Source organism: Paracoccus homiensis (assembly GCF_900111675.1).
In the GTDB taxonomy this organism is placed as follows: Bacteria; Pseudomonadota; Alphaproteobacteria; order Rhodobacterales; family Rhodobacteraceae; genus Paracoccus; species Paracoccus homiensis.
In genome coordinates, this window is the sequence record NZ_FOHO01000003.1 from 112,284 (window position 1) to 224,342 (window position 112,059).

Below are 112,059 nucleotides of genomic sequence, written 5' to 3' on the forward strand. Positions count from 1 at the left end.
CGCATTCTATCTTCTGCTGGACTGGGACCGCATGGTCGCCCAGATCGACGACCTGCTGCCGCGCGAACACGCGCCGACCGTCCGCCGCCTGGCATCCGAGATCGACTCGGCCCTGTCGGGGTTTCTGCGCGGGCAGGGGCTGGTGATCCTGATTCTGGGCACCTGGTATTCGGTCGCGCTGATGCTGGTGGGGCTGCCCTTCGGGTTCTTCATCGGCATCATGGCGGCGGTGCTGTCCTTCATTCCCTATGTCGGCGTGCTGATCGGCGGGCTGACCGCGATCGGCGTCGCGCTGTTCAGCTTCTGGGGCGATCCGCTGTGGATCGGCGCCGTCGTCGCGATCTTTGCCGCCGGACAGGTGGTCGAGGGAAACTATCTGCAACCCAAGATCGTCGGCGGCCATGTCGGGCTGCACCCTGTCTGGCTGCTTCTTGCGTTGTCGGTATTCGGTGCATTGTTCGGTTTTGCGGGGATGGTGATGGCCGTGCCGCTGGCCGCGGCACTTGGCGTTCTGGCGCGTTTCCTGATCGAGCGGTATCGCGCCAGCGCGCTTTACACCGGCCAGTCGATGCCCGCCGACCCGCCGCTGCCGCTGCGGGTGGAACTGGCCCCGCGCGGCACCTTGCAGGCGGAACTGGACGAGGCGCGCCGCGTCGCCGACCAATCGCAGTACCTTGCCGGGCAAGGCGCCATTCCCGCAGCACCGCCAAGGAGGACGTGACGGCGTGATCCTGTCTCGTCAGCTGACCCTTGACCTGACTACGCCACCCGCGCATTCGCGCGGCGATTTCCTGCCCGCCGCGGCCAATGCCGCCGCGCTGTCGACACTGGATCAGCCGCAGGTCTGGCCTTCGGGGCGGATGCTGCTGATCGGCCCCGAGGGCGCGGGCAAGACCCATCTGGCCGCGTTCTGGGCCGCCGAGAACGGGGCGCGCCGGATGTCCGCGGCCAGCCTGCGCCCCGACGCCGCCGATCTGCTGGTGGCCGAGGGCGGCGCTTTGGTGATCGAGGATGCGGATCACGCGGGTTTCGCTGCAGGCGCGGAGCAGGCGCTGTTTCACCTGTGGAACCTGTGCGGCGCGCGCGATTGCCTGTTGCTGCTGACCGCCCGGACCCCGCCGCGCGACTGGGGGCTTGTGCTGCCCGATCTGCGGTCGCGGATGGATGCGATGCCGCAGGTGCGGCTTGGCCCGCCGGACGAAGGGCTGCTGGCCGCGGTGCTGGTCAAGCTGTTCGCAGACCGCCAGATTTCGGTGCCTGCCGGGTTGATCGACTGGCTGGTGCTGCACATGGATCGCGACCTTGGGCTGGCGCGCAGGCTTGTGGCCGCGATGGACCGTGCCGCGATGGCCGACAAAAGCCCCATAACCCGACGTATCGCCGCCGATCTTCTGGACAGCCTGTCCGAAAGTGACGCATGATTTCCGCTGTTGCGGCCCTAGTGAAAGCCAGTATCCAGAACGATGACGAAAGCCGATTTTCTTCGTAACCCGTTTCCCGAACCCGTCGAACTGCCCGGGGGGGTGCCCGAAGGCCCGGCACGTTTCTTCAATCGCGAACTCAGCTGGCTGTCCTTCAACTGGCGGGTGCTGGACGAAGCGCGCAACCCCCGTGTCCCCCTGATGGAAAGGTTGCGCTTCGTGTCGATCAGCGCGACCAATCTGGACGAATTCTACACCGTGCGCGTCGCCGGTCTGCGTGAACTGGTCCGCGAGGGAAACACCACCCCTTCGGCAGATGGGCTGACCGCTGCCGAACAGCTTAGCCTGATCAACGCCGACGCGCGGCGGTTGATGGGTGCCCAGCAGGGCGTCTGGAACCGCCTGCGCCGCGAGATGGAGGATCATGGCATCATGATCCTGTCGCGCAGCAATATCACACGCGCCGAAGAGGCCTATCTGCACGGCTATTTCGACAATAACGTGCTGCCGGTGCTGTCGCCTCTGGCAATCGACCCGGCGCACCCGTTTCCCTTCATCCCGAATGCGGGCTTTTCGCTTGCGCTGGAACTGGCGCGGGAAACGGATGGCAAGCAGATGCAGGCATTGCTGCCGATCCCGGCGCAATTGCCGCGATTCGTGCCGCTGCCGGGCGGGCAGCGTTTCCTGCGGCTGGAAGAACTGTTGCTGATGCATCTGTCCAGCCTGTTTCCGGGCTATCGCGATGCGGGCCATTGCGCGTTCCGCGTGCTGCGCGACAGCGATCTTGAGGTCGAGGAAGAGGCCGAGGATCTTGTCCGCGAATTCGAGACCGCGTTGAAACGTCGCCGCCGTGGCAGCGTCATCCGGCTGAAGATCACCAGCGGCGCACCGGGACGTCTGCGCCGCCTGATCATGGAAGAACTTGAAGTCACCCCCGATGAGGTGATCGAGGTCGAGGGCCTGCTGGGCATGGCCGATCTGCGCGAACTGGTTCTGGACAATCGCCGCGAATTGCTGTGGCCGGGCTTTACCCCGCGCGTGCCCGAACGGGTGCAGGATCACCACGGCGACATGTTCGCCGCGATCCGCCAAAAGGACATGCTGCTGCATCACCCCTACGAAACGTTCGACATGGTCGTGCGCTTTCTGCAGCAGGCGGCCCGCGATCCCGATGTTCTGGCGATCAAGCAGACACTGTACCGTACCAGCCGCGACAGCCCCATCGTCGAAGCGCTGTGCGAGGCGGCCGAGGCCGGCAAGTCGGTGACCGCGCTGGTCGAACTGAAGGCGCGGTTCGACGAGGCTGCCAATATCCGTCAGTCGCGTCGGCTGGAACGGGCCGGGGCGCATGTCGTCTATGGATTCGTCAATTACAAGACCCATGCAAAGATCAGCACGGTCGTGCGCCGCGAAGGCGACAGCCTGGTGACCTATACCCATTACGGCACGGGCAACTACCACCCGATCACCGCGCGGATCTATACCGATCTGTCGATGTTCACCTGCGATCCCGCGCTGGGGCGCGACGCCACCAAGGTGTTCAACTACCTGTCGGGCTATGTGCAGCCCGAGGGTCTTGAAAACCTTGCGATCGCGCCCATCGATCTGAAGGATACGCTGCTGTCGCTGATCGCGCGCGAGGCCGAATTTGCCCGTCAGGGCCGGGGCGGTGCGATCTGGGCCAAGATGAACTCGCTGATCGACAGCGATGTGATCGATGCGCTGTATGCGGCCAGCCAGGCGGGGGTGAAGATCAGCCTCGTCATTCGTGGAATTTGCGGAATCAGGCCAGGAATCAAGGGCTTGTCTGAAAATATTCGAGTAAAATCCATTGTCGGGCGCTATCTGGAACATTCGCGGATCGTCTGTTTCGGCAACGGTCACGGCCTGCCGTCGAAAAAGGCGCGGGTGTTCTTTTCCTCGGCCGACTGGATGGGGCGCAACCTGATCCGGCGGGTGGAAACGCTGGTCGAATGCGTGAACGAAACCGTGAAAGCCCAGATCACCAGTCAGATCATGGCCGCCAATATGGCTGATGAGGCGCAAAGCTGGTTGTTGCAGCCCGACGGGCGTTTCGTGCGCTATCTGCCCGATGGCCAAGAGGATCTTTTCAACTGTCACCGGTTCTTCATGGAGAACCCTTCATTGTCCGGTCGCGGGACCGCCGGGGCGCGTGATGTGCCGGCGCTGATGCATTCCGCGGATTGACCCAAGGCGTGGATTGTCGCATGACGCCCGCGATGCGAAAGCAGGAGGCTCAGGAATGAACGGTGTCCGCACCTCCACCGGCAAGACAGTCGAGCCCTTGAAGGACGGCTTTCTTGAAAAGCTTCCCAAACGCGCCCTGTCGCGCGTCGGGATCGTGGATGTCGGGTCGAACTCGATCCGGCTTGTGGTCTTCGACGGGGCCGCACGATCGCCCGCGTATTTCTATAATGAAAAGGTCATGGCCGGTCTGGGACAGGACATGGCCACCACCGGCCGCCTGAACCCCGCGGGGGTTGAACGGGGCTTTGACGCCATGCGCCGCTTTGCCGCGCTGGCCAAGGGCATGGATATCGAACCGCTGACCTGCGTGGCGACCGCCGCCGTCCGCGAGGCCGAGGACGGTCCCGAATTTCAGAAACGGGTCGAACGGGAAACCGGCATCAAGATGCTGGTCATCGATGGCGAGGAAGAGGCGCGACTGTCGGCGCAGGGCGTGCTGCTGGGCTGGCCCGAAGCCGAGGGGCTGGTCTGCGATATCGGCGGCAACTCGATGGAGCTTGCGGTCGTCTCGAACGGCAAGGTCGGCAAGCGGGCGACCTCGCAACTGGGGCCGTTCCGTCTGCAGCAGGTGCAGGGCGGCAAATCCGGTCTGCGCGATCATATCGCAAGGATCATGTCCGAACTGGCCGAGAAAGTCGGCACCGATCACAGGCGGATCTATCTGGTCGGGGGGTCCTGGCGGGCCATCGCGCGTCTGGACATGGAACGCAGCGATTACCCGATGACGGTGCTGCACGAATACCAGATGACGCCGAAGGCCGTGGCTGACACCATCGGCTGGATCGCCTCGAACGATCTGAACGACCTGCGCGGCCGGGTCGGCATTTCCTCATCGCGGATGGAGCTTGTGCCCCTGGCCTCGCAGGTTCTGGCCGAGCTGATCGCGACCTTCAAACCCGAAGAGCTGAACGTGTCCAGCTATGGGATCCGCGAAGGGTTGCTGTACGAACATATGTCGGATCGCCTGCGCAAACGCGACCCGCTGATCGAGGCGGCGCGGTTTTCCGAACGGCAGATGGCGCGGATACCGGGCTTTGGCAAGAAGCTGTATCAGTTCCTGCTGCCGCTGTTTCCCGATCTGCCGCCCGAAAAGGATCGACTGGTGCAGGCGGCCTGTCTGCTGCATGACACGACATGGCGCGCGCATCCCGATTACCGGGCCGAGGCCTGTTTCGACAATGTGACCCGCGCCAACATGGCCGCGCTTAGCCACCCCGAACGGGTATTCCTGGGGCTGGCGCTGCTGCATCGCTACAAGAACAGTCGCGCGAAATCGCCGATGGCGCCGCTGTTCGCGTTGCTGTCCGAAGATCAGATCCGCGAGGCCGAGATTCTGGGCAAGGCGATGCGGTTCGGCGCGATGTTCGCCATCGACGATCCCGCCGATGCAGGCGAACTGACCTTCCGTAAGAAACGCAGCGTGCTGGAATTGAAGCTGACCGGCATGGGGCGGCGCCTGCTGGGCGAGGTCGCGCTGTCGCGGTTCCGGTCGCTGTGCAACGCGATCGGAGTCGAACCCGAGGTCGTGGACTGACGCGGCCCATATGCAAACCGCCGCGTACCCGATCGGTGCGCGGCGGTTTCATGTCACATGTGATTCGCGCTGTCGCTAGCGGTCCCGCCGCAGGATTGCGTCAAGGCTGATCGGTCCGGGTCCGGCAAAGACCAGATACAGGAACACGAAACAGTAAAGGATCGCCGCATCGCCGCCATTCAGCGCGGGGAAGGGGCCTTGCGGGGCATGTGCGATCCAATAGGCCACGGCCATCTGCCCCGACAGCAGGAAGGCCACCGGGCGCGAGAACAGCCCGACCACCAGCAATGCGCCGCCGATCAGTTCCATCATTCCGGCCACCCAGGACAGCGAGAACATCGCCGGGTTCATGTCGCTGGCCGGATAGCCAAGGATCTTCTGCGTGCCATGCGCCATGAAGATCAGCGCCGCGACGATCCGCAACACGCTGCGCATGCTGGGCGCAAGCCGGTTCAGGGTCGATGGCCTCATTGTCGCGATATCCTTGTGCGCAAAGACAAACGGCGCCCGATGGGGGCGCCGGCGTCGTGATCAGTCTTCGTCGTCGTCCGAGACATCCGCGATGTCGTCCAGCGACACGTTGTCGTCATCGTCGTCATCATCCAGCAGATCATCGTCCAGATCGTTGCTGTTGTTGTCCAGATCATCGTCGTCATCGACCAGATCATCGTTATCCTTGCTGGATTTCGACGAGGTCTTTTCGCTGACCAGGGCTTTGCCGCGACCTTCGTTGAAGCTTTCCAGCGTCATCTGCTGTCCGCAGGCGGGGCAGGTCATCGGGTTGTTGTTCAAATCGTAGAAGCGCGTCGCGCAATGCGGGCACAGGCGTTTCGTGCCCCATTCCTCTTTGGGCATGGTATTCTCCTTCCGCCGCGTTTAGGAAATCCGGCGACCCCCTGCCACAGCGGCCCGGAGGTGTCAAAGGCTTTATCTGGCAGTCCAGCGCAAGCAAGGCAAGAGCGGTGTCGGACAGTATCACGATTGAGGGCGGAATTCGCATCGCGCTGCGCCGGTCGGCGCGGGCCCGGCGCATGACGTTGCGGGTGCCGCGGGCGGGTGGCGACGCGGTCCTGACCCTGCCGCATCATGTCACCCTGTCCGAAGGGCGCGCCTTTGCCGAACGGCAGCGCGACTGGCTTTTGCGGGCCACATCGCGTCAGCAGGTGGCACAGACCGTCATCCCGGGCGCGGTGATCCCGATCGAGGGGCAGGGCCTGACGATCACGCCGTCGCAGGTTCGCGCGGTGACGGTGCAGGGGCCATCGCTGCTGATCCCCCACGCCAAACCCGTGGGGGTCGTGGTGCAGGCCTTTCTGAAACATCTGGCCCATGACCGCCTGCGCCGCGCCTGCGATGATTACAGCGCCGCGCTGGGGCGGCCCTATACCGTGCTGGCGCTGCGTGACACGCGGTCGCGCTGGGGCAGTTGCAATTCCGAAGGGCGGCTGATGTTTTCCTGGCGGCTGGCGATGGCTCCGCCCGTGGTGCTGCGCTATGTCGCCGCGCATGAGGTCGCGCATCTGGCCCATATGGACCATTCGCCGCGCTTCTGGGCACAGGTCGGCCGGCTGATGCCCGACTATCGCCCGCAGCGCGACTGGCTGCGGCAGAATGGCAGTGCATTGCAGGCATGGCGTTTCCGCGATTGACGCGCGGGCCGTTTGTGATCACAGACGGTGCATGACCGCCATTCGCCCCGCCGACCCCGCCGCCCACGAGGCATTGTATCGCAGTTTGCGCAGCCGCATCATGCTGGGCGAAGTGCCGCCCGGACAGGCGCTGACCCTGCGCGGGCTGGCGCAGGAATATCATGTGTCGATGACCCCCGCGCGCGAGGCGGTCCGCCGTCTGGTCGCCGAAGGGGCGCTGGCGATGTCGGGGTCGGGGCGCATGGCGACCCCGGAACTGTCGGATGAACGTATCGAGGAACTGGCCGCGATGCGCGCCCTGATTGAACCTGAACTGGCCGCCCGCGCCCTGCCTCGGGCGCATTTCGCGCTGATCGACCGGCTGGCCAGCGTCAATGGCCAGATCGCGGACGCGGTCGAGCGTCATGACGCCGTCGGCTATATCCGCTGCAATCTGGATTTCCACCGCATGCTGTATCTGCGGGCGCAGGCACCCCTGATGCTGGCGATGCTGGAAACCATCTGGTTGCAGCTGGGCCCGACGATGCGGGCGCTGTACGGGCGGGTGCGCCGGAACGAGCCGCCGCGCCATCACCGGATGATTCTTGCGGCGCTGCGGGCCGGGGATGAACCGGCCCTGCGCCTTGCGGTGCGGGCGGATGTGACGCATGGGCTGCGCCATCTGACATCCGCCTGACGCGATCGGGTTTCCCGATCAGATTCCCAGCGACGAGGGGATCACGCGGGTGTATTTCGTCCCCTCGATCGCGGCGCCCGCGATCAGCCCGGACTGGCCGAAGATCATCGCGACGACCGGATGCTGTGCGGTGATCGTATCCGCCCCCAGCGACATCCCGCGCGCCGGAATGGCGTAATAGGCATCGGCCCCGGCAACCCAGCCCGGCGCGGCGCGGAACGCGGCCAGCGCGGCATCGGTCTGGAAGATCAGCACATGCGCGTATTGCTGTGCCCCTGCCTGAAAGCCGAAGGTCGCCTGTGCGGCGGAATAGTAATCCACCGTTGCGCCGTTGATGCGCAGCGCGCCCTGACCATAGGCCCCGCCGACGCCGAAGGCGGCCTCGGTCATCAGGGGCATGTACAGCACGCCACGGGCGTTCTGCACCAGCGGCTGGGCCGAGGGGTAATTCTGGATCAGATATTGGTGGGTCTGATCGACACGGGCGTCCAGCTGCGAGGCCGCATTGGTGCCGACCGCGTTGCTGCAACCCGCAAGTGCCAGCATCGCGCCACCGCTTGCCAACAGGCCACGGCGGGTCATGGTATTGGAATTGCTCATTTGTCGCCTCTTTGCGCTTGTCGGGGCTTCGGTTGGCCCGTTGCGCGTCACGATACGTCAGACGCCGCCGTCACGCCAGCATTTCGGCGGCCATGGGCGCGAAATAGCTGAGAACCCCGTCACAGCCCGCGCGGCGGAAGCCCAGCAGGCTTTCCATCATCGCGTCCCGCGACAGCCAGCCATTGCGAATGGCACCTTCCAGCATCGCGTATTCGCCGCTGACCTGATAGGCAAAGGTCGGGGCGCCGAATTCGTCCTTCACCGCGCGGCAGATGTCCAGATAGGGCATGCCCGGCTTGACCATGACCATATCCGCACCTTCGGACAGATCGCGCGCGACACAGCGCAGCGCCTCGCCGCGATTGGCGGGATTGACCTGATAGGTCTTCTTGTCGCCGACCAGCCGCCCCGACGCGCCGACCGCGTCGCGGAACGGACCATAGAAGGCGCTGGCGAATTTCGCCGCGTAGGACAGGATCGCCGTGTGTTTGTGGCCATGCGCCTCAAGCGCGGTGCGCAGCGCACCGATCCGGCCGTCCATCATGTCCGAGGGGCCAAGGATATCGGCCCCGGCCTCGGCCTGCGCCAGCGCCATCCTGACCAGCGCCTCGACGGTTTCATCGTTCAGGATCTCGCCATCGACGACGATCCCGTCATGGCCGTTGGCGTTATAGGGATCCAGCGCGATATCGGTCATCACAGCCAGTTCGGGCACGGTTTCCTTGATCGCGCGGATCGCTTGATTGCCGATATTGTCGGGGTCCCAGGCGCGTTCGCAGGTTTCGGTTTTCAGATCCTGATCGGAATGGGGAAAGATGCAGATCGCCGGAATGCCCAGCCGCGCGGCCCGTTCGGCGGCGCGGCGTGCCCCGTCCAGCGTCAGGCGATCGACGCCCGGCATCGACGCGATCTCGCCCTCGGCGCCCGCGACCTCGGTCACGAAGATCGGCCAGATCAGGTTTGCGGGTGTCAGGTTCACCTCGCTGACCATCGCGCGCAGGTTTTCGGTGCGGCGCAGACGGCGCAGGCGCGAGGCGGGAAAGGGGGCGATGATCGGGCTGGTCATGTCTGGGCATCCTTTTGTGGCGGAACCGAAAAACGCCGCAGCGCTTTTCCTTTGCCTGCGCCCGTTCTAAGGTCGCGCGCGACGAAGGACAAGGAAGCCACCGCGTGCCGCAATTCGACGGAGTGATCGCCTTTCTCGACAACCGGTCATTCGGGTCGATCTGGTTCTGGCTGGTGCTGGTGGGCATGTGGTCCACCGCAGGGCGCAATGTCATCGGCATCCCGTCCGAGGTGCTGGCCCGCGCCCGCCACGCGCAACGGGCCGGGCAGCCGGAATCGCAACCCGTGCTGACGCTGCTGGACTGGCTGTCGCTGAGCCTGCCGCGCTGGCATGTGGCGCCGCGCGAAGGGGCGGTGTTTCTGGGCATCTGCGCCTTTGTCCTGACATCGCTTGCGGTGCTGGGCTTTGGCTATGATCTGGAAATGGCACAGGCGCTGGTCCTGCTGCTGTTGCCCTTCCTGGTCCTGTTTCTGATGCGGCTGCGTCTGGCGCGGCGGCTGATCCCGTTGTTGCAGGACGGGCAGGCCGGTCTGCAACCGGTCGGGCAGGTGGGGGCCGAGGCCGTGCGCCGCCTTGTCTGGCATCGCCGTTTCGTGACGCTGCTGTCGGTTCTGGCAGTCGCGATTGCCGCGTTCTGGGGCATGATCCACGCCCTGATGCATCCCAATGGGCTGTAAGCCTTGACTCCGATCATTCGCGCTTTACCTGACGCATCATGTCCGAACAGCTGATCCTTTCCGGTGCCCCCGAGGGCTATGACGCCGCCCTGATCGCGCGCGAGGCCGCGCGGGGCCAGCCCGTGATCCATGTCGCCCGCGACGACCGCCGGATGGTGGCGACCCGCGCCGCGCTGGAATTCCTGTCGCCGGGGCTGGTCGTGCTGGACTTTGCGGCATGGGACACGACGCCTTATGACCGCGTCTCGCCCGCGCCCGAGGTGCAGGCCGCGCGCATGGCGACGCTGGCCGGGTTGGCGCAGGGGGCGATCAAGGGGCCCTTTGTCCTGCTGACCACGCTGAACGCGGTGATGCAGCGGGTGCCCGCGCGTGATGTCGTGACACGGGCCAGCTTTGCCGCCGCGGTCGGTGATCGCATCGACGAAGCGGGCCTGCGCGAATTTCTGGTGCGCATGGGCTTTGTGCAGTCGCCCACCGTGACCGAGCCGGGCGATTACGCCATTCGCGGCGGCATCATCGACATCTTTCCGCCGGGCGAGGGCGGGCCGGTCCGGCTGGATCTGTTCGGCGACGTTCTGGACGGCGCGCGCCGTTTCGATCCGGTCAGCCAGCGCACGACCGAGAAACTGGACCGGGTCGAACTGGCCCCCATGTCCGAAGTCATTCTGGACGAAGATGCGATCACCCGCTTTCGCCAGAACTATCGCACCGAATATGGCGGCGGCACCAATGATCCGCTGTATGAAGGCGTCAGCGCCGGACGCAAGATGGCGGGCACCGAACATTGGCTGCCGTGGTTTCACGACCGGATGGAAAGCCTGTTCGATTATCTGCCATCGGCATCGGTCGTTCTGGACGATCATATCGGGCAGGTCGCGGATGCCCGCCGCGAGATGATCGGCGAACAGTTTCAGGCCCGCCGCGCCGCCCTGGCCGCCAAGGGGCGCAGCGACACCGTCTATAAGCCCGTGCCCGTCGATCTGATGTTCCCGCCCGAGGACGAATGGAATCGCTGGCTGTCGGGGCATCGCGTCCTGCGTCTGTCAGCATTGGCGCAGCCGCCGGGGCCGGGTGTTCTGGATGCGGGCGGGCGACCGGGGCGCAATTTCGCACCGGAACGTCAGGCGGAATCCATCAACCTGTTCAAGGCGCTTGCCGATCATGTGCGGGCGTTGGGCAAGGATCATCGGGTGGTGCTGGCCTGTTTCTCGGACGGGGCGCGCGAACGTCTGACCGGGCTGTTGATCGATGAGGGTCTGGGCGGCCTGCAGTCGATCACCGATATCCGCGATCTGCCCCCCAAGCCGGGCACGGTCGGTCTGGCGGTCTGGCCGCTGGATGAAGGCTTCGTCGCCCAAGGGCAGGCGATGGGTGCCATTGCCGTCGTCTCGGAACAGGATGTGCTGGGCGACCGGTTGATCCGGGGCGCGAAGAAACGTCGCCGCGCCGAGAATTTCCTGCAGGACACGACCAGCCTGACCCCCGGCGATCTGGTGGTGCATGTCGAACACGGGATCGGCCGCTATACCGGGCTGGAAACCATCACCGCCGCCGGCGTGCCGCATGATTGCGTCGCGCTGGAATATGCGGGCGGCGATCGCCTGTTCCTGCCGGTCGAGAATATCGAACTGCTGTCGCGCTATGGCCATGAAGAGGGCATGCTGGACCGTCTGGGCGGCGGGGCATGGCAGGCCCGCAAGGCACGGCTGAAGGAACGCATCAAGCTGATCGCGGACAAGCTGATGCGCATTGCGGCCGAACGCCTGCTGCGGCCCGCCCCGGTGCTGGAGCCTGAAGATCACGACTGGCAGGCATTTGCCGCGCGATTCCCCTATAGCGAAACCGACGACCAGATGGCCGCGATCGAGGATGTGGCCGAGGATCTGGCCGCGGGTCGCCCGATGGATCGTCTGGTCGTGGGCGATGTGGGGTTCGGCAAGACCGAGGTTGCGATGCGCGCGGCCTTCATCGCCGCCAGTCAGGGGATGCAGGTCGCCGTTGTCGCGCCGACGACGCTGCTGGCCCGTCAGCATTTCAAGACTTTCGCCGAACGGTTTCGCGGAACCGCGATCAATGTCCGCCCGCTGTCGCGTTTTGTGACCGCCAAGGATGCCACCCAGACCCGCAGCGGTCTGTCGGATGGCAGTGTCGATATCGTCATCGGCACCCATGCGGTCCTGGCCAAGCAGGTTCGCTTCAAGAATCTGGGCCTGCTGATCATCGACGAGGAACAGCATTTCGGCGTGGCGCACAAGGAACGCCTGAAAGAGCTGCGCAGCGACATCCATGTGCTGACCCTGACCGCGACGCCGATTCCGCGCACGCTGCAATTGTCGCTGACCGGGGTGCGCGATCTGTCGGTCATCGGCACGCCGCCGGTCGACCGTCTGGCGATCCGCACCTATGTCAGCGAATTCGACAGCGTCACCATCCGAGAGGCGCTGCTGCGCGAGAAATACCGCGGCGGGCAAAGCTTTTTCGTGGTGCCGCGTCTGTCCGATCTGCCCGATGTCGAACATTGGCTGACCGAAAACATGCCGGAAATCAGCTTCATCACCGCGCATGGCCAATTGGCGGCGGGCGATCTGGATCAGCGGATGAACGCGTTCTACGACGGCAGCCATGATGTTCTGCTGGCGACGACGATCGTGGAATCGGGGCTGGATATTCCGACGGCGAACACGATGATCGTGTGGCGTGCCGATATGTTCGGCCTGTCGCAACTGTATCAGATCCGTGGGCGGGTGGGCCGCTCCAAGACCCGTGCCTATTGCTATCTGACCACCAAGCCGCGCCAGCCGCTGACCCCGCAGGCGATGCGCCGGCTGAAATTCCTGGGCAGCATCGACGGGCTTGGCGCGGGCTTCAACCTTGCCTCGCAGGATCTGGACCTGCGTGGGGCCGGCAATCTGCTGGGCGAAGAACAATCCGGCCATATCAAGGAGGTCGGGTTCGAACTGTATCAGCAGATGCTGGAAGAAACGATCGCCAAGCTGAAATCCGGCGAGATCGAGGGCACGCCCGAGGATGAATGGGCGCCGCAGCTGAACCTTGGGGTGCCGGTGACGATCCCCGAAAGCTATATCCCCGATCTGGATGTGCGGCTGGGCCTGTATCGCCGTCTGGCCGAATTGACCACCAAGGTCGAACTAGAGGGCTTTGCCGCCGAACTGATCGACCGTTTCGGCACCTTGCCGCGCGAGGTGAACACCCTGCTGCTGGTCATACGCATCAAGGCGATGGCGAAGCGGGCGAATATCTCGCGGCTGGATGCGGGGCCGAAAGGCGCGACGGTGCAGTTCCACAACGACAAGTTCCCCAATCCCGCCGGGCTAGTCGAATTCCTGTCCGATCAGCACGGCATGGCGAAAGTCACCGACAACAAGATCGTGCTGCGGCGTGACTGGGCATCCGATGCCGACCGGATCAAGGGCAGCTTCGCCATCGCCCGCGATCTGGCGGCCAAGGCAAAGGTCAAGACGTGACCCCGCAGATCCGGTTCGATCGCGGCCCGCTGGGGTCCGGCACGCTGTTTCAGGCGCCGCGTCGGATGATCCGCGCCGATGATGCGGCGGACCTGCCCGACGCGATGCGGGCGTTGCAGCAGGCGCGGGACGAGGGGTTCTGGCTTGCGGGCTATGTCTCCTACGAACTGGGTCATGCGCTGACCCCGCGTCTGGCCGGGCTGATGCCGCCGGACCGGGATGTGCCGCTGATCCTGTTCGGGGTCTTTGATGCCCCGCGACCCGCACCCGATCTGCCCGCGCCCGCGGGCGTCGCCCTGTCGGCACCGCGTCCCTTGTGGTCGCGCGACCGCTATGACCGGGCGATTGCGGCGGTCCATCGCTATATCGAGGCGGGCGATACCTATCAGATCAATCTGACCTTCCCGATGGAGGCCGAATTTCAGGGCGATCCCCTGACGCTGTATGCGGCGCTGGCCGCGCGGCAGCCGGTGGGCGAGGGGGCCTTTGTCGATCTGGGCGGGCCGGTCGTTCTGTCGCGCAGCCCGGAACTGTTTTTCGATGTCGACGCGGATCGCCGCATCCGGACCCGGCCGATGAAGGGTACGGCGGCGCGTCACCCCGACCCCGCGCAGGATCAGGCTGCAGCGCGGGCGCTGCTGGCGTCCGAAAAGGACCGCGCCGAAAACCTGATGATCGTCGATCTTCTGCGCAACGACATCAGTCGCATCTGCCTGCCGGGCACGGTCCATGTCCCTCAGCTGTTCAAGATCGAGGGATATGCCACCGTCCACCAGATGACCTCGACCGTCGAGGGCCGACTGAGGGGCGATGCCGCGCTGGCCGATATCCTGCAGGCGCTGTTTCCCTGCGGCTCGATCACCGGGGCCCCCAAGATCCGCGCGATGGAGATCATCGCCGAACTGGAAGAACAGCCCCGGGGCGTCTATTGCGGCGCCATCGGCTGGGTCGATCCGGCGGGGCCGATGCGGTTCAGCGTGGCCATTCGCAGCCCGGTCGTGACAGCCCCCGGACGGCTGCGCCTGAATGTCGGGGGCGGCATCACCCATGACAGCCGCGCCGGCAGCGAATGGGAGGAGGCGTTGTGCAAATCCGCATTCCTCAGCCTGTCCCCGACGGGCTGACCATCATCGAAACCATGCGCGGCGCGGCGGATGGCAGCATCCATCTGTGGTCGCTGCATCTGGACCGGCTGCGCCGTGACTGCATCGCCGTCGGCTTTGCACTGGATGAGACGCGCCTGATGGCCCTGTTGCGGGGCCTGCCGACGGGTCAGCCCCACCGCCTGCGTCTGACGGTCGATGCCACGGGGCGGCCTGATCTGACCTGCCATCCCTTGCCGCCGAACCCGCCCGAATGGCGGGTGGCGCTGTCGCCGCTGCGCCTGCGTCGCGACGATCCCTGGCTGCGGATCAAGTCCTCGCATCGCCCCGTCTATGATGCGGCGCGCGCCCGCATGCCCGACGGCGTGGAAGAGGTGCTGCTGCTGAACGATGATGGCACCCCATGCGAAGGCAGCATCACCAATCTGTTCCTGCGACGCGAAGGACGCCTGCTGACGCCACCCCTGTCGGCGGGGCTGTTGCCCGGCGTCCTGCGGCGGCATCTGATCGACACCGGGCAGGCGGTCGAAGCCGCGATCACATTGGACGATCTTCGTGCAGGCGGGATGGTGATGGGCAACGCGCTGCGCGGGCTGATCCCCGCGAAGCTGGTCTAGCCAATGAAAAAAGGGCCGCGATCGCATGGACCGCGGCCCCTTCCGGGCAGTCATCCGGCCCGGATCAGTCCATGGCCTTGAAGTTGAATTCGCCACCTTCCTTGATCCCCGAGAACCAGCGCTGGGTCACGGTTTTCGTCTTGGTGTAGAACCGGAAGGCGTCGGGGCCGTATTGGTTCAGGTCGCCAAAGGCCGACTTTTTCCAGCCGCCAAAGCTGTAATAGCTGAGCGGAACCGGGATCGGGAAGTTGATGCCGACCATACCGACATTCACACGGCTGGCGAAATCGCGGGCGGTGTCGCCATCTGCGGTATAGATCGCGGTGCCGTTGCCATAGTCGTTATCCATGACCAGCTGCAGGGCTTCGTCATAGCTGTCGGTGCGGACGGTCGACAGGACCGGGCCGAAAATCTCTTCCTGATAGATCCGCATGTCGCGGGTCACGTTGTCGAACAGGCTGGGGCCGGTGAAAAAGCCGTTCTCATAGCCCTGGATCTTCAGGCCACGGCCATCGACGACCAGCTTCGCGCCTTCTTCGACGCCCGATTCGATCAAGCCCTCGATCCGGTCCTTCGCGGCCTGGGTGATGACCGGGCCGAAATCGACATCATCGCCCGAGGTGTAGGGCCCGACCTTCAGCGCCTCGATCCGCGGAACCAGCTTTTCGATCAGCGCATCGGCGGTCTTCTGACCGACCGGCACCGCGACCGAGATCGCCATGCAGCGTTCGCCCGCCGCACCGAAACCGGCACCGACCAGCGCGTCGGCGGCCTTGTCCAGATCGGCATCGGGCATGATCAGCATGTGGTTCTTGGCACCGCCAAAGCACTGCGCACGTTTGCCGTTCGTGGCCGCGCGACCATAGATATACTGCGCGATCGGGGTCGAGCCGACAAAACCGACGGCCTGGATTTCGGGATGATCCAGCAGCCCGTCCACGGTTTCCTTGTCGCCATTGACGACCTGCAGAACGCCATCGGGCAACCCGGCCTCTTGCGCCAGCTTGGCCAGCATCAGCGAGGTCGAGGGTACACGCTCGGACGGTTTCAGGATCATGGCGTTGCCCGACACCAGCGCCGGACCCATTTTCCACAGCGGGATCATGGCGGGAAAGTTGAAGGGCGTGATGCCGGCAACGACACCCAGCGGCTGACGCATGGCATAAAGGTCGATGCCCGGCCCGCCATTGTCGGTGAATTCACCTTTCAGCATGGCGGGCGCGCCCATGCAGACCTCGATCACTTCCAGACCGCGCTGCACATCGCCGCGGGCGTCGGGCAGGGTCTTGCCATGTTCAAGGCTGACCAGCTCGGCCAGCTTGTCCATGTTCTCGTTGATCAGCTGGCCCAGCTTCATCATCACGCGGGCGCGGCGCTGCGGGTTGGTGGCAGCCCAGCCGACCTGCGCGCGGGCGGCGCTGTCGATGGCGGCGTTCAGTTCGTCCGCGGTGGCCAGAGCGACGCGGGCCTGCAATTCGCCGGTGGCGGGGTTGTAGATGTCGGAATAGCGACCCGATTTGCCGGCGACTTCCTTGCCGTCTATCCAGTGGTGAATCTCTTTCATTGCATCCTCCTTGCAGCGGTTGTGGTGAACATAGCCTTGCGGAAATGCCGCCGAAAGAGGAAGGATGACAAAAGCGTTTTGCAAAAATGCAAAGGTGACGGCATGGATTGGGACGATCTGCGCATCTTTCTGGCGGTCGCGCGGGCCGAAAGCCTGTCAGGCGCGGGGCGGCGGCTGAACATGGACGCCTCGACCGTGGGGCGCAGGGTCGCGCGACTGGAGGCGGCGGTCGGCGCGGCGCTGTTTGCCAAGACGCCACAGGGCTATGCGCTGACATCGGAGGGGGGGCGGCTGATCGCACCCGCCGAGGCCGCCGAAAAGGCCGCCGCCGCCGCATCCGAGGCGACGCGGCGAGAGGCGGGGATCAGCGGGCAGTTGCGGATCGGTGCGCCGGATGGCTGCGCCAATTACCTGCTGCCGCAGGTGGCGCAGAAAATGTGCGAAACCCATCCCCGGCTAGAGGTGCAGATCGTATCCCTGCCGCGGGTCGTGAACCTGTCCAAGCGCGAGGCCGACATGGCCATCGCCGTGTCGCCCCCCGATACCGGGCGGCTGACAGTGCAGCGCCTGACCGATTACCGCCTGCATCTGGCCGCGCATCGCGACTATCTGGACCGGCACGCCCCGATCACCGAACTGGACGATCTGCGCGGGCATCGGATGATCGGTTATATCCCCGACATGATCTATGACCGCGAACTGGATTACCTGTCCGAAACCGGGATCGAGACCGCGCAGATCAGCTCGAATTCCGTATCGGTGCAGATGCAGGCGATCCGGGCGGGTGCGGGGTTGGGCATCGTGCATGATTTCGCGATCCCCTTCGCGGCGGGAGTGCGGCGCGTGCTGACGGATCGGATTTCGCTGACCCGCAGCTTCTGGCTGCTGCGTCACGCCGATGACCGCGCGTCGCGGCGCCTGACCCTTCTGGCCGACCAACTGGCGCAGGGGCTTCGGGCCGAGGTCGCCCGGCTTGAGGCGCTGTAATCCGCCGCAGCCCTTCGTCAGGCTTGACCTGCCCGCGGATCGGGAAAAAGATGAACCCAATCAAGCCGGAGAGGAGTCTTGCCATGCTGGTCAATCAATTGCTGTCGATGAAGGGTCACTCTGGCAAGCCGGGTGTGGAATCGCAGACCATCATCACGATCAATCCCGATGCGACGCTGGCCGAAGCCGTGGCGCTGCTGGCGGAAAAACGGATCGGCGCGATCGTCGTGTCCACTGATGGCAAAAAGCCCGACGGCATCCTGTCGGAACGCGATGTCGTGCGCCAACTGGGTGAAAAGGGCGCTGATGTCCTGTCCACCCCGATTTCCCAGGTGATGACCACCAATGTCCAGACCTGCCACACCAGCGAGGACGCACTGACCATTCTAGAACGCATGACACAGGGCCGTTTCCGCCATTTGCCGGTGGTCGATGACAATGGCGACATGCTGGGCGTGATCTCGATCGGGGATGCGGTCAGCGGGCGCCTGTCGGAACTGTCGGCAGAAAAAGATGCGCTGACCGGCATGATCATGGGGAATTGACGGTCGGCAGATCGGACCCAAAGTCTTGCAATTCACGGGCAAATCGGTTTTGCCTTCCGCTGCGACCATGCAGAAGGAATATCGACCATGCGTATCGGCCTGTATCCCGGCACGTTCGATCCGATCACGCTTGGGCATATCGATATCATCCAGCGGGCAATGGCGCTGGTGGATCGACTTGTGATCGGGGTGGCGATCAATCGCGACAAGGGGCCGCTGTTCGATCTGGAAGATCGCGTCGCCATGGTTCAGGCCGAATGCGATGCGATCGCCGCCCGCACCGGCGGCGAGATCCTGGTTCACCCGTTCGAGAACCTGCTGATCGATTGCGCCCGTGACGTGGGCGCGACGATCATCGTGCGCGGCCTGCGTGCCGTGGCCGATTTCGAATATGAATTCCAGATGGTCGGCATGAACCGGTCGCTGGATGCCAGCATCGAGACCGTGTTCATGATGGCAGATGCGCGGCGGCAGGCCATCGCCTCGAAGCTGGTCAAGGAAATCGCCCGCTTGGGCGGCGACGTGTCGAAATTCGTCACCCCCGATGTACGCACGGCGCTGATCGCCAAATACAACTGACAGCAAGATTGCGCGGGTCGCGAAACCGCCCTAACCTGATCTGCGAGCGCGCATGTCAGGGAGGAGCCACGTGACCCGACCCCCGTCTTCTGCTGCGCCGCAGTCACCCCGCAGCGCCTTGCCCGGCCCCGCGCCGGATCAGCCCGACGACATTCCGCCGGTCGCGCGGATCGGCTTTGCCCAGATCCGTCAGGCCTTGCAGGCCGGATTTCGTGATTTTCGTCGCGCGCCTGCCTTTGGACTGCTGTTTTCGGCCTTCTATGTCGCCGGCGGGCTGGTCCTGACGGCGGTCGCGCTGGCCTCGGGGCAGGAATGGTGGCTGATGCCCTTCATCGTGGGCTTTCCGCTGATCGCACCCTTCGCGGCGACCGGCCTTTACGATGTCAGTCGCCGGATCGAGGCGGGGCAGCCCCTGTCATGGCCACATGTGATCCGCGTCGTCTTTGCCCAGAAGGACCGGCAATTGCCGTCGATGGCCATGGTGATCCTGTTGCTGTTCATGTTCTGGGTCTTTGTCGCGCATACCGTCTTTGCGCTGTTCATGGGGGTTTCGTCGCTGACCAATATCACAAGCTCGGCCAAGATGCTGTTGCAGGGCAGGGGGGTGTTGATGCTGGCTGTCGGCTGCGTGATCGGCGCGGGTTTCGCGGGCTTTCTGTTCGCGGCCACGGTGGTCGGCCTGCCGTTGCTGATGGATCGCGAGGTGGATTTCATCACCGCCATCATCACCTCGTTTCAGGCGGTGGCGGCCAATCCGGCGGTGATGCTGGTCTGGGCCGCGCTGATTGCGGGGCTGCTGTTCGCGGCGATCCTGCCCGCATTTCTGGGACTGTTCGTTGCGCTGCCGGTGCTGGGTCATGCCAGCTGGCACATGTATCGACAGTTGCTGCCCGATGCCTAGCCGCGCCCGATAAAGGGCATTTTCGTGGCCATCACGGTCATGAACTGCACATTCGCACCCTTGGGCAGGCGGGCCATGTGCAGAACCGAGTCGGCCACCGTTTCGACCTCGATCATCGGCTCGGCCTTGGGGTTTCCGGCGGCGACCTGTTTCAGCAGGTCCGTTCCGGCATTGCCGATATCGATCTGTCCGCAGGCAATGTCGAACGCCCGCCCGTCCAGCGACAGGCTGCGTGTCATGCCGGTCACCGCGTGTTTCGAGGCCGTATAGGCGATGGACCCGGCCCGCGGCGCATGGGCCGAAATCGAGCCGTTGTTGATGATCCGACCGCCTTGCGGGGTCTGCCCGCGCATCGCGGCGAAGGCCGCGCGGGCGCAGTGAAACATCCCCGTCACATTGACCGCGATGACTTGGGCAAAATCATCCGGCGCAACCTGATCGGGCGTCGCGGCATTCATCCCGCGTCCGGCATTGTTGAACAGAATGTCCAGTCGACCCCATTCCCGCATCGCCTTGTCGAATGCCGCGTCCACGGCGGTCGCGTCGGTCACATCGCAAGGCAGGACCAGCGCGTTCGCGTGACCCTGCGCGCTGTCTTGCAGGCTGTCGCGATTGCGGCCCAACAGCCCGACCTGCCATCCCTGTTGCAAGAACAATCGTGCGGTCGCGCGACCGATGCCGCTGCCTGCGCCGGTGATCAGGATCGTCTGGCTCATGCGGTGGCGCCCCGAACATGCTGTATCTGCGGACCCAGCCCGTCGATGCCCAGGTCAACCTTCCAATCGGCCACGGTGGATTTCTTGGGCAGATTCAGGTCATCATCATGGCTGGCGATGTGGCTGGTCCATTTGGGAAAGGCCAAGGGTAGGGCTTCGCCTGCAAGGTCGGGAATACCGGCCGGCAGGTCGCGCATCTGTTCGTCGCGATCCAGAAGTTCGGGCCTTTCCTGCCCCTTCGGCCCATGACGCAGCATTTTCATTGATCCACCCTTTGTCGTGCAGACATGAAAAAGGCCCGCGCAAGGCGGGCCTGTCAAGACGGTGGCAGAAGGTCACTCGCCCGACGGAGGGGCCAGCTTTTTCGTGCCGCCATTGGCCAGCGGGTCTTCCTGACGCTGAACCGAACCCTCGAAATGGGCACCGGATTCGATGGCGATGGTCTTGTGGATGATGTCACCCTCGACCCGCGCGGTTGCGGTCAGGCGTACCTTCAGGCCACGGACGCGGCCGACCACGCGGCCATTGACGATCACATCGTCGCCCATGATTTCGCCCTTGATCGTCGCGCTTTCGCCGATGGTCAGCTGATGGGCGCGGATATCGCCCTCGACCGTGCCTTCGATCTGGATGTCGCCATCGGTCTTGATGTTGCCGACCACAGTCAGGTCCGAGGACAGAACCGAAGGCGCGGCGCGCTTGCGCGGCATGCCGGGCGCCGGGGGCGCGTCATGGCTGCGTTCGGGGGTGGTTTCGGGTGCAGGGGTGGTTTCCGATTGCGCCCCGCCGGCAGTGGCTTGCTGGGGACGATTTTCGGTCACGCGGGTCTTACTGAACATTGCTGGCTGCCTTGATGAAGCTCATCGGATCGACGGCCCGGCCGTTCATGCGAACTTCGTAATGAAGATGCGGCCCGGTCGAGCGTCCGGTATTCCCCATATCACCGATCCGCTCGCCTTGCGACACCCTTTGGCCGGCCTTCACGCGAATGCGGGACAGGTGGCCATAGCGGGTTTCGGTGCCCAGCTCATGCTTGATCTTGATCAGGTTGCCATAGCCGCTTTGACGGCCGGCGAATGTGATGACGCCGTCGCCCGTCGCATAGATCGGCGTGCCGACAGGGCCCGCCATATCGACGCCCTCATGCATGCGACCCCACCGGCGGCCGAAGGGCGAGGTCCAGCGGAAACTGTCCAGCACGGGCATCGCCAGCGGCAGTTTCTCGATCGCGATGCGATAGGTGTTCATCTGGTCCAGCGTGACGATGACCTTGTTGGCCTTGGTTTCGCCTTGGCTGAGGGCGGCGTCGCCACGGGTCGAATAGCTGATCGGGTTTAGCGGGCCACCCTGACCTGAATAGCCCTTGCGGATCGTGGTCAGAACATCGTCCGGGTCCATGCCGACCGAACGGAAGACCTTGTCCAGCGGCTCGATCGAGATGCTGACGGCATCTTCCAGCTGGGTCAGGATCTGGTCGTTGCGGGCGATGATCTGATCACGCTCGACCTGAAGTTCCTGCGCCGCAAGCTTGGCCTCTTCGGCTTCCTTGCGGGCCTGACTGCGGTCGGTCGCCGTGTTGCGCAGCTCGCCGGACAGGATGTCCAGCGCCACGGCAAATTCTTCGGAACGGTCGGTCGAATCACTGTCCTGCGCCTCGGCGGTCTGCTGCTTTGCCGTGTCGCGTTCGGCGATGGCGTCACGCAGGGTCGATTGCACGACCTTCAGACCCCGTTCCAGCTCGCGCCGCTCTTCCTCGGATGCCAGCAGTTTGGACTGCATTTCCGACACCTGATCCAGCGCCACGGTAAAGCGGTTCTGCGCGGCCAGCGCCTCGGACGCGCGGGCATCGCGTTCCTGCGACAACTCGGCAAGACGCTGTTCAAACGCCGATTGCACGCGCGTCACCTGATCGCGCGAATTGCCCGAACTGACCGCGTCGATTGCAAGGATCGAACTGGCGACCAGGGTCCAGCCGAATACCGTGGTGACCGCACCCAACGCAAGAAGCTGTGTGGCCGGGCGCAGGCGAACAAAGCGCGTCGCATCGTCGGAACGAAGAAAAAGCCGTTTTTCAGGCAACCAACGTTCAAGCGATGCGTTCAGGCTGTTCACAAGGCGTTTCGGCAAGGTCTGTCCCCCGAGGATTCGTGCCGCGTTGGTGCGGTTCGATCTGGTTCCATTTGCCAATGGGTAATAATACCCTGTGCCTTCTTGGCAACAGGCCAGCCGCCTCGCCTGTGCCAAATGGGCGGATACATGCCTTTGCGGGCGGGAATCCGCCGAAATCCGGTCGCCGTTCAAAGAATTTTCATGCAATCTCATAGGGCAAAGGTCCATCGCGGTCAGCGGGGATGCGCAGCGGGCGGTCGATCGGGGGGACCGAACGCTGATGACAGTCGGGGCGCGGGCAGATCCGGCACGAGATTCCGATTGGTTCGAATGCGCGGGGTTTCGTCAGATCCAGCCCATCGGCATAGACCAACCCCTCGGCATGCGCGATTTCGCAGCCAAGGCCGATGGCAAATCGGCGCACCGGCGCGTTATAGGCCCCGGCATGTTTGGACACGTCGCGCGACAATAGCAGATAGCGCATGCCATCCGGCGTTTCGGCCAGCTGGCGCAGGAAACGGCCCGGCTGTTCGAAGGCCTGATGCACGTTCCACAGCGGACAGGCCCCGCCGAAACGGGCGAATTGCAGGCGTGTGGCCGAATGGCGTTTGGTGATCGTCCCCGCCTGATCGACCCGGACAAAGAAGAACGGCACCCCCTTGGCCGCCGGACGCTGCATGGTCGAGAGGCGATGCGCGACCTGTTCCAGCGAGGCCCCGAACAGATGCGACAGGCGTTCAAGATCGTGGCGTTCGGACTGTGCGGCGGCCAGAAAGGCGCGATAGGGCATCAGCGCCGCACCCGCGAAATAGTTCGCCATGCCGACGCGGGCGATTTCGCGCGCGGTGGGGTTGCGGAAACGGGCAAGGTCCAGCGTCGCCTCCAGCAGGTCGGCGCGGGTTTCCAGCGCGACCAGATGCAGCAGCTGAAAGACACGTGTCGCGGGTTCGGCGGCGGCATTCACCAGCAGCATGTCGCCGTCATGGCGGAAGACCGAATTGGCGGGCAGTTCGACCAGCGACACTTTGATGTCGCGCCGGGCCAAGGCCTCGACCGCCAGATCCCACGGATCGCCGCGCAGCCCGTCGGGGCAGGCAAAGCGTTCGGCCGCCCGATCGACCGCATCGATGTAATTGTCGCAATAGTGGAAGAAGTCGCGCACCTCTTCCCACGGGGTCGAGATCGCGTTTTGGCCGACGGCGCCGATGGCTTCGTCCAGCGCGGCAAGGCGTTCCTGTCCCTGGCGGTGGGCGCGGTACAGATCCAGAAAGGCGCGGGCAAGGATCGGCGCATTGGTTGCGGCCAGACGCAGATCGGCCAGAGGCGGGGCCGCATCGAAGACGGGATCGGCCAGCGCCTCTTGCATGTCGATGACCATGCGTTCGGCATCGCCCGCCGACAGCGTCGTCAGATCGACGCCGAACTCCTGCGCCAGCTTCAGCAGCACCCCCGCCGAAATCGGCCGGTGGTTGTTTTCCATCTGCGACAGATAGGGCAGCGAAACCCCCAGACGTTCGGCAAAGCGGCGCTGGTTCAGCCCGACCCGGGCACGGGTTTCACGCAGGGATGTTCCGGCATAGATCTTTTGCGTCGCCATGATGACCTCTTTGCTTTGCAAAGCAGCCTGTAGCCTTTGCAAAGGTATCCCGGCAAGCGCCAAGACGGTGATCAGGACGACCCATATGATCGGCTTTCGCAGCATTCGGCCAGCATGGCGCGAATTGCTTAAGATCCCGTTGCCGGACCTACGGGCGCAGCCCCAGCGCGGATTCGCGGCGCAAAACCCACAGTATGGCCAAAACCGAGCCCGCAGCCGAAGCGACCATGATCACCAGCAGCGGCGTCGCCCCCGAACCCGGTTGCAGCAATGCCCCCGCCAGGGCCGACAGCGCCGCGCCCCCCGCGATGGCAAGCGCGCCGCCAAGGCCGCTGGCCGTGCCTGCCAGTTCGGGGCGCACGCTCATCATCCCGGCATTCGCGTTGGGCAGCACCATGCCGTTGCCCAGCCCCATGAAGGCAATCGCCCCAAAGAAGATCAGCGGGTGGATCACGCCGGCCATGTAGATCAGCAGCGACAGCATCAACGCGACAAAGCAGATGATCGACCCGGTCAGGATCATCCGGTTCATGCCCCAGGACGCGGCAAAGCGGCCAGACAGGAAATTCCCCAGCAGATAGCCGATGGAGGGCGCGGCAAAGTAATAGCCGACCTCGGCCGGCGTCATGCCGAAGACATGTTCGCCCACGAAAGGTGCGCCACCCAGATAGGCGAAGAAACAGCCCGACGACAGCGTGGCCGCCAGGCAATATCCCCAGAACCGGACCGAGCGCCCCAGTTCGGGATAGTTGGCGACCTGCTGGCGCAGGCTCAGACCGCCGCCGCGCACGGTCTCGCCCATATCGCCCGCAGCCGCGACAAGAACCGCAAAGCCCAGAAGGCCCATGATCGCGAAATTGGCGCGCCAGCCGAAGGCCTCGTCGACCACCCCGCCGATGACCGGGGCCATCATCGGGACAACGGCCATTCCCATCGTCACATAGCCGATCATCGAGGCCGCGCGGTCGCCTTCGTACATGTCGCGAACCACCGCGCGCGAGACCAGCATACAGGCCGCGACCGCCGCCTGTATCAGGCGAAACAGCAGAAACATCCCCGCCGTCGGTGCCATCAATGCGCCGATCGTCGCCAGCAGGAAGATCGCCAGCGACCCAAGAACGACCGGCCTGCGTCCGATGCGGTCGCTGATCGGCCCGGCCAGCAGCTGCAACACCGCACTGGCGCCGATATAGGCCGATACGGACAGTTGCATCACCGCGTAATCCACGCCGAAATCCCGCGCCATTCCGGGCAGCGAGGGCAGGAACACGTTCATCGACAGGGCCGAGACGCCCGACAGGGCGACCAGTGTCATCATATGGGGGGCAGTGCGCGGCATGACGGTCCATCGGCGCGACGGCGCCATGCCGCATTAGTAACTTGCGGATTGTGCAAGTCCAGAGGGCGCGATCAGTCCCAGCTGGATTGCCGGTCCTTCGCCAGGTTGCCAAAGCGGGTGAACTGCCCTTCGAAGGCAAGTTCGACCGTTCCGATCGGGCCGTGGCGCTGCTTGCCCAGAATGACCTCGGCCTTGCCGTGGACCTGCTCCATGATCTGCTGCCATTTGGCCATTGCGTCCAGATCGCTGTCCGAAGGCTTTTCGCGTTCGCGATAATATTCCTCGCGGAAGACGAACATCACGATATCGGCGTCCTGTTCGATACTGCCGGATTCGCGCAGGTCCGACAGCTGCGGACGCTTGTCCTCGCGGTTCTCGACCTGACGCGACAGCTGCGACAGGGCGATGACCGGGATGTTCAGTTCCTTGGCGATGGCCTTCAGGCCCTGCGTGATCTCGCTGACCTCGTTGACGCGGCTGTCCTTGGCGGTCGCGGCCTTCAGCAGCTGAAGATAGTCGACCATCAGAACATCCAGACCATGCGTCCGCTTCAGCTTGCGCGCGCGGGCGGCCAGCTGGTTGATCGGCAGGGCGGGGGTGTCGTCGATGTAAAGCGGGCAGTTCTGCAGCGCATGCGCCGCCTCGACAAAGCGGCGGAATTCGCCCTCGTCCATATTGCCCGACCGGATGCGTTCGCTGGGAACCTCGGCGGCCTCGGACAGGATCCGGGCGGCCAGCTGTTCGGCCGACATCTCGAGGCTGAAAAAGCCGACGACGCCGCCTTCGATCGCGCCGACCGTGCCATCGGCACGCTCGCCCTCCTTGAAGGCGCGGGCGATGTTGAAGGCGATATTGGTGGCCAGCGAGGTTTTCCCCATCGAGGGGCGACCGGCTAGAATGATCAGGTCCGAGTTGTTCAAACCGCCCATCTTGCCGTCCAGATCGATCAAACCGGTCGAGATGCCCGACAGCTTGCCATCGCGCTGATAGGCGGCATTGGCGGCCTGAACCGCGCCGGTCACGGCCTTCAGGAAGGACTGAAAGCCGCGCTCGGCCACGCCCTGTTCGCCCAGCTTGTACAGCGTCTGTTCCGCGGCCTTGATCTGTTCCTCGGCATCTTCGCCGACCTCGACCTTCGCGGCGCGGGCGGAAATGTCCTGACCCAGCAGGATCAGTTCGCGGCGCAGGGCGAATTCGCGGATCATCTGCGCATAATCGCGTGCCGCATAGGCCGAGATCGCTGCCCCCGCGAGACGCGCCAGATAGGGCGCACCGCCCAGTTCCTTCAGACCCTCATCGCCTTCCATGAAGGCCTTGATGGTCACCGGGCTGGCCAGCGCGTTCTTGCGGATGCGTTCGGCGCAGATCTCGAAGATGCGGGCATGGACCGGATGATAGAAATGTTCCGGCTTGATCACCTGGCTGACGCGGTCGAACACATCGTTGTTGGTCAGCAGGGCGCCCAGCAATTGCTGTTCAGCCTCAAGCGAATAGGGCACCGTCTGGCTGTCGTCTTCCTGTCCGTCCTGACCCGGAACGATCACGCGCAAGCCGCTCATCTGCCCAATCCCTCGTTTCTTGGTTATTCGATCAGTCTACAGGAAAGACGGGCCGCACGAAATATCGCGCGGCCCGAAATCGGTGTATCAAGCTGTGGATAGCCTGTGGATAAACGCAGCGTCAGCTGTTTGCCGCCTGCCATGCGCGCGGGTTCGACAGGAAGGTCTGCACCTCGTTCAGGGTGGCCTCGTCAAAGGCCTTCTGTTCGCGCGCCTCGGCCAGAACATCCCACCAGGTGCACAGATGATGCAGCCGGACGCCATGATCGGCCAGGCGCTGCGTGGTTTCCGGGAAGATACCGTAATAGAAGATCACAGCCGTATGGCCACAGCTGGCGCCGGTGTCGCGGATCGCATCCACGAAGGACAGTTTGCTGCCGCCATCGGTTGTCAGATCCTCGACCAGCAGCACGCGCTGATCTTCGGTCATGACACCTTCGATGCGGGCGTTGCGGCCATAGCCCTTGGGCTTCTTGCGCACATAGGTCATCGGCAGGCCCAGACGTTCGGCCACCATCGCGGCAAAGGGAATGCCCGCGGTTTCGCCCCCGGCGACATTGTCGAACGCCTCGAACCCGGCATCGCGCATGACGGTCGCGGCCAGAAAATCCATCAGCGTCTGGCGCACGCGTGGAAAGCTGATGATGCGGCGGCAGTCGACATAGGTTGGCCCCTTCAGCCCCGAGGCATAGGTAAAGGGCGTTTCCGCGTTGAAATCCACCGCCTTGATTTCCAGCAGCATCCGGGCGGACAGGCGGGCGATTTCCTCGCGCGTGGGGTAGGGCAGGCTCATCAGTCCTCCAGATGCCAGTAAAGGGGAAAGCCGGGGTCGAAGACGGTGACACTCTCATCCCCGGCGGTGATCGAGGTCGGGTATCGGGCGGGAACATCGCGCTTGGTCAGGCGGATGCGGTCGGCATTGGCGGGCAGGCCGTAGAAGGCCGCGCCATTCAGGCTGGTAAAGGCTTCCAGCCGGTCCAGCGCGCCGTCCTCTTCAAAGACATGGGCTAGAATCGACATCGTGTTCGGCGCGGTAAAGCACCCCGCGCAACCGCAGGGTTGCAGCTTGGCCGCGTCGGTATGCGGCGCGCTGTCGGTGCCTAGAAAGAACCGCGCCTCGCCACTGGTCGCGGCGTCGCGCAGCGCAAGGCGGTGGCTTTCGCGCTTGGCGACCGGCAGGCAGTAGTAATGCGGCCGGATGCCGCCTGCCAGAATGGCGTTGCGGTTGATGACCAGGTGATGCGTGGTGATCGTCGCGCCCAGATCGTCGCCGCCCGAACGTGCATAGGCGACCCCGTCCGAGGTGGTGATATGTTCCATCACCACCCGCAGGCCGGGCGTCGCGCGGCGGATCGGGTCCAGCACGCGGTCGATGAACACGGCCTCGCGGTCGAAGATGTCCACCGATGGGTCGGTCACTTCGCCATGCACACACAGGGGCACGCCCGCTTCGGCCATCGCCTCAAGCACGGGGCGCACGCGGTCGAAATCGGTCACGCCGCTGGCGGAATTGGTGGTGGCACCGGCCGGATACAGCTTGACCGCGCGGATGATGCCGTCCCGATGCGCGGCGATCACATCGGCGGGATCGGTGCCATCGGTCAGATACAGCGTCATCTGTGGCTGCAGCGGCGCGCCCTTGGGCAGGGCGGCAAGGATCCGGTCGTGATAGGCGGCGGCCTGCGCGCCCGTCACCACCGGCGGCACCAGATTCGGCATGATGATCGCGCGGCCGAAACCGGCAGAGTGCGGGGCCACGGCCGACAGCATCGCGCCATCGCGCAGATGCAGGTGCCAGTCGTCAGGGCGGCGGATGTCAAGCATGTCGGTCATGCCCGCCTTAATACACGGCCCGCCGTGCTTGCCAAGCGGTCGGCGCGTGAAATCACGGGGGCTGTGCGAAAGTCCTACTTGCAGTGATGGGTCAGGGGGAACACACTGCCATTTTGTTCGTTCTTGCCGTGGGCGAGGATGATCGGCAGCAGGATATTAAGAATGATGGCACCGAACCCTATGCGGATTTGGGCGCAGATGGCCAGAATTGCGATTGATTCCCAATTGGTTATCGGAATGAGAATGGCTGGCATGATGGGCGTGGTCGCCCAGTCCCCCGGCGAACCGTTTCGCATGGTCGCCGAAAAACAGGCCGCGGCCTCCGAGTCGCTTTTTGCCATGGCCCAGGCCGCCAGTCGCGGTGACAGCGCCGATCGCGTCATGTCGGCGGCCCTGCGTCCCTACAGCAAGCGCACCCGTGCGAATTCGCGTCGCCTGACCCGCAAGGGCTGATCGGCCGGGAACAAGATCCATGCTGGCCGGTTACTTCGTCACGGTAGCACGGGGGACAGGACGGTGAAGACGGCGATTGTGACCGGCGGTGCGCAGGGCATCGGCAAGGGCATCGTGCAACGGTTGCGCGGCGATGGCTGGCGCGTTGCGGTGCTGGATCTGGACGCCGAGGCGGTGCAGGAACAACAGGCCGAGGATCCCGCACTGCAAAGCATGACGGTCGATGTCGGGAACGAAGATCAGGTCAGCGCCGCATTCGACAGGATCCGCGACTGGCTGGATGGCGCGGGGCTGAACCTGCTTGTGTCGAACGCGGGGCCCGCGAATCCGGTCGGTAGCCCGATCGAGGATCTGTCCCTGCAAGATTGGCGCAGGTGGCAGGACGGGCATCTGACAGGCGCGTTCCTGATGGTGCGGGGCGCGGTGCCCCTGTTGCGAGAGGCGCGCGGCAGCATCGTTCTGATGTCATCGACCCGCGCCTTGCAATCCGAACCCGACTGCGAGGCTTATGCGGCCGCGAAAGGCGGTCTGACCGCGATGGCGCATGCGCTGGCGATCAGCCTTGGTCCCGACATCCGCAGCAATTGCATTCTGCCCGGCTGGATCGAGACGGGCCCTTGGCAAAAACGCGCAACGCGACAGGATCCCCGGCATTCTGATACCGACCATGCGCAGCATCCCGTGGGGCGCGTAGGTACCCCCGACGATATTTCCGCGCTGGTGGCCTATCTGGCCTCGGACGAGGCGGGTTTCATCACCGGCCAGCAATTTGTTGTCGATGGCGGCATGACCCGCAAGATGATCTATGCCGAATGAAAAACGGCGAGGGGAGCCCCCTCGCCGTCTTACATGTTCCTGATCGGTCGATCAGAGCAGCTTGCCCATGGCGACAGCCGTATCCGACATCCGGTTCGAGAAACCCCATTCGTTGTCGTACCAGGTCAGGATGCGGCACATGCGGCCCTCCATGACCTTGGTCTGATCCATGTGGAAGATCGAGCTGTGGGGATCGTGGTTGAAATCGGTCGAAACCAGCGATTCCTCGGTATAGCCAAGGATGCCTTTCAGCGGACCATCGGCCGCGGCCTTGATCGCGGCGTTGATTTCCTCGACCGACGTATCGCGGGCGGCTTCGAAGGTCAGGTCCACGACCGAGACATTCGGCGTCGGCACGCGGATGGCGACGCCGTCCAGCTTGCCTTTCAGTTCCGGCAGCACCAGGCCGACGGCCTTGGCGGCACCGGTCGAGGTCGGGATCATCGACAGCGCGGCGGCGCGGGCGCGATACAGATCCTTGTGCATCGTATCCAGCGTCGGCTGATCGCCGGTATAGCTGTGGATGGTGGTCATGAAGCCGCGGCTGATGCCGATGGCGTCGTTCAGGACCTTGGCGACCGGCGACAGGCAGTTGGTGGTGCAGCTTGCATTCGACACGACCAGATCATCCGCGGTCAGCGTGTCGTCATTGACGCCGAACACGATGGTCTTGTCGGCGTTCTCGCCGGGGGCCGAGATCAGGACGCGCTTGGCGCCGGTCGACAGATGCGGCTGGCATTTGTCCTTCGAGGCGAAGATGCCGGTGCATTCCATGATCACGTCGATATCGCCCCAGGGCAGGTCGGCGGGATTGCGGATCGCGGTGACCTTGATGGGGCCGCGGCCCACATCGATCGTGTCGCCCGAAACGGTGACGGTGGCCGGAAAACGGCCATGCACGCTGTCATAGCGCAGCAGGTGGGCGTTGGTTTCGACCGGACCCAGATCGTTGATGGCCACGACCTCGATATCGGTGCGACCCGATTCGACGATGGCGCGCAGCACGTTGCGTCCGATACGCCCAAAACCGTTGATGGCGACTTTGACTGCCATGGTTCTTCTCTCCCGACCAGATGACGTTGCGCAATGCTCTAGCGTGGCGGGGCGGCTGATGCAAATGCCCTCTGCCATCGGTGCGCGGCAGGGGCGCCAGGCGTGACGAATTCGTCAGCGCCAGAAGCTGACATGTTCGATCAGCCCGTCCATCGCCTTGCCCAGGATGACCGGCAGCCCAAGATGCAACCACAGGGCGTCCGCCGCGAAAATCGCGACAATCAGAAGGGCAAGGGTCAGGGCGATCTGGTTGGTCATGCTGGGCCTTTGCCCCTGAATAGCGTGGTCACTGCGGGATCGGCAAGTCAGCCCAGCTCGTCATCCGTGACAAGCGGGACAAGGGTCAGATCGCCCTGCGATTCAAGTCGGCGGATGGCCGCGACCAGTTCGTTGCCGGCGGCCTCGACGTCGCGAAGGGCAACCTTGCCAAGGCCCTCGATCTCTTCGCGCAGGCCGTCGGCCATCCGTTGCGACAGATTCGACAGGATGAAATTCGCGGCCTCGCCTTCGGGGCCCGAGGTCGAGGACAGGGCGCGTATCAAGACGGCCTGGTCAACCTCGCGGGTGATGCGCGGCACATCGCGGGGTTCGACGCGGGAGGGAATATGGGCAAAGATAAAGATCGCGCGTCGGACGCCGCCCGCGAAACCTGCATCCTCACGTTCCAATGAATCCAGCACGTCGTCGCGCAGCTCGGCCGTGGCGAAGTTCAGGATCGCCCCCATGCGGTCGCTGGCCGGGGTGGCAAGACCGGGCCGGGGCAGCGCGTCGGCAGCCTGCAACAGGACCAGCCCGACCCGATGCAGCGCGGCGGGGCTGACCTCTCCCGTCAACGACATCGCCTGCGCGACGGTCCGTGCCCGGTCCCGCGACAATTCCGTGAACAGCGCCGATGCGACCGGGACCGGCAGTTTCGACAGCATCAGCGCGATCAGTTCGACCGATTCGGAATTGGCCAGCGCCAGCAGGCTTTTCTGGGGAAGTTCGGCAATGCGCGCCCAGGGATCGCCCTTGCCTGACATGGCGGCGATGCGGCGCAGGTGATCGGTACTGTCAGCCGACAGTTTTCCGCCCAGCATGGCCAGCGTCCCGTCCAGATTTCCCGGGAATGTGACGCCGACCGATTCCAGCCGGTCGCAGAATTCGGTGATGACGGCATCGCGTGTCTGACGGTCGATCAGTTCCATCCCGGCCATTTCTTCGGCCAGCAGGTTCTGGGTCGCGCTGTCCAGCTGGTTCAGCCGAACCTCATCTTCGTCATCCAGAAGAAGGCGGACGATTACGGCCGCCTTCTGTCGTTGTGTCAAAGCCATCTGCACCATCGTCATGCCCGCATCGTTTTCCTTCGATCACCGGCAATCTGGCACAGCATCCTTAATGCGGGTTTACGCCCGCATCGGGAATTACAGAGGATTTGATTCAAAAACCCGGCGGAAGATCGTGTCGACATGCTTGGTGTGATAGCCAAGGTCGAATTTCTCTTCGATCTGCGCCGGGGTCAGCGCGGCCGTCACTTCGGCATCGGCCAGCAATTCCTCTTTGAAATCCTTGCCCTCTTCCCAGACTTTCATCGCGTTGCGCTGAACCAGGCGATAGGAATCCTCGCGCGATACACCGGCCTGCGTCAGCGCCAGAAGCACCCGCTGCGACATGACCAGGCCTTTGAACTTGTTCATGTTGGCCAGCATGGTTTCGGGATAGACGACCAGCTTGTCGATGACGCCCGCAAGACGGTTCAGCGCAAAATCCAGCGTGATCGTCGCGTCAGGCGCGATGCCGCGTTCGACGCTGGAATGGCTGATGTCGCGTTCGTGCCACAGGGCCACGTTTTCCATCGCCGGAATTACGGTCATGCGGACCAGGCGCGCCAGACCGGTCAGGTTTTCGGTCAGGACCGGGTTGCGCTTGTGCGGCATCGCGCTGGACCCTTTTTGGCCGGGGCTGAAGAATTCCTCCGCCTCCAGAACCTCGGTGCGCTGCATGTGGCGGATCTCGATGGCGATGTTTTCCATCGACGAGGCAATGACGCCAAGCGTGGCAAAGAACATCGCGTGGCGGTCGCGCGGAATGACCTGCGTGCTGATCGGTTCGGGGCGCAGACCCATCTTGGCGCAGACATGTTCTTCGACCGCCGGGTCGATATTGGCGAAGGTGCCCACCGCACCCGAGATCGCGCCGGTGGCGATTTCGGCCCGTGCAGCCTGCAGCCGGGCCTTGCCGCGGGCCATTTCGGCGTAAAAGCGCGCGAAGGTCAGTCCCATTGTGGTCGGTTCGGCATGGATGCCGTGGCTGCGGCCGATGCGGACGGTGTCCTTGTGTTCATAGGCGCGCTTTTTCAGCGCGGCCAGAACCTTGTCCATGTCGGCCAGCAGGATGTCGGCGGCGCGGACCAGCTGGACGTTCAGCGTGGTGTCCAGCACGTCGCTGCTGGTCATGCCCTGGTGGACGAAGCGGGCCTCGTCGCTGCCGACATGTTCAGCCAGATGGGTCAGGAAGGCGATCACGTCATGCTTGGTGACGGCCTCGATTTCATCAATCCGGGCGACGTCGAACTCGACATCCTTGGCCTTCCAGACGGCATCCGCGTTTTCGCGCGGAATCACGCCCAGATCGGCCTGGGCGTCGCAGGCATGCGCCTCGATTTCGTACCAGATGCGGAATTTCGTTTCCGGCGACCAGATCGCGGTCATCTCGGGGCGGGCATAGCGAGGGATCATGGCAGGCTCCTTGTCGTTGCGGCGGGCATAGCCGCAGCGCGGCGCGGGGGCAAGTTTTCGGTGGCATGGTGCGCGGCAACGTGGAACATTCGCCGCGATTACGGGGTTGTGAAGCCAACAGAAACGATCAGCCGGAGGCAGAACCATGCAGCGCGATCCTGAATTGCAGCGCGCAGGCGGGCCAGACGCCCCTTTTTCCAGCCGAATCCCGCCCTCGGGCCCGATGTCGCCCGATGGACGGCGGGTCTGGCCGCGCCCCTCGCTGACGGCAAGGATCGTGGTCTGGGGGGGCGTAGCAGCCGCGACGGCTGCGGCCACGGCGGGTGCGGTGATCCTGGGCCGCGCGGCGGCCAATGCGCTGGCGGCGGATGATCCGGCCCCGCGGCGTGTCGATCCAAGGACGCCGCGCGATCCGGCGACACTGGCCCCGCGCTTTGCCGAACTTGACGAGGACGCGCGCGAAGCGGTGCGCAGGCGGGCCCGCGAACGCGCCCGCGCCCAGATGCAACGCGATCGCGCAGCCCGTGTGCGTGCGGCCGAGCGCCGCAATATTGTCGGTGATATCACCGAAAGCGCGGTCGAACTGTCGGGCAGTCTGAACAGTGTCGCCGCCGCGGTGGATCGGGCATTCGGCAGCTTTCGCAGCGTGGCGGCGCAAAGTTCGGCGATCATTGCAGAGTTCGGCGCAGCCGCCGACCTGATCCGGGAAACGGCACGACCCCGCGCCGCTTCCGACCAAGATGAACAGAAGTAACGGCAGGATCGTGTGACACAGACAAAGCGACCGGGAATTGCGCAGGCCTTGTTTGGCGATCTGGATGAAAAGACGCGGCGGGATTACGGCCTGCCGGGGTCGCAACCGGGGCAGGGGGCACCGAGAGCTGCCCCCACGGCGCTGCGCGACCTGACCCCCCGCGATTGGCTTGGTGTGGCCAAGGGCACGGCCCGGCAGGTCGGCGCCGATCGCGTTTCGGCCGTGGCGGCGGGTGTGACCTTCTTTGGTCTGCTGTCGCTGTTTCCCGCGATCACGGCCTTCGTGTCGCTGTATGCCCTTGTCGCCGATCCCGGCACCATCGCGCGGCATCTGGAAATACTGGCCAGCCTGATGCCCGCCGGGGCGTTGGACATCATTCGCGGTCAGGTCGAGGCGATTGCAGCTTCGCCCACGAACGCCCTTTCGGTTGCCGGGATCGGCGGTCTGCTGATCGCCTTCTACTCCGCGAATGGCGGGATGAAGGCGTTGCTGAGCGGGCTGAACGTCGCCTTTTTCGAAAATGAAAGCCGCGGCTTCATCAAGCTGAATCTGGTCGCCATGGCGTTTACGGTGTCGGGCCTGCTGTTGATCGCGCTGATGATGGGGGTCATCGCGGTGATCCCTGCGGTTCTGGCCTTTCTGCCGATGGCCGAGACCAGCGAGAAGCTTATCGCCGCGCTGCGCTGGCCTGCGGTCTTCGTCGTGCTGGTTCTGGCGCTTGCGGCGATCTATCGCTGGGGTCCGTCGCGGCGGATGACACGCTGGCGCTGGATTTCGCCGGGGGCGATCTTTGCTGCGGTCGGCTTTGTCGCCTCGTCTTACCTGTTTTCTTGGTATGCGGCGAATTTCGCGGATTACAACGAAACCTATGGCTCGCTGGGGGCGGTGGTCCTGCTGATGATGTGGCTATGGATCAATGCCACTGTCGTTCTGATCGGGGCCGAACTGAACGCCGAACTGGAACGTCGGTTGAAATTCAGGCAGGCTGCGCCCGACGAAAGCTGAGGATTCCCATGATACCCGCACCCTATCTGGCCCTGATCGGGGCCATCGGCCTGGAGGTGGTCGGCACCTCGCTGCTGCAACGGTCAGAGCAGTTCACCCGCCTGTTGCCGACCGTCGGCATGGCGCTGTGCTATCTGGCCAGTTTCTATCTGTTGTCGCTTAGCCTGCGCGTCCTGCCCCTTGGCATCGCCTATGCGATCTGGAGTGCGCTCGGCATCGTCCTGGTCGCGACGATCGGCCTGGTGGTCTTTGGGCAGAAGCTGGATCTGCCCGCCGTGATCGGGCTGATCCTGATCGTCGCCGGGGTCGTCGTCATCAACCTGTTCTCGCGCAGCGTCGGGCATTAACGCTCGGTCAGCTTCAGCTCGATCCGGCGGTTCTGGGCGCGCGTTTCCGCGCTGTCGCCACGGGCCACCGGGCGGGTGTCGGCAAAGCCCGTCGGCGCCAGACGCTGCGCCGGAAAGCCCAGATCCTGCGTCATATAGCGTACCACCGCCAGCGCGCGCGCCTGACTTAGTTCCCAATTGTCGCGATACCGGCCGGTGCCCGATAGCGGGGTGCTGTCGGTATGCCCGTCGACGCGGATAATCCAGTCGATTTCATCCGGGATATCGGCAGAGATGTCCGACAACATCCGGGCTACGTTTCCGACCTGCTGGCGACCCTCGGGGGACAGCGTCGCCTCGCCGGGGGCGAACAGCACTTCGGATTGAAACACAAAGCGGTCACCAACGACGCGCACTCCTTCGCGCCCCGAAAGGATCTGTGACAGCCGACCGAAGAATTCCGACCGATAGCGGGCCAAATCGCGGGCCTCTTCTTCGGCCCTGGCGCGGGCCTCGGCTTCCAGTTGCAGGCGCCGTTCCTTTTCTTCGGTTGCGCGCAGCAGGGCCGCGTTCAACTGCTGACCCAGTTCGGCGACACGCAATTCGGCCTCGTCCTGTTCGTCGCCCGCGGCGTCCAGCAAGGCCTGCAACGAGCCCAGTTGCGCGGTCAGCGAGGCGACCTGTTCATTCAACAGGGCGACACGCTGCTGACTGTCCTGAGACAATTGTTCCTGCTGGGCCAGTTCCTGCCGTGCCGTCGCCAGCAACGCGGCCTGGCGTTCGGCGTCGCTGGCCTGATCCTGCGCCTCTTGTGACAGGCGATCCTGTGCCGATTGCGCGGCAGCCAGCAGGGTCAGGGTTTCCTCGGCCTGTTTGCGACTTTCCTCCAAGGACAGCGTCATGGCGGTCAATTCGCTGTCGGCGCTTTGCAGACGGTCGCGCAGCGCCTCTGCGGCGGCTGCCTCGGCAAGCTGGGCAGCTTCGGCTTCGGACAATTGCGCCGTGGTTCCGGTCAGCTGGGTCTGCAGATCGGCATTCTGTCGCCGCAGATCGGCGGTCATCGCCTCAAGCGCCTCGCGGCGGGCGGCGGCAAGGCGGGCCTGTTCCTCGGCCGCGTCGGTTTCCTGTCGTGCGGCCGCGACCGCCAGTTCGGCGGCGGAAGCGCGATCACGTTCGGTATCAAGCTGTTGTTCAAGCGCGGCTTGCCGCGATTGCGCCTGCGCCAGATCGACCTGCCGCGCGGCCATCAGGGCGGCAACCTCGGCCTCGAAATCGGTCAGCCGACTGCGGGCCTGTTCCAGATCGTCGCGGCTGCTGTCCAGCTGGTTCGACAGCCGCGTGATCCGCGCGGCGCGGTCGCGGGCCTGCGCGTCCGCATCGGCCAGATCCTGTTCCAGCCCGGCCTGAACCTGCGCCTGCCTGCCCAATTCGCCTTGCAGATCAGCCTCGCGATCCTCGGCGGCGGTCAGCGCCTGACCCAGCGCCGCGACCTGCTGGCCCAATGCATCCAGCCGCGTTTCCTGCTGCGAAAGACGCTGTTCCTGGTCCAGGATCGTGTCGTCCTGATCGGTGATCCGTTCGCGCAGGACCGATTGCACGACCATGAAGATCGTCAGCACGAACATCAGCACCATCAGCAGTGCCGTCATCGCATCGACGAAACCGGGCCAGATCGTCGAGGAAAACCGGTTGGACGAGGCGCGGTTCAGGGCCATCCTAACCGTCCTGCCGCGGCGGGATGGGCGGATCGGTCAGCAGATCGTCGCGGAACGGATCGTTGAAACGGGCGGCGCGCACCGCGCGGGTCAGCACAAGGATGTCCGAACGCAGCTCGGCCACCATTTCGTCGCGGCCCTCGTTCAGGCGATGGACCAGCCGGTCAATCGACTGTTCGACACCGGACAGGTCGGGGCCTGACATGCCACGCGCCTGTGCCATCTGCACCAATTGTTCCTGCCCCTCGGCCATGCGGTTCAGCGAATCCGTCAGCGTGGCCCATCGCCCCAGCGAGGCTTCACGTTCCTGTTCGCTGCGATGGACCAGCGCCTCGATCGCCTCGGCCATGACGACGGTCCGTTCATCGGCCATCGCCGCGGCCTCGTCACGCATGGCGTCGCGTTCGGCGTGAAACTGTTGCAGACGTTCCATATGCGCGGCCATCTGTTCCATGAAGCCGGACATCGCGGCCTGATCGATGCCGTCACCTTCCGAACCCGCAAGGCTGATGCGGGTAAAGCCGGACAGCCATTCCTCCAACTCGCGGTAAAAGCGGTTCTGACCGTGGGTGACGAACAGTTCCAGCAGGCCCACGACCAGCGACCCCGCCAGACCCAGCAGCGAGGATGAAAACGCCGTCGCCATCCCGCCCAGCTGCGCCTCAAGACCCGACATCAGCTTGTCAAAGACCTGCAAACCGGTTTCGCCCTCTTGCGGGGCAAGCGCGCGGATGGTTTCGACAACGGCCGGAACTGTGGTTGCAAGCCCGTAGAAGGTTCCCAGAAGTCCAAGGAAGATCAGCAGGTTCGACAGGTATCTTGTGATGTCGCGCAGCTCGTCGATGCGGGTCGCGACCGAGTCGAGGATCGAACGTGCCGACCCGGTCGAGATGACGCCCCCCACCGGGCCGCGCGTGCCCAGCAATGCCGCCAGCGGCGCCAGCAGGCGCGGTGGCACATCGCCGTCATCGGCACTGCGCGCCGCAACGCCCTTTTCGACCGCGCTGCGGCGGCGCCGGGCAAAACGCTCGATCCAGCTGACCGAGCGGATCAACTGGCCGACCTGCCAGAAACAGGCCAGCACACCCAGCGCAAAGACCGCCAGAATCAGCCCGTTCAGCCACATGTTCGCCATGAAGATCGGCAGGATGCGGCCATAGGTGACCCAAGCCCCCGCCAGCACCAGCCCAAGCACCGTGACCATCATCAGGATCTGCCGGACAGGCTGCGAGAAATGCGGCTGACTGGGCATGTCGACCGCGGTCGCGCGCATGGCCCTGATCCGGCGGCTGGGCAGGGTCAGGCGGTCGTTGCGGTCGTCTGGCTCATGGCCGTTGCTGTGATCGCTCAAATCAATGCCAATCCGTTGCGCTGCGCTGTCGGGGCCAAGTGTAGGGTGCCGCCAACAACTTGCCAAGCAAACAGAAAGATCGCGTTAATTTCCGAACCCGTGATTGCCCGCGATCAGACGGCGCACATCGGCGGCCAGATCCTCCAGCATCGCGTCGGGCAGCCCGATCTGCGTCAGATGTTGCGTCGTGTTGAACAGATATTCCGCGTTCGGGCCGCGTCCGCCATGCGCACGGGCGATGATCCGCGCCTGTTCGCGCACGCACAGGCCGCCCGCATATTGGTCATGATCGGGGCGCATCACATAGGTCACGGCCTGCACCTCGCGCCCGTCTTCCAGCTGCAAGGGAACATGCGTTTCGCGATAGGCATGGGTAATCAGTTCGCGGGCCCGCAGATAGGCGGCCACTTTCGTGGCCTCATCCTCGGCGACGCGCATGGCAAGACCCTGGCAATGGCTTCCCGGCGCCTCGTCCAGGCCCAGGACAAGGCCCGGCACCTCTTCGGTGCCGCGGTAATGGGTCGACAGCAGGCAGAAACTGCGGGAATAGCCGTCAAGCCGCGCCTTGACGGATTCCACCGGCACGAAACCGGGATCCCACATCAGCGATCCATAGCCGAAAACCCACATCTGCTGTGTCATGCATCCATCCTTTCCGTCCCTGAAATTTAGGGCAGGGCGGGGCGGGATGAAAGGGCCGCGACGGTGCGTCAGCTGCCCCTTGCGCCGGGGGTGCGGCCGAAATCGGGGGCATCGGTGTCCTGACCGGCATCGATGATGCCCCGGCGGATCGCGCGGGTGCGGGTAAAATAATCGTGCAATTGCTGGCCATCACCCATGCGGATCGCCCGTTGCAGCATGAACAGCTCTTCGGTGAAGCGGCCCAGAATATCCAGTGTCGCCTCTCGGTTATGCAGGAACACGTCGCGCCACATCGTCGGGTCGCTGGCCGCGATACGGGTGAAATCGCGAAAGCCCGCGGCCGAATACTGAATCACCTCTTCATCGGTGACGCGCCGCAGATGGTCGGCCACGCCAACCATCGTATAGGCGATCAGATGCGGCGCGTGGCTGGTCACGGCCAGCACCAGATCGTGATGGCCCGCCTCCATCCGGTCGGTCTTGGCACCCATCGCGACCAGCAGGCGGTTCAGCCGGTCAAGCGCGTCCGGATCGGTGTCGGGCAGGGGGGTCAGAAGCCACCAGCGGTTCCGGAACAGGCTGGCAAAGCCGGCCTTGGGCCCGGAATGTTCGGTCCCGGCCAGAGGGTGGCCGGGGATGAAATGGACATGTGCGGGCAGGTGCGGCCCGACCGTGTCGATCACATCCTGCTTGACCGAGCCGACATCGGTGATGATCGCGCCGGGTTTCAGATGGGGGGCGATCCGGGCAGCAACATCACCCATCGCGCCGACCGGGACGGCCAGCACGATCAGATCCGCATCGGTGACGGCATCCGTCACGCTGTCGCAGACACGGTCGCACAGGCCGATCTCGCGCGCGGTGTCGCGGGTGGCGGCGCTGCGGGCAAAGCCGGTGATTTCGCGCGCAAGCCCGCCTTCGCGCATCGCATGGGCCATCGACCCGGCGATCAGGCCCAGACCGATCAGGGCGACACGGTCGAAGATCACGCTCATGCCCGCGCCCTTTCACCGGCCATGAAATCGGACAGGCATGCGACCACGCGGCGGCAGCCGGCTTCGTCGCCGACGGTGATGCGCAGCCCGTCGGGCAGGCCATAGCCCGCGACCCGGCGCACCAGGATGCCCGCATTGCGCAGTGCCTTGTCGGCAGCCTCGGCCTGTGCTGGGCTGGCGAAACGGGCCAGCAGAAAGTTCGCGTGGCTTTCATCGCAGGCAATGCCCATCTGAACGAATGCGTTGCGCATCCAGTCGCGCCATCTGGCGTTTTCGGTGGCACAATGGCGCGTGAAGTCCACATCGCGGATGGCGGCTTCGGCGGCTTCCATCTGTGCGTTCGACAGGTTGAAGGGCTGGCGAATGCGGGTCAGCACCTCGATGATCTGGCGGCTGGCATAGCCCCAGCCGATGCGCAGCCCGCCCAGACCGTGGATCTTGCTGAAGGTGCGGGTCATGATCACATTGGGGTGGCGATCGACCAGCGACGCGCCGCCGTCGAACCCCTCGGCGAATTCGGTATAGGCCCCGTCATGGACCAGCAGCACATGATCGGGCAGGTCGCTGGCAAGGCGCTGCAGCTGATCGGCGGGTAGCATGGTGCCGGTGGGGTTGGCCGGGTTCGCGATAAAGACGATGCGGGTCCGCGGGGTCACGGCGCCCAGGATCTGGTCGATATCGACGACGCGATCCCGCTCGGGCACGGTGACGGGAACGGCCCCGACCATCCGGGCCAGGATCGGATACATGGAAAAGCCGTGCTCGGTGGTGATCACCTCGTCGCCCGCCGCCGCGTAGGATTGCACGATGAATTGCAGAACCTCGTCCGATCCGACGCCACAGATGATCCGTTCGGGATCAAGGCCATGCACCTCGCCGATGGCACGCCGCAGCGGGGCGTGATCGGTCGCGGGATAGCGATGCAGCTGCGTGGCGGCGGCGGTGAAGGCCGCCTGCGCCGCAGGGCTGCATCCCAGCGGATTTTCGTTCGAGGACAGCTTCAGGACATCGGTCTGGCCCGACAGCGTGCTTTCACCGCTGACATATAATGCGATGTCCATGATGCCCGGCTTGGGTGCGATCTGCGTCATTGCCACCTTCCTTTGTTCGCCCGTTTAGTCATCGGCGGGCGACATGGGAAGGGGGCAGCGCCCTAGACGAAGTGAAAGTCGTCGGCGTCGATCAGGCCTGCATCGACCCCGACAAGGGTGACGCTGTTCTTGCCGAAGTTCAGAACCGTGTTGTCGCCACTGGACGAGACGCGGATATCGGTGAAGTCGTCGAAAGGGCCAGTCATGCGGATCAGATCCTGACCGTCGGCGAAATCGCGGATGCGGTCGCGTCCCGATCCCGCGCCGAAGACAAAGACATCCGCGCCCAGGCCCCCGACCAGCAGGTCGTTCCCGCCCTGTCCGATCAGGACATCCGCGCCCTGATTGCCATGCAATGTGTCGGCGCCCACCCCGCCCAGCAGGCGATCATTGCCCGTCCCGCCGTGAAGCTGATCGGATCCGGACCCGCCCCACAGGATGTCGGCACCCGCGCCGCCGAACAGCGTGTCGTGATCAAGGTTGCCAAACAGCCGATCGGCCCCGATCCCACCCGATATCGTGTCGGCCCCGCCACCGCCCAGAAGGTGATCGCTGCCGCCATTGCCCTTCATGACGTCATTGCCGGAAAACCCGTTGACCCGGTCGGCCTTCGCCGACCCCAGGATTGTATCGGCCCGGGCCATGATTTGCTGCCACACCGGCAGCAGGTTGCCCTCGTGGGTGACATGCGATTCCAGGCGCTCGCTGGTGGCTATGCGGAAGTTCGAGAGGGTCACGATGGTATCGCCATGCTGACTTAGACTTACGCCATCCAGCCGATCATAGGCGTTCGAGACGACATCGATGCGATAGCCGTCGCTGTAGGTGATATATTCCTCGCCGGGGCCCCAGCGGAATCCGTCCAGATCGGTCCGGGCGGTCATGTCGAAGGATTCGTAAAGGCGGATCGTGGCCATTTTCGGATTTTGCCCAGACTGTTGCGTTATGTGCAGATTAGGGCAGTTTCAGATTCCCACAACGCGATAACACGGACAAGTTTAGGCAAAAGAAAAAGGCCGCCCCGAAGGACGGCCTTTGAAAGATCGTGGTCCGGCGAAGATCAGTTCTTCGCGTAGAATTCGACGACCAGGTTCGGTTCCATCTGGACGGCGTAGGGAACGTCGCCCAGGGTCGGGGTGCGAACGAAGGTCGCGGTCATCTTGCTGTGGTCGGCTTCGACATAATCCGGCACGTCGCGCTCGGGCAGGGCGACGGCTTCCAGCACGATGGCCAGCTGACGCGAACGCTCGCGGATCGAGATCACGTCGCCTTCCTTCACGCGGTAGGAGGGGATGTTGACGCGCTGACCGTTCACTTCGACATGGCCGTGGTTCACGAACTGACGGGCGGCGAAGATGGTCGCGACGAATTTCGCGCGATAGACCACGGCGTCCAGGCGACGCTCCAGCAGGCCGATCAGGTTTTCACCGGTGTCGCCCTTGACGCGCTCGGCTTCGGCATAGATGCGGCGGAACTGCTTTTCGGTCAGATCGCCGTAATAGCCTTTCAGCTTCTGCTTGGCGCGCAGCTGGGTGCCGAAATCCGACAGTTTCTGCTTGCGGCGCTGGCCGTGCTGACCGGGGCCGTATTCGCGACGGTTGACCGGCGACTTGGCGCGGCCCCAGATGTTTTCGCCCATGCGGCGGTCGATTTTGTACTTGGCAGACGTGCGCTTGCTCACGGCTGATCTCCTTCTTTGTGTTTCGAAGGGCGTTGTCCTCTGGCCGAGGCCTGACAGGGATCCCCTCGCGGGGGCCACCAACACCAATGAAGGCCGCGCTTATAAGGGGCGCAGCGCAGTTGTCAAGCGCGCTGTTCCCGCAGCCGCGACAGGGCGTCCGACCATGCCGCCTGCTGCGTCGTGTCGGGGTCAAAGCGTGCCGCGATGCTGGGCTGACCCATCTCTTCAGGCCCGGCACCCGTCGCGGCCATCAGGCCCAGCCGCGCGGCCCCGAATCCGGCCCCGGTCTCTGCCCCGGCGGGGCGCAGCACCGGCACCCCCGTCGCCTGCGCCAGCATCGACAACCACAGATCCGAGCGAGCACCGCCCCCCATCGCGATCAGTGATTGCGCCCCGCCCCCTGCCTCGCGCAGCGCGGCCATGTTTTCCGCCAAGGCCAGGGCAACCCCTTCCATCACGGCCCGCGTCATGTCTTGCCGGGTCGCCTGTCCGGACAGCCCGGTGAATCCAGCCCGCTGCGCCGGGTCGTTCAGGGGCGTCCGCTCGCCGCTGAGATAGGGCCAGAACGCGACTGCGCCGGGGGCCGTCGCCACCGGGTCCAGTTCGGCCACCAACTCGCCCGCGCTGCGTCCGTTGATACCGGCCCACCAGTCCAGACAGGCCGCGGCGGACAGAATCACCCCCATCTGATGCCAGGAACCGGGCAGGGCATGGCAGAAGGCATGGATCGCGGTTTCAGGCGCGGGCAGAAACCGGTCGGTCGCCGCAAAGATCACCCCCGAGGTTCCCAGGGACACAAGGCCGGGCCCCGGTCCGGTGATGCCCGCCCCGATTGCGGTCGCGGCATTGTCACCCGCACCGCCCGCGACCGGGATCCCGGCAGGCAGCCCCAGTTCCTGCGCGATATCTGCCCGCAATTGTCCCGCAACATCGCTGCCCTCGGCCAGGGCGGGCATGTGGCTGCGCGACAGTCCGGTGGCGGCCAGCAACGGGTCCGACCAATCCCGTGCCGCCGGATCGAACCAGGCGGTCCCCGAGGCGTCGGACATGTCGCTGATCGCGTCGCCCGTCAGCCAAAGGCGAAGGTAATCCTTGGGCAGCAGGACCCGTGCGACGCGCTCGAACAGGTTCGGCTCGTGCCGCCGCATCCACAGCAGCTTGGGCGCGGTGAAGCCCGCAAAGACCAGATTGCCGGTGATCGCGTGAAACTGCGGATCGGCGTCCAGTTGCGCGGCCTCGTCACGCGCCCGACCGTCATTCCACAGGATGGCGGGGCGCAGCAGCTGATCGTCACGGTCCAGACATACCGCACCGTGCATCTGCCCCGACAGCCCGATCCCCTGCACCTGATCAAGCCCGTGATCCAGATCCCCGATCGCGGCCTTCGTGGCGCGGATCCAGGCGGCGGGATCCTGTTCGGACCACCCCGCAACGGGCGATTGAACGGTCAACCCTGCATGACCCGTGCCCAGAACCCGATGCGCGGCGTCGATCAGCACAGCCTTCACGCCCGACGTGCCCAGATCTATCCCCAGAAACATGATTCTCCCTCGCTGGATGCTGCCCTCGAAGACTGTCTACGCCCCAAAGGCGTGAGGGGCAAAGACGATCGGGACCAGAAACCGACGGAAAGGGGTGCCGATGGGCGGCTGTCAGGCCAGTTCGCTCAACAGCTTCTGGCGGATCACGGCGCGATCCTCGCGGATCATGCCGGGGATCAGGAACAGATCGATCACCATCCACATCGCGACAAGGGCGATGGGCAGCCAGCCGATCAGGATCGGCGCCGTCAGCCAGCCGAGCCCCCACATCGCCAGCATCACCAACCCGCTCATATAGCGGCCCAGATACAGCCGATGCGCGCCAAAGCCCCACAGAAGAATCGCCAGCAGATAGGCCACGAAAGGCGATTTCGCCTCATTCGCCACGCGTTGCTCGATTACCAGTTCCCGTGTGCTGCTCATCCGTCAGATCCTCGTTTTCAACCCTTGATCTAGGTGCTGTCCGCGGCTTTGCAAGCCAGCCCATCTCCTGTGGCAAATATCCTCTGGGGGTCCGGGGGGCGAAGCGCCCCCGGCATTCGCGGGACGCAATCCCCAATCGCGCCCTACCATTCCCGACCCGCATGGGGTAGGAACCCGACAAACGATGACGGGCGCGGGCCCGAACGGACGGTTCAGACATGAAATTCACCCTTTCCTGGCTCAAAGAGCATCTCGAAACCACGGCCACGCTGGACCAGATCACCGAGACCCTGACCGATCTGGGCCTCGAGGTCGAAGAGGTCACCGATCCGGCGGCGCATCTTGGCGGCTTCACGCTGGCGAAGGTGCTGCAGGCCGAACAGCACCCCGACGCCGACCGCTTGCGCGTGTGCCGCGTGATGACGGATGAGGGGGAAAAGCAGATCGTCTGTGGTGCCTCGAATGCCCGCGAAGGCATCACCGTCGTTCTCGCCAAGCCCGGCGATTACGTGCCGGGCATCGACGTGACGCTTGGCGTCGGCAAGATCCGCGGAATCGAAAGCCACGGCATGATGGCCTCGGAACGCGAGCTGGAACTGTCCGACGAACATGACGGCATCATCGAACTGCCCTCGGGCGAGGTCGGCCAGAAATTCGTCGACTGGCTGGCGCAGAACGCGCCCGAAAAGATCGATCCGATGATCTATATCAAGATCACGCCGAACCGGCCCGATGCGCTTGGCGTTCACGGCATCGCCCGTGATCTGGCGGCACGCGGTCTGGGGACATTGCGGCCCGTGCGCGAAGCCCGGGTCGAGGGCGCGTTCGAATGCCCGATCAAGGTGACCATCGCCCCCGACATCGCCGCCAAGGCCCCGTTCTTCAGCGGCCGTGTCCTGCGTGGCGTCAAGAACGGGCCCAGCCCGGTCTGGCTGCAGAAGCGGCTGAAGGCCATCGGCCTGCGTCCGATCAACGCGCTGGTCGATATCACCAATTTCTTCACCTACGATCTGAACCGCCCGCTGCATGTCTTTGACGCCGCCAAGGTTCAGGGCGACCTGCATCTGCGTGCCGCGCAGCCCGGCGAACGGATCGTCGCGCTGGATGACAAGACCTATGATCTGCCCGAACATGCGGTCGTGATCTGTGACGCGAACGGGCCCGAAAGCATTGCGGGGGTGATGGGAGGCGCGGCATCGGGGGCCGAGGAAGGCACCACCGATGTCTTTCTGGAAGCCGCCTATTTCGACCCGATCAGCACGGCCGCGACTGGCCGCACGCTCAAGATCAATTCGGATGCGCGCTATCGTTTCGAACGTGGAATCGACCCGAACTTCACGCTGCAAGGGCTTGAACTGGCAACGGAAATGGTGATCGAACTTTGCGGTGGTCAGCCCTCGCATGTCGTCACCGCCGGCACATTGCCCGACACCGCGCGCGCCTATCGTCTGGACAGTGCCCGCACCAGCAGCCTTGTCGGACTGGACATCCCCGAGGCCGATCAGCGCGCTACGCTGACCGCCCTTGGCTTCCGTCTGGACGGGGATATGGCGCATGTGCCGTCCTGGCGCCCCGACATCCTGGGCGAGGCCGATCTGGTCGAAGAGATCGCCCGCATTGCCAGCCTGACCAAACTGGAGGGCAAGCCGCTGCCGCGTCCGCAGGCCGGTGTCCCCGCGCCGATCATGACGCCGTTGCAGGTCCGCGAGGCGGCGGCCCGTCGTCAGGCCGCGGCGCTGGGTTACAATGAATGCGTCACCTACAGCTTCATCGATGAAAAGTCGGCGATGCTGTTCGGCGGCGGCAGCGATGGGGTCCGGGTCGAAAACCCGATCAGCAGCGAAATGACCCATCTGCGGCCCGATCTGCTGCCGGGCCTTCTGGCTGCGGCGGCACGCAATCAGGCACGTGGTTTCGCCGATCTGGCGCTGTTCGAAATCGGGCCGGTCTTCGCGGGCGGCGAGCCCGGCGAACAGGCGACCCAACTGTCGGGCCTGCTGGTCGGGGCGACGTCGGATCGCGATCCGTTCGGCAGCCGCCGCAAGGTCGATCTGTATGACGCCAAGGCCGATGCCGAAGCGATTCTGGCCACCATCGGCGCGCCCGCCAAGGCGCAGATCAACCGCAAGCTGGACGGCTGGTGGCATCCGGGCCGTGCCGGCAATGTCGCGCTGGGGCCGAATGTGCTGGCAAGCTTTGGCGAGATCCATCCCAAGGTCCTGCGCGACATGGATGTCAAGGGGCCTGCCGTCGCCTTCACCGTCCGCATCGCCAAGGTGCCGTTCCCGAAATCCCAAAGCGCGGCGCGTCCTGCGCTGCAGATCTCGGAACTTCAGGCCGTCGAACGCGATTTCGCCTTCGTCGTCGATCCTCAGATCGAGGCGCTGACGCTGGTCAACGCCGCGCAGGGTGCCGACAAGGCCCTGATCGAACGTGTCAGCGTCTTTGACCAGTTCACCGGGCTGGAGGATGGCCGCAAATCCATCGCCATCACCGCGCGCCTGCAACCGCGCGACAAGACCCTGACCGATGCCGAGATCGAGGCCGTCAGCCAGAAGATCATCGACAAGGTCACGAAGGCGACCGGCGGCACGCTGCGCGGCTGATCGGCATTCGGGTGGGGGCCGTCAGCGCGGCCCCCTAGAAGATCTTCTTCAGTTCCCGCACCGCGAAATCGGCAAAGATGCGGACCTTGGGGTCCTGCAGGCGCCGATGTGGTGTCAGGCAGCCGAACTGCGCGGGCAGGGGCGGTGTATCCGGCAGCACGCGCACCAGATCGCCCGCCGCCAGATCGGCAGCCACCTCGTAATCCGGCCGGTTCGCGATTCCGTGCCCGCCAAGCGCCCAGGCCCGCAGCACATCGCCGTCATCGGTGTCAAAACGGCCCCCCACCATCATCTTTTGCGGGCCACTTTGCGTCTGTAACTGCCAGAAATATTCCGGGCTGCGGGGATAGCGCAGCAGCAGGCAGTTATGTTCGGCCAGATCCTCGGGGCGCTTGGGGATGCCGTGGCGTTCCAGATAGGCGGGCGCGGCGACCAGGCTGCGCGGCGCATCCGCGATCTTGCGCCATTTCAGCGTCGAATCGGCAGGTTGGCCCAGAAAGAACGCAAGATCTATCGCATCCTCGACGATGTTCACATTGCGATCCGACAGGCGCAGCCGCACATCGACGCCGGGGTTCTGTTCGCAGAAGGTCGGCACCAGCGGCGCGATCAGCCGTCGCCCCAGACCCAGCGGCGCGGTCAGGCGGATCACGCCCTGCGGCTTGCCGGAAAAGCTGCTGACGAGGGCCTCGGCCTCGTCCAGCGTGTCGATGACGCGTTGCGCATGGTCGAAAAAGGCGCGCCCGATCTCGGTCGGGGTCAGCTTGCGCGTGGTCCGGTTCAGCAGCCGCACCCCAAAGCGATTTTCAAGATCCTTGATACGATTGGACGCCACCGCCGGGGACAGGCGCAAATCCCTGCCGCCCGCAGTGATCGAGCCAAGTTCGACGACGCGCACAAAGACGCGCAGGCTTTCCAGATAGGACATGGCGGTAGGTCGCTTTCAACGTTTCGTGTAAAGTCTTCCGCGTCGGAACCGATTTCGCAATCCTTTTTTCCGGCCTAGGCTGGTGACAGGTTTCACAGCCACGAGGAACGCCATGACACCCGGTCTTAGATTTCTGCTGAACGATCAAGAGGTCTGCCTGACCGAGGTGGGGGCCGCCGACACCTTGCTGGATCATCTGCGCATCGCGCGGCGGCTGACCGGCACCAAAGAGGGCTGCGCCGAGGGCGATTGCGGTGCCTGCACCGTGCTTCTGGGGCGGCTGACCGATCGGGGCCTGATCTATGAACCGATCAATGCCTGCATCCGCTTTCTGGCGTCCTGTCACGCCTGCCACATCGTCACGGTCGAGCATCTGAAAGGCCCCGAGGGCAAGCTGCATCCGGTCCAGCAGGCGATGGTCGATCATCATGGCAGCCAATGCGGCTTTTGCACGCCGGGTATCGTGATGTCGCTTTATGGGCTGTGGATGACCAATCCCGACGCCACGGTCACCGATATCGAAACCGCGCTGCAAGGCAATCTGTGCCGCTGCACCGGCTATGAACCCATCATCAAGGCTGCATTGGCGGCAGGGCAGGCGGGCGGTCAGGCGCATGACGCGCTGATCCTGGAACGCGAGGCTGTCGCGGACCGGCTGCGTGCGATGCAATCGGGTCGCGTGACCCTGACCAAGGGGCAGGAACAGGCGGTCATTCCTGCCGATGCCGACGATCTGGCGCAGATCCTTTCGGAAAACCCCAAGGCCACGCTGGTCGCCGGGGCCACCGATGTCGGGTTGTGGGTCACGAAATTCCTGCGCGATATCTCGCCCGCGGTGTTCATCGGGCATCTGATGAAGGACATTCAGGTCAAGGACGGCGCGCTGCATCTGGGCGCGGGCGTGACCTATTCCGAGGCCGCGCCCCTGATCGCCGAACATCTGCCCGACGCGCATGATTACTGGCTGCGCATCGGCGGCTGGCAGGTGCGCAACATGGGCACGATCGGCGCGAATATCGCCAACGGTTCGCCCATCGGGGACACGCCCCCCCTGCTGATCGCGCTGGGGGCGCAGATCGTGCTGCGCAAGGGCGACAAGCGGCGGCAGATCGCGCTTGAGGATTTCTTTGTCGGTTACGGCAAGCAGGACCGCGCTCCGGGCGAATTCGTGGAACGGATCATCATTCCGATCCGCCCGCAAACGCGGATCGCTGCCTACAAGATCAGCAAACGCCGCGACAGTGACATCACCGCCGTTGCCGCCGGTTTTAGCGTAATCGTTGAAAATGGTACGATCACGCAGGCGCGGATCGCCTTTGGCGGCATGGCGGCGACGCCGAAACGCGCCGCCCGCGCCGAGGCGGCGTTGCAGGGCAAGCCCTTCACCGAAGACAGCTTTGCCGATGCCGCCCGCGCCGTGGCCGATGATTTCCAGCCGCTGTCCGACTGGCGTGCCAGCGCCGACTATCGCCGCATGGTGGCGGGCAACCTGTTCCGCCGTTTCTGGCTTGAACAATCCGAACCCGGACTGCCGGTCCGGCTGAACCAGGCCGTGGGGGCACACGCATGAAGGACCAGACCGAAATTCGCGGCCACGCCCATAGCGACACGATCCATGACAGCGCGATCAAGCATGTCACGGGCCGCGCCGAATACACCGATGACCTGAACGAACCCTCGGGGCTGCTGCATGCCTATCTGGGCCTGTCGGACTGCGCCCATGGCACCATCACCGGCATGGATTTCACCGACACGCTGGCCCATCCCGGTGTCCGGGGTGTCCTGACCGCCGAGGATCTTCCGGGTGTCAACGATGTCTCGCCCAATGGCAAGGATGACGATCCGGTCCTTGCCGAAGGCAGGGTCCTGTTCTGGGGTCAGCCAGTTTTTGCCGTCATTGCCGAAACCCGCGATCAGGCCCGCCGCGCCGCCAGAAAGGCCAGGATCAGCTATCAGGAACTGCCCCATGCGCTGGACCCGATTGCCGCGCGCGATGCCGGCATGGGTTATGTGACCGATCCGCTGACGCTGCGCAGGGGCGATGCCGGTGCCGCGATGCAGGCCGCGCCGCGCCGGATCAAGGGCCGCTTTGGCATCGGCGGTCAGGATCATTTCTATTTGGAAGGTCAGATCGCCATGGCCGTGCCGGGCGAGGATGACGACATGGTCATCCACGTCTCGACCCAGCACCCCTCCGAGGTGCAGCACATGGTCGCCCATGTCCTGGGCGTGCCCAGCAACGCGGTGGTGGTGAATGTGCGCCGCATGGGCGGGGGCTTCGGCGGCAAGGAAACGCAGATGAACCTGTTTGCCTGCGTCGCCGCCACCGCCGCGCGGAAATGGGGGGCGGCGGTCAAGATCCGCCCCGACCGTGACGATGACATGACCGCCACCGGCAAGCGCCATGACTTCGTGGTCGATTACGAGGTCGGCTTCGACGATGACGGCCATATACTGGCGGTCGAGGGCGACTGGTACGCCCGCTGCGGGTTTTCGGCCGATCTGTCGGGCCCGGTGACCGACCGCGCGCTGTTTCATGCCGACAACGCCTATTTCTATCCCGATGTCCGGGTCAGCAGCCACCCGATGCGGACCAATACCGTCAGCAACACCGCCTTTCGCGGCTTTGGCGGCCCGCAGGGGGTGATCGTCGCCGAACGCATGATTGAGGAGATCGCCTATGCGCTGGGTCGCGACCCCTATGAGATCCGCCAGAAGAACCTGTATCGCAACGGTCAGCTGACCCCCTATCATCAAGAGGTCAGCGACCAGATCCTGCCCCGGATCTTCGAGGATCTGGAACACAGCAGCGATTACCAGTCCCGCCGTCAGGCAGTGCTGGACTGGAACGCCAAGGGGGGCACGATCCGGAAAGGCATCGCGCTGACCCCGGTGAAATTCGGCATCAGCTTTACCGCGACCTGGTTCAATCAGGCGGGCGCATTGATCCATGTCTATTCCGACGGCTCGATTCAGCTGAACCATGGCGGCACCGAAATGGGGCAGGGCCTGAACACCAAGGTCGCGCAGGTCGTGGCCGAGGCGTTCCAATGCGATATCGGCCAGATCAAGATCACCCGCACCACGACCGAAAAGGTGCCGAACACCTCGGCCACGGCGGCATCCTCGGGATCGGACCTGAACGGGATGGCGGCACTGGACGCGGCCGAACAGATCAAGGCACGCCTGATCGATTTTGTCGCCGAACGCTGGCAGGAACCTCGCGACCGGGTCGCCTTCGTGCCCGGCCATATCCGCGCGGGCGATCACATGATCCCCTGGGCACAGGTGATCAAGGCGGCCTATATGGCCCGCATCCACCTGTCGGCGGCCGGGTTCTACAAGACCCCGAAAATCCACTGGGACCGCGCGACGGGGCAGGGGCGGCCCTTTTACTATTTCGCCTATGGCGCCGCCGTGGCCGAGGTTTCGGTCGATACGCTGACCGGCGAATATGTGATTGACCGCGCCGATGTGCTGCATGATGTCGGTCGCTCGCTGAACCCGGCCTTGGACAAGGGCCAGGTCGAGGGCGCCTTCGTGCAAGGCACCGGCTGGCTGACCTGCGAGGAATTGTGGTGGGACGACAAGGGGCAACTGCGCACCCATGCCCCATCGACCTACAAGATCCCGCTGGCCTCGGACCGGCCGCGCATCTTCAATGTGCGCCTTGCCGACTGGTCCGAAAACGCCGAACGCACGATCAAGCGATCAAAGGCCGTGGGCGAACCACCCTTCATGCTGGGCATCAGCGTCTTCGAGGCGATCAACATGGCCGTCGCCTCGGTCGCCGATTACGCACAGCCCGCACGTCTGGATGCACCGGCGACGCCCGAACGCGTGCTGATGGCGGTGGCGCGGCTGACATCATGATCCGGGTGCGCGTCACACAGGCGCGGGGCTCGACCCCGCGCGATGCAGGGGCCGAAATGATGGTCGGCCCGGATGGCGTTAGCGGCACCATCGGCGGCGGTCAGCTGGAATACATGGCCATCGACCGCGCCCGTCAGATGCTGGCAAGGAACGAGGCGCGCGCCGAAATGGACATCCCGCTTGGCCCCGAAATCGGTCAATGCTGCGGCGGTCGCGTCATCCTGACACTGGATCGCGAACCGGCAACGGTGGCTGACTATCCCGACGCGCTGATCTTCGGCGCGGGCCATGTCGGGCGCGCGCTGGCCCTGGCGCTGCAACCCCTGCCGGTGAACGCGGTGCTGATCGACAGCCGCGCCGAGGAACTGGCCCTCGCGGCCCCGGACCTGACCACCCGCCTGACCCCGCTGCCCGAGGCCCAGATCCGTGCCGCCCGCCCGGGAACCGCCGTGATCGTCCTGACCCATGACCACGCGCTGGATTTCCTTCTTGCCGCCGAGGCTCTGTCCCGCCCCGACCTGCCCTATATCGGCATGATCGGCAGCGCCACGAAGCGCGCGCAATTCGCCCGTTTCGCCCGCCATCGCGGGATCGACCCTGCGCCCCTGATCTGCCCCATCGGCGCCGGCACGACCCGCGACAAACGGCCCGCCATCATCGCTGCCCTGACTGCGGCGGAACTCATCTCGCGCCTGACCTCAACTTCTTCTTTGAACAAATACCCATGCAACAGCTGATCCGCGGCCGTGTCCTTGGCTTTCATGCCGATCCCGCCGAAACCGACGACAATCACCGCTATTTCGAAGATGGCGCGATCCTGATTGAAAACGGCCGCATTCTGGCCGTCGACGACTACGCCCGACTTGCCCGGCCCGACCTGCCGGTTCTCGATCACCGCCCGCATCTGATCATGCCGGGCTTCATCGACCCGCATATCCACTTTCCGCAGGTGCAGGTCATCGCCAGCTGGGGTGCGCAACTGCTGGACTGGCTGAACACCTATACCTTCCCCGAAGAGGCACGCTTTGCCGATCAGGACCACGCGACCCGCATGGCCGGGCTGTTCCTGGATCAGCTGACGGCCCACGGCACGACAAGTGCGGTCGCCTTCTGTTCCGTCCACGCTACCAGCGCCGAGGCGCTGTTCACCGCCGCCGAGGCACGCGACATGGCGATGATCGCGGGCAAGGTGATGATGGATCGCAATGCCATTCCGGCGGTTCAGGACACGGCGCAGCAGGGCTATGACGACAGCAGGCGGCTGCTGGAAAAATGGCATGGGCGCGGGCGGCAACGCTATGCGATCACGCCGCGTTTCGCGATCACCTCGACCCCTGAACAGATGCAGGCGACGGGCACGCTGGCGCGCGAATTTCCCGATTGCCACATCCAGACCCACATGAGCGAGAACCTCGATGAGATCGCGTTCACGCTCAGCCTTTATCCGCAGGCGCGCGATTATCTGGACATTTATGAAAGCCATGGCCTTCTGTCGGATCGGCTGCTTCTGGGGCATTGCATCCATCTGCATCCGCGAGAGATCGCGCGCATGGCCGAAACCGGCAGCCGCGCGGTTTTCTGCCCGACCTCGAACCTGTTCCTTGGCTCGGGCCTGTTCGACGAGGCGGGCTTGCGCAAGGCCGGAATCGTCAGCGGCATCGCAACCGATGTGGGTGGCGGCACCAGCTATTCCATGCTGCAAACCCTGTCCGAGGGCTACAAGATCCTGCAATTGCAGGGCCAGAAGCTGCACCCACTTGCCGGGTTCCACTGGGCTACGCGCGGCAACGCGATGGCCTTGGGAATGGCCGACCGGATCGGCACGCTGGATGTCGGATCGGACGCGGATCTTGTCGTTCTGAACAGCGCGGCGACGCCCGCGATGGCCCTGCGCAGCGAACGTGCCGAAACCCTGTCGGAAGAGCTTTTTATCCTTCAGGTGATGGGCGACGACCGCGCGGTGGCGCAAACCTATGTCGCCGGGCGACCGATGAAGCCGGTCTAGGCGCGGTTCTGCCAATCGCCTGAAATCTTTCGCGGCGCATGGACCCCTGCGCTGCGCGTTGCGTTGGTTTCCACAATGACAGGAGGATTTCATGCGCCTTTGCACCCTTGCCGCCGCCGCGATGGTTTTCGCCGGACCCGCGCTGGCCCAAGACCCTGCCACCATGATGGCCGAGATCAAGAACGCCGATGGCGGCAGTCGTGGCAATGCGACCGTCACCTGGGCGGATTCCGGCATGGCCGTCGTGACGCTGGACCTGATGGATGTGCCGCCGGGCGTTCACGGCATCCATATCCACGAAACGGGCATGTGCACGCCGCCTGACTTCAAATCCGCGGGCGGTCATCTGGCCGGCGATCACGATCATGGCGTCATGTCCGGCAACGGCCCGCATCCCGGCGACATGCCGAATATCCATGTCCCCGAAAGCGGTGCGCTGAAGGTCGAATATTTCATCTCCGGCCTGACGCCCCAGGCGATGGCCGATGAGGACGGTTCCGCCTTGATCATTCACGATCAGCCGGATGATTATGTCGGCCAGCCATCCGGCAATGCGGGCGACCGGATTGCCTGCGGCGTGTTTGAGGCTGCCGAATAGACTGGTTCGGACAAGGGGGACATGCATGTATCTGCGTATGAGCATTCTGGGGATAGGGCTGGCGGTAGCCGCCTGCGCGGCCGAGGAACCGGCGGGCCCGCGGATATGTTCACCGTCGGCGTATCAGGCCCTTGTCGGGCAGAATATCGGTGCCGTCACCCTGCCTGCCGAACTTCCGCAGCGCATCATCATCCCCGGTGATGACCTGAAACCGCCGCGGGATGCGCGGCGGTTGAATATCTTTGTCGATGAGAAGGGCTGGATCCTGCGCGTCGTCTGCGGCTGATCGGCCCTAGAAATCCAGACCCAGATCCAGCGTCGTCGCGGAATGCGTCAGCGCGCCTGACGAAATGTAATCGACCCCGGTGGCCGCAACCTCGGCGATTCGGTCCAGACGCATGTTGCCCGACGCCTCAAGCACGACCTGTCCCTGTGCCATCTTTACCGCCTGTTGCAGGGTCGGCGTGTCCATATTGTCCAGCAGGACCACATCGGCGCCGGTTTCGGACAGGACTTCGGCCAGTTGATCCAGCGTGTCGACCTCGATCTCGCAGCGGATCATATGCGATGCGCGGGCCTTGACCGCCTGCAGCACCGGGCGCACGCCGCCGGCGGCGGCGATGTGGTTGTCCTTGATCAGGATCGCGTCGGACAGCGAAAAACGGTGATTGAAGCCGCCGCCATGCAGCACCGCCTGCTTTTCGACCAGCCGCAGGCCCGGCGTCGTCTTGCGGGTGCAGGTAATGCGGGTGTTGGTGCCGGTGGTCCGGGCCACGAAACTGGCGGTCATGGTCGCGATCCCGCAAAGCCGCCCGGCGAAATTCAGCGCCACACGTTCCGCTGACAGGATAGAGGCAGCGGGCCCCTCGATCTGCATCAGCACTTCGCCTGCCTGAAACGGCGTGCCATCGGCGCAAAGCGTGGTGATCGACAGGTCGGGATCCACCAACCGGAACGCGATCGCGGCAAGCTGCATCCCCGACGCGATGCCCGGCTGCCTTGCGCGGATCGCCGCGCGATAAGTGATGTCCGCAGGGATCACCGTCCGGGTGGTGATGTCGCCATAGCTGCCCAGATCTTCGGCCAGGGCCATGCGGATCAGGGGTTCCAGGATCAGATCGGGCAGGGGCGGCATTGCGGGGCTGGTCATGTCTTCTCCGGTTCGGAAGCGGTGCGGATCGCAAGCGCCTGATCCAGGGTCAGATAAGACCTTTGGGCATCGGGCAGCGTGTCGGGGAAATCGCTGCGGTAATGGCCGCCGCGGCTTTCGCGACGCATCAGCGCCGCCGCGGCAATCAGGGTTGCGGTTGCGGTCATGTTTGCAAGGCTGGGGCAATCGGGCTGCGCAGCCTCGATCGTCGCGATCTGGTGCAGGCAGTGGCGCAGCCCCGCAGCATCGCGCACGACGCCCGCGCCCGCCGTCATCGCCTGACGCAGCCGGGTGACCAGTTCTGGATCGGGCTGGGGGGCGGACGGGCAGTCGGGCAGGGTCAGCGGGGCGGCATCGCCCGGATCCGTCAGCGCATCCTTGATCGACAGCGCGGCGCGGCGGGCAAAGACCAGCGCCTCGAGCAGACCGTTCGAGGCCAGCCGGTTCGCGCCATGCAGCCCCGTCGAGGCGGCCTCGCCGCAGACCCACAGATTTGCCAGACTGGCCCGCCCGTCAAGATCGGTCGCGATGCCGCCCATGTGGTAATGCGCGGCCGCCGCAACCGGGATCGCGTCTGCAACCGGATCTATCCCTGCACGGGCGCAGGCCCCGGCCACGGCGGGAAATTCGGTCAGGACGCGCGCACCAAGACAGGCGCGTGTGTCCAGCATCGGCCGCAGCCCCGCCCGTGTCTGGGCATAGATCGCGCGGGCCACGATATCGCGTGGGGCCAGTTCGGCATCCGGGTGCAGATCGGTCATGAAGCGCGTGCCATCGCGGTTGATCAGCCACGCGCCTTCACCGCGCAGCGCCTCGGTCGCAAGGGGGGCGGGATCTTCGCCCGCATCAATGGCGGTGGGGTGGAACTGCACGAATTCGGCATCCGCGACGACCGCCCCCGCGCGGGCTGCCATGCCGATCACCTGCCCGCGAATCCGGGGCGGATTGGTCGTGATCGCGTACAGCCCGCCCGAGCCGCCACCGGCAAGAAGGATCGCGGGCGCCATGATCGAAAGCGGGGCCGAACCCTCGACGCGGGCCACATCGACACCGGCGACGCCGCCGTCCTGCATCTGCAATCCGGTCGCCAGCCAGCCTTCCAGCACCTGAACCGATGGCGTGCGGCGCAGTTCGGCGGTCAGGGCGCGCATGATCTCGGCCCCGGCCTGATCGCCCTTGACCCGGACCACGCGGGCAAAGCTGTGCGCGGCCTCGCGCGACAGGACATAACCGCCCTTGGCATCGCGATCGAAGGGGGTGCCCAGACCGGTCAGGTCCAGAATGTGGTCGCGGGCCTCTTGCGTGACCAGTTCCGCGACACGCGGATCGACGGTGCCGGCGCCGGCCCGGTTGGTATCGGCGGCATGGGCGGCGGCGCTGTCGCCCGGTGCCATCGCGGCGGCGACCCCGCCCTGCGCCCAGGCCGAGCTTGCGCCATGGCCCAGATCCTCGGGCGAGATCATCAGCACCGGGTGCGGCGCAAGTTTCAGCGCCGCATAGATCGCGGCCAGACCTGCGCCGATGATAACGACGCGTTCGGTGGCAAGCTGCTGCATCGGTGTCGGATCAGGCAGACAGGCTGCGCGACAGGTCGATCATCCGCTGCACGGCGCGGCGGGCATCCTTGGCGACACCCTCGTCGACCTCGACCGCGCCGGTCATGCTGTGCAGCGACCACAGCACCTTTTCCAGGGTGATCTTCTTCATATAGGGGCACATGTTGCACGGACCCAGAAACTCGACCTCGGGATGGGCGTCCGAGATGTTCGACGCCATCGAGCATTCGGTGACCAGCATCGCCTGCGCGGGTCTTTCCTTGCCCACCCAGTCGATGATCCCGGCGGTCGAGCCGGCGAAATCGGCCTCGGCGACGACATCGGGCGGGCATTCGGGATGGGCGATGATCTGGATGCCCGGATGCCATTCGCGGAAATCGCGCAGATCCTGCGGGGTAAATTTCTCGTGCACGATGCAGGCGCCATCCCACCAGACGATGCGTTTCTGCGGCACCTGCTTGGCGACATTCTGTGCCAGCCATTTGTCGGGCGTCATGATGACGGTGTCGCTGTCCATCGCGGCGACGATCTGGGCTGCATTGGCCGAGGTGCAGCAGATGTCGGACGCGGCCTTCACCTCGGCGGTGGTGTTGACATAGCTGACGACCGGCGCGCCGGGATATTGCGCGCGCATCCGGGCGATCCCTTCGGCGGTGATGCTTTCGGCCAACGAACAGCCCGCCTCCATATCCGGCATCAGGACGGTCTTTGACGGGTTCAGGATCTTCGAGGTTTCGGCCATGAAATGCACGCCGCATTGCACGATGATATCGGCCTGAACCTTTGTCGCCTCGATCGCCAGGGCAAGGCTGTCGCCGACGACATCGGAAATGCCGTGATAGATTTCCGGCGTCATATAGTTATGCGCCAGAACGACCGCGCCGCGTTCCTGTTTCAGCTTGTTGATCGCGGCGACATAGGGCGCGTGGATCGCCCAGTCCACCAGGGGCATGACCCGGTCCATGCGGGCATGGATATCCGACATCTGCTGCGCCAGTTCCAGCGAGGGCTCCAGATCATAGCAGGCCTTCAGCTCGGCGCGGATGGTGGTCATGTCTAGCATCGTCATCTCCTCCTTGCCCGCTGGCCGGGCGAGAGGGACGCGCCGTGCTTGCGGGGTTGCGAAGGCATAGGCCATCGCACCCCTCCGGTCACCCAAAATTTACGACGCGCGCGATTTTCGTGCCTTTTGCCAGGGGGCACCAAAACGCAACCACATCGCGGCTGCCCACCAAAGTGCCAATATGGCCCAGAAATCGACCAGCAACCGGCGCAGGACCCCCTGATCCTGGGGGTTCATCTGGAACGCGTCGCCCAGAACCGACAGCAGAACACAGATGATGAAGGACCACAGCCCGCCGCGACCGATTTCCTGCAAGGCGACCCCCGCACGGGTGGCGGCCAGACGCTCCATCACATTGGCAAGGGGCACCGCGATCAGCCAGCTTGCGGCCATGATCGCAAGATAGCGCGTGCCATCCAGCGGCCATTTGTCGATCACGCCATAGACCTGTTTCAGCGCGTTGCGCAGCAGCAGCGCATCCTCGCCGAATTTGGCGGCGATGACGATGGTCGAGCCGAAGATCACCATCCCCGTCGCCAGAACGGTCAGCAATCGGGCATGCGGCATCAATGCGGGGATGATGCGTTGGCGGTAAAGCCCCATCGCGACGCCCGAATAGAACAGCATCTGCCAGCCGAACGGATTGAACAGCAAGCCGCCGTCGCGGTGGTTCGGGATGAAGGCGTTCAGCACCGGGGCGAACCACCACATCACCAGCGACCCCGCAGCAAAGCACAAGGGCACGCGCTGCATCACCGGCACCAGAAGCGGGGCCGAGGCGATCAGGACGACATAGACCGCCAGTACATCCAGAAGGTTGGGCTGCAACCACAGCGTCGCCAGTGTGCCCAGATAGCCAAGCGGGTTGTCGATGACCCATTCGGCATATCTGTGCCACACGGCGGTATGGTTCATGTCGATGGCCAGCAATCCGGCCGACAGCAGGGCCATGATGATGCCGCCGATGACCAGCGCGCGCCACACCTCGAAGGAACGGCGGGCAAAGCGCCATTGGGCCGTGCGGGTGCCTTCGCTGCGCTGCACCGACAGCCACACAAGGCCGACCAGAAAGCCCGACAGCAGGACGAACAGTTCCGCGGCATCGAAGATCGAGAAATTGGCCAGCGTGCCCTGTCGCAGGACCGAAACCGGCATGTGATCGACCATGATGCAGACCAGCGCGTAACCGCGCAGCATATCCAATGCGATCAGGCGTTTCATGCGGGCAGCCCGCTCCAGCGGCGCAGCAGGGCGGCGTCGCCGATCAACGCATCGGTTTCGGCGCGGTCCAGAAAGCCAAGCGCCTGCGCACGGCTTTGGGAATGCGCGATCTTCGCCTCGGCCGTGATGCGGGCCAGGTTATCAGCCGCAGCGCGGTCGCGTGTGGGCGGCAGCATCGCGATATGGCTGTCCAGCAGCGCCGGGTCCTGGGCCAGACGCAGGATCGACTGCTGACCGTCGCAGGGCCGGGGCAGGCGGCGGGTCATCGCCTGTGCATCGGAAATGATCGCCGGGGTGTCACGTTCCTCGGGGGTCAGCAGCAGGCCGCGCATCCGCGCCCAACGGCCAAAGATGGGACTGGCCGAATAGCGCGAGGTCAGCGGCGACAGGATCAGCCCGGCAAGGATCGGCGACAGCCAGATCAGCTGCCGCGGCGAAAATCGGGCAAGCACGATCAATGTCAGCAGTCCCAGCGCGACATGCGCCCAATGGCTGCGCAGAACCACGCCCCAGCCGGGCATCGATCCGGCGCGAACCTGCGCCTGCCATCCGCTGTCACGGCCCAGAAGAATGTCCATGATCTGCCGCGTCTGGATCAGCATCTGCACCGGCGCGATCAGCGCCGACAGAAGGATCTCGAACATGGCGCTGGCAAAGACGCGGCCCGGCCCGCCCGAATTCTGCGCCAGCGGGCGCCCCAGCGCCCGGATCAGCCCAAGGATCTTGGGCGTCAGCAAAAGGCACATCGCGGCCACGAACAGCCACAGCATCCGGCGGGCGTCAAAGACGGGCCAGTCGGGGAACAGCTGATAGGCATTCGGGAAATATTGCGGCGTGGACAGCAGGACCGTGGCTGACAGGATCAGACCGACCAGGATCAGCGCCAACCAGATCGGGCTCATCAGAAAGCCCATGACACCGATGGCGAAATGCGCGCCGCTGACCGCGCGGGTGCGGCGCATGCCGATCAGGCTGAGATGTTGCAGGTTGCCCTGCGCCCACCGGCGTTCACGTGCCGCCATATCCAAAAGCGTCGGAGGGCAGCCTTCGAAACTGCCGCGCAGGTCGTGGTCCAGCCGGACCTTCCAGCCCGCGCGGCACAGGGCCGCAGCCTCGACGAAGTCATGGCTGAGGATCGAGCCGCCGAAAGGCGGGCGGCCGGGCAGGGTCGGCAGACCGCAGGTCTGGGCGAAGGCCCTGACCCGAATGATGGCGTTGTGGCCCCAGTAATTTCCCGTCATGCCCGACCAGGCCGAAACGCCGCGTGCGATCATCGGGCCGTAGATCCGACCCGCGAACTGGGTCAGGCGGGCGAAGATGGTTTCGCCGCCGATCAGCACCGGCATGGTCTGGATCAGGGCCAGTTCGTCATCGGCCTCCATCCGCAGGGAAAGCTGACGGATGGTATCGCCCGACATGACGCTGTCGGCGTCCAGCACGACCATCTGGTCGAACCGGCCGCCCCAATTGCGCACGAAATCGGCGACATTGCCGGATTTGCGGTCGGTATTCACCTCGCGGCGGCGATAATAGATCGGGATCGGGCAAAGGTCGCGGGCCGCGGCGACGGCCAGCGTCTCGTTCACGGCGATTTCGGGATTGCGGGTGTCCGACAGCACGAAAATTTCGGTGCGGTCGGCCATCCCTTGCTGTTCCAGATCGCGGCCAAGCGCGGTCAGCAGCCCGACACTGATCGAGGCGTCCTCGTGATAGACCGGCATGATCACCGCCACCCGCGCCGAGCCGGGCAGATCGGGCGTGCCGGGCCGCGCGGCCAGCAGCCCCGCCACCGCCGAACAGAAGGTAAAGCCCACCCAGGCGAATGTCGGCACGAACAGCAGCAACAGCACGATCTGCATCGGTGTCGGCTTGTCCCCGAAGGCAGCCAGCATCTGCATGAAACCGATGGTCGCAAGGGCCGCCGTGCCGCCAAAGGCGATCAGCCGCGCGGCCCAGACCCGCCAGCCTTCGAATCGCCGTTTCGGGCCGGGGGCAGGGGCCGTGCGAAAGTTCTGCACGGGCATGTCCAGAGGCGCCTCGGGCGGCATATGGGGCAGCCCGGCTTTGTCTTGCGATGCGGTCATGATCATGCGCTCCAGCGCGTCATCCAGGTTTCGCTAAGCGCGGTGCCGTCCTTGTCGGTCAGAACCGCCTGCAGTTCCGCCTGTTCGGCATCGCCCGGAGCGAATTCAAAGGCCAGCCGCAGCACGTTCTGCGCGGGCAGCGGCTTCAGATAGGCATGAACGATATCACCCTTCGAGGTCGAGACCTTGGATTCCGGCATCTCTTCGCCGAACAGCGACAGGTCGAAATCGATGATATAGCTGCGCTGCGTTTCGGTGTTGATCGACCGGCCCGCCCGCACCTGACGCACCCGCGCCAATGGCAGGTCGTTGGGCGGCAAGGCGGCAAAGGACATGCGATAGCGGAATTCGTGGCGCTTGCCCTTGGTCAGCACATCCTTCGGCAGCCAATAGCTGACGATATTGTCGTTGAATTCGTTCTCAACCGGGATCTCGATCAGACGAACCTCGCCCTCGCCCCAATCGCCCTCGGGTTCGATCCAGGTCGATGGACGCAGGTGATACATCGCCTCGGCGTCCTGATAATCCTCGAACTGGCGACTGCGCTGGATCAGGCCGAACCCGACAGGATCCTTGTCCACGAAGGACGAAATCTGAAGGTTTCTGGCCGAGGCAAGGCTGCGCCACAGGCCCTGGCCGGCGCCGGTGGTCATCTGCAGGCCATCGCTGTCATGGACGGCTGGGCGATAGTCATCGACATTGCGGCGACTGCCCGGCCCGAACCAGAACATCGAGGTCAGCGGCGCGATGCCCGTATGTTGCAGATCGACGCGGGGGAAGATCGCGCAGCGCGTCCTGACCATGGTGACCGCGCCCGGATTGACGTCGAACTGGAACGCGGCGGACAGCGACTTGCTGTCAAGGATCGCATGGATGCGGACCCATTCGGAATTGCCTTCGGGTTCATGGATCCAGAAATCCGTGAACAAGGGAAATTCCTCGCCATCCGGGCTGCCGGTCTTGATCGCAAGACCACGGGCAGACAGGCCATACAGCGTGTTGCGCGCGACCGCGCGAAAATAGCTGGCACCCTGAAAGACGATGAATTCATCCATAACGCCCGGACGGTTCAGCGGCGTGCGCAGCCGGAAACCGGACCACCCCATGTCGCCCTTGGTGTCCAGATCGGCACCGTCGGGAAACTGCGAGGGGTCGAATTCCAGCTTCCTGGGGTCGAACACGATGGGGATCGGCAGTCCGTTGCGGACGATGCTGATATTGATCGGCTCGTAGAAGATTGAACCCGGCGGCAGCAGATCCATGCGGAAACGCGGGTGATCGCGCAGTGGGTCATGGTCGCGATTGAACCGGATCGCACGGTACTTGTCATAGTTCAGATCGGCAAAGCTGCCGACCTGTTTCGCCACGGGCTGTTCATACACCTTGGTGGCGCGCTGTGACGCAAGCTCGGCGACCTCTTCAAAGCCGAAATTGTTCGGCGCCGGGTCCGGCATCTGCGGTTTGACATCGCTGTCCTGTGCCTGAGCTTGGGTCGCGATGGTCGAGCCGCCGATAGCCAGTGCACTGGCAGCGTTCAGGAATTGTCTACGCTTCATCTGAGGAGGTCAGGGTCCAAAAAAACTTGATCATCATAGGGATATTGCCCCGGCTGGGCAAGGTTGCTCGGCGGTAACGCGCCACCGAGACGATCGGTTTCACCCCGGCGCCGATTCGCGCGATCTGTGGCGGATCACTGCCGTGCCAGCCATTCGGTGATGGGGCGGCGCAGATTGGTCAGACCCTGCGACTTGCCGTCCTCGATGACCTGCCTCAGCTCGGCGATCGACACGCGGCGGATCAGGTGCTTGACCGGCCCGATCGAGGCGGGCCGCATCGACAATCTGCGCAGGCCAAGTGCAGCGAAGGTCAGCGCCTCGACCGGCCGCCCGGCATCCTCGCCGCAGAAGGACAGCGGCACGCGCGCCGCCTCGCAGCGGGCGATGATCTGTTCCAGCAGCGCCAGAAACGAGGTGTTCAACGTGTCATAGCGGCGGCGGACCCGTTCGTTTTCACGGTCGGCCGCGAAGAAGAACTGTTTCAGATCATTGCCGCCGATCGAGACGAAATCGCACATCTCGAAAAACCGTTGCGGCGCGAAGGCCAGCGAGGGGGTTTCAAGCATCGCGCCGACGCGGATATCGGTCGGCATCTCGTGGCCCAGCCGCTGTTCGCGCGACATTTCCTGCATCAGGATCCGATAGGCGTCTTCGTATTCGCTGATATCCGCGATGAAGGGGAACATCACATGCAGCGGCCGCCCGACCGATGCCCGGATCAGCGCCTGCAACTGCATCCGCAGCACGCCCCGCTTGTCCAGACCCACGCGGATCGCGCGCCAACCCATCGCCGGATTCGGTTCGTCTTGCGGCTTCATATAGGGCAGAACCTTGTCCGACCCGATATCCAGCGTGCGGAACATCACCGGCTTGCCATGCGAATTGTCGATGACGCGGCGATAAAGCTGCGCCAGTTCCCCGCGGCGGGGCACGTGGTTGCGGATCAGGAATTGCAATTCCGTGCGGAAAAGCCCGACGCCTTCGGCCCCCGACCCTTCCAGCGAGGGCAGATCGGCCATCAGGCCCGCGTTCATGTACAACTGCACCGTTGTGCCGCAGGTCGCGGTGGCAGGCAGGTTGCGCAGGCTGGCATATCGGTTCTGCGCCTCGGCCTGCATCGCGATCTTGTCGCGAAAGGCGGTGGCCACGGTTTCCTCGGGCCGCAGATGGACGATGCCCTGATCGCCGTCGATCAGGATCGGGTCGCCGTTCAGCGCCTCGGTGGTGATGCGGCTGGCATGGATCACCAAGGGGATGGTCAGCGCACGCGCAACGACCGCGGCGTGACTGCCGACCGAGCCTTCTTCCAGAACCACGCCTTTCAGCTTGCGGCCATATTCCAACAGCTCGGCCGGGCCGATATTGCGGGCGATCAGGATCGGACGCTCGGGCATTTCGGCCCCGGTGTCGCGGCCCTGACCGGTCAGGATGCGCAGCAGGCGATTGGACAGGTCGTCCAGATCGTGCAGCCGGTCGCGCAGATAGGGGTCGGCGGACATTTCCATCCGCGCACGGGCCGATGACTGTTCCTTTTCGACCGCCGCCTCGGCGGAAAGGCCAAGGCGGATATCCTCTTCCATCCGCTTCAGCCAACTGCGCGAATGGGCGAACATGCGATAGGTTTCCAGGATCTCGGTGTGATCGCCGGTGCCGCCCATATCGGCCGCGCCGACCATCCGGTCGACGCTTTCGCGCAGCATCGCAACGCCTTCATGAAGACGCGCGCGTTCCTTTTCCGGGTCGTCGCCAACGGGATTTGCGACCACGACACGCGGTTCGTGCAGCCAGACATGCCCCTCGGCGGCGCCTTCCTGCGCGGTGGTGCCGCGCAACATCAGCGGAAAGCGGTGGGCCTGCGGCATGCTGTCGGACTGGCTGCCCTGAAAGGCGCCCAGTTCGGTCATCTCGGCCAGCACCATCGCCACGACCTCCAGGCCGTAGATCTCGTCATCGCTGAACAGGCGCGCCTCGCGGCACTGCACGACGAGGACGCCCAGCTTTTCACCGACGCGCTGGATCGGTACGCCCAGAAAGCTGGGAAACACCTCTTCGCCGGTTTCCGGCATGAAGCGAAAGCCCGGTTCGGCGGGGGCGTTTTCGGTGTTGATATTGCGTCCGGCGCGGGCCACGCGACCGACCAGACCTTCGCCCAGCCGCAGGCGCGTCTGGTGCACGGCCTCGGCGCGCAGACCCTCGGTGGCGCAAAGTTCCAGCGTCTGCGGGTCGCGGAACAGATAGATCGAGCACACATCCGTGCCCATCGAATCCGCGATATGATGCGTGATCTGGTCAAGGCGATCCTGGCCGCCACCGGCGGCCGCCAGAATTTCCTTCAACCTCCGCAGAAGCTTGCGGGAATCACTATCCTTCCTGTCGTGCATCGCGTGCCTGCCTTTGCTGTCGCGATGGCCTCAGCGCGCCCTGCCGAATCTGTGCCCGGCTGTTGGGTTCAGGCCGCTTCGAGGCCAAAGGCATCATGCAGTGCCTGCACCGCCAGTTCCATGTATTTTCTGTCGATCAGCACCGAAATCTTGATTTCGCTTGTCGCGATGACCTTGATGTTGATGTTTTCATCGGCAAGCGCCTTGAACATGCGCGCGGCGACGCCGGTATGGCTGCGCATGCCGATGCCGACGACGCTGACCTTGGCGACCTCGGTGTCGACGACCAGCTCGTCATAGGCGATCGTGCCCTCGGCCTTGGCCCGTTCCATGGCTTTCTTCGCGCGCTCGACCTGATTGACCGGCACCGAGAAGGTCATGTCCGTCACCGACCCCGGATGGTCGTCATAGTCCTTTTCCGAGATGTTCTGAACGATCATGTCGACGTTCACGCCGGCATCGGCCAGAGGCGCGAAGATCGCGGCCGAGATGCCCGGACGGTCCTCGACGGTGACCAGGGTGATCTTGGCCTCTTCGCGCGAATAGGCGACCCCGTTGACGACTTTCGATTCCATGATTTCATCCTCATCGCAGACCAGCGTGCCCGAATTTTCGTCCGTATCCTCGAACGAGGACAGCACGCGCAGACGCACATTGTAACGCATTGCCAGCTCGACCGAGCGCGTTTGCAGCACTTTCGCGCCAAGGCTGGCCAGTTCAAGCATTTCCTCGAAGGCGATCTTGTCCAGCTTGCGCGCCTTGGAGGTGATGCGCGGATCGGTCGTGTAGACGCCGTCCACATCTGTATAGATGTCGCAGCGTTCGGCGTCGAAGGCGGCGGCAAAGGCAACGGCGGTCGTGTCCGAACCGCCGCGACCCAGCGTCGTGATCCGGCCATCGGGGCCCAGCCCTTGAAAGCCCGCTACGACGGCGACCTTGAAGCCTTCTTCGAATTTCTGGTCCAGATTGGCCCGCGGAATATCCACGAAACGTGCCGCAGAGTGGACGGCCGTGGTGTTGATCGGCACCTGCCAGCCCTGCCAGCTGCGCGCCGGAACGCCCATTTCCTGCAAGGTCAGGGCCATCAGCCCGGCGGTCACATTCTCGCCCGAGCTGACGACGGCATCGTATTCGCGCGCATCGAACAGCGGCGAGGTCTGTTCGACCCAGCCCACCAGTTCGTTCGTCTTGCCGGACATTGCGCTGACGATGACGATGACGTCGTAGCCGCGATCAACCTCGCGCTGCACCTTTTGGGCGGCATTCTTGATCCGGTCCAGATCGGCCACGGATGTTCCGCCGAATTTCATCACCAGAAGCGGCATGTCGGGCCCCCAGACTCTACGCTATTCGTCGGCGCGGCTTTTAGGGACGGGGGGGCGAAACCGCAAGAGGTTACGCGCAGTTCGTCTAGTTCGACTTTTGGCGCGGGATGAAGGGCAGGGGGGCGATGGGCACGCCATCCTCAATCAGCTTGCGGGCGTCTTCCGGGCGGGCCTCGCCATGAATGGCCCGCGTGGGACGGTCGCCATCATGCATGGCGCGAGCTTCTTCGGCAAAGGACAGGCCCACATAGTCCGAATTCTTTTCGACATGCTGGCGCAGCTTTTCCAGTGCGGAATTCTGCGGTTCGGACAGCCGCGCCTTTTCCGAAGGCACCGCAGGGGCCATCAGCGCGCGGTCCACCCGGGTCGATCCGCATTCGGCGCAGGCTATCTGATTCGCATCGCGCATCGCCTCGAATCCGGTCGAATTGCGAAACCAGCTTTCGAAATCATGGCCTTTGTCACAGCGCAAAGCATAACGGATCATGCGGACACCTTTTCAGATCATGCCATAGATATCGGGTCAGTCGCGCCTGCGTGCAAGATCGCCCAGCCTTGCGATCATCGTCTGAGGATCGCCGACGCGCGCCGTCAGCACGTCGCGCGCGGTCCGGCCCATCGCGGCAATCTGCGCCGGATCCTGCACCAGCGCGATCAGCTTCGCGCCAAGATCCGCCGAGGTGACCTTTCGTGCGGCCCCGGCACGGGTCAGCAGGTCAAATCCGGTCGCGTGATTGGCGATATGGGGACCATGCAGCAGCGCGCAGCGATAAGCCGCGGGTTCCCACGGCGTATGACCACCCTTGTCGATCAGCGACCCGCCGACCAGACAGATCCCGGCCTGGCCATACCACAGCGCCATTTCCCCAAGGGTATCTGCCAGCAGCACGGGCGCATCCTCGGCCCCCTGGGACCGGCGGGAAAACGCGATGCCGCGATCACGCATCATCTGGGCGATCGCATCGCCTCTTTGCGGGTGGCGCGGCGCAAGGATCAGCCGCAGATCCGGATGGATCTGGCGTGCCTTCAGCCAACCGTCCAGAACCGGCCCATCCTCGCCCTCATGCGTTGACGCCGCCAGCATGACCCGGTTTCGCGCCGGATCGGGCGCAGGCGGTTGGATCGAGGCCGGCGCCAGCAGTTTCAGATCCATGACCGGCAGGATCGCGTTTTCGCGCAGCCCAAGATCGCGCAGGCGCGATTCGCTTGCCGCATCCTGTGCGGACAGGGCATCGATTCGGCCCAGCATCGGCGAAATCACCCCGCGCAGCCGCGCCCATTTCCGGGACGAGCCTTCCGACATCCGCGCCCCGATCACGGCCTGCCGAATTCCGCGGCCCTCAAGCAGGCGCGATTTCAGCGGCCACAGCTCTTGTTCGATGGTCAGCGCCATCTGCGGCTGCACGGCATCCAGAAACCGGCCAAGCGCCCGCGGCAGGTCCAGCGGCGCAAGCCGCGCAGGCAGGCCCCAGCCGATCACCATGTCGCGCCCCGTGACGCTGTTGGCGGTGATCTGCAGGCTGAAATCGCGGGCCAATGCCTCGATGATCGGGCGGGCCGAAGTCAATTCACCGACCGATGCCCCGTGAATCCAGATGCTTGCGGGTTTTCGCGGAAGATCGCGAACCAGCCGTTCGCGCAGCGCTTCGGACCCGCCCAATCGCGCGCGCAATCTCAGGACGGTTTCGGCCAGTCCGGTGCTTGCGGCATAGATCATTGGAAACGCTCTGTCTGATATGGAGGTGGGTACCGGAATCGAACCGGTCTTCACGGATTTGCAATCCGGTGCGTAACCACTCCGCCAACCCACCGCCGTCGAGAGTGGGATCGACTTAAATGATCCCGTCGCGGCTTGCAAGACAGGAATGAGCGGCGTTGCTCACCCCCGTAAATCATGGCAATAAGAACAAAAATGCAGGTCGAGCAGAGGTTCCCGACATGACCGATTTCGCCGCGCGTCGCACCATGATGGTAGATACTCAGGTTCGTCCCAACGATGTCACGAAATTTCCGGTGATCGAGGCCATGCTGGCGATCCCGCGCGAAGAATTCGTGCCCGCGTCGCGCCGCGCGGTCGCGTATACGGGCGAAAACATCGATCTGGGCAATGGCCGCGTGATGCTTGAGGCGCGGACGATTTCAAAGATGATCGACGGTCTGAACATCCAGCCGACCGACTTGGTCCTGGATGTGGCCTGCGGTCTTGGTTACGGGGCCGCCGTCATCGCCCGGATGAGCGAGGCCGTCGTGGCCATCGAAGAAGATGCCGAGATGGCGGCCGAGGCCGAAAAGCGGCTGGCCGACAATGCCGTCTTCAACGTCGCGGTCCTTCAGGCCGAGCTTGCGCAGGGCTGCCCCAAACAGGGCCCCTATGACGCGATTCTGGTCGAGGGTGCCGTCGAAGAGGTGCCGCCGGCAATTCTGGAACAGTTGAAAGAGGGTGGCCGAATCGCCGCGCTCTTCATGGAAGGCAGCCTGGGTGTGGTCCGAATCGGCCATGTCGTGAATGGGCGCGTGAACTGGCGCTATGCCTTCAACGCACATGCACCCTTGCTGCAGGGCTTTGCGAAAGAACGGGGATTCAGCTTGTGAAACAGATCAAACCATTGCGCGGCCTGGTTGCTGCGGTCATGGTCAGCCTGAGCGCGGCAATCCCCGCCAAGGCTGAATCCCTGGCCGACACCATGGTCGCCGCCTATCGTCATTCCGCCCTGATCGAACAGAACCGCGCGGTTCTGCGCGCCGCCGACGAAGATGTCGCCGGTGCCGTCGCGACCCTGCGGCCGGTCCTGCAATGGGTCGCCAGCTATGCCGACAGCAAGTCCCGTGGCGAGACCCGCAGCCGCCGCTCGTCGATTTCGCTGAGCGCGCAATTCCTGCTGTATGACTGGGGGCGGACCCAGCTGGCGATCGACGCGGCCAAGGAACAGGTCTTGGCGACCCGTCAGGCGCTGGTCGGCGTGGAACAGCAGGTTCTGTATGATGCGGCCTCGGCCTATTTCCAGGTGCGCGAGGCGCAGGAACAGGTCGCGCTGCAACAGAATTCGGTCCGCCTGGTCGGGCAGGAACGTCAGGCGGCCAAGGATCGCTTCGACGTGGGCGAGATCACCGTGACCGATGTGGCGCTGGCGGATGCGCAGCTGGCTGCCAGCCGCGCCACCCTGGCATCGGCACAGGGGCAGCTGGAGGTCGCGCGCGAAAACTATCTGGCCGCGACCGGTCGCAAGCCTGCGAACCTGTCGTCGCCGCCGCCGCTGCCGAAACTGCCGGCGAATGTCGATGCCGCCCGCAGCGTCGGACAGCGCAATCATCCGTCGATCCTGCAGGCGCAGCGGGCCGCCGCCGCCGCCGAACTGGGCGTGGCCGCCGCCGCGGCCGAGCGTCGCCCCTCGTTGTCGGCGGATGCTTCGGTCGGTTATGGCCGCCAGCCGCGGTCGTCCCTGGGTGGGGAATATGACAACCGCGCCGAGGCTTCGGTCGGCGTGACCATGAACCAGACCATCTATTCGGGGGGGCGTCTGTCGTCCGCCCATCGCAAGGCCATGGCGAATCGCGACGAGGCGCGGTCCTCGCTGTTGAACACATCGCGCCTGGTCAGCCAGGAGGTGGGCACCGCTTGGGCGAATATTCAGGTCGCACGCGCGCAGATCGGGTCGATCAATGAACAGATCTCGGCTGCGCAGCAGGCTTATGACGGCGTCCGCGAAGAGGCGCAGCTGGGCGCCCGGACCACGCTGGACGTTCTGGATGCGGAACAATCGCTGCTGGAGGCGCGGGCCGACAAGATTACGGCCGAGTCCAATCTGCAATTAGCACATTATCAACTTTTGGCCGCTATGGGTTTGTTGACGGTAGAACACCTGAAACTGGGGATTCAGACCTATGACCCATCGCAATATTACAATGCCGTGCGCAACGCGCCCAGCACCAGCAAACAGGGCGAAAGCCTTGATCGCGTTCTGCGGGCGATCGGCAAAAGCAACTAAGCCTGCGGGTTCAGCCACGGAGATGCGCCATGGCTGAACCTACCCCGCGCAGTGCAGCGCGCCTTTCTGAAGATATTGGTGACGTGCTGACGGCGATCCGCCGTCTGATCGCCGAGGATGAGGCCCTTGTGGCGGCCCGCGAGCGGATGACCCAAGCGGCCGAGCCTCGGTTCATTCAGGAAGATGGCGGCGAATTTCTGGCCCGCCGCTATGGTGGCAATGCAAGCCTGGCCCGCAAGCTGGCCGGGGTCGTGACCGAGGACGAGGCCGACGAGGGCTGGCCACTTGGCGATCATGCCAATGCCCCGGATGCCGCGCGCCCGTCGGGACAGATCCTGCGACATGATTTCGCCGCCGAACCCACCGCTGAACCCATTACAGAACCCGCATCCGAGCAGGGCGAATTGCCGCCCCTGCGTCTGGAAGAAAACCTTCGCAGCTTTGTCGAACCGGCGGAAGAACCGCAACAGCCGGACCCGGGCCGTGATTTCGCCGCGATGGTCGATGAGCCGGAAGATGAGGCCAGCTTTGCCGAGGCTTTCGACTGGAAGGCCCGGATGCGACCAGACCCTGTGGTGGTCGAGCCCGTCGAAGAAGCCGAACTGCTGGCCAAGCCCGCGCGCATGACGCCCCCGCGCTCGGTCTGGGCGGTCGAGGATGCCGAACAGCCGGACGAGGCAGGGCAGGCCGCACCGATCGACCAGCCTGCAGCGGCTTCTGTAGCCCCGACCATTTCGGGTCTGTCGCCGGAAGAGGAAGAAAAATCGATCCGCGAGATCCTGCGCGAGATGGTGCAGGAAGAACTGCACGGCGAACTGGGCGAGCGTTTCTCGCGCAATCTGCGGGCCGTCATCCGGCGTGAAGTCGCGGCTGCGATCGAAGATCAGCTGGATCGCTTCTGATGCGGATGCTGCGTCGGGGTCGCCCCGGCGCAGCATCCGGGCCGATCAGCCCAGAAAATCCTCGGGATCGACGCTGTCATAGCCGCGGCGAACCTCGAAATGGACGAAGCCCGCATCCCCCGCCGTACCGATGGATTGGCCGCTGCTGACATTGTCACCCTTGGCAACCGACAGATCCTTCAGCCCGGTATAGACGGTCATCAGCCCGCCGTTATGGCGCAGGACGACGATGGGCACGCCATTCGTATCGCGCGTCACGGCGGCGACAGAGCCCGACCCTGCGGCTTTCACCGGCGTGCCGCTGGTGGCGGCGATGTCGATGCCGTCGTTCTTGCCCTTTTCATAGACGCGGATGATCGCGCCCGAGACGGGCATCGCAAAGCGCCCGCCCGAGGCTTCTGTGCGCGTCGCGCCCAGATCCGGGGCGTCGGTCTTGGGCGCGGGGGTCGCGGCGGCGACCGTATCCTCCTTGGGCAGCGGCGCTGCGGCAGAGGGCGGGCGCGGCGTCGGGCTGCCGCTGCCGGGAGCCGTCGTGACGTCGGTCGGATTCGGCGGCTTCTGTCCCGCGACCGGGATCAGCAGTCGCTGACCCACGCGCAGCGACATATTCGCGGGCAGTCCGTTCCACTTGGCCAGATCATCGACACTGACATCGTATTTGCGTGCGATGGACCAAGCGGTTTCGCCGCTGGCAACCTGATGCTGTTTCGGCTGCGGCGCGGCTTTCGGTGTGGGCTCCTGACTGGCGGGGGCGCTTTTGCCCGGCACCTCGGGCTGTTTGATGCCCTGACCGGCAAAGGGGTCGGTGACGCGGCCCGTGCTGCTGACCGTGGTGGTGGTCGCGGGGGTTCCGCCCTGCACCCGGCGCGGCAATACCAGCAGGCTGCCTTCCTGCAATTGGGCGCCCACGGGGATCGCGTTATGGCGGGCAAGTTCGTCGCCGCCCAGACCAAGCCGGGTCGCAATCGATGCCGGCGTTTCGCCTGCCCGCGCAATGACCACCTGGTAATCGGGATAGGAAATGATGCCGCGATTGTCGGGGGCGGGCCGTGGCTGCGCCTGTGCGGCGGCCTGTGCCGTATCCAATCCGCCCGGCGCCCAGCCGCGCAAATCGGGATCGAACCCGTTCGGACCGCATGACGCCAACAAAGCCAGCGCCGCTGCCGCGCTGGCCGAAAGCCTGAAATTCCTGCTCATATCCCGTTCCTCAACCTGCTACTGTCCGGTCGGGGGTCATGTCTGACCCAACCCCTCGACCAGCGGAACAAACCGCACCTGCCGCAATTCGTCATAGTCGAACCCGGTCTCGCTGCGCGTGACCCGGATCAGCGTCTGCACCGCGTCGGACTGACCGACCGGCACCACCATGATACCGCCGATCTTCAGTTGCGCCAACAGCGAGCCGGGCGGATCCTCGGCTGCGGCGGTCACAAGTATGCGGTCGAAGGGCGCCTGATCGGGCAGGCCGCGCGATCCATCTGCGATCTGTGCGGTGATGTTGGAAAAGCCCATCTCGGCAAAGATTGCCTCGGCCTCTTGGACCAGACGGCGATGACGGTCGACGGTATAGACCCGACGGCACAGCCCGGACAGCACCGCCGCCTGATAGCCCGAGCCCGTGCCCACCTCCAGCACGGTGTCGCGCGGACCCGGATTCAGCGCCTGCGTCATCAGGCCCACGACCGAGGGCTGGCTGATGGTCTGACCGCAGGGGATGGGCAGGGGCGTGTCCTCATAGGCCCGATCGGCGAACTGGCCGCGCACGAACAGGCCACGGTCGATCAGCTCCATCGAGTTCAGAACGCGCGGATCGGTGACCCCGCGCGAGCGAAGCTGGTACATGAAGCGCATCTTGCGCTCGGCCGGGCTGTCCTGTTCGTCCTCGGGGGTCATTTGCCGTCCCTGGCCTCCGTCTGTTCGCGGGCATGATCGCCAAGATCACGATCCAGCGTCTGCGACAGCCGATCAAGTGAGAAATGGCAGGTCAGGTCGGCGCGCATCGGCGTGACCGAAACATAGCCATCCATGTTGACCGCGACATCGCTGCCCGCGCGTGCCGGTGCCTGCTGCGAACCGCCGGCGACCCACATGAACCGGCGGCCATTCGGCGCCGTATAGGGCACGACCCCGAAACCGGCGCCGCGACGACGGCCTTGCGGGGCGACACGCAGGCCCGCGACATCGGCGGCCGAGGTCGGGGGGAAATTCACGTTGTAGAACAGGCGGAAATCCTCGCCCGAGGTCCAGTCGCCGTGATCCAGAATGCGGCGGATCACCGTGGCGCCGTGAGTGCGGGCGGCCTGAAACATGTCGTCCAGCTCCGCCGTTTTCGGGCCCATATATTGCGACAGGGCAACGGCGGGCAGGCCCTGCAACGCGGCCTCCATCGCACCGCCGACGGTGCCGGAATACATCACGTTCTCGCCCGAGTTGTTGCCGCGATTGACGCCCGACAACACCAGATCGGGCGGGCTGTCGGCCATGATGTCGCTGATCGCGGCCAATACGCAATCGGCGGGGCTGCCCTCGGCGGCATAGCGGCGCGGCCCCAGTTTCGCGACCATGGTGGGGTGCGAATAGCTGATGCAATGTGCCACGCCCGATTGTTCAAAGGCGGGCGCGACGGTCCAGACCTCGCCATCCGGGCCGGCAAGTTCGGCGGCGATCTGTTCCATGACCTCAAGCCCGGGGGCGTTGATGCCGTCGTCATTGGTGATCAGAATACGCATCATGCCGTTCCTTGACTGTTTTGCCCGTCAAATGCTTAGCCGTGCGGCAACATTGCTTCAACCCGTTGAGGCCATGGCCGAAAGCGGTTTGACGGTTTGACCCATGCCGTGCATTCTGGGGCCGCAATTTGCGATCGGACGACATGCAGATCTTTCTCCCCATCGCCGAAGTCTCTGTGAATGCCTTTACCCTGATCGGTCTGGGCGGAATCGTGGGGCTGATGAGCGGGCTTTTCGGTGTCGGGGGTGGTTTTCTGATCACGCCGCTTCTGTTCTTCATCGGCATTCCGCCCCCCATCGCCGTGGCGACCGGGGCCAATCAGGTCGTCGCCTCGTCCGTGTCGGGCGTTCTGGCCCATGTCAAACGCAAGACCGTCGATTTCCGCATGGGTGGCGTTCTGCTGGCCGGGGGGCTGGTGGGGTCCTGGCTGGGCGTGTTCGTCTTCACGATCCTGCAAAGTCTTGGTCAGGTCGATCTGGTCGTGCAGCTTTGCTATGTGGTGTTTCTGGGCCTGATCGGCGGGATGATGCTGCAGGAAAGCATCCGGGCGCTTAGGCGGTCGCGCAACCCTGTTCATCGCAAGCGTCTGCATCAGCACAACTGGGTGCATCGCTGGCCGCTGAAGATGAAATTCCGCGCCTCGGGTCTGTATATCAGTGCGATTCCGGTGCTGCTGGTTGGGGTTGCGGTCGGAATTCTGGCCGCGATCATGGGCGTGGGCGGCGGGTTCATCATGGTGCCCGCGATGATCTACCTGCTGGGGATGCCCACCAAGGTCGTGGTCGGCACCTCGCTGTTTCAGATCACCTTCGTGACCGCCTTTACCACGCTGATGCATGCCGTCAGCTATAACACGGTCGACATCATGCTGGCGGTGTTGCTGATCGTCGGCGGGGTTGTGGGGGCGCAGATCGGCACCACGCTGGGGGCGCGGCTGCGGGCCGAACAGTTGCGGATCCTGCTGGCGCTGCTGGTTCTGCTGGTCTGTGGCAAGCTGGCGCTGGACCTGTTCCTGCGTCCCGATGAGCTGTTCTCGATCACCACGGGGGTGCGGTGATGGGCCTGCGTCACGCCGCTGCCGCGTTGCTGTTCTGCCTGTGCGGGCCGGTGGTCGCGCAACAAACCGGCCCGTCGACCGTGCCCGTCGAGGATGCCGATGCGCAGTTCCCGATCTATTCCGATCCCGGTCGCCCGCGCGTCGTCGTGCCCGAAAATGCCGATGCCCCCGCTGAACAGGTGGTTGCGGGACTGTCGAACGACTCGGTCGCGATCACGGCCAGTTTCGACGGCTCCGAGATCCTGATCTATGGCGCGATCAAGCGCGAAACGCCGATCCCCGATGGACCGCCCTTGCAGATCATCGTCACCATCGAAGGTCCGTCACAGGCGCTGACGGTGTGGAAAAAGGAACGCAAGGCCGCGATCTGGATCAATTCCGAACATGTCGAGATCGGGGCCGCGCCGGGATTCTATGCGGTCGCGACCACCGGTCCGCTGGATCAGATCCTGCGACCGGGCTGGGACAGCCGTTACCGGATTTCGCTGCCACTGGCGCTGCGGGCCTTTGCGGGGCGGATCTCGGTCGGGGACACGGTGCCATTTACCGAGGCGCTGATTCGCCTGCGCGAGGAAAACGGGCTGTATCGTCTGGAAGAAGGCAGCGTGAAACTGGTCGATCAGACGCTGTTCAGGGCCGATATCAGCCTGCCCGCCAATCTGATCGAGGGTGAGTACAAGACCCGCATCTTCCTTCTGCGCGAGGGGCGGGTGATCGATGTCTATCGCGCCCCGATCGAGGTGATGAAGGTCGGGCTAGAGCGGTGGCTATACCGTCTGGCATTCGATAAGCCATTGATCTACGGGCTGATGTCGCTGGCCGTGGCTGTCGCTGCGGGTTGGGGCGCCTCTGCCGCGTTCCGCAGGCTGCGCCGCGCCTGATCCGGGCGGGCATGGCCCGAAAATGCAGCGGGCCCCGTGTTGCCACAGAGCCCGCGCCCTCCCGTTCGCGGTTGTGACCCCTCCACTGATCACGACCGCTGGGTATCTTTTCAGCCTGCGATCAGTTCTGCCTGACGAACGATCACTTCTGCTTGTTTGATGGAAGCTATATCCACAAGGCGGCCTTTGTAAACTGTCGCGCCTGCGCCCGATTTCGTCGCCTCTTCCATTGCGGCCAGAATTTCGCGCGCTTCGGTGACGGCATCGGCCGAGGGAGAGAACACCTCGTTCGCTAGTGCGATCTGGCTGGGGTGAATTGCCCATTTGCCGACCATGCCAAGGGTTGCGGATCGGCGTGCCTGCGCGACGAAGCCGTCCTTGTCGCTGAAATCGCCAAAGGGGCCATCCACGGGCAGCAGCCCATGTGTGCGGCAGGCCGCCACGATCGCGGTTTGCGCCCAATGCCAGGGATCGGGCCAGTATTTCTGGCCGTCGCGGACCATGTAGTAGTTTTCCTGCGTCCCGCCGATCCCGGTTGTCGCCATGCCCATCGAGGCGGCGAAATCGGCCGCGCCAAGGCTGATCGCCTGCATCCGGGGCGATGCGGCGGCGATTTCCTCGACATGGCAGATGCCCGCCGCGCTTTCGATGATGACCTCGAAGGCGATGGGCTTCTTGCGGCCTTTGGCGCGTTCGATGGCGGTGACCAGCGCATCCACGGCATAGATGTCACCGGCATTGCCAACCTTCGGGATCATGATCTGATCCAGCCGGTCGCCCGCCTGTTCCAGAAGATCGACGACGTCGCGATACCAGAAGGGCGTGTCCAGGCCATTGATCCGCACCGACAGCGTCTTGTTGCCCCAGTCGATATCGCTGATGGCCTCGATCGTCTGTTTCAGCGCGGTCGGCTTGTCATCGGGCGCGACGGAATCTTCCAGATCGATATTGATGACATCGGCATCCGACTTGGCCATCTTTTCGAACAGCGCGCTGCGCGATCCCGGGCCGAACAGTTGACAGCGGTTCAGGCGGGCAGGGGGTTGTGGTTGAAGGCGAAAGCTCATTGCTGATCCTTGGCTGTTAACGAAAGGATATTGCGCAACCGATAGCGCGGCGCGGCCCTGCTTTCAACCCTTATGCTGCACCGCCGCATCGCGGGCCCCTGCGTCATCTTTCTTGACGACGCGTCCGTTTGGGCGCAGGACCGCGCCAAAGCGCCACGAAGGAAGGATGGATCGCATGTCGCGGACGGTATTTGTAAACGGTGATTACCTGCCCGAGGAACAGGCCACGGTTTCAATTTTTGACCGGGGCTTTCTGATGGCCGATGCGGTCTATGAGGTGGTCAGCGTCCTGAATGGAAAACTGCTGGATTTCTCAGGGCATATGGCGCGGCTGTCGCGGTCGCTGGATGCGCTTGAGATGCGCAATCCGATGGATGCCGAGGCCTATCTTGAGGCGCATCACGAGTTGATCCGGCTGAACGAGATCGAAGATGGCCTGATCTATCTGCAGGTCAGCCGGGGCAATCCGGGCGACCGCGATTTCGCCTATCCGGCCGCCGATGTGCAGCCAACCGTGGTCATGTTCACGCAGGCCAAGCCCGGGCTTGCCGATGCGCCCGCAGCAAAGACCGGCTGGAAGATTGTCAGCATCGACGATCTGCGCTGGGGCCGCCGCGACATCAAGACCGTGCAGTTGCTGTATCCGTCGATGGCCAAGATGGCGGCAAAGGCGCAGGGCGTCGATGATGCTTGGCTGGTCGAGGACGGGATGGTGACCGAAGGCACCTCGAATAACGCATATATCGTGAAGGACGGCGTGATCGTGACACGGGCGCTGAGCACCGACATCCTGCACGGCATCACCCGCGCCGCGGTGCTGCGTTTTGCCGCAGAGGCACAGATGAAGGTCGAAGAGCGCAGCTTTTCCATTGCCGAGGCGCAGGCGGCGGATGAGGCCTTCGTCACCTCGGCCTCGGCCTTCGTGATGCCCGTGGTCGAGATCGACGGCCAGGCCGTGGGCGGGGGGCGGGTCGGCCCGGTCGCCCAACGTTTGCGCGAGATCTATATCGAGGAAAGCCGCAAGGCCGCGGTCTGATCCCGCGATCGGGCATTGCGTCCCGCGACGGCCGGGGGGCTGGCTGCCCCCCGGACCCCCCGCGGCGTCGCGCATGCCCCGACGTCCGTCTCAGGCGCCGCTGTCCGACAGCACCTGTTCGATCACGGGCGCGAGGCGCGCGGCCCACTCGGCCTGACCCTCGGGCGTTTGGATCAGATCGTTGCGAAGTTCGATCAGAACATTCGGGCGACCCTGTGCCAACGCGTGCCGATCCACCGAATCGCCCTCCAGATGGCCGGTATAGGGCTGGTTCTCGCCGGTCACCCAGCCCTGATCGCGACAGGCCTGCACCAGTGCCGGACCCAGCCGCGTGTCGCGATGGGAGTAAAGGATCCCGACCTGCCACGGGCGCGGCGGGCGGCCCCGCAACTGCGGTGTAAAGCTGTGGATGGCGCAGATCGCACGGGCCGGATGCCGTCCTGCAAGATCTTCCAATGCGCGATGATAGGGGCGGTGCAGGCGGTCCAGCCTGCGTTCACGCTCGGCTAGGTCGGCATGTTTGTTGGCGGGAATGACGGTGCCGTCGTAAAGCCGCATCAGCAGGGTCGGGTCATCCTCGCCCCTGTTCGGGTCGATCACCAGCCGCGAGAAATCCGAAAACACCGCAGGGGCGTCCAGGATGTCGGCCAGCCGCCCGGCCAGACCCGCCGCGCCGATGTCATAGGCGATGTGGCGCGCCATATCCGCCGCGGCAATGCCCAGATCGCCGCCATTGATCCAGTCCGGCACGCGATTCGTCGCATGATCGCAGGTGATCAGCCAGCGCGAGGGCCGATCTTCGCCCACCGTTCGGAAGGCGCGCTCAGTCATGGTTTCGTCATCCTTCATAATGCAGTCTGCATAGGGCAGTTGCCTTCTTTGCGCCAGTTGCCGTGCCGGAACATCTGCATTATTGATAGCGCTAAATCAGGATGAGGGGCCGAATATGAGACGACATCGCAACGTAAAGATCGTGGCTACGCTTGGACCGGCCTCCAGCACCAAGGAGATGATCCGCCAGCTGTTTGACGCGGGCGCCGACGTGTTCCGCCTGAACATGAGCCATGGCAGCCATGACGATCACCGCGCCCGCCACGCCATCATCCGCGAGATCGAGGCCGAAACCGGCCGTCCGATCGCGATTCTGGCCGACCTGCAAGGGCCGAAGCTGCGCGTGGGGCCATTTGCCGATGGCGCGCATGATCTGACGGCGGGCGACAAGTTCCGCTTTGATCTGGACGATGCAAAGGGCGACGCCAATCGCGTGCAATTGCCGCATCCCGAAATTTTCGCCGCGTTGGAAGCCGGTAGCGAATTGCTGGTGAATGACGGCAAGATCCGCCTGACCGTCGATAGCTGTGGCAAGGATTTCGCCGATTGCACCGTGACCGTCGGCGGCACGATTTCCGACCGCAAGGGCGTGAACGTGCCTGACGTGGTTCTGCCGCTGGCCGCGCTGTCGGACAAGGATCGCGGCGATCTGGAATTCGCCTGCGAGATGGGCGTGGACTGGCTGGCGCTGTCCTTTGTGCAGCGGGCCGCCGATGTCGAAGAGGCCAAGGCGCTGGCCAAGGGTCGGGCGGCCGTGCTGTCCAAGATCGAGAAACCCGCCGCCGTTCGGGCCTTTGACGAGATCCTTCACGCCTCGGACGGGATCATGGTCGCGCGGGGCGATCTGGGTGTTGAACTGCCGGTTCATTCGGTGCCCCCGATCCAGAAACGTCTGGTACGTCAATGCCGCGCCGCCGCCAAACCGGTGATCGTCGCGACGCAGATGCTGGAATCGATGATCGAAAGCCCGATGCCGACCCGCGCCGAGGTCAGCGACGTCGCCAACGCCATCTATGAAGGCGCCGATGCCGTCATGCTGTCGGCCGAAAGCGCCGCAGGCGATTATCCCGTCGAGGCGGTGACGACGATGGACAGCGTCGCCCGCTCGGTCGAGGCGGATGCGAATTATCGCGCCATCATCGAAGCCTCGCGCAAGGCCAAGCTGCACAGCGTCGCCGACGCCATCGTGACCGCCGCCCGCGAGATCGCGGAAACCACGGACATCGCCGCGATCTGCGCCTTTACGCAATCGGGAACGACGGCCAGCCTGGTCGCGCGCGAACGTCCGCGCGTGCCGATCCTGGCGCTGTCGTCCGAGGTCGGGGTGGCGCGTCGTCTGTCGCTGACCTGGGGGACGCATTGCATCATCAGCCCGCGCCTGACCCGCTTCAAGGAGGCGGTGGTCAATGGCACCCGCGCGGCACGCGATTTCGGTTTTGCCGATGAGACGCGGCAGGTCGTGGTTATGGCTGGTGTGCCCTTCAACGTGCCGGGTACGACGAACATCCTGCGCATCGCCCCCTGTGACGAGCGCTTGATTTACGCCTCCGATCCGGAATAAACCCGATTAATCAAAACGAAGACGGGTGCTTTCCATGTCCGATTATCTGTTGCTGGCCGGTGTGGCGCTGTGCCTGATCTCAGTTGTGGCTGCGGTGGTGCAGCTGCTTCAGACGCAGGCGCCGCGCGGTGCCGTGATCACGCTGATCCTGGGCATCGTGCTGATCTTTGCCGGCGCGTTCACCAGCCCCGAGCCGTTTCAGCCGCAGACGATCCTGGGCGCGTGGGACCGGGTGTCCGGCGCGGCACAGCCGCAGCAATAAGCTATTGCCAAATTCGCGGCGCGCCCTTATACGGCGCGCTTCTAACCGTGCGTCCGGCCCCTGAAGGCATTGCCGAGGCGCGCGTTCACTCTGACCAAGGAGACGAAAATGCCGAAGATGAAGACCAAAGCGGCCGCCAAGAAGCGGTTCTCGTTCACGGCTTCGGGCAAGGTCAAATCCGCCCAGGCCGGCAAGCGCCACGGCATGATCAAGCGCACCACGAAGTTCATTCGTGACGCGCGTGGCACCACCGTCCTGTGTGACGCGGATGCCAAGATCGTCAAGAAATACATGCCCTACAACCGCTGATCCGAGGACTGACACATGGCACGAGTTAAATCCGGCAAGGTTACCCACGCCCGCCACAAGAAGGTCCTTGATAAAGCCAAGGGCTATTACGGCGCGCGTTCGCGGAACTTCCGCACCGCCACCCAGGCCGTCGACAAGGCGAACCAGTACGCCACCCGCGACCGCAAGAACCGCAAGCGTAATTTCCGCGCCCTGTGGATCCAGCGGATCAACGCAGGTGTCCGCGCCATCGACGCCGAGATGACCTATTCGCGTTTCATCAACCTGCTGTCGAAAGCCGGCATCGAGGTGGACCGCAAGGTTCTGGCCGACCTGGCCGTGAACGAGCCCGAAGCATTCGGCGCGATCGTCGAAAAAGCCAAGGCCGCTGCCTGATTTCAGGCTGATCTGGTTTCGGAAAAAGCCCGCGATTGTCGCGGGCTTTTTTCATGTCCGGAGATCACTGTTTCGGGGCGCGCTGTATCAGGGGCCGCAGGCTGGCCAGAAACGCCATGACCGATTGTTTCGTCGCATCGGTGACCGTGCGTTCCAGCCACTTTGCGGTCAGACCGTCACCGGGCGTCAGCAGCCCGATCAGGCGCGTGGCCGTGGCGGACTGATCGGGCGATAGCGGCAGTTTCCGCGCCTCTTGCAGCAGTTGCAGCCAGTCATGCAGGCGGCGGGTCTGTCGCAGCGCGGCCGACATCGGCGCGATCAGCGCCGGATCGTCGCGCCAGCTTGCGCCCGCGAACATCTGTTGCGTGACGCGCTGACCTGCGCCGGCGCAGCTATAGCTGATGCAGCCGGCAAAGCCACGTTCAAGGCGCTGGTCGTGAATGATGCAGCCGCCACAGGATCGCAGGTTCGGGCAGGGGGCGCCCGCCGGCTTGTCGAGGCCAAAAGCCTCGCCCTTGTCGAAGGCATAGGCAACGCAGCAAAGATCTGCGCAGCGCGAACAATCATCGGCGAAAAAATCTGAACCCATCCCGCCGATCGGTGACGGCTTGGCGCGGGCTTGTCAATTTCCGCGATGCCTGGCCGATCTGACAAAGCCGCGATTGTGCGGCGCTGGGAAGGGCGGTATCGTTTCCGCATGACAGGGCAGGGCGCAACAGCGACGCAGCCGATGACAGCCCCGCGCGAGGATATTCCGGCGCGCGTGCCTTTGGCGACGCAACCGGTGGGTGTCCTGCAAACGGTGATGCAGGCACGGCGCAATGTCTTGCAGATCATCCCCGAACTGGCGCTGCGCCAGCCCATCGTGTCGGGAAAGACCGGGATTCGCTGGCATATGGTGATGGATCCGGCCTCGCTGCGGCATGTGCTGAAGGACCGGGTCGAGGATTATCCGAAATCCGTCGCGACCAAGCTGATCCTGAACCCGGCTGTCGGCGACAGTCTGTTCGTGGCCGAGGGCGCGCATTGGCGCTGGCAACGGCGGGCGTTGGCCCCGGCCTTTGCGCATCGCAATGTCGTCGGTCTGGGGCCGGTGATGACCGCGGCCGCCGAGGCCAGCGCGACCCGGCTGGCGCACAGCACTGGGCCGGTCGATGTGTTCGACGAAACCGTCGCGGCGACTTTCGACGTGATCTCGGATGTGACGCTGTCAGGGGATCAGGGCTTTGACCGCCGCGTCGTGCACCACGCGATCGAGGGGTATATCGCCCAGACGGCCAAGGTCTCGTTGCTGGATGTGCTGGGCGTGCCCGGTTGGGTGCCGCGTCCGGGCCGCATGTTCGCAGGGGGCGAGTTGAAGCGGATGAAGGCGCTGGCCGACCGCGCGATTGCCGGTCGCGCATCGCGTGGCCCGCGCGAGGTGCCGGACCTTCTGGATCTGCTGCTGGATGCGCAGGATCCCGAAACCGATCGCCGCATGACGCGGGATGAGCTGCGTGACAATCTGCTGACCTTCATTGTCGCCGGACACGAAACCACCGCGCTGACGCTGGCATGGTCGCTGTATCTGCTGGCCTTCGATCCGGCGGTGCAGGACCGCGCCGCAGCCGAGGCCGCGGATGTCCTGCAGGGTCGCGCCGCGACCGCGCAGGATTTCGGACAGCTGCCCCTGATCGGGCGCGTCGTGAACGAGGCGCTGCGCCTGTATCCACCCGCGGCCTTCCTGTCGCGCACCGCGCAGGCACCCGATACCCTGTGCGGGCGCGAGGTGCGCCCCGGCGACACGGTCATGCTGCCGATCTACGCGCTGCACCGGCATCACCTGCTGTGGGATCGCCCCGATCATTTCGATCCGGACCGCTTTCTGGAAACGCCCGACCGCTATGCCTTTCTGCCCTTTGGCGCCGGGCCGCGGATCTGCATCGGCGCAAGCTTTGCCCTGCAAGAGGCGGTAATCATCCTGGCAACCTTGCTGTCGCGGCTGCGTTTCGACCTTGTACCGGGGCGGCACCCGACGCCGCGGATGATTCTGACATTGCGTCCCCATGGTGGTGTCTGGTTGCGGGTCACGGCACGCTAGGGGCTGCGTTGCAGCGGTGGCGCGTGGGTTTCCCATGCGTTAAGGCAAGCGAAACGATCCAGAACGAGGGCCAGTCTGATGAATGCCATCATAGACTTTCTGAACACGATTTTCTGGGGGTATATCCTGATCTACGGTCTGCTGGCCGTCGGGATCTACTTCACCATCCGCCTTGGCTTTATCCAGTTTCGCAACTTTGGCGAGCTTTGGCGCTGTGTCTCGGCGTCGGGCGAGACCGACCGCGACGGGATCTCGCCGTTTCAGGCACTGACCGTCAGCCTTGCCAGCCGCGTCGGCACCGGCAACATCGCCGGGGTCGCGGTCGCGCTGACCTATGGCGGGCCGGGGGCGATCTTCTGGATGTGGATGGTCGCGCTGGTCGGTATGGCCACGGCCTATGCCGAATCGACGCTGGCGCAGCTGTACAAGGTGCATGGTCCCGGCGGCATGTATCGCGGCGGCCCTGCCTATTACATCTCGCAGGGGTTGCGTCAGCCCTGGCTGGCGGCGCTGTTCTCGATCGCGCTGATCCTGTCTTTCGGTCTGATCTTCAACGCCGTTCAGGCAAACTCGATCGCCGAAGCGGTCGAGCGGTCCTTCGGCGTGAACAAGGCGCTGGTCGGCGTCGCACTGGCCGCGCTGACCGCGATCATCATCTTTGGCGGCATTCCGCAGATCGCGCGCGTGGCCGAAAAGGTGGTCCCGGCCATGGCGGGCCTGTACCTGCTGGCGGCGATCATCGTGCTGGTGATGAATGCGGGCGCCGTGCCGGGCATCCTGGTCGGCATCGTGAAATCGGCCTTCGGTCTGCAAGAGGCTGTCGGCGGCGTGACCGGCGGCGTCATTGCGGCCGCGATGAACGGCATCAAGCGGGGCCTGTTCTCGAACGAGGCCGGGATGGGGTCCGCCCCCAATATCGCGGCGGTTGCCGTGCCCGCCCCGCATCATCCCAGTTCGCAGGGCTTCGTGCAGGCGCTTGGCGTGTTCATCGACACGCTGCTGATCTGCACCGCGACCGCGGTGATGATCCTGCTGGCCGATGTCATGCCCTCGGAACAGCTGACCGGCGTGAACCTGACGCAGGCCGCGCTGACCGATCATTTCGGCGGCATGGGCGGCATCTTCGTGGCAGTGGCGATCTTCTTCTTCGCCTTCACCTCGATCATCGGCAACTATTCCTATGCCGAAAACGCGGTGATCTATCTGGGTGGCGGCAAGACCGGGGTTCTGGTCATGCGGATCGCCGTTCTGGGCATGGTCGTCTGGGGCGCGATGCAGGCGGTCTCGACCGTGTTCAATTTTGCCGATGCCAGCATGGGCCTGATGGCGACGATCAACCTTGTGGCCATCGTGCTGCTGTCGGGGACGATCGCCTATGTGACGCGCGACTACCTGAAACAGCGTCGCGCCGGGCAAGAGCCGCGCTTCCACATCACCGACCACCCGGAAATCGCGCCGGGCGTCAATCGCGAGATCTGGAAGTGATCTGACATATCCCGGAAAGGCCCCGCACGGGGCCTTTCCCTTGCCGCGATGTGCCTTTGGCGCAGCTTTGTCGGGGCGCAGCCTTTCCCCGACCGCTGACAAGTGCTAACCGATGCGCGACCAGCACCCCGAGGCTTACATGGACGATCTGACCCCCCTTCGCCAGCAATGGCTTGACCGCATCAAGGATGCCGCCGACCCCTCTGCGATCGAGGATGTGCGCCTTGCCGCCCTTGGCAAGAAAGGCGAAATCAGTCTGAAGATGCGCGAACTGGGCAAGATGACGCCCGAGGAACGCCAGACCACCGGCCGCGCCCTGAACGAGCTGCGCGACGAAATCGACACCGCCCTGCGCGCCCGCAAGGCCAGCCTGGAAGATGCCGCACTTGAGGCGCGACTGGCCGGTGAATGGCTGGATGTGACGCTGCCGGGGCGGCCGCGCCGTCAGGGCACGATCCACCCGATCAGCCAGGTGACCGAAGAGATCAGCGCGATCTTTGCCGATATGGGTTTCGCCGTGGCCGAAGGCCCGCAGGTCGAAACCGACTGGTATAATTTCGACGCGCTGAACATTGCCCCCGAACATCCTGCGCGTCAGGAACATGACACCTTCTTCATGCATCGCGCGCCCGGCGACGACCGCCCGCCGCATGTGCTGCGCACGCATACCAGCCCGGTCCAGATCCGCGCCATGCAGGATCAGGGCGCACCGATCCGCGTGATCGCGCCGGGCCGTGTCTACCGGATGGACATGGACCAGACCCACACCCCGATGTTCCACCAGATCGAAGGTCTGGCCATCGACCGCGTCATTTCGATGGCGCAGCTGAAATGGGTGCTGGAACAGTTCTTTTCGGCCTATTTCGGCAAGCCGGTGAAAACCCGCTTCCGGGCCAGCCATTTCCCCTTCACCGAACCCTCGGCCGAGGTCGATATCCAGTGCAGCTGGGAAGGCGGCACGCTGAAGGTGGGCGAGGGCGACGGCTGGCTGGAGGTGCTGGGCTCGGGCATGGTCCATCCGCATGTCCTGCGCTCGGGCGGGATCGACCCGAACGAATGGCAGGGCTTTGCCTTCGGCATGGGGATCGACCGGATGGCGATGCTGAAATACGGCATCCCCGACCTGCGCGCCTTTTTCGAAAGCGATCTGCGCTGGCTGAAGCATTTCGGCTTCATGCCGGGCGATGTGCCCTCGGTCGCGGGTGGCCTGAACAGATGAGCTTCTGGCGCGGGATCTTCCATCACGACCGCCGCGAGGCGACACCGGAATCCCGTCGCCTTTATGCCCGGTTCGAACTGGCCCACACCGCTGTCGATTTCTCTGCGGCGGTGTGTTTCATCATCGGCTCGGTGATGTTCTTTTCCGAGGCTTGGACCTATACGGCGACCTGGTATTTCACCGTCGGATCGGTGTTCTTCGCGATGAAGCCGACGCTGAAACTGTGGCGCGAGGTCAGATTGTACCGCATGGGGCAGACCGACGAATTGGCCAGGCGGGTCGAATAGACCCGGTCAGGGCGCGGTGACCTGCGGGGATGGATTGCCTTGGGTCTGTCCGTATTTGACCGCCGCATTCCGCCGTCGCGGCGCCTTTGCCCGGCGTGCCGAACCGCCCAGCAGGCAATGTGCAAAGGCTGGACCTTGGCCCGCAATTGCGCCATACCTCATCCAGACCGAGAGAGTGAGGTTTGCGCCGATGTCTTTGAAATCCACACTGCTTCGCGCCCTGACCTGGTGGAACAGCCAGACGCTGAACACCCAGTTCTGGACATGGCGCAATGGCGTCAAGGTGGGTGAGGACGCCGATGGCAATGTCTTTTACCAGAACAAGGACGGCAAGCGTCGCTGGGTGATCTACAAGGGCGAGGCCGAGGCAAGCCGCGTCAGCCCGGAATGGCACGGCTGGCTGCATCACACCTGGGCGGAACCCCCGACCAAGGCGCCATTGCCGCATAAACCCTGGGAAGAGCCGCATCTTGCCAATATGACCGGCACCTCGGGGGCCTATCACCCCGCAGGGTCGCTGTATCGCGCCGAGCCCGAGCCGCGCCGCGATTATGATGCGTGGCAACCCGAATAAATGTCCCTGACCTCTGAAATCCGTGGCGAACAGCGGGCCGAGCTGATCGCCGGTTTTGTCGTCTTGGCGGTTGCGCTGGGGTTTCTGGGCTGGGCCCTGGGCAAGGATCTTCTGCCGGGACGGGGCTATGAGGTGACAGCCTCGTTTCCCGATGTCGATGGGGTCGAGATCGGGACCGAGGTTCGACTGGCGGGCGTGAAGGTGGGCCGCGTCACCGAAATCGCGCTGAACCCGCAAACCTATATGGCCGATGCCCGCATCCGCATTCCCGATGAGGTCGTGCTGCCCGCCGACAGCGCCGCGATCATCCAGTCGGACGGTCTGCTGGGCGGTGCCTATATTCAGTTGCAGCCCGGCGGCAGTCTGGACAATCTTGCGCCCGGCGATGAGATCGAAGATGTGCAGGGCGCTGTCAGCCTGTTGCAGTTGATGATGAAATTCGTCGACAGCCAATCTTCCGACGAGGATACGCAGCCATGATCCGTGCCGCCCTGACTGTCCTGACCCTGCTATGCGCGACATCGGTGGCTGCTCAGGAACAGGTGGCCCGGTCGGGTGGTGCGCTGTTGCGCGGTCTGGACAAGGTATCGGGCCGGACCACGGATATGGAGATCGCCGTTGGCGAGGCGCTGCGCTATGGCCGGCTGGAGGTGCGTCTGGGCGAATGTCGCTATCCGGCCGCCGATCCCAGTTCCGATGCCTATGCACAGCTGACGATCCGCGACCTGTCGCAGAACCTGACCCTGTTCAGCGGCTGGATGGTGGCCAGCTCGCCCGCGCTGTCGGCGCTGGACGATGCGCGCTATGATGTCTGGGTGATTTCCTGCAAAAGCTGATCCGCGCCGGGGATCGCCTGTGCGGTCAGGTCGCAATCACGCTTGATCGCCTGTGCCAGCTGCCTCCGGTATTGATCGCGGGGAATTTCGCGCCCGCCCATGCGTGACAGATGCGGGGTCAGGAATTGCGTGTCGAACAGCTTGAACCCGCAATGGCGCAATTGCTGCGAGGTCCACAACAGGGCCATTTTCGACCCGTTCGTTCGTGCCGAGACCATTGATTCGCCGAAAAAAGCGCCCCCGATCGTGACGCCGAAGATCCCGCCGGCGAACTGTCCGTCATAGCGGATCTCGATTGAATGGGCGTGGCCGGAGGCATGAAGGTCGCGGTAAAGCTGACGCAGCGGTGCGTTGATCCATGTCGTCGCCCGCGCGGCGCAGGCGGCCACGACGGCATCGAAATTGTCGTTCAGATGCGCGCTCCAGCCGCCGCGGCGCAACTCGCGTCGCAGCGACCGCGAGGCATGGACGCCCCCGACCGGCAGCACGCCGCGCAGCGGCGGATCGAACCAGTAAAGGTTCGGATCCTCGGCGCTTTCGGCCATCGGAAAGACGCCCTGCGCATAGCCGGACAGCAGTTGCGCGGGCGTCAGCATCCCGTTGGATCAGCCGAATTTCTGATCCAGCCAGCGTTCCAGCCAGTGGATCGAGTAGTTGCCCGACTGGATGTCGGGTTCGTCCAGAAGCGCGCGGAACAGCGGCATGGTCGTGTCCACACCGTCCACGATCATCTCGCCCAGGGCACGGTCCAGACGGGCCAGCGCCTCGCGGCGGTCGCGGCCATGGACGATCAGCTTGCCGATCAGGCTGTCATAATAGGGCGGGATCGAATAGCCCTGATACAGCGCCGAATCGATCCGGACACCCAGACCGCCGGGGGCGTGATACTGGCTGATCTTGCCGGGGCAGGGAGAGAAGTTCGGCACCTTCTCGGCATTGATCCGCACCTCGATCGCGTGGCCGCTGATCGTCAGGTTGTCCTGCTGGAATTCCATTTCCTCGCCCGCCGCGACAAGGATCTGCTGACGCACCAGATCGACGCCGAAGATGGCTTCGGTGACGGGGTGTTCCACCTGCAGACGGGTGTTCATCTCGATGAAGTAGAACTCGCCATCCTCATACAGGAACTCGATCGTGCCGGCACCGGCATAGCCGATCTTGGCGACGGCATCGGCGCAGGTCTTGCCGATGCGGGCGCGTTCCTCGGGGCTGATCGCGGGGCCGGGGGCCTCTTCCAGCACCTTCTGATGACGGCGCTGCAGCGAACAGTCGCGTTCGCCCAGATGCACGGCGCGGCCCTTGCCGTCGCCAAAGACCTGAATTTCGATATGGCGGGGCTTTTGCAGGTATTTCTCGATATAGACATCGGGATTGCCGAACGCGGCCTTGGCCTCGGCGCGGGCGGTGCGGAATGCGACCTCCAGCCCCTTTTCGTCCTGCGCGACCTTCATGCCGCGCCCGCCGCCGCCTGCGGTGGCCTTGATGATGACGGGATAGCCGATCTGGCCCGCGACGCGCTTGGCCTCATCGACATCGTTCACGCCGCCATCGCTGCCCGGAACGCAGGGCACGCCAAGGTTCTTCATCGTGTCCTTGGCGGTGATCTTGTCGCCCATGATGCGGATATGTTCCGCACGCGGGCCGATGAAGGTCAGGTCGTGATCCTCGACCATCTGCACGAAGGCCGCGTTTTCCGACAGAAAGCCGTAGCCCGGATGGATCGCCTGGGCGCCGGTGATCTCGCAGGCCGAGATGATGGCGGGCATGGACAGATAGCTGGCAGACGAGGGCGCGGGCCCGATGCAGACCGATTCATCGGCCATGCGGACATGCATCGCATCCGCGTCGGCGGTGGAATGGACCGCGACCGAGGCGATGCCCATTTCCCGGCAGGCGCGGATCACGCGCAGCGCGATCTCGCCCCGGTTGGCGATCAGGATCTTGTCGAACATGGGCGCCTCACTCGACGACCATCAGGGGGGCGCCGAACTCGACCGGGCTGCCGTCATCGACCAGAATGCGCTTGACCGTCCCTGCGCGGGGCGCGGGGATGTGGTTCATCGTCTTCATGGCCTCGACGATCAGCAGTGTCTCGCCCTCGGCGACCTTCTGGCCGATCTGCACGAAAGGTGCCGCGCCGGGTTCGGCGGCCAGATAGACGGTGCCGACCATGGGCGAGGTGACCGCGCCGGGCAGGCTGGCCGGATCTTCATTCGCGGCCGGGGCCGCAGGAGCCGCGGCTGCCGGTGCGGCGGCAGGTGCCGCCGGTGCGGGCAGGGCCGCAGGGGCCGGTGCCGCGTGGGTCACGATCTGCTTGCCGTGTTTCGAAAGGCTCACGGTCAGGCGGTCATGTTCGCCATATTCGCGCTTGACCGAAATCTCGCTGAGCGCGCTTTCGTTCAGCAATTCGGCCAAGGCCTGAATGAAAGAGACGTCGCCATCGTGTAGCTTGTCGTTCTTGGGTGCGTTGCTCATGCCGTCCTCTGCCGTGTTTTCTGTCTGCCTGCGGGAAATGCGGCGGTTGCGCCGCTTATAGCCTTTGATAAGGACCAAGGAAAAGCCCCCGCCTTTCCGACGGGGGAAACTGCGGAAATTTCTGCGTGATCTGCCTAGCCCTTGCGCGCCGTTTTCTCGGCGATGCCCGATACGCCCTCGCGGCGGGTCAGCTCCGCCTCGATATCGGCCAATGTCAGATCGCGGGCTGCCAGCATGACCAGCAGATGATACAGCACATCCGCGGCCTCGCTGGTCAGGCGATCGCGATCGCCCTTGGCGGCCTCGATGATCGCCTCGATCGCTTCTTCGCCGAATTTCTCGGCGCATTTCTCGGGGCCCTTGGCCAGCAGCTTTGCGGTCCAGCTGCTGTCGGGATCGGCGGATTTGCGGGCCTCGATCGTGTCGGCCAGCCGGGTCAGCGCGCTCATGTCAGCCTCATGGGGATGCCGGCTGCGGCCATATGGGCCTTGGCCTCGGCGATGGTGTGGGTGCCGAAATGGAAGATCGAGGCCGCCAGAACGGCGCTTGCGTGGCCCTGGGTGACGCCCTCGACAAGGTGGTCCAGATTGCCGACGCCGCCCGATGCGATGACGGGGATATTGACCGCATCCGCGATGGCGCGGGTCAGGGGCAGGTTGAACCCGGCGCGTGTGCCGTCGCGATCCATGCTGGTCAACAGGATCTCGCCCGCGCCCTTTGCTTCGACGATGCGTGCGAATTCCACCGCGTCGATGCCGGTTGCCTTGCGCCCGCCATGGGTGAAGATTTCCCAGCGTCCCTCAGCCACGGTCTTGGCGTCGATTGCGGTCACGATGCACTGGCTGCCAAAGCGGTCCGCGGCGGCGGCCACGACGTCGGGATCGGCGACGGCGGCGGAATTGAAGCTGACCTTGTCGGCCCCGGCCAACAGCAATGCGCGCACGTCTTCATGCGTGCGCACACCGCCGCCGACCGTCAGCGGCACGAAGCATTGTTCCGCAGTGCGGGTCACCAGATCGAACATGGTGCCACGATTTTCATGGGTCGCGTGGATGTCGAGAAAGCAGATCTCGTCCGCGCCGGCGGCGTCATAGGCGCGGGCGGCCTCGACCGGGTCGCCGGCATCGATCAGGTCGACAAAGTTGACGCCCTTGACCACACGGCCATCGGCGACATCGAGACAGGGGATGATCCGGGTCTTTAGCATGGGCTGCTTTTAGCGCGGCTTTCGGTGGCGGGGAAGGGGGCTCTGCCCCCAGCCCCTGCCGACCCCTCAATGGGGTCGGCAGGGGCTTCCCCCGGGATATTTCGACACAGAAGATGCGGGATGGCGTGGCCGCGGACTCAGCGCAGCGCCGCCAGCGCTTCCGAGAGGTTCAGCGCCCCATCGTAGAGGGCGCGGCCCGAGATGGCGCCGGCGATGATCTTGGTGCGTTCCAAAGCGTGCAGGTCCGTCATCGAGGAGACTCCGCCCGATGCGATGACCGGAATGTTGACCGCGCGGGCAAGGTTTTCCGTGGCGCTGATATTGGGCCCCTGCATTGCGCCATCCCGGTCGATATCGGTGTAGATGATCGCGGCGACACCGGCGTCTTCGAAACGACGGGCGAGGTCGGTCGCGTTCACGTCGGTTTCGGTGGCCCAGCCGCGTGTTGCGACCAGGCCGTTGCGCGCGTCGATACCCACTGCGATGCGACCGGGGAACGCCTGCGCGGCCTCGCGGACGAGATCGGGGTTTTCCACGGCGACGGTGCCCAGGATGACGCGGCTGAGCCCGCGGTCGATCCAGCTTTCGATGGTGGCCATGTCGCGGATGCCGCCGCCCAGCTGGGCGGGGATGTCGGTGGCGGCAAGGATCGCCTCGACCGCGCCGGCATTGACCGGTCTGCCCGCGAAGGCGCCGTTCAGGTCCACGAGGTGCAGCCATTCGGCACCGGCGTCCTGAAAGGCGCGGGCCTGCGCCGCGGGGTCGGTGCCGAAGACGGTCGCCGCCTCCATGTCGCCGCGCAGAAGTCGCACGCAATTGCCGTCTTTCAGGTCGATGGCGGGATAGAGGATCATCTGTGGCCCCAGTTTTGCCGAAATTTCGCCTCCATTGCCATGTTGTGGGGCCAAGGGGAAGGGGCGGACCTCACGTCATTCTTGCCTGCCGGGTCGTCGGCAGCGCAGGATTTCCCCATCACATGCGTGGAGGAGAAAGCATGCGGAAGGCCATTTTCACCGCCCTGTTCCTGCTGGGTGGCGCGACCGTCGCCAGCGCCGACCCGATCGAGGGGCTGTGGCAGACCCAGCCCGATGAAGGGGCGTTCGCCCATGTCCAGATCGCGCCCTGCGGCGGCGCGTTTTGCGGGACCATCGTGCGGACCTTCAAGGGCAACAGCGAATATCAATCGCCCAATGTCGGGCGTCAGATCGTGATCGACATGGCGCCGAAGGGGGGCGGGGCCTATCAGGGCAAGGTTCTGCGTCCGGCCAACAACAAGATCTACAATGGCAAGGCCAGCGTGTCCGGCAAGCAGATGAGCCTGTCGGGATGTGTCGCAGGCGGCTTGCTGTGCAAAAGTCAGAACTGGGTCAAGGTCAACTGATCCGAGGGGGGCGGGCCGGTCAAGGCCCGCCTGCCTGCTATGTCCGCCACTGCGATACGCAGGGGATCTTGCTGCGATCGCAGCGTTCGGCATATTTGCGTGCCACGTCCTGCACCTCGGCCAACAGCCCGTCCTGCAGCTTGATCGGCTCCAGTCCCAGTCCCAGAAAACGGTCATTGGCGACATGCAGGTCGTTTTCATCCGCCTCGTTGCGCGGGTTCTGAAGAAACGCGATTTCTGCATCGGTCTGGTCGGCGATCATCTTTGCCAGATCGCGGACGCGATGCGTTTCCGTCATCTGGTTCAGGATGCTGACCCGGTCGCCCTGTGCGGGCGGGTTTGCCAGCGCCAGTTCGATACAGCGGCAGGTGTCCTGGATATGGATGAAGGCGCGGGTCTGGCCGCCGGTGCCATGCACCGTCATCGGATAGCCGATGGCCGCCTGCATCAGGAACCGGTTCAGCACCGTGCCGTAATCGCCGTCATAGTCGAAGCGGTTGATCAGGCGGGGATCCAGCCGGGTTTCCTGGGTCTGGGTGCCCCAGACGATGCCCTGATGCAGGTCGGTGATCCTGACGCCATCATTCTTGTTGTAGTAAAAGAAGAACAGCTGATCCTGCGTCTTGGTCATGTGGTAGATGCTGCCGGGATTGGCCGGATACAGGATGTCCTGTCGATGGGGGCCGTTCTCGGTTTCGACCTGCACGTTCAGATAGCCTTCGGGGATCTTCATTCCGGCGGTGCCATAGCCATAGACGCCCATCGTGCCCAGATGCAGCAGGTGGATGTCTTGACCGCTTTCGACGATGGCGGCCAGCACGTCATTGGTGGCGTTCAGGTTGTTGCTGACGGTATAGCGTTTGTGCCAGCTGGATTTCATCGAATAGGGCGCGGCGCGCTGTTCGGCGAAATGGATGATCGCGTCGGGCTGTTCCTGTTGCAGCAGCGTCAGCAGGCGGTGGTAGTGTTCGCCTACGGTGAAATTCTCGACCCGGATGGTCCTGCCCGACACCTCCTGCCAGGCGCGGATCCGTTCGCCCAGAGGGCGGATCGGAGTGAGGCTTTCGACCTCAAGCTCGACGTCGATCTTGCGGCGCGACAGGTTGTCGACGATGATGATGTCATGGCCCCGCGCCGAAAGGTGCAGCGCGGTGGGCCAACCGCAAAATCCGTCTCCGCCCAGAACGATGATCTTCATGAGATTGCCTTCGTAAGGTCGTGCGTTGTCGACCGATTTGTAGAACGGCAATCCGGGCGATGCCAACCGCTGCAATCGCGGTGACACGGAACTGTTGCAATGCCTGCCCGACAGGGGTCGGGCAGGCGGAAAACGGCCTAGCCGCGCGGGTCGATCAGACGGGCCAACACCGCATCGCGGGTGATCACGCCGCCGCCCTGAACCGGCAGGGCGGGGCGGTCCGCCAGAAGCTCCATCACCTCGCGCACGGGCATGTCGCCGGGGACCGCATCGCCCTGCGCCTCGCCGGGCTGGGCGACATCGGCGGCGGTCAGCACGCCAAGCGGGTTCATATGAGCGACGAAATCGGCCACGTAATCATTGACCGGGTTCGAGATGATCTCGCGCGCGGTGCCGATCTGGACGATGCGTCCCCCTTCCATCAGGGCGATTCGATTACCCAGCTTGAACGCCTCATCAAGGTCATGGCTGACAAAGATGATCGTGCGGCGGGTCTTTTCCTGCAGTTCCAGCAATTCGTCCTGCAGACGGGCGCGGATCAGCGGGTCCAGTGCGCTGAACGGTTCGTCCATCAGCAGGATCGGCGCATCGGTGGCAAAGGCGCGGGCAAGCCCGACGCGTTGCTGCATGCCGCCGGACAATTCACCGACCTTGCGTTCGGCCCATTCCGCCAGACCGACGGTTTCCAGTTGCTGATCGACCTTGTCCTTGCGCTGGCGGGCAGACAGGCCTGCCAGTTCCAGGCCAAGGCCGACATTTTCACGGACGGTGCGCCAGGGCAGCAGGCCGAACTGCTGAAACACCATGGCGACGTGACGCAGGCGGATATCGCGCAATGCGCGGCCCCTGGCCTCGGTGACCGAGATCATCTTGTCGCCGTCCCAGACGCGGACATCGCCCCGACAGACATCGTTCAGCGCATTGACCGACCGCAGCAATGTCGATTTGCCGGATCCGGACAACCCCATCAGCACCAGGATCTCGCCCTGGCGGACATTCACGCTGCAGTCGTGGACGCCCAGAACCTGACCGGTTTCTTCCTTGATCGGGCCGCGTTCCAGCCCTTCGTCCATCAGCGGCAGCGCGGTTTCGGGCTGATCGCCAAAGACGATGCAGACCCGGTCGAATTCGACAGCATTGGGGATCTGTTCACTCATTTCCGGCCCTCCATGCGCAGCATCCGGTCCAGCATGATCGCCACGATCACGATCACGAAGCCGGATTCAAATCCAAGTGCGGTATTCACGCTGTTCAGCGCCCGGACGACGGGTACGCCAAGGCCCGATGCGCCGACAAGCGCGGCGATCACCACCATCGACAGCGACAGCATGATGGTCTGGTTCAGGCCCGCCATGATCTGGGGCAGGGCGCTTGGCAGTTCCACCTTCCACAGCAATTGCCGATTGGTGGCGCCGAAGGCGCGCGCGGCCTCGACCAGCGCATCGGGGGTCGAGCTGATGCCCAGCTGCGTCAGGCGGATCGGCGCGGGCAGCACGAAGATCACGGTCGCCAGCAGGCCGGGCACCATGCCGATGCCGAAGAACACGATGGCCGGGATCAGATAGACGAAGGTCGGCAGGGTCTGCATCAGGTCCAGCACCGGCCGCATCCAGGCATAAAGGCGCGGGCGGTGGGCGGCGGCGATGCCGATGGGCACGCCGATCGCCATACAGACGATGCAGGCCGCCAGAACCAGCGTCAGCGATTGCAGCGTTTCATCCCAATAGCCCTGATTCAGCACGAACAGCAGCCCAAGCGCGATCAGCAGGCAGGGCCGCCAGTTGCGCTGCAACGCCCATGTCAGGGCAACGGCGATGGCGATGAAGATGAAAGGGTGGGGGTATTCCAGACCGGCCAGAATCGCGCCGATCAATCCGTCCATGACATCCGAGATGCCGTTGAACAACCAAGCCCCGTTGGCGTTCAGCCAGTCGAACACGGTCTTGGCGGTCTTGCCGACCGGGATCTTGTTGTCTGTGACCAGCGTTGCAAGCTGTTCCATGCGTCATTCCCTGTAACTAGCTGCGCGGGGTCGCCTTGAAGGCGTCCCCCGCGCTTTTCGGTGGTGACGTAGGCCGCGCCCGGTGTCGGGACGCGGCAGTCGTATCAGCCGTTGATCGCCTCGTTGAAGGCGGCCAGGGCGTCGTTGCCGTCGACGGTGGTCACGCCGTCCAGCCAGGGCGTCGCGGCGTCGGGATTGGCCTTCAGCCAGCCCTTGGCGGCATCCATCGGATCCTCGCCGTCGTTCAGGATCTTGCCCATCACCTCGTTTTCCATGTCCAGCGTGAATTCCAGATTTTGCAGGAATTTGCCGACATTGGTGCATTCGCTGATATAGCCTGCGCGGGTGTTGGTGCGCACTTCCGCGCCGCCCAGATCGGGGCCGAAGACATCGTCGCCGCCGGTCAGGTAGGTCATTTCGAACTGCGCGTTCATCGGGTGCGGTTCCCAGCCCAGGAACACGATGGGCGAATCGGAATTCGAGGCGCGGCTGACCTGCGCCAGCATGCCCTGTTCGCTGGATTCGACCACTTCGAACGTGCCCAGACCGAACTGGTCCCCAGCCACCATTTCCAACAGCAGGCGGTTGCCGTCATTGCCCGGCTCGATCCCGAAGATCTTGCCGTCCAGCGCGTCCTTGTTTTCGGCGATCTTCGCGAAATCGTCGATGCCCAGATCGGCGCCGGCCTTGTTGGTCGCCAGCGTATATTTCGCGCCGGTCAGGTTGGTGCGGACCGTGTCCACGGTGCCTGCTTCGGTGTAGGGGGCAATATCGGCCTGCATCGTGGGCATCCAGTTGCCCAGGAATACATCCACGTCATCGGTGGACATTGCAGTATAGGTCACCGGAACCGACAGGATCTTGGTTTCGGTGTCGTAACCCAGCGACTGCAGAACGGTCGAGGCCAGCGCCGTCGTCGCGGTGATGTCGGTCCAGCCGACATCCGAGAAAACGACCGAGTGGCATTGATCGGGTTCTGCCGCGAAGGCGGGACTTGTCAGTGCGGTGCCCAGTGCAAGGGCCGCAGCAATGCGGGGAAGGGTCATGATCGACTCCCTGTTATTGATTGACCAGTCAATTAAAGATGGGTTAGGTTCGGAAAGCAACCAAAAACTCTGATTGCGGGTGAGATGATGCCAAAACTAGGGGCCGAGCCTATCCGGAAAGCCGCGCTGATCAATGCGGCCATCTATGAAATCGGCCATGCCGGCTCTCTCGATGTGACCGTAGCACAGATTGCGCGGCGCGCGGGCATGTCGCCCGCATTGGCGCATCATTATTTCGGGTCCAAGGAACAGATGTTTCTGCAGGCGATGCGGTACATTCTGCGAATCTATGGTGATTCGGTTAAGCGGGCGTTGCCCGGCAGCGGCCCGCGCGGGCGGCTGGACGCGATCATCGAAGCCAGCTTCGCCCCGCAGAACTTTCGCCGCGACACGATCAGTGCCTGGCTGAACTTCTATGTGCTGGCGCTGACCAACCCCGAGGCCGCACGCTTGTTGCGGGTCTATCACCGCAGGCTGCATTCGAACCTGATCGTCGCCCTGCGCCCACTGACCAGCCATCCCGTCCGCACTGCCGAAACCATCGGTGCGCTGATCGACGGGGTCTATCTTCGCGCGGTCCTGAAACCCGGCGAAACCGACGCCGAAACCGCGCTGACCACCATGAGAGAATATATCGAGGAGGCTCTGGCATGAGCTTTGCTGCCCAACCCACCGCAAGCCTGTTCATCAACGGCCAGCATGTCGAAGGGCAGGGCGATGCCCTGCCGGTGATTTATCCCTATACGGGGGAAACGATCGCCACGCTGTATGAGGCAAGCACCGATCAGGTCGCCGAGGCCTGTCGCGTGGCCGCCGCCGCGCAGGCCGATTGGGCCGCGCTGGCACCCGTCGAGCGCGGTCGCGTGCTGTTGCGTGCGGCCGCCATCATCCGCGAGCGCAACGATGAGCTGTCGCGCCTGGAGACGCTGGATACGGGCAAGCCGTTACAGGAAACGCTGGTTGCCGACTGGGAATCGGGTGCGCAGGCGCTGGAATTCTTTGGCGGCCTTGCAGCCACCGTCACCGGCCAGATGATTCCGCTTGGTCAGGACTGGGCCTATACGCGGCGCGAGCCGTTGGGCGTCTGCGCGGGCATCGGCGCGTGGAATTACCCCAGCCAGATCGCATGCTGGAAGGCCGCGCCCGCGCTGGTCATGGGCAACGCGATGGTCTTCAAACCCTCCGAGGTGACGCCGCTTGGCGCGCTGAAACTGGCCGAGATCCTGATCGAGGCGGGCCTGCCCGCAGGCGTGTTCAATGTCGTGCAGGGGCGTGGCCAGGTCGGCGCGGCGCTGACTGGCGACAGCAATGTCGCCAAGATTTCGCTGACGGGGTCGGTTCCGACGGGGCGCCGCGTCTACGCCGCCGCCGCCGAGGGGATACGCCATGTCACCTTGGAACTGGGCGGCAAATCGCCGCTGATCGTCTTTGACGACGCCAATCTGGAAGACGCCGTCAGCGCCGCCATCAATGCCAATTTCTATTCCTCGGGGCAGATCTGTTCCAATGGCACGCGGGTCTTTCTGCAGGAAGGCATCCGTCAGCCGTTCCTGGATCGGCTGGCCGAACGGGTGCGCAATATCCGCATGGGCGATCCGCTGGACCCTGACACCAATCACGGCCCGATCATCACCCCCCGGCAGGCCGAAATCATCCGTGGCTTCATCGAATCGGGTCAGGCCGCAGGTGCCCAACTGGTCTGCGGCGGCGCGGGCGAGGGGGCGTTCATCCCGCCCACCGTATTCACCGATGCGACCGATGACATGGATATTGCCCGCGACGAGATTTTCGGCCCGGTGATGACCACGCTTAGCTTTTTCGAAGAAGACGAAGTGATCCGCCGCGCCAATGACACGGGCTTCGGTCTGGCGGCGGGCGTGTTCACGCAGGATCTGACCCGCGCCCATCGCGTGATCGGCAAGTTGCAGGCCGGCACCTGCTGGATCAATACCTATAACCTCACGCCGGTCGAGATGCCCTTTGGCGGGGTCAAGATGTCGGGGCTGGGCCGTGAAAATTCGGCCGCCGCGATCGAACATTATTCGCAGCTGAAATCCGTCTATGTCGGGATGGGTGGCGTCGAAGCCCCCTATTGATCCCGGCCCAGCTGGCACCTGAAAGGTTGTGACCAAATGAGCCAATCTGATTATGTGATCGTCGGCGCAGGCAGCGCCGGTTGCGCCCTTGCCTATCGCCTGACCGAGGCGGGCAAGACCGTGACCCTGATCGAATATGGCGGCAGCGATATCGGCATCTTCATCCAGATGCCGGGCGCGTTGTCCTATCCGATGAACATGCCCCGCTATGACTGGGGTTTTTCGACCGTGCCGGAAGAACATCTGGGCGGGCGCAGGCTGGTGACGCCGCGCGGCAAGGTGATCGGGGGGTCGTCCTCGATCAACGGGATGGTCTTCGTGCGGGGCAACCGCAAGGATTACGACCATTGGGAAGATTCCGGCGCGGCGGGCTGGGGCTATGCAGATGTGCTGCCTTATTTCCAGCGGATGGAAAGCTGGCATGGCGGCACTTCGGCATGGCGCGGCAGCGACGGTCCGCTGCACATCACCCGCGGCAAACGCAAGAATCCCCTGTTCAACACCTTTATCGAGGCCGGGCATCAGGCCGGCTGGCCCCGCAACGACGACTATAACGGCGAGCATCAGGAAGGCTTTGGCCCGATGGAGGCCACGATCTACAAGGGTCGCCGCTGGTCCGCCGCCAACGCCTATCTGCGTCCGGCCAAGAAGACCGGCAAGCTGACGCTGATCCGGGGCCTGGCACGGCGCGTCCTGTTCGAGGGCAAGCGTGCCGTCGGGGTCGAGATCGACCGCAAGGGCCAGATCGAACAGATCAAGGCCGGGCGCGAGGTCATCCTGGCCGCCAGTTCGATCAACACGCCCAAGCTGCTGATGCTGTCGGGGATCGGTCCGGCCCAGCATCTGCGCGACAACGGGATCGAGGTGCGTGTGGACCGGCCCGGCGTCGGGTCAAACCTGCAGGATCACCTTGAAGTCTACATGCAGTATAAATCGCTGAAGCCGGTCAGCCTGTATACCTATTACAACCTGCTGGGCAAAAGCCGGGTGGGCGTGGAATGGATCTTGCAGAAAACCGGGCTTGGGGCCTCGAACCAGTTCGAAAGCTGTGGCTTCATCCGGTCCTCGGACAAGGCCGATTACCCCGATATCCAGTATCACTTCCTGCCTCTGGCGGTGCGTTACGACGGCAAGGCCGCGGCCAAGGGGCATGGATTCCAGGCGCATGTGGGGCCGATGCGGTCGAAATCGCGGGGTACGGTGCGCCTGACCTCGAACGATCCGCTGACCGCGCCAAAGATCCATTTCAACTACATGTCCCATGACGAGGATTGGGAAGAATTTCGCGCCTGCGTCCGCCATACCCGCAAGATCTTTGGCCAGCCCGCCTTCAGCGCGTATTGCGGCGACGAAATCCAGCCCGGCGCGGATGTTCAAAGCGACGAACAGATCGACGCCTTTATCCGTGAACATGCGGAAAGCGCCTATCACCCCTGCGGTACGGCCCGCGTCGGTGCGGCGGATGATCCCGATGCCGTGGTTGATCCCGAACTGCGCGTGATCGGGGTCGAGGGTCTGCGGGTGGCCGACAGCTCGATCTTTCCGCGCATCACCAATGGAAACCTGAACGGCCCCTCGATCATGACCGGTGAAAAAGCCGCCGATCATATTCTGGGGCGCAGCATGCTGAAGGCCGATCTGGACGCGCTGAAAGGCCGTCCCTGACCTTCAAAAAAGGGCCGCGCGGGGGTGTCCGCGCGGCCCTTGCCGTCAGCCCTGATCTGCCATGTCGGCGCGGATCTGCTGGACGCTTTTCGTCAATCCAGCCTGCGGCACGCCACGCAGCAATTCGTCACCGATGACGAAGGTCGGCGTGCCCTGGATCGCCATGCGTTCGGCCAGCTGATGGTTTTCACGCAGAACGGCGGTCACATCCTCGGTATTCATCGTGTTGATGACCTCATCGGCATCCACGCCGATCTTTTCCGCCACCCCGGTCAGCGCCTCGATCGAGGCCGAGCTGCGCAGCGCGATCAGTTCGTCATGCGCCTTCCTGTAGGCGTCGTCCCCGGCAATCTGCTTGACTGCCACGGCAAAGCGGGCCGAGGCTTCGCTGTCTTGCCCAAGGATCGGAAACTCTTTCACGATCAAGCGGATATTGCCATCTTCCTCGACGACCTTGTGAACCTCGTCATTGAAACGGCGGCAGACACCACAACGATAATCGATGAATTCGACGATGGTCAGATCGCCATCAGGGTTGCCGCCGATCCAGCTGTGGCCGTCATCGAAGATGGCGTCGCGATTGGCGGCCACCAGCGCCTGATCGTTCTGAGCCGAATCCGCCGCGCGGCGTTCTTCCAGCACGTTGATCGATTCGATCAGAACCTCGGGATTGGCCATCAGATATTCGCGCACGGCCTCGCCGAAGGCGGCTTTTTCCGTGTCGGACATGGACTGGATGTCGAAGGACATGGCGGGCGTCGCGGTCAGCAATAGGGCGGCGATCAGGCGTTTCATGAATTTCCTCTGCTTGGCTTGGGCGCAGCTTGGCCCGCGGGGGCCGGGAAGGCAAGAAATGCGGCGACAAAGCTGCGTGAACATGTCGAAAGGCTAGAGCCTGCCGCGCCTCTGCGATATGACAGGCAAAACGACAAAAACACGAGGCCCGAGCAATGCGACATTCCGCCCGCGGACAGGTTGATCCCTTCATCGTCATGGATGTGATGCAGGCCGCCGCCAAGGCCGAGGCCGAGGGCCGCCGGATCATCCACATGGAGGTCGGCCAGCCCGGCACACCCGCCCCGCAGGGCGCGCGCGATGCGCTTGCGAAGGCGCTGGAACAGCCGCTTGGCTATACGGTCGCGCTGGGTCTGCCACGGCTGCGGCAGGGGATCGCGGGTCTTTACCGACGCTGGTACGGGCTGGACATCGATCCCGCGCGCATCGTCGTCACCTCGGGCAGCAGCGGGGCGTTCGTCCTGGCGTTTTCGGCGCTGTTCGACGCGGGCGACAAGGTTGCGATGGGGTTTCCGGGCTATCCCAGTTACCGGCAGATCCTGAAGGCGATGTCGTTGCAGCCTGTCGGCATCCCCACCACGGTCGAGGATCGCTATCAGCCGCGCCCCGAACAGTTGCCCGACGACGTACAGGGTTTGATCCTGGCCTCGCCCGGCAATCCTTCGGGGACGGTGCTGCGCAAGGACGGACTGGCCGCGCTGGCCGAGGCGGCGCAGGACAGGGGCATGGCACTGATCTCCGACGAGATCTATCATGGCCTGTCTTATGGTCGTTCCTGCCATTCCGCGCTTGAAGTGACGGATGAGGTTTTTGTCGTAAACTCTTTCAGCAAATACTTTTCCATGACCGGATGGCGGGTCGGCTGGATGGTCGTGCCGCATAGCCATCTGCGCAGCGTTGAACGTCTGGCGCAGAACATGTTCATCTGTCCGCCCCATGCCAGCCAGGTCGCCGCATTGGCCGCGCTGGACTGTATCGACGAGGCCGAGGCCAATCTGGCGGTCTATGCCGAAAACCGCCGGCTGATGCTGGAAGGACTGCCCAAGGCCGGGTTCACGAAGATCGCCCCGCCGGAAGGGGCGTTCTATGTCTATGCCGATGTGTCCGATCTGACGCAGGATTCGCTGGCCTTCGCCGCCGAGATTCTGGACAAGGCCGGGGTCGCGGTGACGCCGGGTCTGGATTTCGACCCCGATCGCGGCGCGACGACGCTGCGTTTCAGCTATGCCCGCTCGACCGAGGATGTGGCCGAAGGGCTGCGGCGGCTGGCGGCCTTCATGGCGGCGCGATGAGGCGACTGGCGCTGGTTCTTGCGGTGCTGCTGGGGCTGATCGTTCCGCAGCTGTCGGTCGCGCAGGCCATGGCCGACCTGAATATCGGCGCCTCGTCCCTGACCGCCGAGGGGCGCGACCGGGGCAAGCCGCGCCCGATGGACCTGCGGCTGGTGCTGGATCGCGCGGTGCCTTACCGGGTTTTTCTGGTCGACGATCCGGTCCGCCTGATCGTGGACATGAAGGGGATTGATCTGACCGGCATCCGGCCCTCGGACCTGTTCGGGCACGATCTTGTGCCCGCCATCCGCTGGGGCGAATTTCGCCGCGGCTGGTCGCGGATCGTGGTTGAACTGCCCGCCCCCTATCGTGTGACCCGCGCAGGCCAGACGACCCGCGCCCCCGAGCCGGTTCTGGACATCGCGCTGGAGCCGGTCGATCGCGAAGATTTCCAGCCACGTCCCAGCGCCACTGCCGCGTTGCGCAATCTGCCCGTTCCCGCCGAGATCGAAACACCCGAAGCCCCGTCGGAAGGTCTGGTCGTCGCGCTGGATCCCGGTCACGGCGGCTTCGACCCCGGCGCCGAGGGCGGCGGCGCGACCGAGGCCAATCTGGTTCTGACCTTTGCGCTGGAACTGCGGGCGGCATTGCAGGCGCGGGGTATCGGTGTCGTGATGACGCGCGAGGATGACAGCTTTGTCAGCCTGGAACGTCGCACGACCATGGCCCGCGATGCCGGGGCCGATCTGTTCCTTTCGCTGCATGCCGATGCGCTGCCAAGCGGGCAGGCGGCGGGCGCGACGATCTATACCTGGGATCCGAAGGCAGATGAGCGCGCGGCACGGCAACTGGCCTCGCGGCACGAACGTGACGATCTGATGTGGGGCGTCGATCTGGGTGGCGAGGACGACGATCTGGCCACCGTTCTGATGGATTTCGCCCGCACCGACACCCAGCCAAGATCCGAGGTTTTCGCGAAATTCGTCACCTCGCGCATGGCGCTGATGGGAATCGGTCTGCATGGCCGCCCGGTGCAGAAGGCCGCGTTCTCGGTGCTGAAATCGCCCGATATCCCGTCGGTTCTTCTTGAACTGGGCTTCATTTCGGATGCGGTCGACCGGGCCAATCTGCTGGATCCGTCATGGCGGTCGCGGATGGTCACGGTGCTGGCCGATTCCATCGTCGGCTGGGCGCGTGACGAAAAGGCCCGCAAATCGGTGCTGCGCCGCTGACGGTTTCGTGATCGCCCAGTGTTGTTTTGACCCCGATGGGCGCCCCGGTTATAGATATCACCGATCATCGAAAGGCCATTTTACCCGTGCTGCGCGCCCTTCTTTCCTTTTTCGGTGCGATCTTTTCCTGGATCGTGACCGCCGCCTTTTTTGCCGCGCTGACGGTGGGCGGCATTTTCTGGATGTATTCCCGCGATCTGCCCAGCCACGAGGCGCTGGCGCAATACAGCCCCAAGACCATCAGCCGGATCTATTCGGGCGAGGGGATGCTGATCGACGAATTCGCCGAGGAACGCCGCATCTTCGTGCCGATCGAGGAAGTCCCCGATCTGGTCAAGGAAGCTTTCGTCAGCGCCGAGGACAAGAATTTCTATCAGCATCCGGGCTATGACCTGCGCGGCATTCTGGGCGCGGCGGTGCAGGCGGTCCAGTCGGGCGGCAGCAATGTGCGCGGCGCATCGACCATCACCCAGCAGGTGATGAAGAACTTTCTGCTGTCCAGCGATCGCAGCGTCGAACGCAAGGTCAAGGAACTGATCCTGGCCTCGCGGCTGGAACGCACGCTAAGCAAGGACCAGATCCTGGAATTGTATCTGAACGAGATTTTCCTGGGTCAGAACAGCTTTGGCGTGGCGGCGGCCGCGCAGACCTATTTCAACAAGTCGCTGTCCGAACTGGCCCCGCACGAGGCCGCGATGCTGGCCGCGATGCCGCAGGCGCCGGGCCGTTATCATCCGGTCCGCGCCAAGGAACGCGTGACCGAACGGCGCAACTATGTCCTGCGCGAGATGTGGCAGAACGGCTATATCGACGAAGCCACCTACGAGGCCGAGGCCAAGCTGCCGCTGCGCTCGGTCCAGAATGGCGATTTCCCGTCGGCGGGCAGCCAGATGCCGTCGCGCGATTATTTCACCGACGAGATCCGCCGTCAGCTTAGCCGGGAATTCGGCAATGAGGAGTTCTTTGGCGGCGGCCTGACCATTCGCGCCACGGTCGAACCCGACCTGCAATCCGCCGCGGCCGACGCGCTGCGCGACGCGCTGGAACAATACGACCGGGGTCTGGGCCTGTGGCGCGGCACTGGCGAGACGATCGCCGAAGATCAGCTGACCGACGAGGCCGCGTGGCGCGGGGCGCTGTATTCGGTGCGGGTGCCGCGCGACATACCGGGCTGGTATCCGGCGGTCGTGCTGCAGATCGGCCAGAATGACGCACGGATCGGCATCGAAGGCATCGAAGAGGATGCCGATGGTCACTGGATCCCGGCGAAGGATGTGCAATGGGCCCGCAAGATGAACCGCGACACGGGCCGCCCCGAAGGTGGTCGCGCCCAGGTCGCGGGCGACCTGCTGGCGGTTGGGGATGTCGTTCTGGTGCGCGCGATGACCAGCGACAGCGATGGCAGCTTTATCCGCTGGACCCTGCGGCAGGTGCCGCGGGTGCAGGGCGGCTTCATGGCGATGGATGTCAATACCGGGCGCGTGATGGCGATGCAGGGGGGCTTCAGCTATCAGTCCTCGGTCTTCAACCGCGCGACGCAGGCCATGCGTCAGCCGGGGTCCAGCTTCAAGCCCTTTGTCTATGCCGCGGCGCTGGACAACAATTACACCCCCGCGACCATCGTCGTGGACGAACCGATCAGCCTGAACACCCCCTATGGCCTGTGGGAGCCGAAGAACGCCGGTGGCCGGCATTACGGGCCGACGCCGCTGCGCACCGGCATCGAACAGTCGCGCAACCTGATGACCATTCGGATCGCGCAGGATATCGGCATGGATGTCATCGCCCGATATGCCGAGAAATTCGGCGCCTATGACACGCTGAAACCGTTTCTGGCCAACTCGCTGGGGGCGCAGGAAACCACGCTGTTCCGCATGGTGGCCGCCTATGCGATGTTCGCCAATGGCGGCGAACGGGTCGAGCCGACACTGGTTGACCGCGTGCAGGATCGGCGCGGGCGCACCATCTATCGTCATGATCAGCGGGTCTGTGAAACCTGCGGACAGCAGGCGCTGCCTGCAGGTCAGGCCCCCGTCATCACCAGCGACCGCGAGCGGGTGATGGATCCGATCACGGCCTATCAGCTGACCTCGATGATGGAGGGCGTGGTCAAGCGCGGCTCGGGCAAGGGGGTGAACCTTCCGGTCCCGATCGCGGGCAAGACCGGCACGACCAATGATGCCAAGGATGTCTGGTTCATCGGCTTTTCCAGCAATATCGTCGCGGGCTGCTATCTGGGTTACGACCAGCCGCGCACGCTGGGATCCAATGCCTATGGCGGGACGCTGTGCGTGCCGGTGTTCAATGCCTTCATGCGCGAGGCCGTGCGCGAATATGGCGGGACCGAATTCCGCGTGCCGCCCGGCGGCTATTGGGCCAAGATCGACCGCGTGACCGGCCAGCGCCTGCCAGATGACGCCAGCGGCCCGAATGTGATCGCGGAATATTTCCGCGACGGCACCGATCCCAGCTGGGGTTCGCCGCTGGTCATTTCGGGCTTCGGGGATGAAAACGTGGTGCTGCCCTGGACGGCGGCGGCGTCCGCGGCCAAGACGGTCACGACCTCGACCGGCAAGCGCAAGGTGATCCCGAAGAAAGCCGATTTCGGGACGCTGTCCTCGGGTGGTCTTTACTGATCAGGGGCAGGGCGCGTTGGTCCAGGCCAGGGGATCGGCGGCGCGGGCGCATTTCTGCCGCGTACCATATCCGGTCGCGACGGCAAGGACGCGCCCTTCGACCTGCGTGTCGGGCCGCAGGTCGAATTCGACCACATATTGCACGCTGCTGACGGAATCGTCGGGCAGCCCGTCCTGGGTCAGCACGACCGTGCCGCGGCTGTCGGCCTGATAGGCGTTCAGCGTTTCGCTGTACCCGCCCTCGACCGGTTCGTTGCTGCTGAACCTTTGCTGAACGGCGGCGGCGGCTTCGTCCAGCGTTTCGGCGCCGCTGAGGTCCAGCAGGCTGACATCCTGCGTCAGAAAGGCGCCGCTGGACAGGGACGGGACGGGCGCGTTGCCATTCGATCCTGTGGAAGTCATCGGCGTGCAGGCCAGCGTGAACAGGCACAGGGGCAGCAGGGTGGTTTTCATCGTGGGAACCTTTCGGCAAGCTGAACTGGGTGCAGCCTAACCCGTGTTTGGCAAAGCACCAAATGCGGCGCGTCTAGTCCCGTTCGCCGCCCATCAGCGGTTTCAGCGTCTGCCGGATCAGCCACAGGATCAGCAGCGCCATCCCGGTCCCCAGGGCCGCCAATTGCCCACTTCCGGTGCCGCAGGCCAGCCCGATCGCGCCTGCCAGCCACATCGAGGCACCGGTGGTGATGCCGCGCACATTGCCGCCACTGGTGATGATCGAGCCCGCCGCCAGAAAGGCGACGCCCGCAGTCACCGCCTCGATCAGGCGCAGCGGGTCGATGCGCAACTCGGCCTCGGATCCGTCGGGAAAGAAGGTCAGTTCCATCGCGATGATGGTAAAGATCGCGGCGGCCAGCGAAATCAGCATATGTGTCCGCAGCCCGGCCTCGCGGGCGCGCAATTCGCGTTCCCAGCCGATCAGCGCACCAAGGATCAGTGCAAGACCAAGCCGGCCTGCCGCCATCGTCAGCGACATCGAGTGCAACGGGCTGAAAAGATCGCCAAGCGCGTCCTGCATGGGCCTGTCCTGTTCGTGATCTGGTCTGCCCGGTGCAAACGCCTGATGGCGCGATGCGGTTTCCGGGGCGGGGTCTTGTTCCCGCACCCGGCTCGGGTTATCACTCGCGCCTGAAATTCGAGAAGGGTTCCCCATGCGCGCCGAGACGCAGTCCACCATCGAAAACATCCGCAAGTCGCTGCAACTTCTGGGGCAGCGGATGGATTGGCAGACCGCGCCGCATCGTCTGGAAGAGATGAACGCCATGATCGAGGATGGCGATCTGTGGTCCGATCCGGCACGTGCGCAGAAGCTGATGCGCGAACGTCAGGCCCTGTCCGAGGCGATCGAGACCTATCGCCGGATCGAGGGCGATCTGACCGCCAATGCCGAGATGGTCGAACTGGCCGAGGAAGAGGGCGACGCCGATCTGGTGTCCGAGGCCGAGGCGAATCTGAAATCGCTGGCCCAGCTTGCCGCGCAAAAAGAGCTTGAGGCGCTGCTGAACGGCGAGGCCGACGGCAATGACACCTTCCTTGAAATCAACGCGGGCGCGGGCGGCACCGAAAGCTGCGACTGGGCGTCCATGCTGGCGCGGATGTATGTGCGTTGGGCCGAAAAGAAGGGCTATGACGTTGAACTGCTGTCGGAAACCGGCGGCGACGAGGCAGGTATTCGCAGCGCGGCCTACAAGATCACCGGGCATAATGCCTATGGCTGGCTGAAATCGGAATCGGGCGTGCATCGCCTTGTCCGCATCAGCCCCTATGACAGCGCCGCGCGCCGCCATACCAGTTTCAGCAGCGTCTGGGTCTATCCGGTGGTCGACGAGAATATCGAGATCACGGTTCCCGACAACGAAATCCGCATCGACACCTATCGCTCGTCCGGGGCGGGCGGTCAGCACGTCAACACGACCGACTCGGCCGTGCGGATCACGCACATCCCGACGGGCATCGTCGTCACCAGTTCCGAAAAGTCGCAGCACCAGAACCGTGCGAACGCCATGGCCGCGCTGAAATCGCGCCTGTATCAGATGGAACTGGACCGCCGCAACGCCGAGATCAACGCCCAGCACGCCGCCAAGGGCGAAGCGGGCTGGGGCAACCAGATCCGGTCCTATGTGCTGCATCCCTATCAGATGGTCAAAGACCTGCGCACCAGCGTCGAGACCAGCGATACCCAGGGCGTGCTGGACGGCGATCTGGATGCGTTCATGGCGGCCACGCTGGCCTTGGACGTGGCGGGCAAAAGCCGGGCCGAGGCGCAGGCCGAGGATTGATCCCAAGCCGCGATTGGCGGTTGCGCCGAGGGCGGCTTATCGCGTTACATATCCCCCGCGAAGAACGGGGGTATCATGCAAAAACGACAATTGGGGCCGGACGGCCCGATGGTCGGCGCGGTCGCGCTGGGAACGATGAACTTCGTCGGCACCTATGGCGACACCACCCCCGAAGACGCGCTGCGCTGCATGTCCGCCTGTCTGGAAATGGGCGTGGACCATTTCGACAGCTCGAACATCTATGGCGCCGGCCGGGCCGAGGAACTGTTGTCCCGCTTTCTGAAGGATCACGGCGACCGCGTTGTTCTGGCCAGCAAATGCGGCATCACCCGTCGCGCCGAACAGCCGTTCGACAATTCCGCCGCGCATATGCGCGAGGCGCTGGAAGGGTCGTTGCGGCGTCTGGGCGTGGATCACATCCATCTGTATTACCTGCACCGGCACGAGGTCGCGCGCCCGATCGAAGAGGTGATGGAAACGCTGCTGGCCTTCCGGGCCGAGGGCAAGATCGGCGCGATCGGCCTGTCCGAAGTGGCGCCCGCGACGTTTGAACGTGCGCAGGCGGTCGGACCGGTCGCGGCGGTTCAGTCGGAATATTCGCTTTGGACCCGTCAGGTCGAACTGGGGATGTTGCAGGCCACCGGGCGCAGTGGAACGGCGCTGGTCGGCTTCTCGCCGGTCGGTCGCGGGATCTTTGCGCGCGAACTGCCCGATCCGGCGACATTCGGGCAGAATGATCTGCGGCAGGGGATGCCCCGTTTTTCGCCCGAACACTGGCCGCATAACCTGAAACGGCTACAGGCCTTTCGCAGCTTTGCCGCCGATCTGGGCGAAAGCCCGGCCACGCTGGCGATCGCATGGCTTCTGTCGCGTGGGCCGCAGGTGATCGCGCTGCCCGGTTCGCGCAGCATTGCGCATATGCAGGACAATGCCCGTGGCGCGATGATCGACCTGAGCCCGCAGCATCTGGACCAGATCGAGGCCCTGCTGCCGATCGGTTGGGCACATGGTCCGCGCTATGGTGCGGCAATGTCGGTCGGCCCGCAGGCCTATTGTTGAAAACCGGTCCGCTGGGGCGCAGGATGGGAACGGAGTGGAAAACGGAAAGGGCAGGAAGATGAAGTTTTCCGCAGCGTTCCTGATTGTGCCCGTCTTGCTGGGGGCGGGCGCGGCGCGGGCCGATACGGCGGCGGCGCGATGCGATATCTATCCGGCCGGGTCCGATCATGCCACCGCGTCGCTGCCCTGCAGCTTTGGCCAGAGGCAGGGCAACATCACCATCACCCGCGAGGATGGGGTCACGATGGACCTGCGGCCCGATGGCGATACGGTTGGCAACTTCCGCGATCAGCACGGCAACCGGGTCTATCGCAACAGCGGGCTGGGCGATGCGGGGGTGATTTTCCGCAGCCCGACCGAAAGCATCTTTCTGTATTGGGATGCCGATGTCGGTCTGGCCGACCCAGACGGGTTTTCGACCGACGATTACGACGCCACCGCGACCCTGCGCTGTGGGCCGGTCGGGGCCGAACCGGCACATGCCTGCCCCGCCGGTGCCATGCGGATG

General features: G+C 64.3%; 110 protein-coding genes and 1 tRNA gene (2 of these 111 running past the window's edge). 53 read left to right on the plus strand and 58 right to left on the minus strand.

Annotation, left to right across the window (positions count from 1 at the left end; genetic code table 11):
* The 4 genes in view from BMX67_RS05180 to BMX67_RS05195 are tightly spaced (at most 55 nt apart) and all read left to right on the plus strand, a layout consistent with a single transcriptional unit that may run on beyond the window.
* On the plus strand, positions 1–721 hold the 3' portion of the coding sequence (locus tag BMX67_RS05180; RefSeq protein ID WP_090733050.1) for an AI-2E family transporter. Its footprint begins 482 nt before the window's first position; the window shows 721 of its 1,203 coding nt (coding positions 483–1,203); its start codon lies beyond the left edge, outside the window; the stop codon is at positions 719–721.
* Positions 722–725: 4 nt separating this feature from the next.
* Positions 726–1,421, plus strand: a complete 696-nt coding sequence (locus BMX67_RS05185) for a P-loop NTPase family protein (protein ID WP_342707901.1) — start codon at positions 726–728, stop codon at positions 1,419–1,421.
* A gap of 42 nt (positions 1,422–1,463) precedes the next feature.
* On the plus strand, positions 1,464–3,629 hold the full coding sequence (locus BMX67_RS05190) for an RNA degradosome polyphosphate kinase (RefSeq protein WP_090733051.1): 2,166 nt from the start codon (positions 1,464–1,466) through the stop codon (positions 3,627–3,629).
* Between the two features lie 55 nt (positions 3,630–3,684).
* Complete coding sequence (locus tag BMX67_RS05195) at positions 3,685–5,223, plus strand: Ppx/GppA family phosphatase (protein ID WP_090733053.1); 1,539 nt, start codon at positions 3,685–3,687, stop codon at positions 5,221–5,223.
* Between the two features lie 75 nt (positions 5,224–5,298).
* Here BMX67_RS05195 and BMX67_RS05200 read toward each other — a convergent pair whose 3' ends face one another.
* A complete protein-coding gene (locus tag BMX67_RS05200) occupies positions 5,299–5,694 on the minus strand; it encodes a DoxX family protein (RefSeq protein ID WP_090733054.1) in 396 nt (131 codons plus the stop codon).
* A gap of 60 nt (positions 5,695–5,754) precedes the next feature.
* Positions 5,755–6,078 (minus strand): TIGR02300 family protein, encoded by a 324-nt coding sequence (locus BMX67_RS05205; RefSeq protein ID WP_090733056.1) that lies wholly within the window; start codon positions 6,076–6,078, stop codon positions 5,755–5,757.
* 107 nt (positions 6,079–6,185) lie between these two features.
* Here BMX67_RS05205 and BMX67_RS05210 point away from each other — a divergent pair, with 107 nt between their 5' ends.
* Entirely contained in the window at positions 6,186–6,872 is a 687-nt protein-coding gene (locus BMX67_RS05210) for a M48 family metallopeptidase (RefSeq protein ID WP_245739206.1), read from the plus strand.
* Between the two features lie 31 nt (positions 6,873–6,903).
* The gene (locus tag BMX67_RS05215; protein ID WP_090733057.1) at positions 6,904–7,548 is read left to right on the plus strand and encodes a GntR family transcriptional regulator; all 645 of its coding nucleotides are present in this window, start codon (positions 6,904–6,906) and stop codon (positions 7,546–7,548) included.
* Positions 7,549–7,566: 18 nt separating this feature from the next.
* On the opposite strand, the gene BMX67_RS05220 is transcribed toward BMX67_RS05215, so the two are convergent.
* Together BMX67_RS05220 and hemB are read right to left on the minus strand one after the other, a co-directional pair.
* Positions 7,567–8,148: a lipid-binding SYLF domain-containing protein gene (locus BMX67_RS05220; RefSeq protein WP_090733059.1), complete on the minus strand. Its 582-nt coding sequence runs from the start codon at positions 8,146–8,148 to the stop codon at positions 7,567–7,569.
* Positions 8,149–8,218: 70 nt separating this feature from the next.
* On the minus strand, positions 8,219–9,214 hold the full coding sequence (gene hemB, locus BMX67_RS05225; RefSeq protein ID WP_090733061.1) for a porphobilinogen synthase: 996 nt from the start codon (positions 9,212–9,214) through the stop codon (positions 8,219–8,221).
* A gap of 104 nt (positions 9,215–9,318) precedes the next feature.
* Here hemB and BMX67_RS05230 point away from each other — a divergent pair, with 104 nt between their 5' ends.
* The 4 genes from BMX67_RS05230 to BMX67_RS05245 are packed head-to-tail and all read left to right on the plus strand — an operon-like array spanning position 9,319 to position 15,096.
* Positions 9,319–9,891 (plus strand): hypothetical protein, encoded by a 573-nt coding sequence (locus tag BMX67_RS05230; protein WP_090733064.1) that lies wholly within the window; start codon positions 9,319–9,321, stop codon positions 9,889–9,891.
* A 38-nt stretch (positions 9,892–9,929) separates the two neighbouring features.
* Entirely contained in the window at positions 9,930–13,376 is a 3,447-nt protein-coding gene (gene mfd / locus BMX67_RS05235) for a transcription-repair coupling factor (protein WP_090733066.1), read from the plus strand.
* The gene (locus tag BMX67_RS05240) at positions 13,373–14,500 is read left to right on the plus strand and encodes an aminodeoxychorismate synthase component I (protein ID WP_090733068.1); all 1,128 of its coding nucleotides are present in this window, start codon (positions 13,373–13,375) and stop codon (positions 14,498–14,500) included. The genes mfd and BMX67_RS05240 overlap by 4 nt, the downstream gene beginning before the upstream one ends.
* Positions 14,461–15,096 (plus strand): aminotransferase class IV, encoded by a 636-nt coding sequence (locus BMX67_RS05245; protein ID WP_175479822.1) that lies wholly within the window; start codon positions 14,461–14,463, stop codon positions 15,094–15,096. Before BMX67_RS05240 ends, BMX67_RS05245 begins: the two co-directional genes overlap by 40 nt.
* Before the next feature lie 64 nt (positions 15,097–15,160).
* Here BMX67_RS05245 and BMX67_RS05250 read toward each other — a convergent pair whose 3' ends face one another.
* The gene (locus tag BMX67_RS05250) at positions 15,161–16,660 is read right to left on the minus strand and encodes a CoA-acylating methylmalonate-semialdehyde dehydrogenase (RefSeq protein ID WP_090733071.1); all 1,500 of its coding nucleotides are present in this window, start codon (positions 16,658–16,660) and stop codon (positions 15,161–15,163) included.
* Between the two features lie 102 nt (positions 16,661–16,762).
* Between BMX67_RS05250 and BMX67_RS05255 the strand changes: the two genes are divergently transcribed.
* From BMX67_RS05255 to BMX67_RS05270, 4 genes are all read left to right on the plus strand, one after another.
* A complete protein-coding gene (locus BMX67_RS05255) occupies positions 16,763–17,647 on the plus strand; it encodes a LysR family transcriptional regulator (protein ID WP_090733073.1) in 885 nt (294 codons plus the stop codon).
* 83 nt (positions 17,648–17,730) lie between these two features.
* Positions 17,731–18,192: a CBS domain-containing protein gene (locus tag BMX67_RS05260; protein ID WP_090733074.1), complete on the plus strand. Its 462-nt coding sequence runs from the start codon at positions 17,731–17,733 to the stop codon at positions 18,190–18,192.
* Positions 18,193–18,279: 87 nt separating this feature from the next.
* Positions 18,280–18,771: a pantetheine-phosphate adenylyltransferase gene (coaD, locus tag BMX67_RS05265; RefSeq protein ID WP_090733076.1), complete on the plus strand. Its 492-nt coding sequence runs from the start codon at positions 18,280–18,282 to the stop codon at positions 18,769–18,771.
* A gap of 70 nt (positions 18,772–18,841) precedes the next feature.
* Positions 18,842–19,672 (plus strand): DUF2189 domain-containing protein, encoded by an 831-nt coding sequence (locus BMX67_RS05270; RefSeq protein ID WP_245739208.1) that lies wholly within the window; start codon positions 18,842–18,844, stop codon positions 19,670–19,672.
* On the opposite strand, the gene BMX67_RS05275 is transcribed toward BMX67_RS05270, so the two are convergent.
* From BMX67_RS05275 to pyrC, 9 genes are all read right to left on the minus strand, one after another.
* Positions 19,669–20,388 (minus strand): SDR family oxidoreductase, encoded by a 720-nt coding sequence (locus BMX67_RS05275; protein ID WP_090733078.1) that lies wholly within the window; start codon positions 20,386–20,388, stop codon positions 19,669–19,671. The genes BMX67_RS05270 and BMX67_RS05275 overlap by 4 nt on opposite strands.
* Positions 20,385–20,651: a hypothetical protein gene (locus BMX67_RS05280; protein WP_090733080.1), complete on the minus strand. Its 267-nt coding sequence runs from the start codon at positions 20,649–20,651 to the stop codon at positions 20,385–20,387. Before BMX67_RS05280 ends, BMX67_RS05275 begins: the two co-directional genes overlap by 4 nt.
* Before the next feature lie 72 nt (positions 20,652–20,723).
* Positions 20,724–21,227 (minus strand): bactofilin family protein, encoded by a 504-nt coding sequence (locus BMX67_RS05285; RefSeq protein ID WP_090733081.1) that lies wholly within the window; start codon positions 21,225–21,227, stop codon positions 20,724–20,726.
* Positions 21,217–22,515 carry a M23 family metallopeptidase gene (locus BMX67_RS05290; protein ID WP_245739210.1) on the minus strand — a complete coding sequence of 433 codons (1,299 nt, stop codon included), beginning with the start codon at positions 22,513–22,515 and terminating at the stop codon, positions 21,217–21,219. Before BMX67_RS05290 ends, BMX67_RS05285 begins: the two co-directional genes overlap by 11 nt.
* A gap of 181 nt (positions 22,516–22,696) precedes the next feature.
* Complete coding sequence (locus BMX67_RS05295) at positions 22,697–24,094, minus strand: helix-turn-helix domain-containing protein (RefSeq protein WP_090733083.1); 1,398 nt, start codon at positions 24,092–24,094, stop codon at positions 22,697–22,699.
* A 148-nt stretch (positions 24,095–24,242) separates the two neighbouring features.
* The gene (locus BMX67_RS05300; RefSeq protein WP_245739212.1) at positions 24,243–25,433 is read right to left on the minus strand and encodes a multidrug effflux MFS transporter; all 1,191 of its coding nucleotides are present in this window, start codon (positions 25,431–25,433) and stop codon (positions 24,243–24,245) included.
* A gap of 71 nt (positions 25,434–25,504) precedes the next feature.
* Positions 25,505–26,992 (minus strand): replicative DNA helicase, encoded by a 1,488-nt coding sequence (locus tag BMX67_RS05305; protein WP_090733086.1) that lies wholly within the window; start codon positions 26,990–26,992, stop codon positions 25,505–25,507.
* A gap of 121 nt (positions 26,993–27,113) precedes the next feature.
* Positions 27,114–27,785: an orotate phosphoribosyltransferase gene (locus BMX67_RS05310; RefSeq protein ID WP_090733087.1), complete on the minus strand. Its 672-nt coding sequence runs from the start codon at positions 27,783–27,785 to the stop codon at positions 27,114–27,116.
* Positions 27,785–28,825: a dihydroorotase gene (gene pyrC / locus BMX67_RS05315; protein ID WP_090733088.1), complete on the minus strand. Its 1,041-nt coding sequence runs from the start codon at positions 28,823–28,825 to the stop codon at positions 27,785–27,787. The genes BMX67_RS05310 and pyrC overlap by 1 nt, the downstream gene beginning before the upstream one ends.
* Positions 28,826–29,068: 243 nt before the next feature.
* Here pyrC and BMX67_RS05320 point away from each other — a divergent pair, with 243 nt between their 5' ends.
* Together BMX67_RS05320 and BMX67_RS05325 are read left to right on the plus strand one after the other, a co-directional pair.
* Positions 29,069–29,278, plus strand: a complete 210-nt coding sequence (locus BMX67_RS05320; RefSeq protein ID WP_245739214.1) for an antifreeze protein — start codon at positions 29,069–29,071, stop codon at positions 29,276–29,278.
* A gap of 63 nt (positions 29,279–29,341) precedes the next feature.
* On the plus strand, positions 29,342–30,094 hold the full coding sequence (locus BMX67_RS05325) for an SDR family oxidoreductase (protein ID WP_090733091.1): 753 nt from the start codon (positions 29,342–29,344) through the stop codon (positions 30,092–30,094).
* A 51-nt stretch (positions 30,095–30,145) separates the two neighbouring features.
* On the opposite strand, the gene gap is transcribed toward BMX67_RS05325, so the two are convergent.
* The 4 genes from gap to purB all read right to left on the minus strand — a co-directional run bounded on the left by gap (position 30,146) and on the right by purB (position 33,864).
* On the minus strand, positions 30,146–31,147 hold the full coding sequence (gene gap, locus BMX67_RS05330) for a type I glyceraldehyde-3-phosphate dehydrogenase (protein WP_090733092.1): 1,002 nt from the start codon (positions 31,145–31,147) through the stop codon (positions 30,146–30,148).
* A 114-nt stretch (positions 31,148–31,261) separates the two neighbouring features.
* Complete coding sequence (locus tag BMX67_RS19525) at positions 31,262–31,405, minus strand: hypothetical protein (RefSeq protein WP_175479823.1); 144 nt, start codon at positions 31,403–31,405, stop codon at positions 31,262–31,264.
* A 47-nt stretch (positions 31,406–31,452) separates the two neighbouring features.
* Positions 31,453–32,460, minus strand: coding sequence for a FliG C-terminal domain-containing protein (locus tag BMX67_RS05335; RefSeq protein WP_245739216.1), 1,008 nt, complete (start codon positions 32,458–32,460; stop codon positions 31,453–31,455).
* A 90-nt stretch (positions 32,461–32,550) separates the two neighbouring features.
* On the minus strand, positions 32,551–33,864 hold the full coding sequence (gene purB / locus BMX67_RS05340) for an adenylosuccinate lyase (RefSeq protein WP_090733094.1): 1,314 nt from the start codon (positions 33,862–33,864) through the stop codon (positions 32,551–32,553).
* A gap of 223 nt (positions 33,865–34,087) precedes the next feature.
* Here purB and BMX67_RS05345 point away from each other — a divergent pair, with 223 nt between their 5' ends.
* From BMX67_RS05345 to BMX67_RS05355, 3 genes are read left to right on the plus strand one after another with little or no spacing between them, the layout of a single operon-like run.
* Positions 34,088–34,618, plus strand: a complete 531-nt coding sequence (locus BMX67_RS05345; RefSeq protein WP_217645788.1) for a hypothetical protein — start codon at positions 34,088–34,090, stop codon at positions 34,616–34,618.
* 12 nt (positions 34,619–34,630) lie between these two features.
* Positions 34,631–35,623, plus strand: coding sequence for a YihY/virulence factor BrkB family protein (locus tag BMX67_RS05350; protein WP_090733098.1), 993 nt, complete (start codon positions 34,631–34,633; stop codon positions 35,621–35,623).
* Positions 35,624–35,631: 8 nt separating this feature from the next.
* Complete coding sequence (locus tag BMX67_RS05355) at positions 35,632–35,970, plus strand: SMR family transporter (protein WP_090733100.1); 339 nt, start codon at positions 35,632–35,634, stop codon at positions 35,968–35,970.
* Here BMX67_RS05355 and BMX67_RS05360 read toward each other — a convergent pair.
* The 9 genes from BMX67_RS05360 to BMX67_RS05400 form a co-directional block, all read right to left on the minus strand.
* A complete protein-coding gene (locus tag BMX67_RS05360; RefSeq protein WP_090733101.1) occupies positions 35,967–37,664 on the minus strand; it encodes a peptidoglycan -binding protein in 1,698 nt (565 codons plus the stop codon). The two genes, BMX67_RS05355 and BMX67_RS05360, sit on opposite strands and share 4 nt — an antisense overlap.
* A gap of 1 nt (position 37,665) precedes the next feature.
* Entirely contained in the window at positions 37,666–39,015 is a 1,350-nt protein-coding gene (locus BMX67_RS05365) for a hypothetical protein (RefSeq protein WP_342707902.1), read from the minus strand.
* A gap of 84 nt (positions 39,016–39,099) precedes the next feature.
* Positions 39,100–39,657 (minus strand): gamma-glutamylcyclotransferase, encoded by a 558-nt coding sequence (locus BMX67_RS05370; RefSeq protein ID WP_245739217.1) that lies wholly within the window; start codon positions 39,655–39,657, stop codon positions 39,100–39,102.
* A 68-nt stretch (positions 39,658–39,725) separates the two neighbouring features.
* A complete protein-coding gene (locus BMX67_RS05375) occupies positions 39,726–40,652 on the minus strand; it encodes a prephenate/arogenate dehydrogenase family protein (RefSeq protein WP_090733102.1) in 927 nt (308 codons plus the stop codon).
* The gene (hisC, locus tag BMX67_RS05380; RefSeq protein ID WP_090733104.1) at positions 40,649–41,743 is read right to left on the minus strand and encodes a histidinol-phosphate transaminase; all 1,095 of its coding nucleotides are present in this window, start codon (positions 41,741–41,743) and stop codon (positions 40,649–40,651) included. Before hisC ends, BMX67_RS05375 begins: the two co-directional genes overlap by 4 nt.
* 62 nt (positions 41,744–41,805) lie before the next feature.
* Complete coding sequence (locus BMX67_RS05385; protein WP_090733105.1) at positions 41,806–42,660, minus strand: calcium-binding protein; 855 nt, start codon at positions 42,658–42,660, stop codon at positions 41,806–41,808.
* A 143-nt stretch (positions 42,661–42,803) separates the two neighbouring features.
* Positions 42,804–43,424 (minus strand): 30S ribosomal protein S4, encoded by a 621-nt coding sequence (gene rpsD, locus BMX67_RS05390; RefSeq protein ID WP_090733107.1) that lies wholly within the window; start codon positions 43,422–43,424, stop codon positions 42,804–42,806.
* Between the two features lie 122 nt (positions 43,425–43,546).
* The gene (gene xylB / locus BMX67_RS05395) at positions 43,547–44,965 is read right to left on the minus strand and encodes a xylulokinase (protein ID WP_090733108.1); all 1,419 of its coding nucleotides are present in this window, start codon (positions 44,963–44,965) and stop codon (positions 43,547–43,549) included.
* Between the two features lie 111 nt (positions 44,966–45,076).
* Positions 45,077–45,388: a TM2 domain-containing protein gene (locus BMX67_RS05400; RefSeq protein ID WP_090733109.1), complete on the minus strand. Its 312-nt coding sequence runs from the start codon at positions 45,386–45,388 to the stop codon at positions 45,077–45,079.
* 218 nt (positions 45,389–45,606) lie between these two features.
* Here BMX67_RS05400 and pheT point away from each other — a divergent pair, with 218 nt between their 5' ends.
* Complete coding sequence (pheT, locus tag BMX67_RS05405) at positions 45,607–47,994, plus strand: phenylalanine--tRNA ligase subunit beta (protein ID WP_090733111.1); 2,388 nt, start codon at positions 45,607–45,609, stop codon at positions 47,992–47,994.
* 34 nt (positions 47,995–48,028) lie between these two features.
* Here the strand turns inward: pheT and BMX67_RS05410 are convergent, their stop codons facing one another.
* Entirely contained in the window at positions 48,029–48,922 is an 894-nt protein-coding gene (locus tag BMX67_RS05410) for a LysR family transcriptional regulator (protein WP_090733112.1), read from the minus strand.
* Positions 48,923–49,034: 112 nt separating this feature from the next.
* On the opposite strand from BMX67_RS05410, the gene xdhA reads away from it, so the two are divergent.
* From xdhA to BMX67_RS05440, 6 genes are all read left to right on the plus strand, one after another.
* The gene (xdhA, locus tag BMX67_RS05415) at positions 49,035–50,492 is read left to right on the plus strand and encodes a xanthine dehydrogenase small subunit (RefSeq protein ID WP_090733114.1); all 1,458 of its coding nucleotides are present in this window, start codon (positions 49,035–49,037) and stop codon (positions 50,490–50,492) included.
* The gene (xdhB, locus tag BMX67_RS05420; RefSeq protein WP_090733115.1) at positions 50,489–52,795 is read left to right on the plus strand and encodes a xanthine dehydrogenase molybdopterin binding subunit; all 2,307 of its coding nucleotides are present in this window, start codon (positions 50,489–50,491) and stop codon (positions 52,793–52,795) included. Before xdhA ends, xdhB begins: the two co-directional genes overlap by 4 nt.
* The gene (xdhC, locus tag BMX67_RS05425) at positions 52,792–53,532 is read left to right on the plus strand and encodes a xanthine dehydrogenase accessory protein XdhC (protein ID WP_090733118.1); all 741 of its coding nucleotides are present in this window, start codon (positions 52,792–52,794) and stop codon (positions 53,530–53,532) included. Before xdhB ends, xdhC begins: the two co-directional genes overlap by 4 nt.
* Positions 53,520–54,800 (plus strand): guanine deaminase, encoded by a 1,281-nt coding sequence (gene guaD, locus BMX67_RS05430; protein WP_090733122.1) that lies wholly within the window; start codon positions 53,520–53,522, stop codon positions 54,798–54,800. Before xdhC ends, guaD begins: the two co-directional genes overlap by 13 nt.
* A 91-nt stretch (positions 54,801–54,891) precedes the next feature.
* Positions 54,892–55,398 carry a superoxide dismutase family protein gene (locus tag BMX67_RS05435; RefSeq protein ID WP_090733124.1) on the plus strand — a complete coding sequence of 169 codons (507 nt, stop codon included), beginning with the start codon at positions 54,892–54,894 and terminating at the stop codon, positions 55,396–55,398.
* Positions 55,399–55,423: 25 nt separating this feature from the next.
* On the plus strand, positions 55,424–55,684 hold the full coding sequence (locus BMX67_RS05440) for a hypothetical protein (protein ID WP_090733125.1): 261 nt from the start codon (positions 55,424–55,426) through the stop codon (positions 55,682–55,684).
* Between the two features lie 6 nt (positions 55,685–55,690).
* Here the strand turns inward: BMX67_RS05440 and nadC are convergent, their stop codons facing one another.
* The 11 genes from nadC to BMX67_RS05495 form a co-directional block, all read right to left on the minus strand.
* Positions 55,691–56,548: a carboxylating nicotinate-nucleotide diphosphorylase gene (gene nadC / locus BMX67_RS05445; protein ID WP_090733127.1), complete on the minus strand. Its 858-nt coding sequence runs from the start codon at positions 56,546–56,548 to the stop codon at positions 55,691–55,693.
* Positions 56,545–58,104, minus strand: coding sequence for an L-aspartate oxidase (locus BMX67_RS05450; RefSeq protein WP_090733128.1), 1,560 nt, complete (start codon positions 58,102–58,104; stop codon positions 56,545–56,547). The genes nadC and BMX67_RS05450 overlap by 4 nt, the downstream gene beginning before the upstream one ends.
* Positions 58,105–58,114: 10 nt before the next feature.
* Entirely contained in the window at positions 58,115–59,167 is a 1,053-nt protein-coding gene (gene nadA / locus BMX67_RS05455) for a quinolinate synthase NadA (RefSeq protein ID WP_090733516.1), read from the minus strand.
* Positions 59,168–59,266: 99 nt separating this feature from the next.
* Positions 59,267–60,388 carry an OpgC domain-containing protein gene (opgC, locus tag BMX67_RS05460; RefSeq protein ID WP_090733130.1) on the minus strand — a complete coding sequence of 374 codons (1,122 nt, stop codon included), beginning with the start codon at positions 60,386–60,388 and terminating at the stop codon, positions 59,267–59,269.
* Positions 60,385–62,472, minus strand: coding sequence for a glucans biosynthesis glucosyltransferase MdoH (gene mdoH, locus BMX67_RS05465; RefSeq protein ID WP_245739219.1), 2,088 nt, complete (start codon positions 62,470–62,472; stop codon positions 60,385–60,387). Before mdoH ends, opgC begins: the two co-directional genes overlap by 4 nt.
* Positions 62,473–62,474: 2 nt before the next feature.
* The gene (locus BMX67_RS05470) at positions 62,475–64,028 is read right to left on the minus strand and encodes an OpgD/OpgG family glucan biosynthesis protein (RefSeq protein WP_090733133.1); all 1,554 of its coding nucleotides are present in this window, start codon (positions 64,026–64,028) and stop codon (positions 62,475–62,477) included.
* Positions 64,029–64,162: 134 nt separating this feature from the next.
* Entirely contained in the window at positions 64,163–66,409 is a 2,247-nt protein-coding gene (ptsP, locus tag BMX67_RS05475; RefSeq protein WP_090733134.1) for a phosphoenolpyruvate--protein phosphotransferase, read from the minus strand.
* Between the two features lie 68 nt (positions 66,410–66,477).
* Entirely contained in the window at positions 66,478–67,734 is a 1,257-nt protein-coding gene (locus tag BMX67_RS05480) for an aspartate kinase (protein WP_090733135.1), read from the minus strand.
* 85 nt (positions 67,735–67,819) lie between these two features.
* Positions 67,820–68,221 (minus strand): DUF1178 family protein, encoded by a 402-nt coding sequence (locus BMX67_RS05485; RefSeq protein ID WP_090733137.1) that lies wholly within the window; start codon positions 68,219–68,221, stop codon positions 67,820–67,822.
* Between the two features lie 36 nt (positions 68,222–68,257).
* Positions 68,258–69,451: a 3-deoxy-D-manno-octulosonic acid transferase gene (locus tag BMX67_RS05490; RefSeq protein WP_090733138.1), complete on the minus strand. Its 1,194-nt coding sequence runs from the start codon at positions 69,449–69,451 to the stop codon at positions 68,258–68,260.
* A 20-nt stretch (positions 69,452–69,471) separates the two neighbouring features.
* A tRNA-Cys gene (locus tag BMX67_RS05495) sits at positions 69,472–69,545 on the minus strand.
* 127 nt (positions 69,546–69,672) lie between these two features.
* Between BMX67_RS05495 and BMX67_RS05500 the strand changes: the two genes are divergently transcribed.
* The 3 genes from BMX67_RS05500 to BMX67_RS05510 are packed head-to-tail and all read left to right on the plus strand — an operon-like array spanning position 69,673 to position 72,622.
* Positions 69,673–70,326, plus strand: coding sequence for a protein-L-isoaspartate O-methyltransferase family protein (locus BMX67_RS05500; protein WP_090733140.1), 654 nt, complete (start codon positions 69,673–69,675; stop codon positions 70,324–70,326).
* Complete coding sequence (locus tag BMX67_RS05505; protein WP_425438965.1) at positions 70,323–71,720, plus strand: TolC family outer membrane protein; 1,398 nt, start codon at positions 70,323–70,325, stop codon at positions 71,718–71,720. The genes BMX67_RS05500 and BMX67_RS05505 overlap by 4 nt, the downstream gene beginning before the upstream one ends.
* 29 nt (positions 71,721–71,749) lie before the next feature.
* Positions 71,750–72,622: a hypothetical protein gene (locus BMX67_RS05510; RefSeq protein WP_139206455.1), complete on the plus strand. Its 873-nt coding sequence runs from the start codon at positions 71,750–71,752 to the stop codon at positions 72,620–72,622.
* A gap of 45 nt (positions 72,623–72,667) precedes the next feature.
* Here the strand turns inward: BMX67_RS05510 and BMX67_RS05515 are convergent, their stop codons facing one another.
* From BMX67_RS05515 to surE, 3 genes are read right to left on the minus strand one after another with little or no spacing between them, the layout of a single operon-like run.
* Positions 72,668–73,819: a peptidoglycan DD-metalloendopeptidase family protein gene (locus tag BMX67_RS05515; RefSeq protein WP_090733143.1), complete on the minus strand. Its 1,152-nt coding sequence runs from the start codon at positions 73,817–73,819 to the stop codon at positions 72,668–72,670.
* Positions 73,820–73,855: 36 nt separating this feature from the next.
* Positions 73,856–74,515: a protein-L-isoaspartate(D-aspartate) O-methyltransferase gene (locus BMX67_RS05520; protein WP_090733145.1), complete on the minus strand. Its 660-nt coding sequence runs from the start codon at positions 74,513–74,515 to the stop codon at positions 73,856–73,858.
* The gene (gene surE / locus BMX67_RS05525; protein WP_090733520.1) at positions 74,512–75,351 is read right to left on the minus strand and encodes a 5'/3'-nucleotidase SurE; all 840 of its coding nucleotides are present in this window, start codon (positions 75,349–75,351) and stop codon (positions 74,512–74,514) included. Before surE ends, BMX67_RS05520 begins: the two co-directional genes overlap by 4 nt.
* A 143-nt stretch (positions 75,352–75,494) precedes the next feature.
* Between surE and BMX67_RS05530 the strand changes: the two genes are divergently transcribed.
* Positions 75,495–76,409, plus strand: a complete 915-nt coding sequence (locus BMX67_RS05530; protein ID WP_090733147.1) for a sulfite exporter TauE/SafE family protein — start codon at positions 75,495–75,497, stop codon at positions 76,407–76,409.
* Positions 76,409–77,290, plus strand: a complete 882-nt coding sequence (locus BMX67_RS05535) for a TIGR02186 family protein (RefSeq protein ID WP_090733148.1) — start codon at positions 76,409–76,411, stop codon at positions 77,288–77,290. Before BMX67_RS05530 ends, BMX67_RS05535 begins: the two co-directional genes overlap by 1 nt.
* A gap of 110 nt (positions 77,291–77,400) precedes the next feature.
* Here BMX67_RS05535 and BMX67_RS05540 read toward each other — a convergent pair whose 3' ends face one another.
* Complete coding sequence (locus tag BMX67_RS05540; protein ID WP_090733150.1) at positions 77,401–78,357, minus strand: L-malyl-CoA/beta-methylmalyl-CoA lyase; 957 nt, start codon at positions 78,355–78,357, stop codon at positions 77,401–77,403.
* A gap of 175 nt (positions 78,358–78,532) precedes the next feature.
* Here BMX67_RS05540 and BMX67_RS05545 point away from each other — a divergent pair, with 175 nt between their 5' ends.
* Complete coding sequence (locus BMX67_RS05545) at positions 78,533–79,393, plus strand: D-amino-acid transaminase (protein WP_090733522.1); 861 nt, start codon at positions 78,533–78,535, stop codon at positions 79,391–79,393.
* Positions 79,394–79,483: 90 nt separating this feature from the next.
* Here BMX67_RS05545 and BMX67_RS05550 read toward each other — a convergent pair whose 3' ends face one another.
* Positions 79,484–80,224, minus strand: coding sequence for an N-formylglutamate amidohydrolase (locus tag BMX67_RS05550; protein ID WP_090733524.1), 741 nt, complete (start codon positions 80,222–80,224; stop codon positions 79,484–79,486).
* 115 nt (positions 80,225–80,339) lie between these two features.
* Here BMX67_RS05550 and pyk point away from each other — a divergent pair, with 115 nt between their 5' ends.
* The 4 genes from pyk to rplT all read left to right on the plus strand — a co-directional run bounded on the left by pyk (position 80,340) and on the right by rplT (position 82,731).
* Positions 80,340–81,785, plus strand: coding sequence for a pyruvate kinase (pyk, locus tag BMX67_RS05555; protein ID WP_090733152.1), 1,446 nt, complete (start codon positions 80,340–80,342; stop codon positions 81,783–81,785).
* Positions 81,786–81,819: 34 nt separating this feature from the next.
* The gene (locus BMX67_RS05560; RefSeq protein WP_090733154.1) at positions 81,820–82,047 is read left to right on the plus strand and encodes a hypothetical protein; all 228 of its coding nucleotides are present in this window, start codon (positions 81,820–81,822) and stop codon (positions 82,045–82,047) included.
* 108 nt (positions 82,048–82,155) lie between these two features.
* Positions 82,156–82,356, plus strand: coding sequence for a 50S ribosomal protein L35 (gene rpmI, locus BMX67_RS05565; RefSeq protein ID WP_090733156.1), 201 nt, complete (start codon positions 82,156–82,158; stop codon positions 82,354–82,356).
* A gap of 15 nt (positions 82,357–82,371) precedes the next feature.
* A complete protein-coding gene (rplT, locus tag BMX67_RS05570; RefSeq protein WP_090733157.1) occupies positions 82,372–82,731 on the plus strand; it encodes a 50S ribosomal protein L20 in 360 nt (119 codons plus the stop codon).
* Positions 82,732–82,795: 64 nt separating this feature from the next.
* Here the strand turns inward: rplT and BMX67_RS05575 are convergent, their stop codons facing one another.
* On the minus strand, positions 82,796–83,320 hold the full coding sequence (locus BMX67_RS05575; protein WP_090733159.1) for a hypothetical protein: 525 nt from the start codon (positions 83,318–83,320) through the stop codon (positions 82,796–82,798).
* Between the two features lie 108 nt (positions 83,321–83,428).
* On the opposite strand from BMX67_RS05575, the gene BMX67_RS05580 reads away from it, so the two are divergent.
* The 7 genes from BMX67_RS05580 to BMX67_RS05610 all read left to right on the plus strand — a co-directional run bounded on the left by BMX67_RS05580 (position 83,429) and on the right by BMX67_RS05610 (position 89,212).
* Positions 83,429–84,811, plus strand: coding sequence for a cytochrome P450 (locus BMX67_RS05580; RefSeq protein WP_245739221.1), 1,383 nt, complete (start codon positions 83,429–83,431; stop codon positions 84,809–84,811).
* Between the two features lie 78 nt (positions 84,812–84,889).
* A complete protein-coding gene (locus BMX67_RS05585) occupies positions 84,890–86,296 on the plus strand; it encodes an alanine/glycine:cation symporter family protein (protein WP_090733160.1) in 1,407 nt (468 codons plus the stop codon).
* A gap of 139 nt (positions 86,297–86,435) precedes the next feature.
* The gene (pheS, locus tag BMX67_RS05590; protein ID WP_090733527.1) at positions 86,436–87,515 is read left to right on the plus strand and encodes a phenylalanine--tRNA ligase subunit alpha; all 1,080 of its coding nucleotides are present in this window, start codon (positions 86,436–86,438) and stop codon (positions 87,513–87,515) included.
* Positions 87,512–87,802 (plus strand): YrhK family protein, encoded by a 291-nt coding sequence (locus BMX67_RS05595; RefSeq protein WP_090733162.1) that lies wholly within the window; start codon positions 87,512–87,514, stop codon positions 87,800–87,802. The genes pheS and BMX67_RS05595 overlap by 4 nt, the downstream gene beginning before the upstream one ends.
* Positions 87,803–87,992: 190 nt before the next feature.
* Entirely contained in the window at positions 87,993–88,376 is a 384-nt protein-coding gene (locus BMX67_RS05600) for an NADH:ubiquinone oxidoreductase subunit NDUFA12 (protein ID WP_090733164.1), read from the plus strand.
* On the plus strand, positions 88,377–88,856 hold the full coding sequence (mlaD, locus tag BMX67_RS05605) for an outer membrane lipid asymmetry maintenance protein MlaD (RefSeq protein ID WP_090733165.1): 480 nt from the start codon (positions 88,377–88,379) through the stop codon (positions 88,854–88,856).
* Positions 88,853–89,212, plus strand: coding sequence for a DUF2155 domain-containing protein (locus BMX67_RS05610; RefSeq protein WP_090733166.1), 360 nt, complete (start codon positions 88,853–88,855; stop codon positions 89,210–89,212). The genes mlaD and BMX67_RS05610 overlap by 4 nt, the downstream gene beginning before the upstream one ends.
* On the opposite strand, the gene aat is transcribed toward BMX67_RS05610, so the two are convergent.
* The 6 genes from aat to hisA all read right to left on the minus strand — a co-directional run bounded on the left by aat (position 89,179) and on the right by hisA (position 93,748).
* Positions 89,179–89,808 carry a leucyl/phenylalanyl-tRNA--protein transferase gene (gene aat / locus BMX67_RS05615; RefSeq protein WP_090733168.1) on the minus strand — a complete coding sequence of 210 codons (630 nt, stop codon included), beginning with the start codon at positions 89,806–89,808 and terminating at the stop codon, positions 89,179–89,181. The two genes, BMX67_RS05610 and aat, sit on opposite strands and share 34 nt — an antisense overlap.
* A gap of 9 nt (positions 89,809–89,817) precedes the next feature.
* Positions 89,818–91,164: an acetyl-CoA carboxylase biotin carboxylase subunit gene (gene accC / locus BMX67_RS05620; RefSeq protein WP_090733169.1), complete on the minus strand. Its 1,347-nt coding sequence runs from the start codon at positions 91,162–91,164 to the stop codon at positions 89,818–89,820.
* Positions 91,165–91,171: 7 nt separating this feature from the next.
* The gene (gene accB / locus BMX67_RS05625) at positions 91,172–91,687 is read right to left on the minus strand and encodes an acetyl-CoA carboxylase biotin carboxyl carrier protein (protein ID WP_090733171.1); all 516 of its coding nucleotides are present in this window, start codon (positions 91,685–91,687) and stop codon (positions 91,172–91,174) included.
* Positions 91,688–91,821: 134 nt separating this feature from the next.
* Positions 91,822–92,136, minus strand: coding sequence for a phosphoribosyl-ATP diphosphatase (locus BMX67_RS05630; protein WP_090733173.1), 315 nt, complete (start codon positions 92,134–92,136; stop codon positions 91,822–91,824).
* Positions 92,133–92,894, minus strand: a complete 762-nt coding sequence (hisF, locus tag BMX67_RS05635) for an imidazole glycerol phosphate synthase subunit HisF (protein WP_090733175.1) — start codon at positions 92,892–92,894, stop codon at positions 92,133–92,135. The genes BMX67_RS05630 and hisF overlap by 4 nt, the downstream gene beginning before the upstream one ends.
* 137 nt (positions 92,895–93,031) lie before the next feature.
* Positions 93,032–93,748, minus strand: coding sequence for a 1-(5-phosphoribosyl)-5-[(5-phosphoribosylamino)methylideneamino]imidazole-4-carboxamide isomerase (gene hisA / locus BMX67_RS05640; protein WP_090733176.1), 717 nt, complete (start codon positions 93,746–93,748; stop codon positions 93,032–93,034).
* Positions 93,749–93,888: 140 nt separating this feature from the next.
* Here hisA and BMX67_RS05645 point away from each other — a divergent pair, with 140 nt between their 5' ends.
* The gene (locus BMX67_RS05645; protein WP_090733178.1) at positions 93,889–94,275 is read left to right on the plus strand and encodes a DUF2147 domain-containing protein; all 387 of its coding nucleotides are present in this window, start codon (positions 93,889–93,891) and stop codon (positions 94,273–94,275) included.
* Positions 94,276–94,312: 37 nt separating this feature from the next.
* Here BMX67_RS05645 and BMX67_RS05650 read toward each other — a convergent pair whose 3' ends face one another.
* The 4 genes from BMX67_RS05650 to BMX67_RS05665 form a co-directional block, all read right to left on the minus strand.
* Positions 94,313–95,473 (minus strand): NAD-dependent epimerase/dehydratase family protein, encoded by a 1,161-nt coding sequence (locus BMX67_RS05650; RefSeq protein ID WP_090733181.1) that lies wholly within the window; start codon positions 95,471–95,473, stop codon positions 94,313–94,315.
* Between the two features lie 137 nt (positions 95,474–95,610).
* The gene (gene choV, locus BMX67_RS05655) at positions 95,611–96,630 is read right to left on the minus strand and encodes a choline ABC transporter ATP-binding protein (protein ID WP_090733183.1); all 1,020 of its coding nucleotides are present in this window, start codon (positions 96,628–96,630) and stop codon (positions 95,611–95,613) included.
* Positions 96,627–97,475 (minus strand): choline ABC transporter permease subunit, encoded by an 849-nt coding sequence (gene choW / locus BMX67_RS05660; protein ID WP_090733184.1) that lies wholly within the window; start codon positions 97,473–97,475, stop codon positions 96,627–96,629. Before choW ends, choV begins: the two co-directional genes overlap by 4 nt.
* A 104-nt stretch (positions 97,476–97,579) precedes the next feature.
* Positions 97,580–98,521 (minus strand): choline ABC transporter substrate-binding protein, encoded by a 942-nt coding sequence (locus BMX67_RS05665; RefSeq protein ID WP_090733186.1) that lies wholly within the window; start codon positions 98,519–98,521, stop codon positions 97,580–97,582.
* An 87-nt stretch (positions 98,522–98,608) separates the two neighbouring features.
* Between BMX67_RS05665 and betI the strand changes: the two genes are divergently transcribed.
* The 3 genes from betI to betA are packed head-to-tail and all read left to right on the plus strand — an operon-like array spanning position 98,609 to position 102,282.
* Complete coding sequence (betI, locus tag BMX67_RS05670) at positions 98,609–99,175, plus strand: choline-binding transcriptional repressor BetI (protein ID WP_090733528.1); 567 nt, start codon at positions 98,609–98,611, stop codon at positions 99,173–99,175.
* A complete protein-coding gene (betB, locus tag BMX67_RS05675; RefSeq protein WP_090733187.1) occupies positions 99,172–100,617 on the plus strand; it encodes a betaine-aldehyde dehydrogenase in 1,446 nt (481 codons plus the stop codon). The genes betI and betB overlap by 4 nt, the downstream gene beginning before the upstream one ends.
* Positions 100,618–100,653: 36 nt before the next feature.
* Positions 100,654–102,282, plus strand: coding sequence for a choline dehydrogenase (gene betA, locus BMX67_RS05680; protein WP_090733189.1), 1,629 nt, complete (start codon positions 100,654–100,656; stop codon positions 102,280–102,282).
* A gap of 45 nt (positions 102,283–102,327) precedes the next feature.
* On the opposite strand, the gene BMX67_RS05685 is transcribed toward betA, so the two are convergent.
* Entirely contained in the window at positions 102,328–103,077 is a 750-nt protein-coding gene (locus BMX67_RS05685; RefSeq protein WP_090733190.1) for a DsbA family protein, read from the minus strand.
* Between the two features lie 155 nt (positions 103,078–103,232).
* Here BMX67_RS05685 and BMX67_RS05690 point away from each other — a divergent pair, with 155 nt between their 5' ends.
* The 3 genes from BMX67_RS05690 (at position 103,233) to BMX67_RS05700 (ending at position 108,216) form a co-directional block, all read left to right on the plus strand.
* Positions 103,233–104,369 (plus strand): pyridoxal phosphate-dependent aminotransferase, encoded by a 1,137-nt coding sequence (locus BMX67_RS05690; RefSeq protein WP_090733192.1) that lies wholly within the window; start codon positions 103,233–103,235, stop codon positions 104,367–104,369.
* Positions 104,366–105,580: an N-acetylmuramoyl-L-alanine amidase gene (locus BMX67_RS05695; protein WP_090733193.1), complete on the plus strand. Its 1,215-nt coding sequence runs from the start codon at positions 104,366–104,368 to the stop codon at positions 105,578–105,580. The genes BMX67_RS05690 and BMX67_RS05695 overlap by 4 nt, the downstream gene beginning before the upstream one ends.
* A gap of 86 nt (positions 105,581–105,666) precedes the next feature.
* Entirely contained in the window at positions 105,667–108,216 is a 2,550-nt protein-coding gene (locus BMX67_RS05700) for a penicillin-binding protein 1A (protein ID WP_090733195.1), read from the plus strand.
* Here BMX67_RS05700 and BMX67_RS05705 read toward each other — a convergent pair whose 3' ends face one another.
* The gene (locus tag BMX67_RS05705) at positions 108,217–108,669 is read right to left on the minus strand and encodes a hypothetical protein (RefSeq protein WP_090733196.1); all 453 of its coding nucleotides are present in this window, start codon (positions 108,667–108,669) and stop codon (positions 108,217–108,219) included.
* Between the two features lie 73 nt (positions 108,670–108,742).
* Complete coding sequence (locus BMX67_RS05710) at positions 108,743–109,231, minus strand: MgtC/SapB family protein (RefSeq protein ID WP_090733197.1); 489 nt, start codon at positions 109,229–109,231, stop codon at positions 108,743–108,745.
* A gap of 133 nt (positions 109,232–109,364) precedes the next feature.
* On the opposite strand from BMX67_RS05710, the gene prfB reads away from it, so the two are divergent.
* The 3 genes from prfB to BMX67_RS05725 all read left to right on the plus strand — a co-directional run.
* On the plus strand, positions 109,365–110,492 hold the full coding sequence (prfB, locus tag BMX67_RS05715; protein WP_090733199.1) for a peptide chain release factor 2: 1,128 nt from the start codon (positions 109,365–109,367) through the stop codon (positions 110,490–110,492).
* Positions 110,493–110,567: 75 nt separating this feature from the next.
* Complete coding sequence (locus BMX67_RS05720; RefSeq protein ID WP_090733200.1) at positions 110,568–111,551, plus strand: aldo/keto reductase; 984 nt, start codon at positions 110,568–110,570, stop codon at positions 111,549–111,551.
* A 58-nt stretch (positions 111,552–111,609) separates the two neighbouring features.
* On the plus strand, positions 111,610–112,059 hold the 5' portion of the coding sequence (locus BMX67_RS05725) for a hypothetical protein (RefSeq protein WP_090733201.1). The gene runs 207 nt beyond the window's last position; only the first 450 of its 657 coding nucleotides appear in the window; the start codon lies at positions 111,610–111,612; its stop codon lies beyond the right edge, outside the window.

What these genes read in the sequence shown, in the direction of transcription:
- BMX67_RS05370 (WP_245739217.1), bottom strand. Translation starts at nt 39,657, where the DNA reads ATGACACAGCAGATGTGGGTTTTCGGCTATGGATCGCTGATGTGGGAT.
- BMX67_RS05580 (WP_245739221.1), top strand. Translation starts at nt 83,429, where the DNA reads ATGACAGGGCAGGGCGCAACAGCGACGCAGCCGATGACAGCCCCGCGC.
- BMX67_RS05200 (WP_090733054.1), bottom strand. Translation starts at nt 5,694, where the DNA reads ATGAGGCCATCGACCCTGAACCGGCTTGCGCCCAGCATGCGCAGCGTG.
- ptsP (WP_090733134.1), bottom strand. Translation starts at nt 66,409, where the DNA reads ATGCACGACAGGAAGGATAGTGATTCCCGCAAGCTTCTGCGGAGGTTG.
- BMX67_RS05260 (WP_090733074.1), top strand. Translation starts at nt 17,731, where the DNA reads ATGCTGGTCAATCAATTGCTGTCGATGAAGGGTCACTCTGGCAAGCCG.
- nadA (WP_090733516.1), bottom strand. Translation starts at nt 59,167, where the DNA reads ATGCTAGACATGACCACCATCCGCGCCGAGCTGAAGGCCTGCTATGAT.
- mfd (WP_090733066.1), top strand. Translation starts at nt 9,930, where the DNA reads ATGTCCGAACAGCTGATCCTTTCCGGTGCCCCCGAGGGCTATGACGCC.
- accB (WP_090733171.1), bottom strand. Translation starts at nt 91,687, where the DNA reads ATGAGCAACGCACCCAAGAACGACAAGCTACACGATGGCGACGTCTCT.
- BMX67_RS05710 (WP_090733197.1), bottom strand. Translation starts at nt 109,231, where the DNA reads ATGCAGGACGCGCTTGGCGATCTTTTCAGCCCGTTGCACTCGATGTCG.
- BMX67_RS05450 (WP_090733128.1), bottom strand. Translation starts at nt 58,104, where the DNA reads ATGCAGCAGCTTGCCACCGAACGCGTCGTTATCATCGGCGCAGGTCTG.
- BMX67_RS05695 (WP_090733193.1), top strand. Translation starts at nt 104,366, where the DNA reads ATGAGGCGACTGGCGCTGGTTCTTGCGGTGCTGCTGGGGCTGATCGTT.
- BMX67_RS05480 (WP_090733135.1), bottom strand. Translation starts at nt 67,734, where the DNA reads ATGCCGCTTCTGGTGATGAAATTCGGCGGAACATCCGTGGCCGATCTG.
- BMX67_RS05720 (WP_090733200.1), top strand. Translation starts at nt 110,568, where the DNA reads ATGCAAAAACGACAATTGGGGCCGGACGGCCCGATGGTCGGCGCGGTC.
- BMX67_RS05305 (WP_090733086.1), bottom strand. Translation starts at nt 26,992, where the DNA reads ATGAGCGGCTTGCGCGTGATCGTTCCGGGTCAGGACGGACAGGAAGAC.
- BMX67_RS05585 (WP_090733160.1), top strand. Translation starts at nt 84,890, where the DNA reads ATGAATGCCATCATAGACTTTCTGAACACGATTTTCTGGGGGTATATC.
- pyk (WP_090733152.1), top strand. Translation starts at nt 80,340, where the DNA reads ATGAGACGACATCGCAACGTAAAGATCGTGGCTACGCTTGGACCGGCC.
- BMX67_RS05490 (WP_090733138.1), bottom strand. Translation starts at nt 69,451, where the DNA reads ATGATCTATGCCGCAAGCACCGGACTGGCCGAAACCGTCCTGAGATTG.
- BMX67_RS05645 (WP_090733178.1), top strand. Translation starts at nt 93,889, where the DNA reads ATGCGGAAGGCCATTTTCACCGCCCTGTTCCTGCTGGGTGGCGCGACC.
- BMX67_RS19525 (WP_175479823.1), bottom strand. Translation starts at nt 31,405, where the DNA reads ATGACCAACCAGATCGCCCTGACCCTTGCCCTTCTGATTGTCGCGATT.
- hisA (WP_090733176.1), bottom strand. Translation starts at nt 93,748, where the DNA reads ATGATCCTCTATCCCGCCATCGACCTGAAAGACGGCAATTGCGTGCGA.
- BMX67_RS05205 (WP_090733056.1), bottom strand. Translation starts at nt 6,078, where the DNA reads ATGCCCAAAGAGGAATGGGGCACGAAACGCCTGTGCCCGCATTGCGCG.
- BMX67_RS05545 (WP_090733522.1), top strand. Translation starts at nt 78,533, where the DNA reads ATGTCGCGGACGGTATTTGTAAACGGTGATTACCTGCCCGAGGAACAG.
- BMX67_RS05705 (WP_090733196.1), bottom strand. Translation starts at nt 108,669, where the DNA reads ATGAAAACCACCCTGCTGCCCCTGTGCCTGTTCACGCTGGCCTGCACG.
- BMX67_RS05510 (WP_139206455.1), top strand. Translation starts at nt 71,750, where the DNA reads ATGGCTGAACCTACCCCGCGCAGTGCAGCGCGCCTTTCTGAAGATATT.
- pyrC (WP_090733088.1), bottom strand. Translation starts at nt 28,825, where the DNA reads ATGACCGACATGCTTGACATCCGCCGCCCTGACGACTGGCACCTGCAT.
- betI (WP_090733528.1), top strand. Translation starts at nt 98,609, where the DNA reads ATGCCAAAACTAGGGGCCGAGCCTATCCGGAAAGCCGCGCTGATCAAT.
- BMX67_RS05485 (WP_090733137.1), bottom strand. Translation starts at nt 68,221, where the DNA reads ATGATCCGTTATGCTTTGCGCTGTGACAAAGGCCATGATTTCGAAAGC.
- BMX67_RS05435 (WP_090733124.1), top strand. Translation starts at nt 54,892, where the DNA reads ATGCGCCTTTGCACCCTTGCCGCCGCCGCGATGGTTTTCGCCGGACCC.
- pheT (WP_090733111.1), top strand. Translation starts at nt 45,607, where the DNA reads ATGAAATTCACCCTTTCCTGGCTCAAAGAGCATCTCGAAACCACGGCC.
- BMX67_RS05500 (WP_090733140.1), top strand. Translation starts at nt 69,673, where the DNA reads ATGACCGATTTCGCCGCGCGTCGCACCATGATGGTAGATACTCAGGTT.
- mdoH (WP_245739219.1), bottom strand. Translation starts at nt 62,472, where the DNA reads ATGACCGCATCGCAAGACAAAGCCGGGCTGCCCCATATGCCGCCCGAG.
- BMX67_RS05280 (WP_090733080.1), bottom strand. Translation starts at nt 20,651, where the DNA reads ATGAAAATGCTGCGTCATGGGCCGAAGGGGCAGGAAAGGCCCGAACTT.
- BMX67_RS05520 (WP_090733145.1), bottom strand. Translation starts at nt 74,515, where the DNA reads ATGACCCCCGAGGACGAACAGGACAGCCCGGCCGAGCGCAAGATGCGC.
- BMX67_RS05595 (WP_090733162.1), top strand. Translation starts at nt 87,512, where the DNA reads ATGAGCTTCTGGCGCGGGATCTTCCATCACGACCGCCGCGAGGCGACA.
- BMX67_RS05250 (WP_090733071.1), bottom strand. Translation starts at nt 16,660, where the DNA reads ATGAAAGAGATTCACCACTGGATAGACGGCAAGGAAGTCGCCGGCAAA.
- opgC (WP_090733130.1), bottom strand. Translation starts at nt 60,388, where the DNA reads ATGAAACGCCTGATCGCATTGGATATGCTGCGCGGTTACGCGCTGGTC.
- BMX67_RS05515 (WP_090733143.1), bottom strand. Translation starts at nt 73,819, where the DNA reads ATGAGCAGGAATTTCAGGCTTTCGGCCAGCGCGGCAGCGGCGCTGGCT.
- BMX67_RS05320 (WP_245739214.1), top strand. Translation starts at nt 29,069, where the DNA reads ATGGCTGGCATGATGGGCGTGGTCGCCCAGTCCCCCGGCGAACCGTTT.
- BMX67_RS05360 (WP_090733101.1), bottom strand. Translation starts at nt 37,664, where the DNA reads ATGGCCCTGAACCGCGCCTCGTCCAACCGGTTTTCCTCGACGATCTGG.
- BMX67_RS05195 (WP_090733053.1), top strand. Translation starts at nt 3,685, where the DNA reads ATGAACGGTGTCCGCACCTCCACCGGCAAGACAGTCGAGCCCTTGAAG.
- choV (WP_090733183.1), bottom strand. Translation starts at nt 96,630, where the DNA reads ATGAGTGAACAGATCCCCAATGCTGTCGAATTCGACCGGGTCTGCATC.
- BMX67_RS05345 (WP_217645788.1), top strand. Translation starts at nt 34,088, where the DNA reads ATGTCGCCCGATGGACGGCGGGTCTGGCCGCGCCCCTCGCTGACGGCA.
- prfB (WP_090733199.1), top strand. Translation starts at nt 109,365, where the DNA reads ATGCGCGCCGAGACGCAGTCCACCATCGAAAACATCCGCAAGTCGCTG.
- hisC (WP_090733104.1), bottom strand. Translation starts at nt 41,743, where the DNA reads ATGACGCAGATCGCACCCAAGCCGGGCATCATGGACATCGCATTATAT.
- guaD (WP_090733122.1), top strand. Translation starts at nt 53,520, where the DNA reads ATGCAACAGCTGATCCGCGGCCGTGTCCTTGGCTTTCATGCCGATCCC.
- BMX67_RS05575 (WP_090733159.1), bottom strand. Translation starts at nt 83,320, where the DNA reads ATGGGTTCAGATTTTTTCGCCGATGATTGTTCGCGCTGCGCAGATCTT.
- BMX67_RS05650 (WP_090733181.1), bottom strand. Translation starts at nt 95,473, where the DNA reads ATGAAGATCATCGTTCTGGGCGGAGACGGATTTTGCGGTTGGCCCACC.
- BMX67_RS05665 (WP_090733186.1), bottom strand. Translation starts at nt 98,521, where the DNA reads ATGACCCTTCCCCGCATTGCTGCGGCCCTTGCACTGGGCACCGCACTG.
- BMX67_RS05335 (WP_245739216.1), bottom strand. Translation starts at nt 32,460, where the DNA reads ATGGCTTTGACACAACGACAGAAGGCGGCCGTAATCGTCCGCCTTCTT.
- BMX67_RS05285 (WP_090733081.1), bottom strand. Translation starts at nt 21,227, where the DNA reads ATGTTCAGTAAGACCCGCGTGACCGAAAATCGTCCCCAGCAAGCCACT.
- betA (WP_090733189.1), top strand. Translation starts at nt 100,654, where the DNA reads ATGAGCCAATCTGATTATGTGATCGTCGGCGCAGGCAGCGCCGGTTGC.
- accC (WP_090733169.1), bottom strand. Translation starts at nt 91,164, where the DNA reads ATGTTCGACAAGATCCTGATCGCCAACCGGGGCGAGATCGCGCTGCGC.
- BMX67_RS05560 (WP_090733154.1), top strand. Translation starts at nt 81,820, where the DNA reads ATGTCCGATTATCTGTTGCTGGCCGGTGTGGCGCTGTGCCTGATCTCA.
- xdhA (WP_090733114.1), top strand. Translation starts at nt 49,035, where the DNA reads ATGACACCCGGTCTTAGATTTCTGCTGAACGATCAAGAGGTCTGCCTG.
- BMX67_RS05275 (WP_090733078.1), bottom strand. Translation starts at nt 20,388, where the DNA reads ATGAGCCAGACGATCCTGATCACCGGCGCAGGCAGCGGCATCGGTCGC.
- choW (WP_090733184.1), bottom strand. Translation starts at nt 97,475, where the DNA reads ATGGAACAGCTTGCAACGCTGGTCACAGACAACAAGATCCCGGTCGGC.
- xdhC (WP_090733118.1), top strand. Translation starts at nt 52,792, where the DNA reads ATGATCCGGGTGCGCGTCACACAGGCGCGGGGCTCGACCCCGCGCGAT.
- BMX67_RS05470 (WP_090733133.1), bottom strand. Translation starts at nt 64,028, where the DNA reads ATGAAGCGTAGACAATTCCTGAACGCTGCCAGTGCACTGGCTATCGGC.
- BMX67_RS05400 (WP_090733109.1), bottom strand. Translation starts at nt 45,388, where the DNA reads ATGAGCAGCACACGGGAACTGGTAATCGAGCAACGCGTGGCGAATGAG.
- BMX67_RS05530 (WP_090733147.1), top strand. Translation starts at nt 75,495, where the DNA reads ATGCAGATCTTTCTCCCCATCGCCGAAGTCTCTGTGAATGCCTTTACC.
- BMX67_RS05690 (WP_090733192.1), top strand. Translation starts at nt 103,233, where the DNA reads ATGCGACATTCCGCCCGCGGACAGGTTGATCCCTTCATCGTCATGGAT.
- xdhB (WP_090733115.1), top strand. Translation starts at nt 50,489, where the DNA reads ATGAAGGACCAGACCGAAATTCGCGGCCACGCCCATAGCGACACGATC.
- aat (WP_090733168.1), bottom strand. Translation starts at nt 89,808, where the DNA reads ATGCTGACGCCCGCGCAACTGCTGTCCGGCTATGCGCAGGGCGTCTTT.
- BMX67_RS05600 (WP_090733164.1), top strand. Translation starts at nt 87,993, where the DNA reads ATGTCTTTGAAATCCACACTGCTTCGCGCCCTGACCTGGTGGAACAGC.
- BMX67_RS05215 (WP_090733057.1), top strand. Translation starts at nt 6,904, where the DNA reads ATGACCGCCATTCGCCCCGCCGACCCCGCCGCCCACGAGGCATTGTAT.
- BMX67_RS05220 (WP_090733059.1), bottom strand. Translation starts at nt 8,148, where the DNA reads ATGAGCAATTCCAATACCATGACCCGCCGTGGCCTGTTGGCAAGCGGT.
- BMX67_RS05190 (WP_090733051.1), top strand. Translation starts at nt 1,464, where the DNA reads ATGACGAAAGCCGATTTTCTTCGTAACCCGTTTCCCGAACCCGTCGAA.
- xylB (WP_090733108.1), bottom strand. Translation starts at nt 44,965, where the DNA reads ATGTTTCTGGGGATAGATCTGGGCACGTCGGGCGTGAAGGCTGTGCTG.
- BMX67_RS05385 (WP_090733105.1), bottom strand. Translation starts at nt 42,660, where the DNA reads ATGGCCACGATCCGCCTTTACGAATCCTTCGACATGACCGCCCGGACC.
- betB (WP_090733187.1), top strand. Translation starts at nt 99,172, where the DNA reads ATGAGCTTTGCTGCCCAACCCACCGCAAGCCTGTTCATCAACGGCCAG.
- BMX67_RS05630 (WP_090733173.1), bottom strand. Translation starts at nt 92,136, where the DNA reads ATGAGCGCGCTGACCCGGCTGGCCGACACGATCGAGGCCCGCAAATCC.
- BMX67_RS05440 (WP_090733125.1), top strand. Translation starts at nt 55,424, where the DNA reads ATGTATCTGCGTATGAGCATTCTGGGGATAGGGCTGGCGGTAGCCGCC.
- BMX67_RS05685 (WP_090733190.1), bottom strand. Translation starts at nt 103,077, where the DNA reads ATGAAACGCCTGATCGCCGCCCTATTGCTGACCGCGACGCCCGCCATG.
- BMX67_RS05300 (WP_245739212.1), bottom strand. Translation starts at nt 25,433, where the DNA reads ATGCCGCGCACTGCCCCCCATATGATGACACTGGTCGCCCTGTCGGGC.
- BMX67_RS05610 (WP_090733166.1), top strand. Translation starts at nt 88,853, where the DNA reads ATGATCCGTGCCGCCCTGACTGTCCTGACCCTGCTATGCGCGACATCG.
- BMX67_RS05540 (WP_090733150.1), bottom strand. Translation starts at nt 78,357, where the DNA reads ATGAGCTTTCGCCTTCAACCACAACCCCCTGCCCGCCTGAACCGCTGT.
- BMX67_RS05410 (WP_090733112.1), bottom strand. Translation starts at nt 48,922, where the DNA reads ATGTCCTATCTGGAAAGCCTGCGCGTCTTTGTGCGCGTCGTCGAACTT.
- BMX67_RS05355 (WP_090733100.1), top strand. Translation starts at nt 35,632, where the DNA reads ATGATACCCGCACCCTATCTGGCCCTGATCGGGGCCATCGGCCTGGAG.
- BMX67_RS05535 (WP_090733148.1), top strand. Translation starts at nt 76,409, where the DNA reads ATGGGCCTGCGTCACGCCGCTGCCGCGTTGCTGTTCTGCCTGTGCGGG.
- BMX67_RS05295 (WP_090733083.1), bottom strand. Translation starts at nt 24,094, where the DNA reads ATGGCGACGCAAAAGATCTATGCCGGAACATCCCTGCGTGAAACCCGT.
- BMX67_RS05310 (WP_090733087.1), bottom strand. Translation starts at nt 27,785, where the DNA reads ATGAGCCTGCCCTACCCCACGCGCGAGGAAATCGCCCGCCTGTCCGCC.
- BMX67_RS05255 (WP_090733073.1), top strand. Translation starts at nt 16,763, where the DNA reads ATGGATTGGGACGATCTGCGCATCTTTCTGGCGGTCGCGCGGGCCGAA.
- hemB (WP_090733061.1), bottom strand. Translation starts at nt 9,214, where the DNA reads ATGACCAGCCCGATCATCGCCCCCTTTCCCGCCTCGCGCCTGCGCCGT.
- nadC (WP_090733127.1), bottom strand. Translation starts at nt 56,548, where the DNA reads ATGACCAGCCCCGCAATGCCGCCCCTGCCCGATCTGATCCTGGAACCC.
- mlaD (WP_090733165.1), top strand. Translation starts at nt 88,377, where the DNA reads ATGTCCCTGACCTCTGAAATCCGTGGCGAACAGCGGGCCGAGCTGATC.
- hisF (WP_090733175.1), bottom strand. Translation starts at nt 92,894, where the DNA reads ATGCTAAAGACCCGGATCATCCCCTGTCTCGATGTCGCCGATGGCCGT.
- rplT (WP_090733157.1), top strand. Translation starts at nt 82,372, where the DNA reads ATGGCACGAGTTAAATCCGGCAAGGTTACCCACGCCCGCCACAAGAAG.
- BMX67_RS05550 (WP_090733524.1), bottom strand. Translation starts at nt 80,224, where the DNA reads ATGACTGAGCGCGCCTTCCGAACGGTGGGCGAAGATCGGCCCTCGCGC.
- purB (WP_090733094.1), bottom strand. Translation starts at nt 33,864, where the DNA reads ATGATCCCTCGCTATGCCCGCCCCGAGATGACCGCGATCTGGTCGCCG.
- gap (WP_090733092.1), bottom strand. Translation starts at nt 31,147, where the DNA reads ATGGCAGTCAAAGTCGCCATCAACGGTTTTGGGCGTATCGGACGCAAC.
- rpmI (WP_090733156.1), top strand. Translation starts at nt 82,156, where the DNA reads ATGCCGAAGATGAAGACCAAAGCGGCCGCCAAGAAGCGGTTCTCGTTC.
- pheS (WP_090733527.1), top strand. Translation starts at nt 86,436, where the DNA reads ATGGACGATCTGACCCCCCTTCGCCAGCAATGGCTTGACCGCATCAAG.
- surE (WP_090733520.1), bottom strand. Translation starts at nt 75,351, where the DNA reads ATGCGTATTCTGATCACCAATGACGACGGCATCAACGCCCCCGGGCTT.
- coaD (WP_090733076.1), top strand. Translation starts at nt 18,280, where the DNA reads ATGCGTATCGGCCTGTATCCCGGCACGTTCGATCCGATCACGCTTGGG.
- BMX67_RS05375 (WP_090733102.1), bottom strand. Translation starts at nt 40,652, where the DNA reads ATGAGCGTGATCTTCGACCGTGTCGCCCTGATCGGTCTGGGCCTGATC.